Origin of the sequence: Bradyrhizobium sp. USDA 327 (genome assembly GCF_041262065.1) — a bacterium.
GTDB lineage: Bacteria > Pseudomonadota > Alphaproteobacteria > Rhizobiales > Xanthobacteraceae > Bradyrhizobium > Bradyrhizobium liaoningense.
Genome location: NZ_JBGCCW010000001.1, coordinates 5,108,439 through 5,223,443, shown reverse-complemented (window position 1 = coordinate 5,223,443; position 115,005 = coordinate 5,108,439). Strand labels below are relative to the sequence as shown.

The following is a 115,005-nucleotide window of genomic DNA, read 5'->3' as shown; positions in this document are numbered from 1 at the left end:
CCGATCGAGCTGGCGAGGCCTGCGTCCTGGTCTAGGATTGGCTCAGGATCTTCCTCGCAGCACGAAGGTGCGGCCTGTCGATCATCTGGCCATCGAGCCGCAGCGTGCCGGAATCGGGATTGCTCGCGAACGCCGCAATCACCTTTTCTGCCCATTTGCGCTCGGTGTCGGTCGGCGCGAACGCCGCGTTGACGATGTCGACGTGCTTGGGATGGATCAGCGCCTTTGCGGAGAAGCCGTCGCGCCGTGCCGCGCGCGTCTCGGCTTCGAGGCCCGCGAGATTATCGATGTCGGTGTAGACCGTGTCGATCGGCGCGACGTCGGCCGCCGCCGCGGCCATCAGGCAGAGATCGCGCGCCAGGCGATAGGGGCTGTGGAAGACGCCGCCGCTCGCTTTCTCGGTCGCGCCGAGCGAGGCGGAGAGATCCTCCGCGCCCCACATCAGGCCGGCAAGGCGAGGGGAGCAGCCCTTGTAGCTGCCGAGCCCGAAGATCGAGCCGGCGGTCTCGGTCGCGACGCAGACGATACGGGTCGTGCCGATCGCGATGCCGGCTGCCGCCTCCAAGGCTTCGAGCCAGGTCGCGACCTGCCGCACGTCGTCGCCACCTTGCGATTTCGGCAGCACGATGCCGTCCGGCCTGCCCGGCATCACCGCGGCGAGATCGGCCAGCGTCATGCCGGTGTCGAGCGCGTTGACCCGGACATAGAGCTGATGTGGCTTGCTGCGACCTTTCAGCATCGCAAGTGTCAACCCGCGCGCCTCCGCTTTCTTCTCGGTGACGACGGAATCCTCGAGATCGATGATCAGCGCGTCGGCCTTGCCTTCGCTCGCCTTCTCGAATTTGCGCGGGGAATCGCCCGGCACGAACAGCATCGAACGCATCAGACCGGCCTCTTGTGCATCATCGCCATGCGGCGGCATTTGCCGACGATCTCGTCATTCTGGTTCAAGGCATGGTGCTCGAACTCGACGATACCGGCCTTGGGCCGCGATTTGGAGTCCCGCACAGAGAGCACCTTTGTCGTGGCCCGCAACGTGTCGCCATGGAAGACCGGCTTTGGAAAGGTGACGTCGGTCATGCCGAGATTGGCGACGGTGGTCCCCAGGGTCGTATCATAGACCGTCATGCCGATCATGATGCCGAGGGTGTAAAGGCTGTTGAAAATGCGCTGGCCGAACTCGGTCTTCTCGGCGAAATGCGCGTCGATGTGGAGCGGCTGCGGGTTGAGCGTCAGCAGGCTGAACATGGTGTTGTCCATCTCCGTGACGGTCCGGGTCAGCGGATGCCTGAACTCCTGGCCGACGGAAAAGTCCTCGAAATAAAGTCCGGCCATCGCGGTTTCCTCCCTGCGAAATTACGGCGCGCGCATACTTTCGCGCCGCATGACCCTATGCATGGTAGACACACTTCACGGATAAATTCACGTATCTGTGCGCGGATTTTCGAGCTAAAGAACGCGAGCGAAGGCACGCCCGGGCGCAGCAAGCGGCCACGGCCTTTGCGTGGGGAACGCGAAAGAAGGGAGATGGCACGGTCGCGGCTCCCAAGAAGGAGACCCAAGGACATGGATTTCGCGCTCACCGATCAGCAGGAAGCCATACGCGACGCCGTCGCCAAGATCTGCGAGGGCTTTCCCGATGCTTACTGGCTGAAGAAGGATCACGACGGCGGCTTCCCGCACGACTTCCACAAGGCACTGGCGGACGCCGGCTGGCTCGGTATCTGCGTGCCGGAAGAATATGGCGGCTCGGGGCTCGGCATCACCGAAGCCGCGGTCATGATGCGAACCATCGCGGAGTCGGGTGCCGGCATGTCCGGCGCCTCCGCGGTGCACATCAACGTGTTCGGCCTCAATCCGGTCGTCGTGTTCGGCACGGAAGAACAGCGCAGGCGCATGCTGCCGCCGATGGTCGAGGGCCGCGAGAAGGCGTGCTTTGCCGTGACCGAGCCCAACACCGGTCTCAACACCACGCAACTCAAGACCCGTGCGGTCGCCAAGAACGACCGCTACATCGTCAACGGCCAGAAGGTGTGGATCTCGACCGCGCAGGTCGCGCACAAGATCCTGCTGCTGGCGCGCACCACGCCGCTGGAAGAGGTGCGCTCGCCCACCCATGGCCTCAGCCTGTTCTATACCGATTTCGACCGCAACAGGATCAAGGTCCACGAGATCGAGAAGATGGGCCGCAAGATCGTCGATTCCAACGAGCTGTTCTTCGAGGACTTTGAAATTCCGATGGAGGATCGGATCGGCGAAGAGGGCAAGGGCTTCGAGTACATCCTCGAAGGCATGAACCCCGAGCGCATCCTGATTGCCGCGGAGGCGGTTGGCCTCGGCAAGCTCGCGCTGTCGCGCGCCACCGAATACGCCAAGACCCGCGTCGTGTTCAATCGCCCGATCGGCAAGAATCAGGGCATCCAGCATCCCCTCGCAGTGAACTGGGTCGAGCTCGAGGCCGCCTGGCTGATGGTGATGTCGGCGGCGTGGCAGTACGACAAGGGCATGCCATGCGGCGCCGCGGCCAATGCCGCGAAATATCTCGCCGGCGAAGCGGGCTTCTCGGCCTGCGAGCAGGCGGTGATGACCCATGGCGGCTTCGGCTATGCCAAGGAATTCCACGTCGAGCGCTACTTGCGCGAAGTGCTGATCCCGCGCATCGCGCCGGTCAGCCCGCAGCTCGCGCTCAGCTTCATCGCGGAAAAGGTGCTGGGGCTCGCGAAGTCGTACTGAGCGACTCTTCGGGCGGAAACCAGAGAGGCGGCCTATTCGGCAGCGATCCGCTCCATCGCCATGGCACGGAGCCTGGCGCGCTGGATCTTGACGCCGTTGGCGCTGTCGGTGACGGGGAAAGCGTCGACGACATAGATCCGTGCCGGCACCTTGTAGCCGGCAAGCCGCTCGCGCAGGCGTGCCGCGAGCGCATCCTGCTGCGGCGGCTCCCCCGCCGGGATCACGAAGGCGACGCAGCGCGCCTGGCCCTTCAGATCGACAGCAACCACCTGCGCGTCGGCCACGCCGGTGCACGATTTGAGCTCGTCCTCGATCTCGCCCGGCGAGACCAGGAAGCCGCCGAGCCGCATCGCATCTCCGGCGCGCGTCTCGTAGACGAAGGAGCCATCGCCGCGCAGCCGGCCGATGTCGCCGGTGCGGAAGAACCCGTCGGCGGTGATCGCATCGCGCGTCGCCTCGGGATTGTTGAAGTAGCCGAGGAAGCGTGATGGTGCGCTGATCTCGATCTCCCCGGAGACGCCCTTGCCCGCAAGCTCGCCGGTCTCGAGGTCGCGGATGCGGACTTTCGCATGGGGCGACATCGGCCAGCCGCCGCCCTCGATGCGGTCGGCGAAGGCATCGTCGGGGCGAGCGATCGAAAACAGCGCCTGCACCTCGCTCGAGCCGTAGAGGCCATAGAGTGGCATGCCGCGCGCTTCAGCCTCTGCGGCCAACTCACGCCAGCCGGGCTGAAACGCGGCGAAGCCGCAGACCTCGAGATTTGGAAATGGGCGTGGCGCATCGGTGAGGGCGAGGATGCGGCGGAACATCTCGTCCGAGCCGAAGGAGTGCGTGATCCCGTGCTCGCCAAGGATCTTCAGGGCCGGCGCGGCCTCGAAGGCGTCGAGTACATGGATGGTGGCGCCGGCTGCGATGAAACCGAGCAGGCTCGTCATGCCGAAGGTGCCGCAGAACGGCAGCATGGCCAGCAGCGAATGACGCTGGCAATCGAGACGGAGCGCGTGGGCAACGGAGGCGGCGTGCGTCGCCAGCGTTCGCTGCGAATGTGCGACGAGCTTCGGCCCCTTGGTCGTGCCTGATGTCGTGTAGAGCAGTACCGGCAGGTCGACGTCGCCTTGAGCAGGCGGAGCCAGCGGATAGGGCCGGTCGAAGGCATCGAACCGCACGCAGGGCCAGTGTGCCGGGATCGCATCCGCGCCGACCACGGCAAGCTTTTGCAGCGCGGGCACCTCGGCCTTGGCGATATCGGCGAGGATGGCGGCAAAGTCGATCGCGCGGAAAGCGGCCTCGACCACCATCAGCCTGGCAGCGGACACCTTGAGCAGGTGCGCGACTTCCGCGCTGCGGTAGCGCGTGTTGACGGCGGCGACGACCGCGCCGAGCCGTGCCGCAGCGAACAGCAGTGCCAGCCATTCGATCCGGTTGACCAGCCAGACCGCGACGACGTCGCCCTTGCCGATGCCTTGGGCCGCAAGCCAGGCGGCGGTCTGCTCGACCTTCGTCGAGAATTCCGCGCGAGAGAAGGGTGTGCCGTCGAATACCAGGGCGGGATCGGCGGCCTCGGTCCGGATCAGCGATTGCAGCGAAAAATCGTTGGCGCTCATGGCAATCGGAGTAACCCGATCGCGCCAAGCTGTCTACTTGGTGCCGAACATCCGGTCGCCGGCATCGCCCAGGCCCGGCACGATGTAGCCGTGGTCGTTGAGCCGCTCGTCGATTGCGGCGGTCCAGATCGGCACGTCGCCATGCTCGCTCTGAAACTGGGCGATGCCCTCGGGCGCGGCCAGAAGACAGACGAAACGGATGTCGCGGGCGCCACGCGCCTTGAGCAGCGAGGCGCCGGCGCAGGCCGAGTTGCCGGTCGCCAGCATCGGGTCCATCAGGATCACGGTGCGGTCGGACAGGTCCTGCGGCGCCTTGAAGTAATATTCCACGGCCTGCAATGTCTCGGGGTCGCGGTAGAGTCCGATATGGGCGATGCGCGCCGAAGGCATCAAGGCGAGCATGCCGTCGAGGAAGCCGACGCCGGCACGCAGGATCGGCGCCAGCGTGAGCTTCTTGCCGGCGATCTTCGGCGCCCGCATCGGCGCGATCGGCGTCTCGATATCGACCAGCTCCAGCGGCAGGTCGCGCGTCACCTCGTAGCAGAGCAGCATCCCGATCTCGTTCAGGATCTCGCGAAAGCTCTTGGTCGAGCGGTCCTTCTCCCGCATCAGGGAGAGCTTGTGCTGGACCAGGGGGTGGACGACGACGTTGACGTTGCTGGTGCTCATGAAACCGATCTACACGCTTCCGTGAAACTGCGCCAGATCGGGTCGGCCCTTTCCGTGGGAGACGCGGCCTAACCGGGCATCGCGACGGCGCTGCGGGCGCGGTTGCTCGCCTCGTAGGCAGCCATGGTCAGCTCGCGGTCGATCGCCATGCGCATGGCGTCCATGGCCGGCTGGCGCAGGCGCCTCTTGGCGGTTGCATGCGACGGCTTGTGGATGGCGCGCAAGCCAGCGATGATCTTATCGAGCGTGGTGTCGACCATCTCCGGCGCGACCACGCGATCGAGAAGGCCAGCGGTCAACGCCTCCTCCGGCTCGTACATCTCGCCCAGCGTGGCGGTCCGGCTGAGCCAGGCCGGATGCAGGCGGCTGCGCGCGAGCTCGATGGCAAAGCTGGGTGGCGCGATGCCGATCGCGACCTCGTTCAGCCCCATGCGGTGCGGTCCGCGGGCGCCGAGCCTGACGTCGCAGGCGAGCAGCAGGAACGTCCCCATCGGGTAAGCATGGCCCTCCATCACGCCGATGGTCGGGTGCGGAAAGGACATCAGCCGCAGCGCAAGCTCCGCGCCGGCCCGGACCATCTCGAGGCTCCTGGCAGCATCGCCCGAGGCGAACACTTTCAGGTCGAAGCCTGCGGAAAAGACGCCCGGCCGCGCCGAGCGCAGCACCACGATCTCCGCTTCCGTTTCGGCACGGTCGAAGGCGGCTGCGATCTCGCCCAGCATCGCGGCCGACATCGCATTGACCTTGCCGTCGTCGAGCCCGATCCGCGCCACGCCGTCTCTGAGTTCGTAGGTCACTCCCTTGGGCATCTGCCTCTCCCTGTCATGGTCAAGTCTTGACTGTCGGAGGCTGATGTAGACCAATCAATATAATTCTTGACCGAAGGAGAGTACGATGCCGGCCGTGCCAAAGCACCGTCAGCCCATCATCAATGCCGCGGTGACCCTGTTCCGCCGGCAGGGATTTGCCCGCACCGGCCTCAACGACATCGTCGACGTCAGCGGCGCGCCGAAGGGCTCGCTCTACCATTACTTTCCGGACGGAAAATCCTCGATCGCGGTGGCAGCGGTGGAGGAGGCGGGCCGCCGCGTCGCAGCGACGGTCGCCAAGCTCGCGGCGGAGTGCGGCTCGACCGGCGAGCTCCTGCGCGCGCACGCAAGGCTGCTGGCAGGCTGGATGCAGGGCTCCGGCTTCCGCAACGGCTGCCCGATCACGACCGTCCTGCTCGAGCTTGCGCCGCGCGAACGGGCCGTGTCGGAGGCCGGTCGCAAGGCCTATGCGGCGCGTCTATCGATCCTGCGTGACAAGCTGGTCGCCGACGGCTTCGCCAGGCCGCGGGCGGAGGCGCTGGCCGTGCTCTGCACGTCGGCGCTGCAGGGCGCATTGATCCAGGCCCGCGTCGAGCGTAGCCGCCGGCCGATCGAGGTCACCGCGGGGGAGCTGGCACGGCTGATCGAAGCGGAGCGGATGAGCTAGACTCCAAGCCCGCGCGCCACCAGTGTGATCACGAGCGTCAGGATGCCGCCCCAGACCAGGCTCAGCGTCATCGTCAGAATGGTCACGCTGACTGCCTGCTCCAGAGTTTCCCTGAAGGGCTTTGGGTTGTTGTTTAAGCATGATCTTTTCGGAAAACCGCTGCGCACTTTTCCGGATCATGCTTTAGCCGTCCGAGGTCGGGTTCGTAGTGGCGCGCATGCCGAGCAGCAACGCGCCCATCAATGCGACCAGGATGACGATCTTGAGCTCGACCATGTCGTTACCTCGCAAGGCGCGCCAGGCGCCGCTTCACCCCGCTCAACCATCGCGCCGCCAGAGCGCCCAGCGGATTGCCATGGTTCGCGACGTCGAGCTCGAAGGTCTCGGCAGGAAACACCAGCGCTCATCGTGCCGGCGCGCTCTGCCGGTTGGCGAAATCGATCGCGGAACTCCTGAACAGGAAGAGGCCGCCGACGCGCCCCCTGGCCTCGCGGGCCACCCAGAGCCCGGCACGGTTTCGTCCGATGAAAAAAGCGGGAATGGCGGCACTGACGACATCAGGGTCGAGTGGCTTCAGGGCCGTCGTCGCGCCGATTTCAGGCGTCGTCGTTCGCGACTCCGGCAGGCGGTGCACGGCTTGAAGGGCGATCGCGGCCATGGCGGCCTCCTCACACATCTGCAAGGTCATGACGTCTGCCGCACCGGTCAGGCGGGGAGATGCCAGACATGGATTGCGGTTCTCAGCGCGATCAGCGCGGTGAGCACGCTGCCCATCGAGAGCAGGCCGAGCGCCTGGAGCGCGATACGCTCGAGCCGGGCCTTGCGCGCTTCGGAGATGCGCGCCGTGCGTTTGGCCCCGAAGGGCCGGTCGAAACCATGTGTCAGGATCGACATCGTGGAAGTCCTTGTCCTTGGCGCAGCGAGACGGCCGCTCCAATCTGCTGCTTATGATGTCCATCGTTGCGTAGGATTGCGAGATGAGCGCCGGCGCATCCGCATAGGAATGTCATAAAGATGCCGATCCTCGCGCCGGCAGCCCTCTGAAGAGATCGGGGTTCCGCTTCGGTCGGGGGACCTGAGACGGCGCGGGATCCGAATGCGTGATCCCGACCGCCGCGGCAAAGGCGAGGCGCAGCCGCGGCTCCTCGATCTGCTTGCAGAACCGGTCCAGGATGTCCGCCGCGTTCTGTGGCTGCCCGCTGATCGCCGCGTAGAGCTGGGAACTGGTTCGCCGGAAGAAGTGGAACGTCTCGTCGGCGGTGCGCCGTCCCCCGAGGCGATCGAGCTCCGCCGCGAGTGCTGCAACGTTGAGCCTGTCGGCTTCATCCCGCGTCACGGCAAAGCGCAGCAGCGCCAGCTTCCAGGCGTGGAGCAGCCTGTCAGATCCATCGAGCGGGTTGAGCATGCAATTCCGGACGGGCTCGGCGCGTCAGGCTCCGACGCTGTCGATCAATTCTTCGTCGGTGATCGCAGCGAATGCGCGCACAACGCCTCTCTGCGCGGCTGCGTCCAGCGGCACGATCGGAAGCCTGGTCGCGGCGGACATCAAGCCAAGGATGTTGAGACCGTATTTGAGCGCGGCCGGACTTTCCCTGGACAGGCAGGCGATGAGCGGGATCAGGCGCTTGTGCAGATAACGCGCGGATTGCAGCCGGCCCTGCCTGACATGTGAGAAGATCGTGCGGCAGAGATCCGGCGCGATGTTGGCGACTTCCGAGATCGCGCCGTCGCCGCCGTCCGCGATGAAGCCGAATGCGGTGGTGTCGTCGCCGGAGAGAAAACGAAAACTTGCCGGCAAGTTGCGGGACAGCCGCATCGGACGGGTGATGTCACCGCTCCCATCGCGCAGCCCGACGAACTGGCGGGACTCGACCAGACGCAGAAGCGTCTCGTCGGCGAGCGGGCGCAGCGTGCGGGAGGGATTGTCGTGCAGGATCACGGGCAGTCCGATCGCGCCGGCGACGGCGCGGAAATGCGCGAGCATGCCTTCCTGCATCGGCTTGTTGTAGGCGGGCACGACCGACATGACGGCATCGGCGCCGGCCGCCTCCGCGCGCCGCGCAAGCTCGATGGCGTGGCTGGTTGCGTTGGATACCGCGCCTGCGATGATCCGCACGCGGCCGCGAGCGACGTCGACCGCGGTGCGAATGACGAGCTCCTGCTCGGCCGGCGAGAGCGTCGGCGCTTCCCCGGCCGTCTCGCAGACCACGATGGCGGGAACGCCGGCCGCGACCTGTCGCTCGCACAGTGCGGCGAATGCCTTGAGATCGATCGCATCTGCCGCGTCGAACGGGGTCGGCAGGTCAGGAATGAATCCGGTGAACCAGGCGGCGGGAGGGATGAGCATTGGTTTTCCCCTGTTGGCGCTGGCTCAGGCGGCGCGCTGCGCGACGGTGGCGTTGGGGCGCCTGCCCATGTCGAGCTCGATCTCGCGCGGCAGCTCGACGATGGTTTCGGGATGCTGTCCGTTCTCGAACAGCGCATATTTGATCGCCTGGGCGCGGCTGACGAACAGGCCGCCATAGAGGCCGTTCTGCTCTTGAGCGACCCATTGTCCCCGGCGATTGCGGCCGATGAAGACGATGGTCGAGGGCGAGCTGCACGAGGGAGGTTCGACGAGTTTCACGGGTTTGATCCTTCTGAACGACGCCGGACTCGGACGAGGTCCTCGCCGGCGTGCTCAATATCCTCAGTCGCGAATATGATTTCGAGGGCGGGTGAGCCGCGATTTCATAGGAAGATCATAAAGCCGGAACTGTGCCATTCAGGCCGGATCAATGACGACGTGGACCAGCGCGAACAGCGCGCCGAACGCGACAGCTTCGTCCCAATGATTGAGCGCAGCCCCGAACAGCGGCTCCCGCCTGACGAGGCTGGCGAGTGCGCACAGGACGATCGACACCCAGAGCAGGACGGCGAGGCTCCGGCCGAAGCCGACGCTGCCGAATGCGGCAAAGCCCATGAGCAGCACGAGGCGGACGGCGAAACGCACGATCACGCGCGACGGGCTCAGCATGCGCGGCATGTCCGGAGCTTGCGGCATGGCGTCGATCCGTCGGGCGAGTCTAGCCGAAATTGTCGCAGACCACCGGCTCGCAGAGCGGATCCGGCACAGGACGGACGGCAGGACGAACGGAAGGAACGCTCGGCCGCGATACATCCGCCGCCAGCGCCCGCACCTCGAGGAACGCCGACAGCAGGGCGAGCGCGAGGTCGGCATGGCGCGCCTCGACCGCGGCATCCAGCCAGTCCGGCAGCTCGCGCTCGCGCGAGAGCGCGCAATGCCACTCGCCCTCGTCATAGGCGATGCGGCGGACCTGCCACATCGGCAGCTCCAGCTCCATCAGCAGCAGAGCCGCGTCGGCCCATGCCTCGGCGTCGATCAGGCGCGTGAGGCGTGCGGTGCGTTCGCTTTGCTCGAGGGACGGAAAGCGCCGGCAGGCATGCTCGATGATGTCGAGCATCAACGGCCGTGTCATCACCTGCGCATAGCGCAAGCGGTCGCCGAGTGATGGCGGATCGTAGCGTCGGAGAGCAGCGGTCATGTCAGGCCTCCTGGAGTTGGCGTCGGTCAGTCGGCCGGCTTCTCCAAGATGGGCCGGAGCGCATTTGAAAACGAGATAGGGATCGGGCGAGAGATATAGGGATCTCATAAGTACATGGAGTATTCCGTCCAGGCGCCGGATCTTCGACTGTCATCTGCGCGGAAGGTGGCGGCTTATAGAAGCAGGGCTTTTTGAAAAGACCTTGACCACGGCTTGCTGTAACCACGATTGCGAGAGCGATGGTGGGCCGCGCCGCTGCGGTGCCGGCCCGGAACGACCGCCTGGAAAGCATTGCCGGCGTCACGTCGCCGCCGGTCATGGCGTGCCGGCCTTTATGAGATTCCTATAACGTCGCCATAGGCCCCATCTCGAAAACCTATGTGCGCGGTGGCATGTCAGCGCGGTGAAGTTCCCGGCCGCGCTGCGTTCGATCGCGGCAAGCGGCCCGCCGGAATCCAGAGACGGGCCATGCCGGAAACGTCTCAACCGAGGAGTATCGTCATGATGGACCTTCTGATGCTGGCGCTGGCCTTCGGCTTCTTCGCGCTCGCGATCGGTTACACCTACGCCTGCGAACGGCTGTGACGGAGCGGACCATGATCTTCGACTATACGCTCGCCGGCGCCGTCTCGTTCGGCCTCCTGATCTATCTCACCTACGCACTGCTGCGGCCCGAACGGTTCTGACGCCGTGCTGCTGCTCGTCGAATTGCTGCTGGCCGACGCTGCGCTCGTCGCGGGCCTGCTTGCGCTGCTCCTGCCGCTATTGCGCCGGACCCGAAGCCTGAAGGGTTGATGTCATGACTGTCATCGGTTGGTTCCAGATCATTCTTTATTGTGCGATCGTCGTCGCGCTGACCAAGCCGCTCGGCTGGTACATGACGCGCGTGTTCAACGGCGAGCGCACGTTCCTGTCGCCCGTCCTGCGCCCGATCGAGGCCGGCATCTATTGGATTTCCGGTGTCGACGAGAGGCGGGAGCAGCACTGGATGACCTACACGGTCGCCATGCTGTTGTTTCATGTCGGCGGCTTCCTCATCATCTACGGCCTGATGCGGCTCCAGGCCATGCTGCCCTTCAATCCGGCTGGGCAGTCCGCGGTCGCCGAAGATCTGTCGTTCAACACCGCGATTTCCTTCATCACCAACACCAACTGGCAGAACTACGGCGGCGAGAGCACGCTGTCCTATCTGACCCAGATGGTCGGCCTCACGCACCAGAATTTCCTGTCGGCGGCGACCGGCATCGTGCTCGCGGTCGCGCTGATCCGCGGCTTTGCCCGCGCCTCGGTTCGCACCGTCGGCAATTTCTGGGTCGATGTGACCCGCTGCACGCTCTATGTCCTGCTGCCGATCTGCATCGTCTACACGCTGTTCCTGGTCTGGCAGGGCATGCCGCAGACGCTCGGGGCCTATGTCGAGGCGACCACGCTCGAAGGCGCCAAGCAGACCATCGCGGTCGGCCCGGTCGCCTCGCAGGTCGCGATCAAGATGCTCGGCACTAATGGCGGCGGCTTCTTCAACGCCAATGCGTCGCACCCCTTCGAGAACCCGACTGCGCTGTCGAACTTCGTGCAGATGCTGTCGATCTTCGTGCTTGGCGCGGCGCTGACCAACGTGTTCGGCCGCATGGTCGGCAACCAGCGCCAGGGCTGGGCGATCCTCGCCGTGATGGGCGTGCTGTTCGTTGCCGGCGTTGGCGTCTGCTATTGGGCGGAAGCCAACGGCACCTCGACCATGCATGCGCTGGGCCTGACCGGCGGCAACATGGAAGGCAAGGAGGTCCGCTTCGGCATCGTCGCGTCCTCGCTGTTCGCCGTGATCACCACGGCCGCCTCCTGCGGTGCCGTCAACGCCATGCACGACAGCTTCACGGCGCTCGGCGGCATGATCCCGCTGATCAACATGCAGCTCGGTGAGATCATCGTCGGCGGCGTCGGTGCCGGCATGTACGGCATGCTGCTGTTCGTCATCCTCGCGATCTTCGTCGCGGGCCTGATGGTCGGCCGCACGCCGGAATATGTCGGCAAGAAGATCGAGGCGCGCGAGGTCAAGATGGCGATGCTCGCCATTCTCGTCCTGCCGCTGATGATTCTCGGCTGGACCGCCGTCGGCGTGGTCTATCCGGCGGCGGTCGCCTCCATGGCGAATGCCGGACCGCACGGCTTCACCGAAGTGCTGTACGCCTTCACCTCGGGGACGGGTAACAACGGCTCGGCCTTCGCGGGCCTCACCGGCAACACCTTCTTCTACAATCTCACGCTCGCCAGCGCGATGTTCGTCGGCCGCTTCTTCATGATCGTGCCGGCGATGGCGATCGCGGGATCGCTCGCGGCGAAGAAATCGATCCCGCCGTCGATGGGCACGTTCCCGACCACCGGAGGCCTGTTCGTCGGTCTCGTCGTCGGCGTCATCCTGATCATGGGCGGCCTGACCTTCTTCCCGGCGCTCGCGCTCGGCCCCATCGTCGAGCACCTCGCGATGAACGCCGGCAACCTGTTCTGATCCAGCTCTTTCGGAGTGACCTCCATGGAACCCGTCCATAAACCCAACAAGCGCATGCCGGTGTCGGCGATGCTGGATCCCAGGATCGTGATGCCGGCGATCGGCGCGGCTTTCGCCAAGCTCGATCCACGCGCCATGATCAAGAACCCGGTCATGTTCGTGGTCGAGATCGTTGCCGCGCTCACCACCGTGATCTTCCTGCGCGATCTCCTGACCGGCGGGGAAAATCTCGGATTCACCTTCCAGATCATCCTCTGGCTGTGGTTCACCGTGCTGTTCGCCAACCTTGCCGAAGCAGTGGCCGAGGGCCGGGGCAAGGCGCAGGCCGAGACGCTGCGCAAGACCCGCACCGAGAGCCAGGCCAAGCTCCTGAGCGGCGCGAGCCGCGATTACAAGCTCGTGCCCGGCACGAGCCTGAAGGTCGGCGATCTCGTGCTGGTCGAGGCGGGCGACACGATCCCCTCGGACGGTGAGGTGATCGAGGGCGTCGCCTCCGTCAACGAAGCCGCCATCACTGGCGAGTCGGCGCCCGTGATCCGCGAATCCGGCGGCGACCGTTCGGCGGTGACCGGCGGCACGCAGGTTCTGTCGGACTGGATCCGCGTCCGCATCACGGCAGCCCAGGGTTCGACCTTCATCGACCGCATGATCAAGCTGGTCGAGGGCGCGGAGCGGCAGAAGACGCCGAACGAGATCGCGCTCAACATTCTGCTCGCCGGCCTCACCATCATCTTCGTGTTCGCCACCGTGACGATCCCGAGCTACGCGGCCTATGCCGGCGGCTCGATCTCGGTGATCGTGCTGGTCGCGCTGTTCGTGACGCTGATCCCAACCACCATCGGCGCGCTGCTGTCGGCGATCGGCATCGCCGGCATGGACCGGCTGGTCCGCTTCAACGTGCTGGCGATGTCTGGCCGCGCGGTCGAGGCGGCCGGCGACGTCGACACGCTGTTGCTCGACAAGACCGGCACCATCACCCTCGGGAACCGGCAGGCGACCGCGTTCCGTCCCGTGCGCGGCGTGACCGAGCAGGAGTTGGCCGACGCCGCCCAGCTCGCCTCGCTGGCGGACGAGACGCCGGAAGGTCGCTCCATCGTCGTGCTGGCGAAGGAGAAGTACGGCATCCGCGGCCGCGACATGGCGGAGTTGGGGGCCACCTTCATCCCGTTCACGGCGCAGACCCGCATGAGCGGCGTCGATGCCGGCGGCTCGTCGGTGCGCAAGGGTGCGGTCGATGCCATGCTGAACTATGTCGGCGGCGGCGCTCCGACCGCGGTCGCTTCCGGCAACACGGCGCGGGCGATGCAGTCCGCCGCGCTTTCCGAGCTCGGCCGCGAGATCCAGGCCATTGCCGATGACGTGTCGAAGTCCGGCGGCACGCCGCTGGCTGTCGCCAAGGATGGCAAGCTGCTCGGGATCGTCCAGCTCAAGGACATCGTCAAGGGCGGCATTCGCGAGCGCTTCGCGGAGCTGCGTCGCATGGGCATCCGCACCATCATGATCACCGGCGACAATCCGATGACGGCTGCCGCCATCGCGGCCGAGGCCGGCGTCGACGACTTCCTGGCGCAGGCAACTCCCGAGGACAAGCTCAAGCTGATCCGCGACGAGCAGGCCAAGGGCAAGCTGGTCGCCATGTGCGGCGACGGCACCAACGACGCGCCGGCGCTCGCCCAGGCCGACGTCGGTGTCGCCATGAACACCGGCACCCAGGCCGCCCGCGAGGCCGGCAACATGGTCGACCTCGACTCGAACCCGACCAAGCTCATTGAGGTGGTCGAGATCGGCAAGCAGCTCTTGATGACGCGCGGCGCGCTGACGACGTTCTCGATCGCCAACGACGTGGCCAAGTACTTTGCGATCATCCCGGCGATGTTCCTGGCGTTCTACCCCCAGCTCAACGTGCTCAACGTCATGAACCTGTCGAGCCCGCAGAGCGCCATCCTGTCGGCGATCATCTTCAACGCGTTGATCATCATTGCGCTGATCCCGCTCGCGCTGAAGGGCGTCGCCTATCGCGCGGTCGGTGCCGGTGCGTTGCTCCGGCGTAACCTGCTGATCTATGGCCTGGGCGGAATCGTCATCCCCTTCATCGGAATCAAGGCGATCGACCTCCTGGTGACTGCCTTGCATCTGGCCTGACATGTCATCGCGAGCGACGAGGCGATTCTGCCAGACCCTCATCCTGAGGAACGCGGAACGCGCGTGTCGAAGGATGAAGGCCCGGCTGGTGGCCTCGCCCTTCGAGACGCGCAGGCGCGGCTCCTCAGGGTGAGGTCCGGCTTCCCAGCTCGGAGTGACAGAACAATTGGAGACTCAACATGCTCAGAGAAATCCGCCCCGCGATCGTCCTCTTGCTCGCGCTCACCGCCATCACCGGCCTCGCCTATCCGCTCGCGATGACCGCCATTGCCGGCACGTTGTTTCCCGTGCAGGCGCAGGGCAGCCTCATCGAGAAGGACGGCAAGGTGATCGGCTCCGCCCTGATCGGGCAGGAGTTCAAGGACGACAAGTACTTCCATGGCCGTCCCTCGGCGACGCTTGCGCCGGACCCCAATGATTCGGCCAAGACGGTGTCGGCCCCCTACAACGCCGCCAATTCGGGCGGCTCCAACCTCGGCCCGACCAGCAAGGCGCTGGCCGACCGGCTCAAGGAAGATGTGGACAAGCTCAGGAGCGAGAATCCGAACGCGGCCGTGCCGGTCGACCTGGTGACGACCTCGGCCAGCGGCCTCGATCCGAACATCTCGCCGGAAGCGGCGCAATTCCAGGTGCCGCGCGTGGCAAAGGCGCGGAATCTGCCTGAGGATCAGCTCAAGCAGCTCGTGACCGCCAACACCGAAGGCCGTCTGCTCGGCCTGCTCGGCGAACCCAGGGTTAACGTTCTGGCGCTGAATCTTGCGCTCGATCGCATGGCCGCGAAGTAGCAGTCTAGGCTCGCAGCGCGCAGATGATTATATTGGCGAGATGGTCCGAGAGCGCCGCGATCCCGAACAACGTCCCTCTCCCGAAGCGCTGCTGGAAGCCGCGCGCCGGGAGGAGAGTGCGAGCGGCAAGCTGAAGATCTTCGTCGGCGCCGCTCCCGGCGTCGGCAAGACCTACGAGATGCTGCAAAGCGCCCATGCCAAGCGCAAGGCCGGCATCGATGTCGTGGTCGGGTTCGTCGAAACCCATGGCCGCGCCGAGACCGAGGCGCTGGTACGCGGCCTCGAAGTGGTCCCGCGCAAGAGGCTGGAGTACCGCGGCCAGATTGTCGAGGAGATGGATCTCGATGCGGTGATCGCGCGGCGGCCGCAGATTGCTTTGGTCGATGAGCTCGCCCACACCAACGCGCCCCTTTGCCGCCATCCCAAGCGCTATCTCGACGTCGAGGAGCTGCTCTCCCACGGCATCGACGTCTACACCGCCGTCAACATCCAGCACATCGAGAGCCTCAACGACGTCGTTGCCCAGATCACCCATGTCAGGGTCCGCGAGACCGTGCCGGATTCGGTATTCGACCGCGCCGATGCGATCGAGCTGATCGACCTGACGCCAGACGATCTGATCCAGCGGCTGAAGGAGGGCAAGGTCTATGTGCCCAAGCAGGCCGAGCGGGCACTGGAGCATTATTTCTCGCCGGGCAACCTCACCGCGCTCCGTGAGCTCGCACTGCGGCGCACCGCCGAGCGGGTCGACGAGCAGCTCCTCAACCACATGCAGGCGAATGCGATTCCCGGGCCCTGGGCCGCGGGTGAGCGCATCCTGGTCTGCATCGGCGAGGATGCACGCGCCGCCGGCCTCGTGCGCTACACCAAGCGGCTGGCCGACCGGCTGCATGCGCCGTTCACCGCGATCTCGATCGAGACGCGGCGATCCCTGCAATTGTCCGACGAGGAGCGCGATCGGCTGGCCGACACGTTGCGGCTGGCGGAAGCTCTCGGCGGCGAAGCGCTGACCATTCCCGCCGTCGGCCGCCGTATCGCCGATGACGTCGTCAATTTCGCGCAAGGCAACAACGTCACCCAGATCGTGATCGGCAAGTCGACGCGCTCGCGCTGGTTCGAGATGACGCGCGGCTCCGTCGTGCACGACCTGGTGCGCCGCGCCGGCAACATCACGGTCCACGTCATCGCCGGTGACGAAATGCCCGGCGAGGCCGCGCCCAAGACCGCGGTGCAGACCGCCGCGCGGTCGGAGCCGTTCAATCCGCTGCCCTATCTGAAGGCGCTCGGGATCGTGCTGATCGGCCTCGGCGCCGCGGAGCTGATCCAGCCCCGTTTCGGCATCGAGAACGTCGACCTCGTGCTGCTGACGGCGGTGGTCGCGGTTGCCGTGCGCTATGGCCTATGGCCATCGCTGCTGGCGACCGTCGCGGCTTCCCTGTGCTATAATTTTTTCTTCCTGCCGCCACTCTACACCTTCACGATCACCGACCCGACCAATGTCGCCGCCTTCTTGCTGTTCCTGGTGGTCGCGATGATCGTCTCGAATGTCGCGGCGCGCGTGCGCATCCAGGCCGACACCGCTATCGGCCGGATCAGGATGACCGAGCAGCTCCATGCCTTCAGCCGCAAGCTCGCCGGCACCGCTACGCTCGACGACGTGCTGTGGGCGACCGCCTACCAGATCGCGTTGATGCTGAAGGTGCGCGTGGTGCTGCTGCTGCCGGACGAGGGCCTGCTCACGGTGAAGTCCGGCTATCCGCCCGAAGATGAGCTCGATCAGGCCGACCTCGCTGCGGCCAACTGGGCCTGGAGCAACGACCGCCCCGCCGGCCGCGGCTCGGACACGTTGCCGGGCGCCAAGCGGCTGTTCTTGCCGATGCGCACCGGGCGCGGCCCGATCGGCGTCATCGGCATCGACAACGACCGCACCGGCCCGCTGCTGACGCCGGACCAGCGCCGGCTGCTCGATGCGCTGGTCGACCAGGGCGCGCTCGCGATCGAGCGCGTGCTGCTGGTCGAGGACATGGACCGCGTCAAGCGCACGGTCGAATCCGAACGGCTGCGCTCGGCGCTGTTGACCTCGATCTCGCATGATCTGAAGACGCCGCTCGCCTCCGTGTTGGGAGCGGCCTCAACCATGCGCGATCTCGCCGGCGCCCTCTCCGACACCGAGAAGCGCGACCTGCTCGCCACAGTGATTGACGAATCCGAGCGGCTCAACCGCTTCATTGCCAATCTGCTCGACATGACCAAGCTCGAATCCGGCGCTATCGTGCCCAACACGGCGCTGCACGATCTCGGCGAAATCGTGGGCAGCGCGCTGCGGCGCGCCAGCAAGATCCTCAACCGACACAAGGTCGAGCTGGTGCTGGCCGCCGATCTGCCGATGCTCCAGCTCGATGCCGTGCTGTTCGAGCAGGTGGTGTTCAATCTGCTCGACAATGCCGCAAAATACTCGCCACCCGAGACCACGATCTCGATTCGCGGCCGGCGCGAGAGCGGTCATGTCGTGATCGAGATCGCTGACGAGGGGGCCGGCATTCCGCCTGACGAGCTAGAGAGCGTGTTCGACAAGTTCTATCGCGCGCAGAAGGGCGATCACGTCCGTCCCGGCACCGGGCTCGGGCTCGCCATCTCCCGCGGCTTCGTCGAGGCGATGCGCGGTACGATCTCCGCTGCCAATCGCAGCGAGCGGAGTGGCGCGGTCCTCACCATTCGCCTGCCCGTTCCGGCAGAGAGCCACGCATTGGATACCGCCGCATGAGCGCTGCTCCGATCAAGGTCCTGGTCATCGACGACGAGCCGCCGATCCGCAAATTGCTGCGGATGGGGCTGACGACGCAAGGCTATGAGATCCTGGAGGCGTCGAACGGCAAGACCGCGCTGGAGAAGCTTGACGAAGGGCCGGCGCTGGTCATCCTCGATCTCGGCCTGCCCGACGTTCAGGGGCATGAGCTGCTCCGCATCATGCGCGCCCGCAACGAAGGCGTGCCGATCGTGGTGCTGTCGAGCCGCGGCGACGAAGCCGGCAAGGTGCAGGCGCTCGATCTCGGCGCCGACGACTATCTGACCAAGCCGTTCGGCATGGAGGAGCTTTTGGCGCGCCTGCGCGCCGCGCTGCGCCACCAGCTTCAGGTCAAGGGCGAGCGCCCTGTGTTCCGCACCGGCGATCTCTCCGTCGATCTGGTCCGCCGCATCGTCAAGGTCGGCGAGCGCGAAGTGAAGCTCTCGCCGAAGGAGTATGACCTGTTGCGCGTGCTGGTGCAGCATGCCGGCAAGGTGCTCACCCACCGCTTCCTGCTGAGGGAGCTCTGGGACGAGCTGACGGATGCGCAATATCTGCGCGTCTATATCCGGCAGCTCCGGCAGAAGATCGAAGCAGATCCGGAACGGCCGCAATATGTGCTGACGGAAACGGGGATCGGGTACCGGCTGAAGGCGGGGGATTAGAGCATGATCCGGAAAAGTGCGCAGCGGTTTTCCGGAAAGATCATGCTTGAACAACAACCTAAAGCGCGATGACGATTCATCCTAATCGCATCGCGCTTTAGCACCGTCAAGCGAGCCGTCATGGCCGGGCTTGTCCCGGCCATCCACGTGCATCAGCGCATGGGATAGACGTAGATGCCCGGGTCAAGCCCGGGCCTGACGACGGAGGTTGAGCCGCGAGCTCACGTCGAGCCGGATTAGCCCGCCTTCCGGTGCCTCGCCGTCGACCGGGGGGTCTTCTTAGCGGCGCGATGCCGTCCGGTCGCCCGCCGCGCATGCGACTTCGTCGCCGTCTTCTTGCCGCGTCCCTTCAGGCTCTGCTTCAGCGCGTCCATCAGGCTGACGACATTGCTCGGTCGCTCCTCGGGCTCGGGCAGCTCGATCTTCTTGCCGCTGGCCTTGCGCTTCACCAGCGCCTTCAGCGCGTCCTCGTACTCGTCCTTGAATTTGCTGGGGTCGAAATGCGCCGCCTTGGTGCGCAGGATATGGCCGGCGAGCTCGACCATGTCCTTGGTGATCTTCGGGCTCTTGATGTCGTCGAAGAACTGGTCCTCCTCGCGCAGCTCGTATGGGAAACGCAGCGTGGTGCCGAGCAGGCCCTTGCCGAGCGGCTCGATCGCCATCACATGCTCGCGGTTGGTCAGCACGATCTTGGCGAGCGCGACGCGTTCCTCGTCCTTCATGGCGTCGCGGATCACGGCGAAGGCGTCGACCGCGGCCTTGCCGTCGGGTGCGATGTAGTAGGGATGGTTGAGATAGCGCTGGTCGATCTCATCGCGCGGCACGAAGCTCTCGATGTCGATGGTGTGATTGCTCTCGATCTGGACCGCTTCGAGCTCCTCCGGCTCGATCTCGACATATTTGCCCTTGCGCAGCTCGTAGCCGCGGCCCTTCTGGTCGCTCTCGACGACGTCACCGGTCTCGGAATCGATCATCTGCTGCTTGAGCCGGTTTCCGGTCTCGCGGTTGATCAGGTGAAACCGCGTCTTTTCGGCCGCCGTGGTCGCCGGATAAAGCACGACCGGGCAACTGACCAGCGACAGCTTCAACGTTCCCTTCCAATAGGCGCGCGGGGCCATTCCATTCTCCAGGGTTTTCAAGGCGTTTTGGAACCCCAACCGTCCCATGGGGTTTTGGTTCCGGGCGGGACTTTCGCCGTGATAGGCTTGGACGCCGAAAGAGAAGCGGGACCGATCGTGCTGCAAAAACTCTCCACTTACCGACAGAAGCGGGATTTCGAAAAGACGCCCGAGCCATCGGGCAAGAGCGCAGTGGCGCCGTCGAGGCAGCGGCGCTTCGTCATCCAGAAGCACGATGCCAGCCGCCTGCACTACGATCTCAGACTCGAATTCGACGGCGTGTTCAAGTCCTGGGCGGTGACGAAAGGACCCTCGCTCGATCCGCACGACAAGCGGCTGGCAGTCGAGGTGGAAGACCATCCGCTCGACTATGGCGATTTCGAAGGCACGATTCCGGAAGGGCAATATGGCGGCGGCACGGTGATGCTGTGGGACCGCGGCACGTGGGAATCGGACGATCCGGAAGCGGGCTTCAAGAAGGGCGATCTGAAGTTCACCCTGCACGGCGAGAAGCTGCATGGAAGCTGGGTCCTGGTGCGCATGCGCAACGACCGCACCGGCGGCAAGCGCACCAACTGGCTCCTGATCAAGCATCGTGACGAATATGTCCGCGAAGGCGCGGACAACGACGTTCTCGACCAGGACAAGTCCGTCGCCTCCGGCCGCGCGATGGATCAGATCGCCGAAGGCAAGGGCCGCGCGCCAAAGCCGTTCATGCTGGCCAAGGGTTCCAGGGGCAAGGCCGATGCAGTCTGGCAATCCAACCGTGCCGAGGAGACGAAAGGGCGCACGGTCAAGCCGGCGCCGCGCACGGTGCTGAAGGGCGGCAGAGCGGCGAAGAAGAGCGCCACGACCGCGACGAGCGCCGGGAAGGTCGCGGAGATGCCGGATTTCGTCGCGCCGCAGCTCTGTACGCTGGTGGAGCGGCCGCCGGCCGACCAGGGCTGGTGCCACGAGATCAAGTTCGACGGCTACCGGGTGCAGCTCCGGGTCGAGGATGGCGAGGCGACCCTGAAGACGCGCAAGGGTCTCGACTGGACCGGCAAGTTCGCCTCCATTGCCAAGGAAGCGGTTGCGCTGCCCGACGCGATGATCGACGGCGAGATCGTCGCGCTCGACCATAACGGCGCGCCGAACTTCTCCTCGCTGCAAGCTGCGTTGTCCGACGGCAAGACCGACGAGCTGATCTTCTTTGCCTTCGACCTGCTCTTCGCCGAGGGCGAGGACTACCGCCGCCTGCCGCTCGGCGAACGCAAGGCGCAGCTCAAGAAACTGCTGGAATCGCGCAAGCGGAAATCGAGCCAGCTCCGCTATGTCGAGCATTTCGAGAGCGGCGGCGATGCCGTGCTGCAATCGGCCTGCAAGCTCGAGCTCGAGGGCGTCGTCTCGAAGAAGCTGAACGCGCCCTATCGGTCCGGCCGCACCGAGAGCTGGGTCAAGTCGAAATGTCGCGCCGGCCACGAGGTGGTGATCGGCGGTTACAAGACCACCAACGGCAAGTTCCGCTCGCTGATGGCGGGCGTGCAGCGCGGCGATCATCTCGCCTTTGTCGGCATGGTCGGCACCGGCTTCGGCGCGGACAAGGTGAAGCGCATCATGCCTGCGCTGAAAGCCATGGCGGCCAAGGACAGCCCCTTCGGCGGCAAGAATGCGCCGAAGAAGACCCGCGACGTGCACTGGCTGAAGCCGGAGCTGGTCGCCGAAATCGAGTTCGCCGGCTTCACCGCCGACGGCAACATTCGCCAGGCGGCGTTCAAGGGACTGCGGCAGGACAAGCCTGCCGAGGAGGTCGAGGCGGAGACGCCCGTCGACACCGAGCTCGCCGAGCCCTCCGCCAGGAAGGCGGTGCGCACGAAGGCGGGCCGGCAGTCGAAGCAGACCGCTCAAAATGCCGAGGTCATGGGCGTAATCATCTCCAAGCCGGACAAGGAGCTCTGGCCCGACGATGGCGATGGCGGCGTCGTCACAAAGCTGGACCTTGCCCGCTATCTCGAGGCCGTCGGCGAATGGATGATCGTGCACCTCAAGGGCCGGCCGTGTTCGCTGATCCGCGCGCCGGATGGCATCAAGGGCGAATGCTTCTTCCAGCGCCATGCGATGCAGGGGACCTCGAACCTTCTGGAGCTCGCAAGGGTCTCCGGCGACCGCAAGCCCTACCTTCAGATCGATCGGATCGAGGGGCTCGCCGCCGTGGCGCAGATCGGCGGCGTCGAGCTGCATCCCTGGAATTGCGCGCCTTATGCCTATGACACGCCGGGCCGGCTGGTGTTCGATCTCGATCCCGCGCCCGACGTCGACTTCGCCGACGTCGTCGAGGCGGCCAAGGAGATGCGGCAGCGCCTTTCCGACATCGGCATGGACAGCTTCTGCAAGACCACGGGCGGCAAGGGCCTGCACGTCGTGGTGCCGCTGCTTCACGGCGCGCGCGACAAGGTGAGCTGGAAGGAGGCCAAGGCCTTCGCACAAGGCGTCTGTCAGTGGATGGCCGACGACGATCCCGAACGCTATCTGCTCAACATGTCGAAGAAGCTGCGCAAGGGAAAGATCTTCCTGGATTATCTGCGCAACGACCGCATGTCGACTGCGGTGGCCCCCTTGTCGCCGCGGGCGCGGGCGGGAGCGACCGTCTCGATGCCGGTCACCTGGGCGCAAGTGAAGAGCGATCTCGACCCGAAGCGCTACACGCTACGCATCGTGCCGGGCCTGCTGGCGCGATCGAAAGCATGGGAGGGCTATGACGATGCCGCGGCGTCGATCAAGGCGGCGATGAAGAAGCTGGCGGCGAAGGTGAAGTAGGTTTGTCGCTGTTGCGGCGAAGGCCGGTCTCGTAGGGTGGGCAAAGCGAAGCGTGCCCACGTCTTTCCCTGTCGTGGCGAGGAAGGTGGGCATGGCGCGTTGCGCCTTTGCCCACCCTGCGCGATCCACGTTTTGTTAGATCCGTCCCATCAGCAGCAGGATCAGCAGGATGATGATGACGAGCCCGAGGCCGCCGCCGCCATAATAGCCGGTGCCGTAGAACGGCCCGCCGCCGATGCCGCTGAAGCCGCCAAGCAGGGCGATGATCAGAATGATCAGAATGATCGTGCCGATTGACATACGAGTCTCCTCCAGCCCTTTGTCGAAAGGGTCGTTTGCACCTGTCCCGTCGTGCGGGGGCAACTTGCCGCAGGTTGTAAAGTTCCCGCATTGAAACAAGGCCGACGGTCCAACTTGCATGGAACCTTTGCAGGTGCAGCAGGGATGACTATGTGGCAAGAGCCACCACCGGACAGGAACCATGTCAGCACCGCTTGTCGTTTCCATCCCACACCGCCTCGGGCGCGAGGAGGCGGTGCGCCGGCTCAAGACGGGGCTTGGCCGCGCCGCGGCCAGCATTCCGGTGATGCAGGTCGAGGAGGAACGCTGGAGCGGCGACAGCATGAATTTCCGCATCCGCGCGCTCGGGCAGATCGCGACCGGTCAGGTCGACGTCGCCGACGACCATGTGAAGGTCGAGGTGGTGTTGCCCTGGCTGTTGCAGCGCTTTGCCGAGATGGCGCAGGCGACGATCAGGAAGCGCGGGCAGTTGCTGCTGACCAAGGACGAGGGAAAGTAACTTCAGGCGCGCACGCGCCGCCGCGAGGGCCTGATGGCGCTTGCGGCTCGGGCCTCGATGAGCGAGGCGGGACAATCGCGGAACGCCTGCGCGAGCGGCAAGTCGTTACCGGCAAGGCCGGGCACGGTGTAGCCCGTGATGTCGATAGTCGCGTCCAGGCTCTCCGGCGCGGGCCATTCCCGGCCGCCTTGCGTGAACGGCGCGAAATGACGCCCCACCACGACGATCACGGTCGCGCGGCCATGACGGCGCGCGAAGGCGATCACGTGGTCGGCATGTGCGCCGCGCACCTCGAGCGGCTGATAGTCACCCTGGGCGAATACGTCGGCGAGTCCATTGCGCAGCTTGAGGAGATGCCGCGTCCAGGCCAGCTTGAGCCGGCCGTCCGGCCAGGACTTGATCAGGCTGCTCCAGTCCGGAGCTTCCAAAGAGCTCAGCGCCGCGTGGCGTGCGGCAAAGTCCACCGGGCGGCGGTTGTCGGGATCGACCAGCGACAGGTCCCAGAACTCGGTGCCTTGATAGAAGTCCGGCACGCCCGGCAGAGTCGCCTTGAGCGTGAGCTGGCTCAGCGAATTCAACGTGCCGAGCAGTGCGACGCGGCGAGCCAGCGTTTGCAATGCCTCCAGGAATTCTGCGGACCGGGCGGGATCGAGGATCTTCTCGACGAAGTCCCGTATGCCGTCCTCATAGGTTTCATGCGGGTTGAGCCAGCTCGTCTCCTCCTTGCCCTCGCGCGCGGCCTTGAGGGCATAGGCCCGGATACGCCCGACGAAAGCGGCATCGGCCGGCTCCTCGAGCGGCCAGGCGCCGAGCAAGGTCTGGTAGAGCATGTATTCGAACGTCGCCGACGGCGCGCGGAAACTGCCCTGGTGTGCGAGATGCGGCGCGTTCAACACTTTCCAGCGTGCCACCGCGCTGGTCCATTCGCCGGGAATCTCGCTGAGCGCGGCGATGCGCGTGCGGGCATCCTCACCGCGCTTGGTGTCGTGGGTGGCGGTCGCGGTCATGCCTTGCGGCCATTCCCTGGCGCGGGCCTGCATGACCTGGTGGAAGGCGGGAATGGTAAGGCCGGTGCTCGCGGGATCGCCGCCGACCTCGTTCAGCGCAAGCAGCCGGTGGAATTGATAGAACGCGGTGTCCTCCAGCGACTTCGCCATCATCGGCCCGGTGAATTGCTGCACCTTCAGCGCGAAGCGGCGCACACGCGGGGCGCCGTGCGGGGGACGGCCGGGCTTGAGCAGGTCCATGGTGAGGGCATCGCGCAGGAAGTCGAAAATGCCTTCGTCGGCGGCAAACCACTCCGCGCGGGCGCGCTCGATGGTGTCCTCGATCAGCTTGCGGTCCGGTGCCGTCGGGCTGCTGTGCGTCAGGTAGGTGCGATAGACCGGGAAATGCAGCACATAGAGCTCGAGCGCCTGTCGCAGGCTGTCGGCCGAGAAGTCTCGTGTCGAGTAATGTCCGTTGGCGATGCGCGCGAGCAGACGCGACAGCACGGTGAATTCGCTGGCGAGCAACGTCTCCAGAACCCGCCGCTTGGCGTCCTTGACGTAAGGCGCAAGCCGCGGCGGCCGGTTGCTGATCTGCCGCCAGGTCTCGTCCAGCGCTTCGAGGCCCTTGGGATCGACCAGCACATGGGTGATGACGTTCATCCATTCATAGCCCGTGGTGCCCTGGACGCCGGCGAACTTCGGCAGGCGCTCGTGCTCGCACAGAATCTTTTCGATCACGGTATAGAACGGCTTTGTATTGCCCTGGGCATCGCGCACCAGCCGGCGCAATCGCTGGCAATATTGTGCGGGGTCACGCAGGCCGTCGATGTGATCGAGCCGGATTCCCTGCAATTTGCCGTCGGCGATGAGCTGCTTCACCAGCCGGTGCGTGGCGGCAAATGTGCTCGCGTCCTCGACGCGCAGTCCGGCGAGCCCGTTGACGTCGAAGAAACGGCGATAGTTGATGTCGCTGGAGGCAAGCCGCCAGTGCCCGAGCTTGTAGTGCTGGCGCTCCAGGAGATGATGCAGCGTCAGCGTCTGCGCCGGGCGGTCCTTGCCGGCGCGATAGGCGGCAAGGCCGCGACCGATGATGTCGGTGGCGCCCGCGATCTCCTTGAGCTCGGTCTTGAAGCCGGGAGCTTCCTTTCGATTGGGACGGCGCAGCCCGGTGTAGCGGGTCGCGAGTGACAGCAGGCCCTTGCCGGGCTCCGTTTCCGCCGCGTCCGCCTCCTTGACGATCACGCGCAGAATTTCGCCATAGCGCTCCGGTGCGATCGGCAGGCGATGCTCGAAATACCAGGCCGAAAGGCTTCCCTCATCGGGATCGTAGCGCAGCTCGATATCGCCGCGCTCCAGCGCCTCGCCGTAGGACGAGCCGAGGATCGGCAGCAGCACGCCGCCGCGGGCGCGGAAGGCCAGTTGATCCCAGTCGATGTCGAAGGAGGCGGCGTGCGGCGAGGCCTGGCCCCATTCCAGCACGTCGAGCCACCAGGGGTTGTCGGCGAAATGCACGCCGACATGGTTGGGTACGAAATCGATGATGAGCCCGACATCGTGCGCCTCGAGCGCCTCGTTCAGTCGTGCGAAGCCGGCCTCGCCGCCGAGCTCGGGATTGAACTGGCTGTGATCGACGGTGTCGTAGCCGTGGGTCGATCCCTTGCGGGCCTTCATCACCGGCGAAGCGTAGAGATGCGTGATCCCCAGCGCTTTGAGGTAAGGCACGACCGCGGCGGCCTTGTCGAAGTCGAAATCCGCGGTGAGCTGAAGCCTGTAGGTTGCGAGCGGAATGGCAGGAGGCATGTCAACCTCCGAGACGCCAGACCACCGACCAGGGCGGGAGCCGCTCGCTGGCGCCGCCCCAGATCGGCGTGCCCGCGCTGAGGGTGGAGGTGATCTCGCAATCCGACAGATTGGCGACGAGGCGCAACGTCGTGCCGTCGCCCATCCGCCAATGCGCGGTGAGCAGGCCGTTGTCGGCCGCCTCGGCGTCGCCGAAGCTTGCGCCCCTGAGCCGGGGCACGATCTCCTTGCGACGCAGCGCGAGCAGCTCTTTCACCAGCGCAAGCCGCGCGTCCTGTTGCGGCGTGCGACCGGTCCAGTCGAGCACGGCGGATTGCAGCGTTGCCGGATCGAGCGGGTCGGGCACTTCGTCGCCGTATTTTTCGTAAGCCCAGGCATATTCCTGCTTGCGACCCTTGCGCACGGCCTCGGCGAGTCCGCCGTTGAAATCGCAGAAGAACGGGAAGGGGACTGTCGAGCCCCATTCCTCGCCCTGAAACAGCATCGGCACCATCGGCGCGAGCAGGGTGACTGCGAGGGCGGCCTCGATCTGTTCTGGCGATGCCAGGCTTTCCAGCCGTTCGCCGAGCGGACGGTTGCCGATCTGGTCGTGGTTCTGCAGGAAATTGACGAAAGTCGCCGGCGGCAGCTCTCCGCTCGGCTCACCGCGCGGCCTCTTGCCCCAGAACTCGGAGATCTCGCCCTGATAGACGAAGCCGGAGGCGAGCGCGCGCGCGAGGTCCATGCGCGGCGTCTGGTAGTCGGCGTAGTAACCAGCGAGCTCGCCGGTCAGCATCACGTGCCAGACGTGATGATAGTCGTCGTTCCACTGACCGCGATATTTGCCGTTCGGCGGCTCTTGCGCGGCGTCGAGCAGGCCGGCGCGATTGTCGCCGTTCTCCAGCACGAGATGGATGTGGCGTCCCGTGGCTTTGGCGAGCTCGCCGGCGGCAACGCTCAGGTCCTGCAGCATCGATTGCTCGCCGGGGATCGCCATGATGTGGTTGGCGGCATCCAGCCTCAGGCCGTCGAAGCGGTAGTCGCCGAGCCAGGACAGCGCGTTCTCGACGGCAAAGGCTCGCGCCTGCGGCACGCGATAGTCGATCGCACTGCCCCACGGCGTGTGCGCATCGGTGAAGAAGGTCGGCGCATAGCGGCCGAGGTAGTTTCCTTCCGGGCCGAAGTGATTGTAGACCACGTCGAGAAACACCATCAGCCCGCGCAGATGAGCCTCGTCGATCAGCGTCTTCAGGTCTTCAGGCCGGCCATAGGCGCTGTCGGGCGCATACCATAGCACGCCGTCATAGCCCCAGCCGCGGCGTCCCGCGAAATCGGCGAGCGGCATCAATTCCAGCGCAGTGATGCCCGTCGCCGTGAGATGATCGAGCTTGTCGATCATGGCGCGGTAGGTGCCCTCCGGCGTGAAGGTGCCGACATGAGTCTCGGTCAGTACCGTCTCTTCCCAGGGGCGGCCGCGCCAATCGCGCGCGCGCCATACGAAGGCGTCGTGATCGATCACCTCGCTCGGGCCAAACACGTCCTCGGGCTGGAAGGCCGAAGCAGGATCCGGCACGTCGATCTCGTCGTCGATCCTGAACTTGTAGGGACTGCCGGCCGTGAGGCCTGCAATCTCTGCGACGTACCAGCCATCCTGCCGGCGCTGCATCGCGTGCCCGCGGTGGTCGAGCAGGAGGTCGACGCGGCGCGCGGCGGGCGCCCATAGTCGGAACGACACGCCGTCCTTCGTCGGCCTCGCCCCGAAGGACGGTCTCATAGCGCCCCCGCGAAGGCGAGCACGGAACGCGGCGGCGCCTTGCTGTCGCTCCCGGGCAGGAAGTCGATCGTATTCAGCATGGCATCGGTCGTGTTCAGGATCTGCTGCCAGCTCTTGTATTCGGACATTTGCGGCAATTTGAATGCGATCTCTTCGGGAGCGGCGTTCAGTACGATAAAGATCGCAGCACCACCCGGTTCCATCGGCCCCATCACATAGGAGAGGAATCGGCCTTCCGGGAATTTCCAGTCGCTCTCCGTCATCTCGTCGCCGGCAGGGGTCAGCCACAGTGCGCCGTAGGAGATGCCGTCCTTGGGGCGGCCATCGAGCCAGCGATGGCTGCGGAGCTGCGAGAACCGGCGGCGGATGTCGGCGAGATGGGCGACGAAGTCGACCATGTCGTCGCCCTCCTTGCCGAGATTGTCCCAGCCTACCCAGCCGACTTCGTTGTCCTGGCAATAGGCGTTGTTGTTGCCGGATTGCGAGTTGCCGACCTCGTCGCCGGCGAGGATCAGCGGAACGCCCTGCGCCAGCATCAGGCAGGCCAGCACGTTCTTGCGCAGCTGCCGGCGCAGGCTGATGATGTTCGGATCGTCGGTCGGACCCTCGACACCGCAATTGTTGCTGTGATTGTCGTTGGAGCCGTCGCGATTGTCCTCGCCATTGGCCTCGTTGTGCTTCTCGTTGTAGCTGAAGAGGTCGGCGAGCGTGAAGCCGTCGTGGACGGTGATGTGGTTGATGCTGGCGCGCGGCCGCCGTCCGTCGTGGTTGAACAGGTCGGACGACGCGGTCATGCGGCTGGAAATGTCGCCGATCAGGCTGCCTTCGCCGCTCCAGTAGCGGCGCATGGCGCTGCGATAGCGGTCGTTCCATTCAGACCATTGCGAGGGGAAGGCGCCGACCTGGTAGCCGCCGAGGCCAAGGTCCCACGGCTCGGCGACGAGCTTGACGGTCGCCAGCACCGGGTCCTGCCGGACCGCTGTCAGGAACGAGCTGCCGCGATCGAAGCCGTTCGGCCCGCGTGCCAGCGTGGTGGCGAGGTCGAAGCGGAAGCCGTCGACGTGGCAGACCTCGACCCAGTAGCGCAAGGAATCCATCACCATCTGCAGCACGCGTGGATGGGTGAGGTTCACCGACGAGCCGCAGCCGGTGAAGTCGTCGTAATAGCGCGGGTTCTCGCGGTTCAGCCAATAGTAGGAGGCGTTGTCGATGCCGCGATAGCACAGCGTCGGGCCGAGATGGTTGCCTTCGGCGGTGTGGTTGTAGACGACGTCGAGCATCACCTCGATGCCGGCATCGTGCAGCCGCGCCACCGTGGTGCGGAAGGAATCGAGTGCATTGTCCTGGGCGTAGCGCGGCTCGGGCGCGAAGAAGGACAGCGTGTTGTAGCCCCAATAATTGGCGAGCTTCTTTTCCACGAGGATGCGGTCGTCGACGAAGCTGTGGATCGGCAACAGCTCGACCGCGGTGACGCCGAGCTTCTTCAGGTGCTCGATCATCGCCGGCGAGGACAGGCCGCCATAGGTGCCGCGCAGATTCGGCGGCACGTCGTCGCGCTTCTGCGTCAGGCCCTTGACGTGGGCCTCGTAGATGATGGTGTCTTCCCAGGGAATGTTGGGGCGGATCTCGCGGCGGCCCCAGTTGAAGGTCTCGTCGACCACGACGGCCTTCGGCATGCCCCGCGCATTGTCGCGCCGGTCGAAGGACAGGTCCTCGCGCGGGCTCCCGGTGCGGTAGGCAAAATGCGCATCGCTCCAGACCAGCCGCCCGGCAAGCCGCTTGGCATAGGGGTCGAGCACCAGCTTGTTGGCGTTGAAGCGGTGACCGTGCTCGGGCTCGTACGGGCCGTGCACGCGGTAGCCATAGAGCTGGCCGGGCGATACGTCGTTGAGATAGCCGTGCCAGACATCCTCGGTCCTCTCAGGCAGTTCGATGCGCTCGAGCTCGCGGCGGCCTTGTGCGTCGAACAGGCAGAGCTCGACCTTCTGCGCGTTGGCGGAGAACAGCGCGAAATTGGTGCCGCGTCCGTCCCAGCTTGCGCCGAGGCGTGCGGGCGATCCAGCAGTCAGACGCATCAGTCAGCTTTCCGGAACGAGGAAGATCGCAGCGAGCGGTGGAATGGTGAGGCGGAGCTCGCCGTCCTCGGCATGAACTTCGCCGATATTCCCGACATTGCTGCCGCCATAATGGGCGGAATCCGAGTTGAGCACTTCCTTCCATTTGCCGCCAAAGGGTACACGAACGCGATAGTTCTGGTAGACATTCGGCGAGAAGTTGACGATCACCAGGCACCGCGCGTGCTCGTCGAATCCCTTGCGCAGCCAGGCGAACACGTTGCGGTTGGCGTCATCGGTGATCAGCCATTCGAAGCCGGCCTGGTCGCAATCCATCTGGTGCAGCGCCGGCACCGCGCCATAGAGCCGGTTGAGGTCGCGGATCAGCGCCTGGACGCCGGAATGGTACTTGTATTCGAGCAGGTGCCAGTCGAGCGACTGGTCGTGATTCCATTCGCGGCTCTGCGCGATTTCCGCACCCATGAACAGCAGCTTCTTGCCGGGATGGCCGAACATGAAGCTGTAATAGGCGCGCAAATTGGCGAAGCGCTGCCACTCGTCGCCGGGCATGCGGCCGAGGATAGAGCGTTTGCCGTGCACGACCTCGTCGTGCGACAGCGGCAGGATGAAGTTTTCCGAGAAGGCGTAGTGCAGGCCGAACAGGATCTCGCCGTGATGGTGCTTGCGGTAGATCGGATCCTTGCTGATGTAGCTCAGCGTGTCGTGCATCCACCCCATGTTCCACTTGTAGCCGAAGCCGAGCCCGCCGAATTCGACCGGGCGCGAGACCTGCGGCCAGGCCGTGGACTCCTCGGCGGCCGTGGTCGCCTGCGGGAAGCGGGCGAACACTTCCGTGTTGAAGCGGCGCAGGAAGTCGATCGCCTCGATGTTCTCCCGCCCGCCATGCTGGTTCGGAATCCATGCGCCGGGCGGCCGGCTGTAGTCGAGATAGAGCATGGACGCGACCGCGTCGACGCGCAGGCCGTCGATCGCATAGCGCTCCAGCCAGAACAGCGCATTCGACACCAGGAAGTTCGTCACCTCGGTGCGGCCGTAATTGTAGATCAGCGTGCCCCAGTCGAGGTGGCGCCCCTGCAGCGGATTGGCGTGCTCGTAGAGCGAGGTGCCGTCGAAATGGCCGAGCCCGTGCGGATCGTCCGGGAAATGACCGGGCACCCAGTCGAGCAGCACGCCGATGCCTTCGCGGTGGCAGGCATCGACCAGTATCGCAAACTCGTCGGGTGTGCCGAAGCGGCTGGTCGGCGCATAGAGGCCGGTCGGCTGGTAGCCCCACGAGCCGTCGAAGGGATGCTCGCTCACGGGAAGGAATTCGAGATGGGTGAAGCCCATGTCGCGGGCGTAGGCCGGCAGCTGCTCGGCCAGCTCGCGATAGGTCAGCCATTCATTGTCGTTCTTGCGCCGCCACGAGCCGAGATGGACCTCGTAGATCGACATCGGCGCCGACAGTGAATTGATGCCGTCGGGCGCCGGCCGCGGCCGCGGCAGATGCGCTTCGTCGAACACGATGGACGCCGTCTTCGGCCGCACCTCGCTCGCGAATGCCAGCGGATCGGATTTCAGCGGAAGCAGATGACCATGCGGGCCGATGATCTCGAACTTGTAGTGATCGCCGGTCTTCGCATGCGGGATGAACAGTTCCCAATAGCCGCTGCCGCGCACCCGCATCGGATGGCGCCGACCGTCCCAGAAGTTGAAGTCGCCGACCACGGACACGCGCCGCGCATTCGGCGCCAGCACCACGAAGCCGATGCCGTCGACGCCATCGAGCTGCATCGGATGCGCGCCGAGCTTGTCGTAGATGCGCTGATGGGTGCCTTCGCCGAGCAGGTAGAGATCAAAATCGGTCAGGATCGGTGGAAAGCGGTAGGCATCCTCGAACTCGACGACGTCGTTGCCGAACTTGGCGCGGAGCTGGTAGTGCTGCGAGCCATTGGGCAGGGCGCCGATGAACAGACCGGCGTCGTGGACGCGGTCGAGCGGGGCGACCTCGCCGTGTTCGCCGACCGCCTCGACGTTGACGGCCTCGGGTAGAAACGCGCGCACCACGCTTCGACCACCCTCGGGATGCAGTCCGAGATAGTGGAAGGGATCGGAATGGCGGCCCTCGATGATCGCATAGGCCTCGGCAGACAGTTTAGGCATGGGCTTCGCTCTCGGCACTGGACAGAATGCGAAGCAGTCCGGTCAGCGGCGCATGGAGCCCCTCAGGCCGGTGGGACAGCTCGTACTCTACTTCGTTGAATGCGTGATCAAGCAGGAAGAACCTCAACAGGCCGTCCGCGGATTGCGGATTTTCCGGCCAGAGCCGCCGATCGGTCATGGTTTCGTGATAGGCGGACAAGAAGGTTGCGGTAGCGCGCTCGCGCCATTCGTCGAGCGCCGCCGTGAGCCGGCCCTGCTCGTCGGAGGCGCCCTTGAGCGCGCGATTGAGAGCCGTGTCAATCGAAACGTCAATCGAGTGGATCAGGCCCGCGACGTCGCGCGCGGCCGGCGCCTTGCGCCGCTTGTCGGCCAGCGGCACACGCGGATCACCGTCGAAGTCGATGATGAAGATATCGTCCTTCACGATCAGAGTTTGCCCCAGGCGGAAGTCGCCGTGATGACGGATGTTCAACCCGCCGATCCCGGAAGGCAATAGCGCATTCAGTCGGTCGGACAGGCTCGCACGGGCCTCCGCGAGCTGATCGATCAGCGGGCGGTCCGCCTCCCGCAGGCCGTCGCGGCTGTCGGCGAGCCGGTCCAAAACCCGTTCGGCGCGTGCTTTGAGATCGGATACCAGGCGCCTGATGTATGCGGAGCCGATCGGCTCCGGAGCGAGATCGTCCGGCTTTGCCGCGGCGAGAGCGACATGCAGCTCGCCGAGCCGCCGGCCAATCTGCGCGACGAAGTGCAGGTAAGGCGCCTGCTCCTGGGTCTCGCGGAGCTTCTCGCCCGCCGGCAACACGCGCTGCTCGTCGATATATCGATCGAGATAGCCCGTGGTCACGGTCCAGCCGTCGCCCTGGTTCTCGACATAGGCGTGCAGTACGCCGAGCGCGCTGCGCTGGTCACCCTCGACCAGCTCGACGCTGCCGAGCAGCGCCGGCGTATTGGCGAAGCGCGCGACCTCCGTGAGATAGTGGCCGATCTCGATCTCGGGGCTGATGCCGCTTTCGAGCTGGCGGTAGATCTTGGCGACGTACTGGTTGTCGACCAGCGCGGTGCTGTTCGACTGCTCGATCGCGCGGATGCGTTCGGGCTCCTTGATGGTGTAATCGGCGAAGCGGCTGGTGGGCTTGAACTCCAGCCGCAGATTGTTCTCTTCGACCACCAGATGCTGCGACAGATTGCGCAGGAACAGGCCGATGAAGATCTGGTCGGTCGCGACGTCGAGCAGCGTGCCCTCGCGCGCGCCCTGGCGCACCGCGGCCAGCGCCCTGGGGTTGAAGCGCTCGCGGTCGAAGCGCACCCATTCGATCTGTAGCGGCAGCACGTAGCGTGTGGCCGCGTCCCCTTGACTGGTCTCGAAGAACGCGATCCAGGGCCTGTTGTCGCCGATGTCGCAGAACGGCACCGCCGAGGTCAGCGCGGTCTTGATCTGCTTGGGATTGTGCTCGGGGTACCACCGCGTCCGTGACAGGAATCCCGGCAACACGTCGCGCTCGAACACGCCGCGCTCGCGGGCGAGGGAGACCCAGTTCGAATTCACCGGCACGACCAGCGTTTCGAACTCCGGCACCGCGCGCGGCGTCACCGGCTCGGACTTGTCGCGTTCCAGCAGCTGGAACCAGTAGAAGCCGTAGGGCCCGAGCGTGATCATGTAGGGCAGCTCGCCGATCGCGGGGAAGCGGGTGCGGCCGAGCATCTCCTGTGGGATGCGGTCCTTCCACGGTGACAGGTCGAGCTCGGTCGCCTGCGCGGCGCGCGAGAGATTGGCGACGCAGAGGATCACCTCGTCGCGGTATTGCCGGACATAGGCCAGCACGGCGCGGTTGGCCGGGCGGATGAAGGTCATGCTGCCGCGGCCGAAGGCGAGCGTCGACTTGCGCACGGAGATCAGCCGTTTGGTGGCGCTGAGCAGCGAGGACAGGCTGCGCGACTGCGCCTCCACGTTCACGGATTCATAACCGTAGACGGGATCCATGATCAGCGGCGCGTAGAGGCGTGCCGGGTCGCAGCGCGAGAAGCCGCCGTTGCGGTCCGGGCTCCACTGCATTGGCGTGCGCACGCCGTTGCGGTCGCCGAGATAGATGTTGTCGCCCATCCCGATCTCGTCGCCGTAATAGATGATCGGCGTGCCGGGGAACGACAGCAGCAGCGAGTTCATCAGCTCGATCTTGCGGCGGTCGTTGTCCATCAGCGGCGCAAGGCGCCGGCGGATGCCGACATTGATGCGCGCGCGCGGATCGTTGGCGTAGGTGGTCCAGAGATAATCGCGCTCGACGTCGGTGACCATCTCCAGCGTCAGCTCGTCATGGTTGCGCAGAAACAGCGCCCATTGGCAGGTCGCGGGAATATCCGGCGTCTGGCGCAGGATGTCGGTGATCGGGAAGCGGTCCTCCTGCGCGATCGCCATGTAGATGCGCGGCATCAGCGGAAAATGGTAGGCCATGTGGCATTCGTCGCCGCGGCCGAAATATTCCTGCACGTCCTCCGGCCATTGATTGGCCTCGGCCAGCAGCAGCTTGCCCTTGGAGTAGGCGTCGAGCTCCTGGCGCAGCCGCTTGATGATCGCATGCGTCTCCGGCAGGTTCTCGTTCGAGGTGCCCTCGCGCTCGCAGAGATAGGGAATGGCGTCGAGCCGGAAGCCGTCGACACCGGCGTCCAACCAGCGCTTCATGACCTGGATGATGGCGCTGACCACGCGCGGATTGTCGAAATTGAGGTCCGGCTGGTGCGAGAAGAAGCGGTGCCAGTAGAACGAGCCGGCCTCGGGATCCCAGGTCCAGTTGGACTTCTCCGTGTCGGTGAAGATGATGCGCGTGCCCTGGTATTTCTGGTCGGTGTCGCTCCAGACATACCAGTTGCGGGCGCTGGAGCCGGGATGGCTGCGGCGCGCGCGCTTGAACCATTTGTGCTGGTCCGAGGTGTGGTTGACGACGAGCTCAGTGATGACGCGCAGGCCGCGCTTCTGCGCCTCCTGGATGAAGCGCTTGAAATCCTTCATCGTCCCGAAATCGGGATTGACCGAGCCGTAATCGGCGATGTCGTAGCCGTCGTCGCGGCCGGGCGAGGGGTAGAACGGCAGCAGCCACAGCGCGGTGACGCCGAGCTCCTGGAGATAGGGCAGCTTCTCGGTCAGTCCGGCGAAGTCGCCGATGCCGTCATTGTTGCTGTCGGCGAAGGCTTTGACGTGGAGCTGGTAGATGATGGCGTCCTTGTACCAGAGCTCATCCACGATCTCGGCAGCCTCAGCCTTCTTGGTGTCGACGGAAGACAGAACATTCATGGCGTGAACCTTTACGCCAGGCAGCGGAACAGGAGCGCCGGATCGCGGTCGGGATCGATACGCAACCTGATCCCGCCCCATTCGATGCGGGACCGTTCGCCGGTGAGAAGGTCTTCGAGTTCCGTCACGTGGTGGCGCCCTCCACCGGCGTCAATGGTGACGTCGCCGAGCGGCAGCCAGCATTCGCGCACATGACGCGAGAGTGCGATGACGATGACGACGGTGTTGGCCGGATCAGCCGCCTCCTTCGCGAAGGCGATCGTCTCGCCATCCTCGATGCCGAGGAAGCGCACATTGGCCGTCTGCTGCAGCGCCGCGTTCTCGTTGCGGACGCGGTTGAGCTCGGCAATGTAGGATTTGATGTTGCCGGGCTTGTCCCAGTCGCGCTGCCTGATCTGGTACTTCTCGGAATCGAGATATTCTTCGCGGCCGGGAATAGCCTCATGCTCCAGCAGCTCGAATCCGCCGAAGATGCCGTAATTGCCCGAAAGCGTCGCGGCCAGCGCGACGCGCGACTTGAATGCCCAGGCCTCTCCGCTCTGGAGGTGGTAGGGCAACAGGTCGGGCGTGTTGACGAACATGTGCGGACGATAGAAATCGCGTTCGGGATGGCGCGTCAGCTCGCCGAGATATTGCTCCAGCTCCCACCGCGAGGTGCGCCAGGGGAAATAGGTGAAGGACTGCGCAAAGCCGAGCTTGGCGAGGCCCCTCATCAGCTTCGGCCGTGCGTAGGTCTTGGAGAACAGGATTACCTCGGGGTGACGGTGGCGGATGTCGCGGATCAGCCACTCCCAGAATGCAAGCGGCGCGGTGTCGTGATTGTCGATGGCGAAGATGGTGACGCCATGGTCGATCCAGAACAGCATGGCATCGCGAAACGCGTTCCACAGGCCGGCCCGATCCACCGAGCCGAAATCGGGGATGACGATGTCGGAATAAGGGCCGTCCGCCGTCCGGACCGAGCGGTCCGGCCGCCATTTGAACCATTCCGGATGCTGCGTCAGCCAGGGATGGTCCGGCGAGCACTGCACGGCGAAGTCGAGCGCCAGCTCGAGGCCGTATTCCAGGCAGGTCGCGACCAGTGCGCGGAAATCCTCGATCGTGCCGAGCTCGGGATGCAACGCATCGTGGCCGCCCTCGGCCGAGCCGATCGCGTAGGGCGAGCCGGGATCGCCGTCACGCGCCACCGGCGCATTGTTGCGGCCCTTGCGGCTTGTATGGCCGATCGGGTGAATCGGCGTGAAGTAGAGCACGTCAAAGCCCATGGCGGCGATGTCAGGCACGCGCGCGATGCAGTCGCGCAGCGTCCCATGCCGCCCCGGCAATGCACTCTGGCTTCGCGGCATCATCTGATACCAGGCGCCGAAGCGCGCCTTGTCGCGGTCGACCGTCAGCGGGAAGAGCTGCGAGCGCGTCAGGTCGGGCCGCTGCTGGCTCTCGGCCATGGCTTCGCCGAGCTCGGTTGCGAGCAGCGAATTGACGTCGCCGTTCCTGAGATAATCCTCGCACTGCCTGATGATGACCGCCGCTGCGTCCTGTCGCGCGCCATGCGCCTTGGTCAGGAGTCCGGCGCCCTCGATCGCATCGAGGCTGACATCGGCCCCGGTGCGCTGTTTGCGCGCGACCGCGTGAGACCAGGTGGCGAACTCGTCGGTCCAGGCTTCGATCGCGTAGACATATTGACCGGGATCAGCGGGCGTGAACGCACCGGACCAGCGGTCATTGCCGTGATGGGTCATCGGTTCGCTCCGCCATTCGCGCTCCTGCTCGCGGCGCCAGATCAGGGCGGCGGCGATCACGGCGTCGCCGCCGCGATAGATGTCTGCCCAGACCTGGACCGGTTCGCCCGCGATCCGCTTCACCGCGAAGCGGCCGCCATCGATCGAGGGATAGACGTCCTCGATCAGGAAAGCGCTGCCGGCTGCGGCACTTTCGACAGTTTGAATTGTCTTGTTCACGGTGATGCCATTGACAAGAAAGCAGGAGCCCGTTTCCCTTGCCGGGAACCTACGCTTGGTACCATTATAGAAAGCCGCTTGTGTGTCATTGGTTCCCTGGGGAACGGCAAGCGCAGTTTGCGAGTTACCCCTGACTAACCTCTTCCGCGACCTCGTTAAAATCGATGCCATTGGCCAAACAATGGCCTGCAAGCTGCGTGCCGAATGGATCTTTTAGCTCAAGCCCGGATCAAGGGCGTTCAGTCCGAATTCGTTGACGCCCTCGGCAAGCTGCGCGTCACCGCGCCCGAGGCGCTCAAATCCATCCTCGACGCCCTGCCGGAAAGGCGGGTCTACCGCTTCGTCAGCGGGCCGGTCGTGGTCCGCGCATTGGGGCATCCGCGCACGGAATTGGCGGCGATCGGTGCGCCGCCGCTGCAATGGAAAATCCACGGCAACGGCAATGTGATCGCCCAGGGCGAGACACGCGAGCCCGTGATCGCCTGGCCCGCCGGCCTGGCGCTCGGGTATCACAGATTGACACTGACCGATGCCGAAGGCGTGACGGAAGAAGTGCCGATGATCGTGGCGCCCGAGCGCGCCTTCGGCGGCGATTTCGACCGCGGCTGGCTGCTTGCCGTCCAGCTCTACAGCGTCCGTTCGGACCGCAACTGGGGCATCGGCGACTTCACCGACCTCGCAGGTCTGGTCCGGCTTGCCAAGCAGCTCGGGGCCGACGGCGTCGGGCTCAATCCGCTGCATGTCCTGTTCGACGACCACCCGGCCGATTGCAGCCCCTATTCGCCGAACAGCCGGCTTTTCCTCAATCCGCTCTATATCGACGTCGAGGCGATTCCCGAATTCTCGGCAGACCTCGTGCCCGGCGCGGCCGCGACGGCCGCCCGCCTGCGCGAAGGTGACCGCGTCCCCTATGCCGACATGGCGGCGTTGAAATGGCGGGGTCTTCGCGCCGCCTTTGACAGCTTCGTGACAAGCGCGAGCGAGGCGCGCCGCAAGGCGTTTGACGCCTTCCGTGCCGACCGCGCGCCGCTGTTGTCCCGCTTTGCCTGCTTCGAGGTGCTGCGCCATCGCTTCAACGCCCCCTGGTGGGAATGGCCGTCGGAATGGCAGCAGCCGGATGAGGCGAAATGCGCCGAGCTGCGCAAGGGTCCGGACAAGCGCGAGGTCGAGTTCGTCGAATTCGTGCAATGGACCGCCGATAGCCAGCTACACGCCGCCAAGGCGCTCGCCAGCCGGCTCGGCATGCGGGTCGGACTTTATCTCGACGTTGCCGTCGGCGTGCAGTCCAACGGCTTCGATGCCTGGAACGAGCAGACGGCGATTTCCCGCCATCTCGCCGTCGGCGCGCCGCCCGACGTGCTCAATACCATCGGCCAGGACTGGGGTCTCGCCGGCTTCAACGCCGGGGGGCTCGAGGCGCAGTCCTTCGTGCCGTTCGCGGACATGCTCGCGGCGTCGATGCGCCATGCCGGCGCCATCAGGCTCGATCACGTGCTCGGCCTGAAACGGCTTTATCTGGTGCCGCGCGGCTTCAAGCCCGACAACGGCGCCTATGTGCAGATGCCGTTCGAGGCGCTGCTGGCGGCCGTGGCGCGCGAGAGCGCGGCCCATCAATGCATCGTGATCGGCGAGGACCTCGGCACCGTGCCTGAAGGCTTTCGCGAGATGATGCAGGATTTCGGCATCTGGTCCTATCTCGTCATGATGTTCGAGCGCGACGATGCCGGCCATTTCCGCAATGTCGACCACTACAGGCCCAATGCGCTGGTCACGCTGAACACGCATGACCTGTCGACCTATGCCGGCTGGCGCTCCTTCAGCGACCTGAAGATGAAGCGCTCGCTCGGGCTCGATCCCGGCGAGAACGACCAGGCGCGCTGGGATGCGCTCGGCAGGCTCGACGAGATCCTGCGCCAGAACGGCATTCGAGCGAACGACCTCTACTCGGTGCTCGCCTTCCTGTCGCGCACGCCGTCCCGGCTGCTCGCGGTGTCGATGGAAGATCTGCTGGGCGTGATCGACCAGCCCAACATTCCCGGCACGATCGACGAGCACCCGAACTGGCGCCAGCGCCTTCCTGTTGCGCTCGACAAGATCGCGTCCAGGATCGATCTCGCGGCTTTGAAGGCCGCGACGCGGGAACGTTCATTGCCCGGCGGGAGTTGAACGGCCGGGGTTTCCCAGGGTTGCACGACATTGTCTCAGAGGATCGAGGACTATGCGCTGATCGGCGATTGCGAGACCGCGGCGCTGGTCGGACGCAACGGCTCGATCGACTGGCTGTGCTGGCCCGCCTTCGATTCCGACGCCTGCTTTGCCGCCATCCTCGGCACGCACAAGAACGGACGCTGGCTGATCGCGCCGAGCGAGACCGCGCCCCGCATCTCGCGGCGCTATCTCGGCAATACCCTCATTCTCGAAACGCGTTTTGAGACGAAGAGCGGCACCGTCGCGCTGATCGACTTCATGCCGCCGCGCGGCAAGGCGTCGGACATCGTGCGGCTGGTCCGCGGCGTCAGCGGCACCGTGAAAATGCGGATGGAGCTCGTCATCCGCTTCGGCTTCGGCGTGGACATTCCCTGGGTGCGACGGATCGACCATTCCTTGATGGCCATCGCCGGCCAGGACATGACGGTGTTGCGCACGCCGGTCGAGACCCGCGGCGAGGACCTGACCACCGTCTCCGACTTCGAGGTGAAGGAAGGCGAGACCGTGCCTTTCGTGCTGACCTACGGCCCCTCGCATCTTGAGCCGCCCGCGTCGATCGATCCGGAGGTCGCTCTCCAGGAGACCGAGAAATTCTGGCAGGACTGGTGCGGCCGTTGCACCCGTGACGGCGACTATCAGGAGCTCGTCTTGCGCTCGCTGATCACGCTCAAGGCGCTGACCTTCGCGCCGACCGGCGGCATCGTCGCGGCACCCACCACCTCCTTGCCGGAAAAGCTCGGAGGCAGCAGGAACTGGGATTACCGCTTCTGCTGGCTGCGCGACGCCACCTTCACGCTGCTGGCACTGATGAACTCGGGCTACACCGAGGAAGCCTTGGCCTGGCACAATTGGCTGCTGCGCGCGGCCGCCGGTTCGCCGGCGAACATGCAGATCATGTACGGCATCTGGGGCCAGCGGCGGCTCCTGGAATGGGAGGCGGGCTGGCTCGGCGGCTACGAGCGCGCCCAGCCCGTGCGCGTCGGCAACGCCGCGCATGCGCAGCTTCAGCTCGACGTCTACGGTGAGTTGATCGACGCCTTTCACCAGTCGCGGATGGCCAGGCTCCAGCTCGACGACGAGACCTGGGCGTTGGAATGCGCCGTGCTCAATCATCTGGCCGAGGTCTGGGACAGGCCCGACCACGGCATCTGGGAGCGGCGCGGACAGCCCAAACACTACGTCTTCTCCAAGGTGATGACCTGGGTCGCCTTCGACCGCGGCATCAAGAGCGCCGAGATATTCGGCTTCAAGGCGCCGCTCCTGCACTGGCGCACCTTGCGCGATGCGATTCATCGCGACGTCTGCAACAGGGGCTTCGACGCGGAGGAAAACGCCTTCGTCGAATCCTACGGCTCGAAACTGCTCGATGCCAGCGTGCTGCTGCTGCCGGCCGTCGGCTTCCTGCCGGCCTCGGATCCGCGCATCCGCGGCACCATTGCTTCTGTCGAGAAATGCCTGATGCGCGACGGCTTCGTGCTGCGGCACGATCCGCGCGAGCTGCCGGCGCACCAGCCGCCGCTCGAAGGCGCGTTCCTGGCCTGCAGCCTGTGGCTCGCCGATGCCTACGTGCTGTCAGGCGATCTCGACAAGGCGCAAGTCTTGTTCGATCGCGTGGTGGGCATCGCGAACGACGTCGGGCTACTGGCGGAGGAATACGATTCCGTGGCGCGGCGCCAGACCGGAAACTTTCCGCAGGCACTGACCCACATCGCCCTGATCAACACCGCGCATAACCTCTCGGCGGCGAGACAGGAGAGCGAGAAGCCGGCGGTGCAACGGTCGAAGTAAGCTAGCGCTCCGAGGGAGGTGCGCTCCCTCTCCCGCCTGCAAGAGGGAGAGGTTGAACGAGCGTGCCGCAGGCTCAACCCACCCCATTCCACTTCAGGATCATCTCCATCGCCTCCGCAAAACCGTCCTGCTCGTTGCTCGCGGTGACGTGGGTGGCCTGGTCCTTGACGTTGTCGGCGGCGTTGCCCATGGCGATCGAGACGCCGCTGACGCGGAACATCGCAAGGTCGTTCTGCATGTCGCCGATGGTGGCGACCGCGGCGGTCGCGATGCCCAAGCGCCTTGCCATGGCCTCGACGAAGGTGCCCTTGTCGAATCCGGGCGGGGTGATGTCGAGATAGTAGGTCTGCGAGCGCACCGCGGTGGCTTCGCTGCCGAGCGCCTCCTGCATCGCCTTCTCGCAAGCCGCGAGGCCCGCGGCATCGGCACTGGCGCCGACGATCTTGCAGGCGCTCGAAAGGTAGGGGGAGAAATCGGACACGATGGTGGGGTCGGCGCGGATCGTGTGCTGCTCGTGGGCGACGTAGCTGCCGCTGGGATTGTCGATCAGCCATTTGTCGGTGGTGAAGAGCCAGATGTCGGCGCCGAATTCGCGGAGGATCTGCAAGGATCGCTCGGCTGCGCTTGCGGGAATCAGGTGCTGCTCGACCGGCCTCATCTCGGGATCGACGATCGAGGAGCCGTTGAACGGGCCGACCGGCAGCCACAGCGCCAGCGGCTCGATCAGGAAGCGCATGCCGATCGCGGGGCGGCTGGAGGTGATGGTGAAGCCGATGCCGGCCTGGTGCAGCCGCTGCACCGCGCCTCTCGCGCGTTCGGTCAGCGTCTTGTCCTTGGTCAGCAGCGTGCCGTCGACGTCGGAGACCACGAGTGAGATTTGCGTCATGGCAGGACCTTGGGTATCGCGCCGCCCAGCTTCAATTGCCGCACTACGCCGTCCACGATCGCTTCGACGGATTCGTCGATCGAGACGGTGATGACGTGCTCGCTCGCCTCCGGCGGTTCCAGCGTGTTGAATTGGCTCGCCAGCAGCTCGGGCGGCATGAAGTGCCCCTTGCGGTGCGCCAGCCGCTCGGCGATCAGCTCCTTCGTGCCCTTCAGGAAGACGAAGCGCACGTCGTCGCGACCGCGCAGCAGCACGTCGCGATAGGTATGTTTCAGCGCCGAGCAGGCGATGATGACGTGCTCGCCGCGTCCGCACACGAGCGCGATCTCGTCGGCGATGGCATTGAGCCAGGGCCAGCGGTCTTCGTCGGTGAGCGGATGGCCGGCCCGCATCTTCTCGACATTGCTGGCAGGATGGAAGCTGTCGCCGTCCTCGAAACGCCAGCCGAGCCGCTCGCCGAGCGCCTTCGCAACCGTGCTCTTGCCCGAACCCGACACGCCCATCACGATCAATGCACAAGGTGCTTCAGCGCCCGCCACGAATGTCCTCCGGAAGCGCGGCCTGGTCGACCAGCCAGACGGTCTCGCCATTCGAGCGCGCGCGCAAGGCCGGCAGGTTCTCGCCGTTGAGGAGGCGCGTCAAGATCGGTTGCTTGTCGTGCCCGGCAATCTCGAACAGCATCTCGCGGCAGGAGGCCAGAACGGGCAGGGTAAGCGAGACCCGCGGCACGAAGGGCGCGACATTGGCTTTGGCGACGCCGATGACCCAGCGCCGGGTCTCTTCGATCTCGGGATAACCGGGAAATAGCGAGGCGGTGTGGCCGTCCGGCCCGGCGCCCATCAGGACGAGATCGAACAGCGGGCGCTCCGGATCGAGCTGGTCCGCGCCAAAGAAGGCCTGGAGCTCGCGTGCGTAGGCGTCAGCGCTGGCGTCGGGATTCTCTGCCGTGGTCGGGATCGGGTGGATATGGCCGGCGGGCGCATTGCGATCGAGAAAGATCGCGCGTGCGACGGCCATGTTGTTGAGAGGATCGCTCTCGGGCACGAAGCGCTCGTCGCCGACGAACCAGTGCACGCGGTCCCATGGAATCCTGCCGCGCCAGGCTTCGCTGCCGAGCAAATGGTAGAGCTTCTTCGGGCTGGAGCCGCCGGTGAGGCAGATCGCGATCCGTCCGGGATTGGCCGCGAGCCGCGCCATCACCCGTTCGGCCGCGGCGCGGGCAAGTGCTTCGGCATCAGCTTCGACGATCAGCTTCGGCTGGTCGGCCGCCGCCATCACGAGTACTTCCGCCAGCTTCGCCCGTCGCGCCGGAGCAGCTCATCGGCGCAGGCGGGGCCGTCGCTGCCGGCTTCATAGGTTTCGATGCCGTTGGTGCCGGCGCTTGTCCAGGCGTCCAGGAACGGCTGAACCGCCTGCCAGCCGGCCTCGACGCCGTCGGCGCGCTGGAACAGGATATTGTCGCCGATCATGCAGTCGTAGATCAGCGTCTCGTAGCCGGTCGAGGGATCGGCGCGGAAATAGTCGCCGTAGCGGAATTTCATCTCGACGCCGTCGATGGTGACGCTCGGTCCGGGGATCTTGGCGTTGAACTGAAGCTCGATGGTCTCCGTGGGCGCGATGCCGATGGTGAGGAAGTTCTGCGACAGGCGGTCGACCGCCGTGCCTGAGAACATCGACAGCGGTGCCTGCTTGAACTTGATCGCGACTTCCGTGCGCTTGTGCGCCAGCGCCTTGCCGGTGCGCAGATAGAACGGCACGCCGGCCCAGCGCCAATTGTCGATCATCAGCTTCAGCGCGACATAGGTCTCGGTGGTGCTGCCGGGCTTGACGTCCGCGGTCTTGCGGTAGTCCGGAATCTCCTCGTCGCCAATGCGGCCTGCGAGATACTGCGCGCGTACCGAGCTCCTCAGCGCCTCCTCCCGGCTGGGCCGTTGGATCGCGGTGAGCACCTCGGCCTTCTCGGAGCGGACCGAATGGGCATCGAAGCGCGTCGGTGGCTCCATCGCGACGAGGGACATCAGCTGGAACAGATGGTTCGGCACCATGTCGCGCAGTGCACCGGTGGCATCATAGAAGCCGCCGCGATGGCCGACGCCGAGCTTCTCCTCCACGGTGATCTGGATGTGGTCGATGTGGTTGCGATTCCAGATCGGCTCGAACATGCCGTTGGCGAAGCGCAGCACCAGGATGTTCTGCACCGTCTCCTTGCCGAGATAGTGATCGATCCGGTAGATCTGGTGCTCCTCCATGATCTTCAGGAGCTCGGCATTGAGCGCGCGGGCCGAGGCGAGATCGGTGCCGAACGGCTTCTCGATCACCAGCCGCCGCCAGGCGCCGTTCTCCTTCATCAATCCGGTGCGGCCGAGCTCCCGAGCGGTCGGCGCGAATGCGGCCGGCGGGGTCGCGAGGTAGAACAGGCGGTTGCCGCCGGTGCCTTGCGAGCATTCCAGCGAATCCAGGTGCTCGCGCAAGCGGTCGAACGACGGTGGCTCCTTCGGGTCGGCCTCGACGAAGGTGACGCATTGCAGCAGCTGCCTGGCGATGTCCTCGTCGACAGGCCGGGTCGCAAATTCGCGCAGGCCCTTCATCAGGCCGTCGCGCAGCTCGTCATCCGACTGGCTCTTGCGGGCGACGCCGACGACGCAGAATTTTTCCGGCAACAGATTCTCGGCCGCCAGATTGTACAGCGATGGCATCACCAGCCGATGGGTCAGGTCGCCGGTCACGCCAAAGATGACGAAGGCGCAATTTTCCGGCTTGCGCTTTGGCTGCGGGTCTTTTGTCACGAATTGTCGGCCTTCGCTTGTTACGTCTTTCTTGATCCTATTTGGGCTTCGCCGCGCCCGGCTGCTTCGGCTCCCTGTGGCCGCCGAACCCCGCACGCATCGCGGAGAGAATTTTTTCGGCGAAGGTGTGTTCCTTGCGGGAACGGAAACGTGTGTAGAGCGCCGCGGTCAAAACTTCGGCCGGCACCGCCTCATCGATCGCGGCATTCACGGTCCAGCGACCCTCGCCGGAATCCTCGACGAAGCCGGAATATTCCGACAGCTGCGGGCTGTCGGCGAGTGCCGTCGAGGTGAGGTCGAGCAGCCAGGACGGAATCACGCTGCCGCGCCGCCACACTTCGGCGATGTCGGCGAGATCGAAATCGTAGCGGTGATCTGCCGGCAACGCCTCGATATTGGCATTCTTGAGAATGTCGAAACCTTCGGCATAGGCCTGCATCAGGCCGTATTCGATGCCGTTGTGGATCATCTTGACGAAGTGGCCGGCGCCGACCGGGCCGGCATGGATGTAGCCTTGCTCGATGCGGGGATCGCGGTCCTCGCGTCCTTCCGTGCGCGGAATGTCGCCGGCGCCGGGCGCGAGCGCGGCGAAGATCGGATCGAGCCGGTCGACCACCTGTTTCTCGCCGCCGATCATCATGCAATAACCGCGGTCGAGGCCCCAGACGCCGCCGGAGGTGCCGACGTCGACATAGTGGATGCCGCGCTCCTTCAATGCCTTGCCGCGGCGGACGTCGTCCTGCCAGAAGGTGTTGCCGCCGTCGATGATGACATCGCCCGCCTGCATCACGCCCGCGATCGTGTCGATCGTCGTCTCGGTGATGTGTCCGGCAGGCAGCATCACCCAGGCCGTGCGCGGCCGCTCGAGTTTCGAGACGAACTCTTCCAGAGTCGCCGAACCTGTCGCACCGTCGGCGGCAAGGCCGGCGACGGCCTTGGCGTCCTTGTCGTAGACCACGGTCGAATGTCCCTGGCGCATCAGGCGGCGAACGATGTTGCCGCCCATCCGGCCGAGGCCGATCATGCCGAGTTGCATGTGAGAGGTTCCCTTAGTTCAGCGCGTCGTTGAGCGCCGCATTGAGCGCCGCGAGGCCTTTTTTGACTCCGCCCTTCAGGTGCACCCGCAGCGCCCGCCGGCCGCGCTCGGTGAGCACGTCGAAATCGCCGCGTGCCTGCGCCGCCTTGATGACACCAAAGCTGGCCTTCTGCCCCGGCACCGGCAGATCCTTGGCATCGTCCGCCGTGATCTGGAGGAACACGCCGCTGTCGGGGCCACCCTTGTAGGCCTGCCCGGTGGAGTGGAGGAAGCGCGGTCCGAACTCGGCGCAGGTCGCGACGTGCCGCTTCTCGCGCACTTCGAGCCGCATGGCCTGGAGCGCGTCGATCGTCGCCTTGTCGCGCGCGATGTAGCCGAGCAGGGCGACATAGTCGCCGTGGTTCGAGCGCGAGAGATGCGCCTTCAGCCAGGAGGTGAGATCGCCGTTGGCGCCGGCGGCGCGCAGCGCCGTGGCGTTGGCCTCGTCGGTGTAGAGGTCAGCCTCGTCCGTGCTGACCACCGGCTGCTCTTCCGGCAACGCCCCGCTCTTCTCGAACGCGGCGGTGAGCTCGCGGGTCTTGATCTTGGCCGCTTCCACGTCCGGCTGGTCGAACGGGTTGATGCCGAGGATCGCGCCTGCAACCGCCGTCGCCATCTCGAAGCGGAAGAACTCCTGGCCGAGATGCTCGATCGACTTCATGACGATGCGCACCACGGGATGACCGGCCGCTTCGATCGCGGCGAGCTTGGAGTCATGGGCGGCGTCCGCTTCGCCGTCGACACGGATGTCGATGAAGAACCGGTCGTTGCCATAGACGCTGGGATCGCCGAGCGGCTCACCCTCGATCGGGATCAGGCCCTTGCCCTCCTTGCCGGTGGACTCCGCGATGAGCTGCTCGGCCCAGGCGCCGAAATCGGCGATCTTCTTCGACGCCAGGATCGTCACCTTGTCGCGGCCCTCGAGGCCTGCGAGGCCCATGGCGAGGCCAAGCTGCACGCCCGGGTTCTCGGCTGGCGGCACGTCCGGCCCGCAGGAGCGGGCCATCGCAAGCGCATGCTTGATGAAGGTCTTGACGTCGACGCCCGCGGTCGCCGCCGGCACGAGGCCGAAGGGCGATAGCACCGAATAGCGGCCGCCGATCGAGGGCTCGCCATGGAAGATGCGCGCATAGTTCAGCTTCTTCGCCGCCTTCTCCAGCGACGAGCCGGGATCGGTCACCGCGATGAAGCGATGGCCGGTCTTCACCTTCGGCCCGACGGCCTTGGCAACGCGCTCATGGAAATAGTCCTTCATGGCGTTCGGCTCGGTGGTGCCGCCGGACTTGCTGGAGACGATGAACACGGTGTTGGCGATGTCGATCCTCGCCTCCATCGCCCGCACCTGCGCCGGATCGGTGGAATCCAGCACATGCAGCTTCGGGAAGCCGGGCTTCTTGCCAAAGGTCTCGGCCAGCACCTCGGGCCCCAGGCTCGATCCGCCCATGCCGAGCACGACGGCATCGGAGAATTTCTGACCCTTCACGCGGCCCGCATAGTCCTCGTAATCGGCGATGTCGGCCTTGGCCGCGCTGTCGAGCCAGCCCAGCCATTTGTCCTCGTCCGCACCGGTCCAGACCGACTTGTCACGCTGCCACAGCCTGCGGATCTTAGCCGAGGCGCGCCAGGCCTCGGTGCTCTTAGCCACGGCCTTGCCGAGACCGTCGCCGAGCGAGAGAAGCTGGCGATCGAGGGCGGGCCCGAGCACGACCGCGCGCTTGTGCGCGACGGCGCCGTAGAGCTTGTCGGCGGCATCCGCGAACAGCTTGACGCCGTCCTTGACCAGCTCCTCGGTGATCGCCTCGAGCGAGATGCCGGAGCGCTCCAGTTCCTCCAGCACGCGCCTTGCGTCCTCGATATTTTCTTCCAGGCTGTCACGCGGCTTGCCATGGTCGCGGAACGCATCCAGCGTCGCCGGCGGCACGGTGTTGATGGTGTTGGGACCGATCAGCTCCTCGACATAGAGGACGTCGCTGTAGTCCTTGTTCTTGGTCCCGGTGGAGGCCCACAGCATGCGCTGCGGCTTGGCGCCCTTGGCGGCGAGCTTCTCCCAGCGGGGACCCGAGAACAGGCGCTTGTAGTCCTGATAGGCGAGCTTGGCATTGGCGATCGCGACCTTGCCCTTGAGCGCGGTGAGCCGTTCCTTCTCGGACGGATCGTTGGCGCGCGCGATCTTCTCGTCGAGCTGCTTGTCGACCACCGAGTCGATGCGGCTGACGAAGAAGCTTGCCACGCTCGCGACATGCGAGGGGTCACCGCCGCCTGCGACGTATTTTTCGAGGCCGGCGATGTAGGCTTCGGCCACCTCGAGGTACACCGCCTTGGAGAACAGCAGCGTGATGTTGATGCTAATGCCTTCGCCGATCAGCTGCTCGATCGCCGGCAGGCCCTCCGGCGTTGCCGGCACCTTCACCATCAGGTTCTTGCGACCAACGTCCTTCCAGAGCCGCCGCGCCTCGGCGACCGTGCCGGCGGTGTCCATCGCGAGATAGGGCGAGACCTCCAGGCTGACATAGCCGTCGCCGCCCTTGAGGCGGTCATAGACCGGACGGAGCACATCGGCGGCGTTCTGGATGTCCTCGACCGCGACGGCCTCGAACAGGTCGGCCACGGTGCGGTCGCCGCGCTTCAGCGCCTTGCCGATCGGTGCATCGTATTCGTCGGAGCTGCCGATCGCCTTCTCGAAGATCGACGGATTGGAGGTGACGCCCTTGACGCCGTCGGTGTCGATCAGCCGCTTCAGGTCGCCCTTGGCGATGAAGCCACGGGCCAGGAAGTCCAGCCAGACCGCTTGTCCGTGCTTTTCCAGTTCTTTGACGGGATTCATGATGCTTATTTTCTCCAAGCCTGCGGACGAGGGGTTTCCGCGCCGGTCCTGACGCGCTATCCTCTAGCTTACATGCTCCCGGGAGGGAACCAATCAAGGGTATGTGCGTCATACCCTCCGGTGTAACTCCGTCGCGATCATGGCGATCCAGGCGGGTGGTCGTGATGTTATGTGGCCGCGAAGGGCCATGCTGGAAATACGTGTTCGCCCGTCATGAAGACTTGGCGCTGGCCGTTGCCAACACAGCCAGCGATCGGTTCCGTCTGCGGTCAGCGTCGACGGATGGTGTGATCACCAAGTCAGTCGATGCGCGACGCGGCTGCTGGTCGCGGCGGGCTTTGCCATGATCTTGCTCAGTGCAAGCCTTGATCTTGCTCCCTGCCATCGACTGGTGGGACGATCTCGGCGACGACGAGACGGCGATGGCTATGTCGGCATCGCGCCGACATTTCGGTTGAAGAATGCCGCAGCCGCAGGATCGTGCCGACGCCGGCGTTGCGGCGGCAGCTGTACGCCATCCGCGCTTTGGCCGGTTGCGCGCAGGAGGATCGCATCGTCATCCGGTCGGAGGGCCGTCATCCGGCCGGAGGCTTGGCGACCGATTTTGATACACCGCTGCGCGCTTGCCGCGACTGTCACGCTGCCAGCAGCCCGCGCACTGCATTGCAGCAGGAAGATGAACGCGGTCCCCCAAGGCTTCGCCGTACAAGTGTCATAAGATCGCCGCGCCCGGATCGCTATGCTGCATTGCCGGATGGGCGCATCCCCGGGAATGCCCGGATGTTGCGACCAAGTGACATTTTCTGGAAATGAGCCAATATAGACAAAGATTCGCACAAATTACGGGCATGTGCCTGTTCGTAACTCATAGAGTGCCTACGTTGTGCGTTGCGTCGAGTTGGCACCCGGGTGTCCAATGATCGTCATGTGCTCACGCTGATTCGAAACGGCCTGAGGAACGGTCCGGTAACTGCTTTCGTTTCAGCTTGTAGCGGAACTCACGCCGGAGAGGGATCATGTACAACGATTCTTTATTCAACGCTTTCGCTCGGTCGTTCGAGGCGAGAAGCCAGCACGACATGTCGATGGCGGAATATCTGGAATCGTGTCGAAGCGATCCCATGAAATACGCGAACGCGGCCGAACGACTGCTAGCGGCGATCGGTGAGCCCCAGACGATTGACACGGCCAAGGACCCACGCCTTGGCCGTATTTTTTTGAACCGCACGATCCGCACCTATCCAGCCTTCGCCGGCTTCTACGGCATGGAGGAAACGATCGAGCGCATCGTCGGTTTCTTCCGGCATGCGGCGCAGGGACTGGAGGAGCGCAAGCAGATCCTTTATCTGCTCGGCCCGGTCGGTGGCGGCAAGTCCTCGCTCGCCGAGCGGCTGAAGTCGCTGATGGAAGTGCATCCGATCTACGTGCTCAAGGCCGGCGACGAACTCTCGCCCGTGTTCGAAAGTCCGCTCAGCCTGTTCGATCCCGATCAGCTCGGCCCGATGCTGGAAGAGAAGTACGGCATTCCGCGCCGTCGTCTCACCGGCCTGATGAGCCCGTGGTGCTACAAGCGGCTCGAGGCCTTCGGCGGCGACATTTCCCAGTTCCGGGTCGCAAAAATCCAGCCGTCGCGGCTGCGCCAGATCGCGATCGCCAAGACCGAGCCCGGTGACGAGAACAACCAGGACATCTCCTCGCTGGTCGGCAAGGTCGACATCCGCAAGCTCGAGACCTACGCCCAGAACGATCCCGACGCCTACAGCTATTCCGGCGGCCTCAACCGCGCCAACCAGGGCGTGCTCGAGTTCGTCGAGATGTTCAAGGCGCCGATCAAGATGCTGCACCCGCTGCTGACCGCAACGCAGGAAGGCAACTACATCGGCACCGAGAACATCGGCGCGATCCCGTACACGGGCGTGATCCTCGCGCACTCCAACGAAGCGGAGTGGGCGAGCTTCAAGGCCAACAAGAACAACGAAGCCTTCATCGACCGCATCTGCGTGATCAAGGTGCCCTACTGCCTCAGGGTCACCGAGGAGCAGAAGATCTACGAAAAGCTGATCCAGGGCTCCGAGCTCGCGGCGGCTCCTTGTGCGCCTTCGACGCTGGAGACGCTGGCGCGGTTCTCGGTGATGTCGCGCTTGCGCAAGCACGAGAATTCCACCCTGTTCGCCAAGATGCGGGTCTACGACGGCGAGAGCCTGAAGGAATCCGACCCGAAGGCGCGCAGCGTCCAGGAATATCGCGACGCCGCCGGCGTCGACGAGGGCATGGACGGCGTCTCGACCCGCTTCGCCTTCAAGATTCTGGCTGCGACCTTCAACCACGATCCGCAGGAGGTCGCCGCCGACGCCGTGCATCTGATGTACGCGCTGGAGCAGGCGATCCGCCGCGAGCAGCTGCCGGAGGAGACCGAGAAGCGCTATCTGGAATTCATCAAGGCGGAGCTGGCGCCGCGCTATGCCGAGTTCATCGGTAACGAGATCCAGAAGGCCTATCTCGAATCCTACTCGGATTACGGCCAGAACCTGTTCGATCGCTACGTCGACTATGCCGACGCCTGGATCGAGGACCAGGACTTCAAGGATCCCGACACCGGCCAGCTGCTCGATCGCGAGCTTTTGAACCAGGAGCTGACGAAAATCGAGAAGCCGGCGGGGATCGCCAACCCCAAGGACTTCCGCAACGAGGTCGTCAAATTCTCGTTACGGTCGCGGGCCCAGAACGGCGGCAAGAATCCGACCTGGACCTCCTACGAGAAGATTCGCGATGTGATCGAAAAGCGGATATTCTCCCAGGTCGAGGACCTGCTTCCGGTCATCTCCTTCGGGTCGAAGAAGGACGGCGAGACGGAGAAGAAGCACGGCGAGTTCGTGGCACGCATGGTGGAGCGCGGCTACACCGAGCGTCAGGTTCGCCGGCTCGTCGAATGGTACATGCGCGTGAAGCAGGCCGGTTGAGGCGCCTGGGAGGCGAATGGAAAAGTGCCCATCCACATTATTGACAGGCGCCTGAATCCAGGCGGCAAGAGTCTTGAGAACCGTCAGCGGTTCTTGCGTCGGGCCAAGTCCCTGGTGCAGGGCGCCGTCAAGAAGACCTCGCAGGAACGCGACATCAAGGACGTCCTGGAGGGTGGTGAGGTCACGATTCCGCTCGACGGCATGCACGAGCCGCGCTTCCGCCGTGAAGGCGGAACGCGGGACATGGTCTTGCCCGGCAACAAGAAGTTCGTCGAGGGCGACTATCTGCAACGCTCCGGCCAGGGCAGCGCCAAGGACTCCGGTCCCGGCGAAGGCGACAGCGAGGACGCCTTCCGCTTCGTGCTCAGCCGGGACGAGTTCGTCGATCTCTTCCTCGACGACCTCGAGCTTCCGGATCTGGCCAAGCGCAAGATCGCGCAGACCGAGAGCGAGGGCATCCAGCGCGCCGGCTACACCATGTCGGGCTCGCCCGCCAACATCTCGGTGAGCCGGACGGTGAAGCTCGCGCTTGCGCGCCGCATCGCGCTCAAGCGTCCCCGCAAGGACGAGATCGAGGAGCTGGAAGCCGCGGTCGAAGCATGCACGGACGAGGACGAGCGCGCGGAGCTGGTCGCTCAGCTGGAAAGGCTGAAGGCGAAGTCCAAGCGCATTCCCTTCATCGATCCGCTCGACATCCGCTACCGGCGCTTCGAGACGGTGCCGAAGCCCGTCGCGCAGGCCGTGATGTTCTGCCTGATGGACGTCTCCGGCTCGATGTCGGAGCACATGAAGGATCTGGCAAAGCGCTTCTACATGCTGCTCTACGTGTTCCTGAAGCGCCGCTACAAGCATGTCGAGATCGTCTTCATCCGCCACACCGACCGCGCCGAGGAGGTGGACGAGCAGACCTTCTTCTACGGCCCGGCCTCGGGCGGCACGCTGGTCTCCAGCGCGCTCCAGGCGATGCATGAGATCGTGCGCGAGCGCTTCAACCCGTCGGACTGGAACATCTACGCCGCGCAAGCCTCCGACGGCGACAATTCCTATTCGGACGGCGAGCTCACGGGGCTCCTGCTGACCGAGAAGATCCTGCCGGTCTGCCAGTTCTTTGCCTATCTCGAGGTCGGGGAAGCAGGCGGCAGCGCCTTCGATCTCTCCGACTCCTCGCTTTGGACCCTCTACGAGCGCCTGCGCAACAACGGCGCACCGCTCTCGATGCGCAAGGTCTCGGAGCGCAGCGAGATCTTTCCGGTGTTCCACGACTTGTTCCAGCGCCGCGAAACTGCCCAGGAGAAGACCGCTCCATGACGGAACGATTGTTCGAAGGCGCCGATTGGGATTTCCACACCTTGCAGCGCATCACCGATGCCTGCGAGGAGGTGGCGTTGAAGGATCTCGGGCTCGACGTCTATCCGAACCAGATCGAGGTCATCACGGCCGAGCAGATGCTGGACGCCTATTCCTCGGTCGGCATGCCCTTGTTCTACAAGCACTGGTCGTTCGGCAAGCACTTTGCTTTCCATGAGGCGTCCTATCGCAAGGGCCTGATGGGGCTCGCCTATGAGATCGTGATCAATTCCTCGCCCTGCATCTCCTATCTGATGGAGGAGAACACGGCGACGATGCAGACGCTGGTGATCGCGCACGCGGCCTTCGGCCACAACCATTTCTTCAAGAACAATTATCTGTTCAAGCAGTGGACCGATGCCGACGGCATCCTGGATTATCTCGACTTCGCCAAGAACTACGTCATGCAGTGCGAGGACCGCTACGGCCGCATCGAGGTCGAGCGCACGCTCGATGCCGCGCATGCGCTGATGTCGCACGGCATCGACCGCTATCCCGGCAAGAAGAAGCTCGATCTGCGCGCCGAGGAGAAGCGGGCAGGGCGCCGCCGCCAGCACGAGGAGGAGGTCTTCAACGATCTCTGGCGCACGGTGCCCAAGGGCGTCGCCAAGAGCCGGTCCACGCTCAGCATCGAGCGCCGCCGCAAGCTGCTCGGCCTGCCGCAGGAGAACCTGCTCTATTTCCTGGAGAAGAGCGCGCCGCGGCTGGCGCCCTGGCAGCGCGAGCTCCTGCGCATCGTCCGCCACATCGCGCAGTATTTCTATCCGCAGAGCCAGACCAAGGTGATGAACGAGGGGACGGCGACCTACGTCCACTATCGCATCATGACCCAGCTGCATCAGCAGGGGCGCATCAGCGACGGCAACTTCCTCGAATTCCTGGGATCGCACACCAACGTGGTGTTCCAGCCCGAATTCGACGACCCGCGCTTCTCGGGTTTCAACCCCTACGCGCTCGGCTTCGCCGTGATGCAGGACATCGAGCGCATCGTCACCAGGCCGGAGGACGAGGACCGCGAATGGTTCCCCGACATCGCCGGCAAGAACGACGTCATGGGCGTGCTGCGCGACGTCTGGGCCAATTACCGCGACGAGAGCTTCATCGGCCAGTTCCTGAGTCCCAAGTTGATGCGGCACTTCCGCATGTTCCATCTGCACGACGATCCCGAGGAGCGCGCCGGCATCCGCGTCGATGCCATCCATGACGAGCGCGGTTTCCGCCGCGTCCGCCGCGAGCTGGCGCGGCAGCACGATGTCGGCTATATCGACGCCAACATCGAGGTGGTCGACGTCGATCTTGCCGGCGACCGCCGGCTGATCCTGCATCACCACGTCATCAAGGGCTCGCAGCTCAACGAGACCGATGCCAAGCGCGTGCTCCAGCACCTCGCCGATCTCTGGACCTACGACGTCGCGCTGATCGAGGTCGATGCCAACGACAAGGTCCTGCGCGAATATGTCGTGAGCCCGCGCCCGATCCCGGCCGCGGTGGCGTAAGGCCACGGCTTGCTTGGGACTCAGCTAGTGCTCCGATGAAGGTGCGCTCCCTCCCCCGCTTGCGGGCAGGGCTATCGCATGTGCACATTTTGCAGAGGTCGTCATGCCCGGGCTTGTCCCGGGCATCCACGTTCTTGTGCTGCGTGGAAACGCGTGGATGGCCGGGACAAGCCCGGCCATGACGCTGTAGAAACAGTCGGTGCCCCACAACTCACACCTCACATGCGATAGCCCTGCGCTTGCGGGGGAGGGCTGGGGAGAGGGTGTCTCCGCGGTGGGAGTCCCCCAGAGGAGAGAACCCTCACCCGGCGCACGGGACGATGCTGCGCATCGCCCGGGCACGCCGACCTCTCCCGCAAGCGAGAGAGGTGGAGCCTGCGGGGCGGCTCAAGAGATTAGGTGGACCCATCGCGCCCAAAGCATGATCCGGAAAAGTGCGCAGCGGGTTTTCCGAAAAGATCATGCTTGAACGACAACCTAAAGCGCGATGACGATTCATCCTAATCGCATCGCGCTTTAGGCCGAGCGCTTGGCCGTCTTCTTCTTGGACGTATTCAGCTTCACCGCGGCGCGGATCAGCGCCTTCAACGCCTTCTCGTTGATGGTCTCGCCTTCGCGAATATCGATCGCGCGGCGCACATTTCCGTCGAGGCTGGAGTTGAACAGGCCTGACGGATCCTCCAGCGCCGCGCCCTTGGCAAAGGTCAGCTTCACCACTTCCTTGTAGGTTTCGCCGGTGCAGATGATGCCGTCGTGCTCCCACACGGGAACGCCGCGCCATTTCCACTCTTCGACCACATCAGGGTCGGCCTCCCTGATCAGGCCGCGGATGCGCCCCAGCATCTCGCCGCGCCAGTCGCCGAGCTCCTTGATCCGGCCGTCGATCATCTTGGAAGGCGGAGCCGCATTCGCGTCCTTCGCGCCAATCTTCTTCGTCGTCTTCATCATCCCGCCTCGCTCACGCGGTGCCGCGGCGGACATAGGGCAGCGCGAACAGATACAGCCCGGTCGCAAGCAGCGGGATGAGCGGCACGAGCGCGAGGAAGCCGATCCACACGGCCTGGACCTGCATGATCATCGCCACGATGTTGGCGATGACCGCGAGGGTGAAGGCCATCGACAGCCAGCGATGAATCTGCCGAATCCACATATGCGTGCTCATTGGGTCCTCCCTCGAAACTAATTGAAGCTGGCGCCGGCGGAGCTAGCCTGCCCGCGCCAGCACGTCGTCCAGCCTGGCCAGAAACTGCTTCCAGCCGGCATGCGCGCCGCCGAAAGCCTGCTTCTGCGTCGGGCTGAAGCCCGCCTGCTCGACGCGCAAATGCGTGCCGGCGTTCGTCGGCGTCAGCGTGAAGGTCACAACGCTCTTGAGGTCGAACGCGGCGTCCTCATGCGAGAAATTCCAGGTGTAGGCGAGCATCTTCTGCGGGTCGATGGTGAGCACCTCGCAATCCAGCACGCCGCCCCATTCGCCGCGCAGGTTGAAGCGATGACCGACGGTCGGCTTGAAGTCGTTCTTCATCAGCCATTCCTCGATCAGATGCGGCTGCGTCAGCGCGCGCCAGATCCGTTCAGCCGGATAGGCAAACTCGCGCTCGATGACGACTGAACGCTTTTCGGTCGCGGTTTCGGTCATTGGTCCATCCTCTTCAGGAGATCGTCGAGCGCGTCGAGCCGGTTCTGCCAGAAGCCGGCCATCTGGCCGGTCCAGTCGATCAGCGGATTGAGCGCGCCGGGCCGCGCGCTGTAATGGGTCTGGCGTCCCTCGTGGCGGTCGCGCACCAGGCCAGCCTGCTTCAAGGCGCCGAGATGTTTCGACACGGCCGGCTGGGACACGCCGGATCGCGCCGTCAGTGCCCCGACGGTCTGCTCGCCCTCGCGGCACAGCCGCTCGAAGATCGCCCGCCGGGTCGGATCGGCGAGCGTCCTGAACAGGAGGTCGTGGGTGGCGGACATGCGGGATCCATAACCGGGAAGTTATAGATTAATTCATAACTGTGGAGTTATGGGTAAGTCAAGTGAGATTGGCCGCGCTGGTAGCTTTGAAGCGAAAGGCATCCGCGCGGGCTCCTCTTACCTCTCCCGCTTGCGGGAGAGGTCGGCGCGCCCGGGCGATGCGCAGCATCGTCCCGTGCGCCGGGTGAGGGCTCTTTCCTCTCGGGGATTGTCCCATCGCCGAGACACCCTCTCCCCAACCCTCCCCCGCAGGCGGGGGAGGGAGCGCACCTCTCTCGTGGCAAGTGCAGTGCCTTACGGCCGCAAATACAGATACCCCTGCGACTGCAGCTCTGCGAGGCGGACCACGCCGCCGTTCTCCGCGCTGACGAAGCCAGGCAGCAGCTCCTTCAGCGTCACGTTCTGCGCCTTCATGGTGTTGCCGCAGGCGGCGAGCTCGACGCCGTCCTTGGAGAACGCGCCGACGCGTTTGCTGACATCGGGATTGGCCTGCGCCGAGTGAAACGCTTTCAGCGCCGGCCCGTGGATCACCAGCGCGAGGGTCACGTGCTCGGGACCACCGACGCCATCGATGTGGTTCTGGATGTTGCCGAGCACGAAATTGACCTTCTCGGCATCGTTGAGATGATAGACGACCTTCAGCTTGTTGCCCGTGCCGGCTTCCGTCGCAGCTTTCGCGCTGGAGGCGCCCAGCGCCGCGCCCAGGGCCGAGACGGCGCTCCACAAGATGTTCCGTCGGTTCATGGCGATCTCCTTCGGCTGGACTGAGCTCGCGCGACAGATATCACTTGTGCCGCAATGCGGCGAGTTCCTTGCGGTCAGTCACGAGCGAGGTGCATTCGCTGTTGTCGGTGCGGTCGAGACGGAAGATCTTGTCGTCGGCGCCGGCGACCAGCGATTGCTCGGCGTCGTCGTCCGGCTTGTTGTTCTGCCAGACCCTGATCCGCTCGAGGCGGATGATGGCGGACTTGTTGTCCTTGGACAGCGCCACTTCGATCCCGCCGCCTTCGCAGTCCACGCCGCAGCCCAGGCGGACCTCGTCTCCCTGGCTGAGAAGCACCGCGTGGCTGCCACACGAGCCGCTGGAGTCGAAATCGCCGGAGCGATGGCGATAGCGAAAGCCCAGGCGGAAGGAATTGTGCAGCTGCTTGTCCTCCTTGTCGATTTCCGCCGAGATCAGCAGCTTCATGGAAGCCACCTTCTGCTTGGGATGCCGGGCCAGATGCTCGGCATCGTAACGACGCACGAAGCAGGCATAGGACTTGGTGCCGGGCATCTCCGCATAGAGCCGCGCATTGAAGGCGTCGGCTTCGGCCTTTGTGGTCTCCCGGACGTTGTCGGCCTCATCCGCGTGGGCGACGCCGGTCAGGGCAGCGAAAGCCAGGGCAGCAACGAGGGAGAGCTTCATGACGGCCTCGGGCGGGTGACGACTTTACCGCAGCACAACAGAACTGCTGTCCGTTAGACGCCCGGCAGATGCACTGCGTTCAACGTTCGCACGTCGCGCGTGTGAGCAGCGTGCAGGGGGCACGGGCCAGTAGCCCTTCGTCGGGGCCTTAGTCATTGCTGCGATCAAGAAGGTTCAACGGATGTAGCGCCCTGGTTCTTTGGAACCCGACGCCGGCGATCGCTGGGACATTGTCTCGGTTCGTCAATGTGATAGCCTTCACAGACGGCTGCCTTTGGCCGTCGTAAGCTGGGACTGCCTCGCAAGTTTCTGGAGTCCCCCCGCATGGGCGAAATTCGCAACTTCAGATCCGGAAATCAGGATGAGCCGCCGCCACACAGCGGAGTGCCTCGTCGACTCGCCGCGATCATCGTCGGTGACATCGCCTCCTACAGTCGGTTGATGCAGGCCGACGAGGAAGGCACGCATGTTCGCGTCAAGCGGATCGAGCGAGACCTCATCCAGCCCAGCATCATCGAGCACCATGGAAGCCTGGTGAAGACGACCGGCGACGGCTTCATCGCCATCTTCGACAGTCCCGTGGAGGCCGTTCGATGCAGCATCGTCATCCAGCAGAATCTCATCGGCCGCAACGCCTCGCTTCCCAAGCATTCCCGGCTCGAATATCGGATCGGCGTCAATCTCGGCGATGTCATCGTGGAGCCGGACGACATCTATGGTGACGGTGTCAACATCGCCACGCGCATCGAGGGCATCGCGGAGCCGGGGCAGGTCTACATCTCCGGCGCGATCTATGAACAGATCAAGCACAAGGTCGTGTGCGGCTATGAGTCGCTCGGAGACCGCAAGGTCAAGAACATCACCGATCCCGTGCGCGTCTATCGCGTGCTGCCGGATGCAGATGCCGTTGGCAAGACAAGAAGCCGGCGCGAGAACACGCTGATCTTTCTCCTTGGCATCACGCTGCTCGTCATTGCCGCCGGCGCACTCTGGTATTTGCTGGCACAGCCTCAGGGCAAGGTGGGCGAGCAGGTCGCAACGCCCGCCGCTTCTCCGGCGCCATCCCCGGTCCCGCAAGCTCCGCCGCGCGAAGCGGCGACGCAGGCGCCGCAACCATCTCCCTCCTTGGCTTCGGCGCCTTCATCGCCCGCACCGGCGCCGAGCGCGTCCGCGACGCCGCTACGCGAGCCCGAAATGATCGCCATTCGCGGCGGCAGTTTCGCGATGGGAAGCAATGATGATCCGACCGAGCGTCCCGTCCACCAGGTCACGGTCAAGCCGTTCTCGATCGGAAAATATCCGGTGACCGTGCGGGAGTGGAACGAATGCGCGGCTGCGGGCGCGTGTGGTTTCACCGCGACCGGCAAGGACGATGCGCCGGTCAGCAACGTGAGCTGGACTGACGCGCAGCAATATGCCGCCTTTCTGTCGCAGGCGACGAAGAAGCAGTATCGGCTCCCAAGCGAGGCCGAATGGGAATACGCGGCCCGCGGCGGAACGCAGACCAAGTATTGGTGGGGCGACAAGCTCCAGCCGGGCATGGCCGGATGCAAGGACTGCGGCGACCTCGCCGCCGAGCAGCCGGCGAAGGTCGGCAGCTTCAAGCCCAATCCATTCGGACTCCACGACATGGGCGGCGGCATCGATCAGTGGGTCGAGGACTGCTGGCACAAGAACTATCAGGGTGCGCCGGTCGACGGTTCGGCATGGACGAGCGGCGACTGCTCATCGCACGTCCTGCGCTCGGGCTCCTGGAAGAACGATTCGAGATACGTGCGGCCGTCCAATCGCGATGGCTACGATACCAATGTCCGTTATCCCACGCATGGATTCCGGATCGCGCTCAGTCCCTGACGCATGATCCGGAAAGGCGTGCAGCGGTTTTCCGAAAGGATCATGCTCAAACAATAACCCAAACCACGATGACGATTCTTCCTGATCGCATCGCGCTTTTCGAGCTGGAGTAGGTTTGATGAAGATCATTTGCTGCGCCGCGCTGGCGGCGGCGCTCGCATTGTTGCCGGGCGCGGCCTACTCTCAGGGCAAGACCGCTCCCAAAGACGCAAAGCTCTATTTCATCACCCCGCAGGACGGGCAGAAGATCCGTGGTGGGTTCTGGGTCCGGTTCGGCCTGCGCAACATGGGCGTGACGCATGCCGGCGATGACTACCAGAACGCCGGTCATCATCATCTGCTGGTCGACGTCAAGGATCCCATCGATCCCAAGGAGCCGATCCCGCAGGACAAGTCCCACCTGCATTTCGGAGCAGGGCAGACCGAGACTTTTCTCGAGCTTCCGCCCGGCACGCACACGCTGCAGCTGGTGCTCGGCGATGCGAAGCACTATCCGTTCGAACCGCCCGTCGTGTCCGACAAGATCACCGTGCGAGTCAGGCAGCCCGGTCCGGTCCGGCGCCGATGATCACCGCAGGCTGGCGTTGAACTTGTCCAGCGCCGCCGAGCCCGGGCACAGCGTGTCCGCCTCCAGGCTGTTGAGCGGCGTCTCGACCGTGTTGAGATGCTCGTGCAGGTCTTCGGCGTCGGGATCGACATAGAGTAGGCCGGTGACGATCTGGCCCTTGGCGGCGTGCTTCTGCAGGAAGGTCATCGCCCCCAGACGGTCGTGTGGATCGTAGTCGGCATCGATCTTGCGCAGCGCAATCTTGCTGCCGTCGTGCTGCTCGACCACCTGCACCGTGCCCGGCGCGTAATCGACGGCGATCGGATCGCGGCCGACCAGCACGTCGAGCCGGTTCACCGCGTCGTTGTGCTCGCGGACATAATCGAAACTCTTGGTCGAGCCGGCGTGATTGTTGAAGGCGATGCAGGGGCTGATGACGTCGATGAAGGACGCGCCCTTGTGGCGGATCGCGGCCGCGATCAGCGGCACCAGCTGGGTCTTGTCGCCGGAGAACGAGCGCGCGACGAAGGTGGCGCCGAGTTGCAGGGCGATCGCGACGAGGTCGATCGCATTGTCGGTGTTGATCACACCCTTCTTGCTCTTCGAGCCGCGGTCGGCGGTCGCCGAGAACTGGCCCTTGGTCAGGCCGTATACGCCGTTGTTCTCGACAATATAGGTCATGTTGACGCCGCGTCGGATCGAATGCGCGAACTGGCCGAAGCCGATCGAGGCGGAATCGCCGTCGCCGGAGACGCCGAGATAGATCAGGTCGCGGTTGGCGAGGTTGGCGCCGGTCAGCACGCTGGGCATGCGGCCGTGCACGGAATTGAAGCCGTGCGAATTTCCGAGGAAATAGTCCGGCGTCTTCGACGAGCAGCCGATGCCGGAGATCTTTGCCACCCGGTGCGGCTCGATCGAGAGCTCGTAGCAGGCCTCGATGATCGAGGCCGTGATCGAATCGTGGCCGCAGCCGGCGCACAGCGTCGAGATCTTGCCCTCGTAGTCGCGATGCGTGTAGCCGAGCTCGTTCTTCTTCAGCCCGGGGTGATGGAATTTCGGCTTGGCAATGTAGGTCATGCGAGCACCTGAAGCTTCCGCGGCGTCATGGCCGGGCTTGTCCCGGCCATCCACGTCTTGGCCAGGAAGAAGAAACGCGTGGATGCCCGGGCATAGGCGAGCGGAAGCGACGCCGTCCTTCGGACGGCTTTGCCCAGGCATGACGACGGAGAGAGTGACGCGCAAATCATGATACTGCCTTGCGGAGCGGGGTCACCTTGAGGTGATCCTGGTGGTCGCCAATGGCTTTTGCGATGAAGCGGGCGGTGATCGGCGTGCCGTCGTAATGCACGATCGGCACGAGCCGCACCGGATCGATGCCGTTCTCGTTGACGATCAGCTGGCGGAGCTGGCTGTCGCGGTTCTGCTCGACCACGTAGACGAAGTCGTGCTCGGCGAGGAAGCTCGCGACGCTCGAATGGAACGGGAAGGCGCGGATGCGCAGGCGGTCGAGCTGATGCCCGCGCGCCTCGAGCAACCCGATCGCCTCGTCCATCGCCGGCGAAGTCGAGCCGAAATAGATCACGCCATATTTGGTCGGACGTTCCGCATTGGCCTGCAGGGGCCGCGGCACCAGGTCCTGCGCGGTCTCGAACTTGCGCACAAGGCGCTGCATGTTGTCGGCGTAGACCGTGCCTTCCTCGGAGTAACGCGCATAGCGATCACGCGAGGTGCCGCGGGTGAAGTAGGAGCCCTTGGTCGGATGGGTGCCGGGATAGGTGCGGTAGGGAATGCCGTCGCCGTCGACGTCGAGATAGCGGCCGAAGTCGCGGCCCTCCTCCAGCATCTGTGCGGTCATGATCTTGCCGCGGTCGTATTGCCGGGCGTCGTCCCACTTCAGCGGACGGCAGAGCCGGTGGTTCATGCCGATGTCGAGATCGAGCATCAGGAAGATCGTGGTCTGGAGCCGTTCGGCGAGGTCGAACGCCGCTGCCGCGAACTCGAACGCCTCGGCGGGATCCTCCGGGAACAGCAGCACATGCTTGGTGTCGCCATGCGAGGCATAGGCGCAGGCGATGATGTCGCATTGCTGGGTGCGGGTCGGCATGCCCGTGGAGGGGCCGGCACGCTGGATGTTCATGATCACGGCCGGGATCTCGGCGAAATATGACAGGCCGATGAATTCCGTCATGAGCGAGATGCCGGGGCCCGAGGTCGCGGTGAAGGCGCGGGCGCCGTTCCAGGACGCGCCGATGACGATGCCGATCGAGGCCAGCTCGTCCTCGCCCTGCACGATCGCGTACTTCGCCTTGCCCGTCTCCGGGTCGTGCCGGTACTTCTTGCAGTGGGCGGTGAAAGCCTCCGCCACCGACGAGGACGGCGTGATCGGGTACCAGGCGCACACCGTGGCGCCGCCATAGACCGCGCCGAGCGCGGCGGCGCTGTTGCCTTCGATGAAGATGCGGTCGCCGACCTTGTCGGACTTCTTCACCCTGAGCCCGATCGGGCATTTCAGGTTCTGCAGCGCCCAGTCGCGGCCGAGATGCAGCGCATGGACGTTGGAGGAGAGCAGCTTCTCCTTGCCCTTGTACTGCTCGCCGATCAGCTGCTCGATCAGCTTCGGGTCCATGTCGAGCAGCGCACTGAGGCTGCCCAGATAGATGATGTTCTTGAACAGCTGGCGCTGGCGCGGATCGGTGTAGGTCGAATTGGTGATTGCGGTGAGCGGCACGCCGATCACGGTGATGTCGTCGCGGAATTTGGTCGACGGCATCGGCTTGGTGGAATCGTAGAACAGATAGCCGCCGGGCTCGATGCCGGCGACGTCCTTGTCCCAGGTCTGCGGGTTCATCGCCACCATCATGTCGACGCCGCCGCGGGCGCCGAGATGGCCGGCTTCCGTCACCCGCACCTCGTACCAGGTCGGCAGGCCCTGGATGTTGGAGGGGAAGATGTTGCGCGGGGACACCGGAACGCCGTGGCGCAGGATGGCCCGCGCGAACATCTCGTTGGCGCTGGCCGAGCCCGAGCCGTTGACGTTGGCGAAGCGGACGACGAAGTCGTTTACGCTGCTGATCGGCTTTTTGTCGGACATGTCGAACCTGCGTAGGTCATCTCGATGAAATATTTCTGCATGTCCCAGGCGCCGGTGGGACAGCGCTCGGCGCACAGCCCGCAATGCAGGCAGACGTCCTCGTCCTTGACCATCACCCGCCCGGTCTTGAGGTCGCCGGAGACGTAGAGATCCTGGTCCGGATGCAGTGAAGGCGCCTTCAGGCGCTGGCGCAGGTCGCTTTCCTCGCCGTTATCAGTGAAGGTGATGCAATCCATCGGGCAGATGTCGACGCAGGCATCGCACTCGATGCAGAGCGAGGTCGAGAACACCGTCTGCACGTCGCAGTTCAGGCAGCGGTGCGCCTCGCCGAGCGCGAGCTTGACGTCATAGCCGAGCTCGACCTCGGCGCGGATGTCCTTGAGCGCGACCACCTTGTCGCGATGCGGCACCTTGTAGCGCTTGTCGACCGAGATGTCGTTGTCATAGCTCCATTCGTGGATGCCCATCTTCTGCGAGGAGACATGCACCTCCGGCAGCGGACGCTCGCTGATATCCTCGCCCGACAGCATCTTGTGGATCGACAGCGCGGCGTCATGGCCGTGCGCGACCGCCCAGATGATGTTCTTCGGGCCGAATGCGGCGTCGCCGCCGAAGAATACTTTCGGGTTGGTCGAAGCGAAGGTCTTGGGGTCGACCTTGGGCATGTGCCATTTGTCGAACTCGATGCCGCAATCCTGCTCGATCCAGGGGAAGGCGTTCTCCTGGCCGACCGCGACCAGCACGTCGTCGCAGGGAATGGTCTGATCGGGGTCGCCCGAAGGCACGAGGTTACGGCGGCCTTTGGCGTCATATTCGGCTTTGACGTGCTGGAAGGTGACGCCGATGAGCTTGCCGGCGACGTGCTTGAATGCCACCGGCACCATGTAGTTGAGGATCGGAATATCCTCGTGGATCGCGTCCTCCTTCTCCCACGGCGAGGCCTTCATCTCCTCGAAGCCGGAGCGCACGATCACCGTGACTTTCTCGCCGCCGAGGCGGCGCGCGGTTCGGCAGCAATCCATCGCGGTGTTGCCGCCGCCGAGCACGATCACGCGCTTGCCGATCTTGTCGACATGGCCGAACGACACGTTGGCCAGCCATTCGATGCCGATATGGATGTTGCCGGCGGCTTCCTCCCGGCCGGGAATGTCGAGCTCGCGGCCGCGCGGTGCGCCGGAGCCGACGAAGATCGCGTCGTATTTCTCCGCCAGCAGCGATTTCATGCTGTCGATGCGGTGACCGCCCTTGAAGTCGACGCCGAGACCAAGGATGTAGCCGGTCTCCTCGTCGATCACCGAATTGGGCAGGCGGAACTTCGGGATCTGCGTGCGCATCATGCCGCCGGCTTCCGGATCGGCATCGAACACGGTGCAGTGATAGCCGAGCGGCACGAGATCGCGCGCCACCGTCAGCGACGCGGGACCGCCGCCGACCAGCGCAACACGCTTGCCGTTCTTCGGCGCGGGCTGCGGCAGGCGCTGCCTGATGTCGTCCTTGAAGTCCGCGGCGACCCGCTTGAGGCGGCAGATTGCCACCGGAGTCTCCTCGACGCGTCCGCGCCGGCACGCGGGCTCGCACGGGCGGTCGCAGGTGCGTCCCAGGATGCCGGGAAACACGTTCGACTTCCAATTGATCATGTAGGCGTCGCTGTAGCGGCCTTGTGCGATCAGTCGAATGTATTCGGGAACGGGGGTGTGCGCAGGACAGGCCCATTGGCAATCGACCACCTTGTGAAAGTAGTCGGGGGCCGCGATATCGGTCGGTTTCATTCCTACCCTGTCCGCGCAGGCTCAAAGACCCCGCGGCCTTTATCTTGAGCTTGGTGGACGCTTAATGCGTCTCGATCCGGTTTCTGAATGACGTCATTGGGTTAGCTTATTAGAACCGTTCCGAAGTACAACGGCAAAGTTGCGCGATCATCGCCTTTCATGGGAGCCACGCGCGCACAGCATTAGCGCCCTCCGCGCAGCATGTGCGGTGCAATATGTTGCGTTGCGGATGACTGCCTCAGCCGTGCGCGATATCGCTCTTCGCGAGGTCCCACATCAGGCAGTAGGTGCCGACCGAGATCGGAAGCGGGAAGGGCGCCGCCGCAGGACCGGTAAAGCGCTCGGCGATGACAGCCGAGACTGCGCCGACATGTGTGCCGTCGATCAGCACGAACCAGTCGCGCGCGCCTTCGTTGCGCGCCGCCGGAATTCCCGCCGTTGCACCCGACAGTTCCGGCTCGCTCTCGAGCAAATGCATGGAGATGATGCCGTCGCGCGTCTCCGGCATCAGTCTGTCCTGCAGCGCATCACGCCAGAACACGGCATTGTCGGGCGTCGGCCGCAGCCGCACCACGCCGAGCGCAGCCCCGCGTCCGGTGCCCTTGCTGATGGTGATGCGCGCGACGACGCGGAGCATGTCCTTGAAGCGCGCCATGGTCTGCCGCGACCAGTCGGTCGGGTTCGCGAGCCGCGCCCGGTAGGCGGGGCTGTCGAGCACGTCGAGCGTCGCGGTCGAATACAGGCAGAGATATTTGGGATTGGCGGCATGCGCGACATAGCGCCGCGCTTCGAGGAACCCCTCGATCGCGACGCGCTCTTCCAGATGCTCGCGATCGTACCAGCGGTTGAAATCGGCCTCATCGGCTGCGTCGATATTCATCGACGTCAGCAGCATGCCTTTCGCGGCGAGCGGCATTTTCTTGTTATCCTGCTATGCGCGCTAGCGCGCGGCCTTCGACGCGAGGTCCGCGATCGACTTCATGACGGCATCCCTCACGCCGCCATCATAGAGCGAATGTCCGGCCTCTTCCACGACGCGAATCTCGGAACTCGGCCAAACTTTCGCGAGCGCCTGCGATGTTCCGGGAGGACATAGCAGGTCATAGCGGCCCTGCACGATGATGCCGGGAATGCCGGCGAGCCGATGCGCGTTTCGCAACAGCTGATCTTCGCTCATGAAGCTGTCGTTGACGAAGTAATGCGCCTCCATGAAAGGCGTTGCTGGCAGCGTGCGCCAGACGTTCAGCGCGGCGAGGTCCAGCCGGGTCCGTGCCGGCTTGTGCTCGGACAAGGTTCGTTCAGCGTCGTGCCAGGCTCGCACCGCGGGACCGTGCACGGCAGGATCGGCATCGAGGATACGGCGCCAATAGGCGCTCACCGGTTGCTCGCGCTCCTCGGGCGTCAGCACGCTCAGGAAATCCTCGTAGAGCGCGGGATAGAACTGCGACAGGCGCGAGGTGAAGGCCGTCTCGACCTCCGCCCGCGTGCCGAGGAAGGTTGCGCGCAGCGCAATGCCGGAGACGCGCTCCGGATGCGCCTCGGCGTAGGCCAGCGCCAGCGTCGCGCCCCAGGACCCGCCGACCATCGTCCAGCGCTCGAAGCCGAATTTCTCGCGGATCTTCTCCATGTCCGTGACCAGATGCGCCGTCGTGTTGTGCTCGCGCGATCCCTTGGGCCGGCTGCGGCCGCAGCCGCGCTGGTCGAACAATACGGCGCAGAAACGATCGGGGTCGAACAGCCGGCGATGGTCGGGCTGGCAGCCGCTGCCGGGGCCGCCATGCAGATAGACCGCAGGGATTCCGTCAGCGCGGCCGACGCTCTCGACATGGAGCTCATGGCCGTCGCCGACATCGAGCATCTCGGAGGTCAGCGGCGCAAAGGGATCGGCACGCCTGACCGAACTGGCCGCGTCGGCGTCAGGCATCATTCTCGGATTCCAGAGTGCCGCCGGCGAAATTGCGATAGAGGAAACGGTTGGTCTCGCCCTCGGCCTCGCGCTCGGCCTGCTTGAAGATGGTCTCGTGCAGCGGCGACAGCGCGCAGGCCGGATCGGTGTTGGCTGCATCGCCCGTCAGCGCGAAGGCCTGGCAGCGGCAGCCGCCGAAATCGATCTCGCGGAATTCGCAACTTTTGCACGGCTCCTTCATCCAGCCGGTGCCGCGATAGCGGTTGAAGGCCTCCGAGTTCTGCCAGATCCAGGCGATCGAATGGTTGGAGCGCACCGATTCGAAGTCGAGCCCGGTGATGCTCTCGGCAGCGTGGCAGGGCAGCACCTTGCCGGCGGGCGAGATGTTGAAGAACTGCCGGCCCCAGCCGCCCATGCATTTCTTCGGCCGCAGCGCATAATAGTCCGGCACGACGTAGTCGATCGTCAGCCGGCCCTTCAGCCGTTCGCGTGCCTCCTCGACGGTGCGGGTGCACTCGTCGAGCTGCGCCACGGTCGGCATCAGCGCGGCGCGGTTCTTCAGCGCCCAGCCGTAGTATTGCACGTTGGCGACCTCGAGCCGGTCGGCGTCGAGGTCGAGCGCCATCTGGATGATGTCAGGGAGCTGATGCAGGTTCTGCCGATGCATCACCGCGTTCACGGTGAGCGGCAGATCGAGCTCGCGCGTCCATTTCGCGACTTCGAGCTTCTTGCGATGTCCGCCTTTGTAGCCGGCGACGCGATCGGCGAGGCCTTCCTCGATGCCCTGGAAAGAGATCTGTACATGGCAGAGCCCGGCATCTGCGAGCTCGCTGAGCTTCTCGCGCGTCAGCAGCACGGCCGAGGTGATCAGATTGGTGTAGAGGCCGGCGTCGCTGGCGTGCTTCACCAGCTCGACGAGGTCCTTGCGCGCGGTCGGCTCGCCGCCGGAGAAATGCACCTGGAGCACGCCGATCTCGGCGAGCTCGCTCAGCACCTTCTTCCATTCCCCGGTGGTCAGCTCCTTGGCCGAACGGTCGAGCTCGACCGGGTTGGAGCAATAGGGGCATTGCAGCGGGCAGCGATGGGTGATCTCGAGCAGCACCGCGAGCGGGATGCCGAAGGTCTCCGCCGTCGAGCGCTGCTTCTCCAGCACCGCGAGGCTGTCGCTGGGCGGGATGGTCACGTCGCTCATGACGTCTTCTCCCTGATCTCGGTGAGAAAGCCCTTGTCGGCGAGATCCTGCAGCATGACGATGACGTCGGCCAGGATCGCCTCGCGCGGCGCGGCGTATTTCGCGACCAGCTGATCGGCGACCTCGCCGACATTGCGCTGGCCGTCGCAGAGCTGCAGGACCTCGACCGCGATCTCGTCGGGCGCCAGCACCCGTTCCGGCGCCAGGATCACCCAGACCTTTCGCGTCTCGTCATATTTCAGCTTGGCATGCCGCGGCAGCACGGGGCGGCTTGCCTCGCTGACGCTGATGTTCCGCGGCCCGGCCATTGCTCTTGTCCCTCAGCTCGCTTTGGGCACGAACGCGCCCGGCGGAATGTGGCCCTCGACATAGGCGTGCTGGAGTGCGTCCAGCTGCACCCACAGCACGTTGGTCTTGAAGATCAGCGCATTGCAGACGGAGGCGCGCTCCTCTGGAGTCCTCGCATGCGTCTTGACATAGTCGAGCGCGAAATTGGCATCGCGCGGGGCCTGAGTCAGGCGGCGCTTGAAGTAGCTCATGATGTCGGGATTGACGAAATCGTAATGCTGCAACATGCCGGCGATGCGCTCCTCATGGATGCTTGGCGCGAACAGTTCGGTGAGCGAGGAGGCGATCGCCTCCAACGGGCTCTTCTCGCGGCAGTAGTGGACATAGGCTTCCACCGCGAAGCGCGTCGCCGGCAGGATGCCTTCGGTGGATTCCACGTAGGCGGTGTCGAGCCCGAGTCCCTCGGTCAGCTTCAGCCAGCGCTCGATGCCGCCTTCGCTGCCGACATCGCCGTCGTGGTCCTCGATGCGATGGCGCCATTCCAGGCGGGTGGCGCGGTCGCGGAAGCGCGAGATCACCACCGCGTCCTTGATCGGGATCGTGCTCTGGTAATAGTAGCGGTTCAGCGCCCAGGCCTGCACCTGGCCCTTGTTCAGCTTGCCGCCATGCAGCAGCTTATGGAACGGATGCAGGCTGTGATAGCGCGTCGCCCCGATATGGCGCAGCGTCGCCTCGAGCTCATCGGCGCTGGTGAGCCTGATGTCCTTGCCGATCGAGAGCGCGGTCATTCCAGTCAGTGATGCGGCGTTCACAGCACGATCTCCGTTCCATCCGCGGGTATCTGCCAGCCCGCCTGCTCAGCGGCTTTGCGCTCGGGCGAGCCGGGCAGCAGCGCCGGATTCGAGTTATTGATATGCAGAAACAGCTTCCTGTCGATACTGAGGTCGGCCAGCCGCGCGATGGCGCCGTCGTCGCCCGACATGGCGACATGTCCCATGCTCTTGCCGGTCTTGTGGCCGAGGCCGGCCCTGATCATCTCGTCGTCGCGCCAGACCGTGCCGTCGAAGAACACCAGTGCGGCGCCGTCGATCTGGGCCTTGAGCGCGTCGGTCACCTCGGCACAGGCCGCGATGAAGTAGAAGCACTTGCCCGTCGCCTTGTCGGTGATCTCAAGGCCCAGCGTGTCGCCGTCGCCGCTCTCGCCGCCCGGATGCGCCTTGCCTTCCAGATACCAGGCCGACTTGCCCGGCACCGCGAAGGGCAGCACCTCCAGGCCTGAGCGCGCGCCATCCGGCAGGCGGGGCTCGAACGGCTCGCGGAGAGTGATCGGCTGGCGCCGCACGTTCTTCTCGTTCAGCACGTTGAAGATGCTGTTGCTCGCAAGGATCGCCAGCACCTTCTCATGCGCATAGACCGTAAAGGGCGAGCCCTCGCGCATCGACAGCAGGCCCGCCACCGCATCGACTTCGCTGTTGGTCAGGATCACACCCGCAATCGGCGAGTGACGCAGTGCGCCCGCCTTGGGGTGCAGCTGTGGCGTGGCGTTCAATTGCTGCCGCAGGTCGGGGGAGGCGTTGATCAGGAACCAGTGCTCGCCGTCGCCGCTGAAGGCGACCGAGGCTTGCGTCCTTTGAAGCTCGTGGCCGCCGCTACGGGCCGCTCGGCAGCCTTCGCAGCCGCAATTCCATTGCGGAACTCCGCCGCCGGCCCCGGCGCCCAGGACGACGACGCGCAGCATGATCCGTCTCCTGGAGGTAAGGTCGCGAGGTGGATCTCAGGCCGACACAAATCCTGTCTTCCGGAAACGTATCGTGACCGAAAGAGTTCGGGCCGAAAGATCCACCTGCGCGGAACGCAATCTCACCAACCGCTTACTTGCGGGTGGCGCTCACATACATGTTGATCTCCATGCCGCAGGGCACTTCGACGATCTTCGGGGCTTTCCAGGCCATTTCGGCTCTCCATATTCGCGAATTCGGGACGTATCCGCCCACCCGTTAGACTAATGCTGGCGGAGAACTTCGCCAGTGAAATTTTCCCGAGAAGGTCATGCTGCGCCGCGAAAAATGCTAGGGGAACTTCACTTCTGAAGCGCTGCCTTGCGTCAGACGCATTCGGTCGCGAACCCTGCCCTGATAAAGCTGTTGTGAGTGCAGTGCAGCTTTGAATCCGATACAGGCGAACCAACTGGATCTCGATATGCCCAGATACTTCTTCAACACCCGTATCGGCGACGAGCTGATCGTTGACCCCGACGGCGAGGACCTGCGCAACCCCGACCGCGCCTGGGAGGTCGCCCGCCAGATGATCCTGGAGGTGGTGAAGTCCGAGGGCGCACAGCCGGCGCTGCTCGAGGCGGTCATCGAGGTGACCGACGATGATGGGGAGATCGTGCTGGAGTTTCCCTTCACCGAGGCGCTGCTCGACATCCCCGACCAGTCCGCGACAAGGCATTAGCCGCGGGTCAGCCATGGCTGGGGGGCGGGCGGTGCTCACCTCTCCCCGCCGGGGAGAGGTCGGATTGCGAAGCAATCCGGGTGAGGGGCCGCACCAGACCGAGAGACCGCAACCCCTCACCCGGATCGCATCTTCGATGCGCTCCGACCTCTCCCTACGGGAGAGGTGAGTGACCTCCTCACCCCCGCGAAATCCGCATGGCTTTGCCGCGTTCCCGGCGCTAAAAGACGCCGATTACACGGAGCAAGCCATGCAAGATCTCTGGCGCCTGTCGGCCGCCGACCTCGCCACCCTCGTCAAATCCAGGAAGGTCTCCGCCAGGGAGGCTGCGCAGGCCGGCCTCGCGCGCCTGGATGCCGTCAATCCCCGGCTCAACGCGGTGATCGATCACCGGCCGGACGATGTTCTCAGGCAGGCCGATGCCGTCGATGCCGCCATCGCCCGGGGGGAGGACCCCGGTGTGCTCGCCGGCGTGCCCGTCACCATCAAGGCCAATGTCGACCAGGAAGGCTTTGCCACCACCAACGGCCTGAAGCTCCAGCGCGACGTCATCGCGCGCGAGGACAATCCGGTGGTCGCCAATTTCCGCAAGGCCGGCGCCGTCCTGCTCGGCCGCACCAATTGCCCGGCCTTCTCCTACCGCTGGTTCACCACCAATCTCATTCATGGCGATACCAAGAACCCCCGCGACGCCGCGCTGACGCCGGGCGGCTCCTCCGGCGGCGCCGGCTCGGCAGTCGCGGCCGGCATCGGCCACATCGCCCACGGCACCGACATCGCCGGCTCGATCCGCTATCCCGCCTATGCCTGCGGCGTGCACGGCCTGCGCCCGACGCTCGGCCGTATTCCCGCCTTCAATCCGGCGCTGCCGGAGCGCCCGATCGGGCCGCAGATCATGGCGGTGTCGGGACCGCTGGCGCGCACCGTCAACGACATCAGGATTTCGCTCGAGGCGATGTCGGCCCGCGACATTCGCGATCCCTGGTTCGTGCCGGTGCCGCTGCAAGGCCCCGCGCGGGACAAGCGCGCCGCGCTCTGCCTCAACCCGGGCGGCCTTGCCACCACGCCGGAGGTGAAGGCCGCGGTGAGCGACGCCGGCAAGCGCCTCGAACGCGCCGGCTGGACCGTCGACATCATCGAAGACACGCCGCCGATGCGCGAGGCCGTGGAGTGGCAGATCAAGCTCTGGCTCGGCGACGGCTTTGATGCGCAGCTCGAGATGGCCGAGCGCGAGGGCGATCCCGGTGCGCTGGCCTGCCTGCGCGGCAACCGCGCCAGGGTCACGCCGATGAACCAGGCGAACTACGCCAAGGCGCTGACCCGAAGAGCCACGCTGACCCGCGAATGGATGCTGTTCTTCGAGAAATATGCGGTGCTGCTGACGCCGGTCTCCGGCGAGCTGCCGTTCCCGGATCATCTCGACTGCAAGGACGACGAATCCTTCAAGCGGGTCTGGGAGGCGCAGCTGCCGCAGATCGCCATTCCCTTCATGGGATTGCCGGGCCTCGTGGTCTCCACCGGCCTCGTCGGCAAGTCGCCCGTCGGCGTGCATATCGTCTCCGGCCGCTACCGCGAAGACCTCTGTCTGCTCGCGGGCGAAGCGATCGAGGCCGGCGGCGTGCCGCCGTCGCCGATCGATCCCGTGGGCTAGCGATGACCGCCATCTACGACTTCAAGGCCAACTCGCTTGCCGGCGAGGAGGTGCCCATGAGGCGTTTCGAGGGGCAGGTGCTGCTGATCGTCAACACCGCGAGCAAATGCGGCTTCACGCCGCAATATCGCGGCCTCGAGGATCTCTACCGTGATCTCTCGCCGCGCGGCTTCTCCGTGCTCGGCTTTCCCTGCAACCAGTTCGGGGCGCAAGAGCCGGGGCGGGCGAGCGAGATCCAGGAGTTCTGCTCGACCAATTACGACGTCACCTTTCCCCTGTTCGAGAAGATCGACGTCAACGGGCCGAAGGCGCATCCTCTCTATGAGTACCTGAAACATCAGCAATCCGGCCTTCTCGGCGCCTCCATCAAATGGAATTTCACCAAATTTCTGGTGGATCGTGCCGGCAAGGTGGTCGCGCGCTACGCGCCGACCGCACGGCCCGAAGGATTGCGGCAGCAAATCGAGACCCTGTTGTGAGCGAGACAATCATGAGCGACGAATTTCCGGACCGCCTGTCGGTCGACCCGAACAGCCCCTATTACAACGCGGACATTCTGGCGCGCGACGTCGGCATTCGCTTCAAGGGCATCGAGAAGACCAATGTCGAGGAGTACTGCATCAGCGAAGGCTGGGTCCGCGTCACCGCCGGCAACGCCAAGGACCGTCACGGCAACCCGCTGACCATCAAGGTGCATGGGCCCGTGGAGCCGTATTTCAGGGACAAGAAGTGACGGCAAAGCCGTCATTCCGGGGCTCGCGAAGCGAGAATCCGGAATCTCGAGATTCTCAGGTGCGCACGAGCGCACCATAGTTCGATGCTGCGCATCGCCCCGGAATGACGACAAGAGAAAGATGAGACCCCCATGTCCGTCCGCATCGTCGACGTCCGCGAGATCACGAAACCGATCTCGTCCCCGATCCGCAACGCCTATATCGACTTCACCAGGATGACGACGAGCCTCGTCGCCGTCGTCACCGATGTCGTGCGCGACGGCAAGCGCGTCGTCGGCTACGGCTTCAACTCCAACGGCCGCTACGGGCAGGGCGGCCTGATCCGCGAGCGCTTCGCCGCGCGCATCCTCGAAGCCGATCCGAAGTCGCTGCTGGATGCGGCCGGCGACAATCTCGACCCCGACAAGGTCTGGGGCGCGATGATGACCAACGAGAAGCCGGGCGGTCATGGCGAGCGCTCGGTCGCGGTCGGCACCATCGACATGGCGGTGTGGGATGCGGTGGCGAAGATCGCCGGCAAGCCGCTGTTTCGCCTGCTCGCCGAACGTCACGGCGTGACCGCCGATCCGCGCGTGTTCGTGTATGCCGCCGGTGGCTATTACTATCCCGGCAAGGGCCTGTCGATGCTGCGCGGCGAGATGCGCGGCTATCTCGATCGCGGCTACAACGTCGTGAAGATGAAGATCGGCGGCGCTCCGATCGAGGAAGACCGTAAGCGCATCGAGGCCGTGCTGGAAGAGATCGGCAAGGACGCGCAGCTCGCCGTCGATGCCAACGGCCGCTTCGACCTGGAGACGGCGATTGCCTACGCCAAGATGCTGCGCGACTATCCGCTGTTCTGGTACGAGGAGGCCGGCGATCCCCTCGACTATGCGCTGCAGGCCGCGCTCGCCGAATTCTATCCGCGCCCGATGGCGACAGGCGAGAACCTTTTCAGCCACCAGGACGCCCGCAACCTCGTCCGCTACGGCGGCATGCGCCCCGACCGCGACTGGCTGCAATTCGACTGCGCGCTGTCCTATGGCCTGTGCGAGTACCAGCGCACGCTCGAGGTCCTGAAGACCCACGGCTGGTCACCCAGCCGCTGCATCCCGCATGGCGGTCACCAGATGTCGCTCAACATAGCCGCCGGCCTCGGTCTCGGCGGCAACGAAAGCTATCCCGACCTGTTCCAGCCCTATGGCGGCTTCCCGGACGGCGTCCGCGTCGAGAACGGCCACATCACCATGCCGGAGCTGCTAGGCATCGGCTTCGAAGGCAAGTCGGATCTCTACAAGGAGATGAAGGCGCTGGCGGAGTAGGGGCTGAGCGTACTGCGGGCACGAAGGCCGCGCCAAACCCTCCGCTGTCATGCCCCGGCTTGACCGGGGCATCCAGTACGCCGCGGCGGATGTGGGGAGAACGAGCTCTTCAACACCGGCCTCTGGAATACTGGATCGCCCGGTCAAGCCGGGCGAAGACACCGTCTCTGGCGCGTCGTCTGAGGCCCCTACGACAGCCTCATGTCCAGCAACCTTCGTCCTTCGCTCTTCAGCAGCTTCTTCACGGCGCTCGACGCGACCACCTCGCCGTCATTGGCGTAGGCCTCGTGGTTCTTCTCGATGTCGTCGAGGCGGTAGAGGTAGTTGACCATGATGCCAGCCGACTCGCGCATGCCCTTCGGCGAGAGGTCTCCGAGCCAGTTGATGCGCTCGAGTCTCGCGCCGTTGCCGAGATGGAAGCGGGCGACGGAATCGATCAGCCGGCCCTTCGGCGTGCGTGCCTTGAGGAAATAATGCGCTGCGAGCGGCTCCAGCACGCTGCGCAGCAGCGCCGCCGTCTCGGGGCTCTCGAACCATTTGGGCTCGTCGAGACGCTTCAGCACCTCGCGATCCTCGTCCGATAGCGGCAGGTCCTTGTCCTGCTTCACCCAAGCCATGAAGCCGGGCACCGGCGACAGCGTCACGAAAGTGTCGAGCTTCGGCAGCTCGCGGCGCAACTCTTCCACCACCTGCTTGATCAGGAAGCTGCCGAAGGAGATGCCGCCAAGGCCGCGCTGGGTATTGGAGATCGAATAGAACACGGCGGTGCGCGCGCGCTCGATCGGCAGATGCTGGCGGTCCACCGCAAGCAAGGGCGCGATCGCGCCCGGCATCGTCTCGGTCAGCGCCACCTCGACGAAGATCAGGGGCTCGTCGACCATCGCAGGATGGAAGAACGCGTAGCAGCGGCGGTCGACCGGATCGATGCGGCGGCGCAGATCGTCCCAGTCGCTGATCTCATGCACGGCTTCGTAACGGATGATCTTTTCGAGGATGTTGGCCGGGGTCGACCAGTCGATCCTGCGCAGCACGAGAAACCCCCTGTTGAACCACGAAGAGAGAAGGTGCGAGACGTCGCGGTCGAGCGCGGCGAGATCTGTGTGCCCGTTCATCATGCCGAGCAGGTCGGCGCGCATGTTGACGAGATCGCCGGTGCCGCCCGGCGCGCGGTTGAGGCGGCGGATCAGCTCCTGCCGCCGCGGCTCGGAGGCGAAGTGCAGCGAGCTCGCGTCCTCGTCGCTGGGCTTGGCGCGCCATTTCTCGATCGCCTTGGACAGGCGCTCCCGATCGGGGCCGAAATCGCGCACCAGTCCCTCGAAGAAGGCGCGGCGTCCTGCCGCATCCAACTCCCGGTAGATGTCGAGCACCTCACGCGCAATCGCGGTGCCGGAGGCTTCGCCCCGGCCCGACAGCAACGCATCGCAAAGCTCGATCAGCCCATCGGCGTCCCGCCTGGTTTCGGCGGAGTCCCCGCGGCGAAGCAGCGTGCGGCCGCGCTCGGAGATGGTGGCGAGCAGGTCGGAGAAGAAGGCATTGGCCATCTGGGCTTTTCGATTCCGGGTTTGTGCGTTGCGGAAGTTTACACAAGATTTGGGCTGAAGCCGATCACAATCAAGCAGGGGATTTTGGCAACTTTAGCTGGGCCATGCGTTTCGCGGATGCTGTCATGCCCCGCGAAGGCGGTGCACGCTGGGCGTCCAAGCCTCCACGTCGTCATGGCCGGCTTGTCCCGGCCATCCACGCCTTGCCACGCAGCACAAAGAACGTGGATGCCCGGGACGAGCCCGGGCATGACGGCCCCTCCGTTCATTGTGCTGGCGCCATCCAGAGTGTTCCTCACCCCTTCGCAAATTCCGTCGGCGTGCGCCCCGTCACCTGGCGGAACGCGGCCGAGAATGCCGGCACGCTGGCATAGCCGAGCTGGGTGGCGAGCTGCTTCACCGACACGCCCGCATCCGTGGACAGGCGCTGGATCGCGGAGGCGATTCGCGCGCGCTGGCACCAGCTCTTGAAGCTCAGTTGCGTCTCGCTCGAGAACAACCGCGACAGCGTGCGCGCCGAGGTTCCGACCTCGCGCGCGAGCGTGTCGATGTCGTGCAGGCCGGTGGGGTCGTCGAGCACGATCATGGCGGCGCGGCGGCAGCGCGGCTCGCGCGGCAGCGGCACGAAGGTGGTGGAATCCTCGGCCTGGTGCAACTCCAGCAACACCAGGCGCACCAGCAGCTCGGTCCGCTCTTCCGTATTGCGGGCGTCGAACAGTGCCAGGATCGCCTGGTTCAGCAGCGGCGATACCCGGACCACGAATTCCCTGGTCAATCCCTCATAGCGCTTTTCGCGCTTGAGCCAGGGCAGGTCGAAATACAGCGTGCGCATCTCGATGTCGGCGAGCAGGTCGATGGCATGTTGAAGCCCGGCCGGCACCCAGACCGCGCGGTCCGGCGGCACCAGCCAGCGTCCCCCCGGCGTCGTCACCTGCATCGTGCCCTTGGCCGCATAGATCAGCTGCGCCTCGCGGTGCAGGTGTGGCTCGATCCGCATGCCCCTGGGATAGTCGCGGGCGACCAGGTGGACGCCCGCGGGCGAGCGGTGATTGCTCCGGACCTCCCGCAGGATTGGCGTTTCCAAGATTGGCGTTTCCAAGACAGTCATTGGCGGCATCCCGTCATGGGCACGACATATAACTCATTTCGGAGCGGGAGAGGATTCGTATGAACAGCCCCAGCCGGGTCATTAGTTTCGTCAACGCAGGCCATTTCATCGACCACTATTCGATGCTGATCTTCGCCGCCGCCGTCATCATCATGGGGCCGGCGCTCGGCATGGCCTATTCGGAACTCTTGCCTTACGCGACGCCGGGCTTCGTCGCCTTCGGCGCGGGCTCGCTGCTGACCGGCTGGCTCGGGGACCGCTGGAGCCGCCGCCATATGATGCTGATCTTCTTCGTCGGCATCGGCGCCTCCATGATCGCAGTCGGCTTCGTGCAGACCCCGATGCAGCTCGGCGCGGCGCTGCTCGCGATCGGCATCTTCGCCTCGATCTATCACCCCGTCGGCACGGCGATGATCGTATCTTATGCCGAGAAGCTCGGCCGCGAGATGGGGCTGAACGGCGTCTGGGGCAATCTCGGCGTCGCCTCCTCGGCACTGGTCACCGGCGTGATCGGCCAATATCTCGGCTGGCGCTTCGCCTTCATCGTTCCCGGTATCGTCACGATCCTGATCGGCCTCGCGTTTGCAAGGACGGTCGTGCACGAGGACCGCAAGGGCTCGAAGCAGGCGGCGGCGCAGGCCCGCGTCGCCAGGCAGGACATGTGGCGCGTGATCCTGGCCCTGCTGATCGTGGTGATCGCGATCTCTACGACATTCAACGCGGTCACAGTGGCGCTGCCAAAACTGTTTGCGGAGCGGCTTGCGGACCTGACGAAGAGCCCGGCGCTGCTCGGCCTGATCGCTGCCTGCGTCTACGTGTTCGGCGCGATGACGCAGTACACGATCGGCCGGCTGCTCGACCGCTACTCGCTCAAGACTGTGGCGTTGCCGCTGTCCTTCATGCTGGCTCCGTTCCTCTATCTGGCCGCGAGCCTGAGCAACCTGCCGCTGATCCTGGTCTCGATCGGCATCGTCATGGGCGCGTTCGGTCAGGTCACGGTGAACGACGCCATGGTCGGCAAGTACACCACCGAGGAGTGGCGATCGCGCGCTTACGCGGTGCGCTATTTCGTCGGCTTCACCGCGGCCGGCGCCTCCGTTGGCCTCGTCGCCTGGCTGTACGAGCAGGGCGGCTTCGTCACCATGCTGCACGCCTTCGCCGCCCTCTGCCTGCTCGCGATCGCCGCCGCGCTGATCCTGCCGCGCGAGATCAGGACGCCGCAAACGGTGTGAGGGGGCACTGCTCTCGTGTCCCGGACGCAGATCCGGGACCCAGAGGCCGCGAATTTCTCGTGTCGCATGGGCCCCGGCTCTGCAGCGCACCGCCGAAGTGGCGCTGCGCTGCGTCCGGGGCACGAGCGTGGCGTAGGGCCGGGACTCTCTCCACTCGTCATTTGCGAGGAGCGTGGCGATGAAGGTGCCGCGGAGGGGCTCTGGCTTGCTTCGCTGCACTCGCAGCAATGACGGCGAACGTCGCCACGTCACGCATGCCACCCATGATGCCATTCTGCCAGTGTTTTGCCCGACGTCGCAAGTCACTTCGGCAAGGCCGAAATGTTCGCGAGGTTTTTCAACCCCATCCCTACTGTGCATGGGGTTGTTCTCGCACTTTTCGTTTTTGACGCCGGCGCGCGCGGCGGAACCGGCGCCGCCTTTCACGGGTTCTGTCCCTGTGGCGCCCCGGCACCGGGGCAGATGAAGGGGGAAAGACACCTGCATGCCATGGCGCCTGCTCCGACCGGTCGTCCTCGTTCCCGCGGCGCTTGTCCTCACCACCCTTGCGGCCAGTGCCGAAGCCGGCAAATCGGCCGGTCCGTCAGAATTCCTCCTGATCGTTCAGATCGTGCTGCTGATCGCGGTCGGCCGCGGGCTCGGCGAGGTCATGCAGCGGATCGGCCAACCCTCGGTGATCGGCGAACTGCTCGCCGGCATCATCCTGGGGCCGTCGCTGTTCGGCTGGATCTGGCCCGAGGCGCAGCACGCGATCTTCCCGAACGCGCCCGAGCAGAAGGCGATGATCGACGGCATCGCGCAAGTGGGCATCCTGCTGCTGCTATTGCTCACCGGCATGGAGACCGACCTCAAGCTGGTACGGAAGGTCGGCAGGGCCGCGATCGCGATCTCGATTGCTGGCATCGTCGTGCCCTTCGCCTGCGGCTTTGCCCTGGGTGAATTCCTGCCGGACGCGCTGCTGCCCAATCCGCAGGAGCGCCTCGTGGCCTCGCTGTTCATGGGCACGGCGCTGTCGATCTCCTCGGTGAAGATCGTCGCCGTGGTGGTGCGCGAGATGAACTTCATGCGCCGCAACGTCGGGCAGATCATCGTCGCGACCGCCGTCATCGACGACACCATCGGCTGGATCATCATCGCCGTCATCTTCAGCCTGGCCTCGCACGGCACGCTCGATATCGCCTCGGTGGCGAAGGCCGTGCTGGGAACGCTCGCCTTCCTCGCCGTCAGCTTCACCATCGGGCGCCGCCTTGTGTTTCAGCTGATCCGCTGGGCCAACGACACGCTTGTCAGCGCGGCTGCCGTCATCACCGTGATCCTGCTGTTGATGAGCGTCATGGCACTGATCACGCATCTGATCGGCGTCCACACCGTGCTCGGCGCCTTCGTCGCCGGCATCCTGGTCGGCGAGTCCCCGATCCTGACGCGGCAGATCGACGAGCGCCTGCGCGGACTGATCTCGAGCTTCTTCATGCCGGTGTTCTTCGGCCTCGCCGGCCTCAGCGCCGATCTTTCGGTGTTGCGCGATCCCAACCTCCTGATGCTCACCGGCCTGCTGGTGGTGATCGCCAGCGTCGGCAAGTTCGGCGGCGCCTTTGTCGGCGGCACCGCGGGCGGCCTGAGCTATCGGGAGTCGTTGGCGCTCGCGAGCGGGATGAACGCGCGCGGGTCGACCGAGGTCATCATCGCCACCATCGGCCTCTCCATCGGCGTGCTCAGCCAGAACCTGTTCACGATGATCGTGACCATGGCGATCGTGACCACGATGGCGATGCCGCCGATGCTGCGCGCCGCGCTGGCCAGGCTGCCGATGAACAGGGAGGAGAAGGAGCGGCTGGAGCGGGAAGAATTCGAGAAGCGCGGCTTTGTCGCCAATCTCGAGCGCCCCTTGCTGGCGGTGGACGAAAGCGTCAACGCCAGCTTCGCCGCCCACATCGCGGGTCTGATCGCCGGCATGCGCGGCCTGCCGATCACCGTGCTGCATATCGGCCCGCGCGCCAAGGAACGGGAGAAGGGACGCGGCGAGGAGGAAAGCCACGAAGCCGTGGTGAAGAAGGCCGCCGGGACGGTGTCCGTCAACGGTGACGGAGACGTCGGCAAGGTCGATGTCGTCACCCGTGCGAGGCAGGCGGAGCTCGGCGCGACCATCGCCGACGAAGCGCGCAAGGGCTTCGATCTTCTGGTCGTCGGTATCGACAGGGTGACCGCGACCAAGGACCGCTTCGACCGGAGGATCGACGACATCGCCGCGGCGTTCGAAGGACCGCTCGCGATCGTCGCGGCCAAGGGCAAGCACCTGAAGCAGCCGATGCCCGACGCGCTCAACATCCTCGTTCCCGTTTCAGGCAGCGGCGTCTCCAAACGCGGGGCCGAGGTGGCGGTGGCGCTGACGCAGGCCGGATCGGGCTCGCTCCGGGTGATCTACGTGGCGACGACGCGGGACAAGGGTGCGCAGCGCGGGGCCTCCCGCGGACTGAACCAGGAGACGGGCATCCTCAAGGACACCAGCGACCTCGCCGCCCGCTACGACGTCGACATCACCACCACGCTGCGGGTGAACCGGGCGCCGGAGGCGGCGATCCTCCGCGAGATCGACACCACCGACCTCGATCTCGTCGTCATGGGCGTCGACCGCATCCAGGCCGATCACCTCTCCTTCGGCGGCGTCGCAGACGCCGTGCTCAGGCAGTCGAAAGTGTCGGTGCTCCTGGTGTCGAGCGGCGAGGCGCGGCAGACGCCGGTGGAGAAGGCTTAGGTGTTCTCCCTCTCCCGCTTGCGGGAGAGGGCTGGGGAGAGGGCTGTCTCCGCGTCGGGACATTCCCCAAGGGGACAGAGCCCTCACCCGGCGCTAAGCGCCGACCCCTCCCGCAAGCGGGCGAGGTTACACCGAACGCGCCGCGCCGCTGTTCGGTCGAACGGACTTTAGGATTTCACCTCCGCTATCGGCTGTGCCTTCGGCGCCTTCTTCGACGCCCGCCAGTTCTCGAAGCGCTGCACCACCACGAAGAAGGCCGGCACGAACAGCACCGCGAGGCAGGTCGAGGCCAGCATCCCCGAGAACACGGTGATGCCGATCGACTTGCGCGCGCTGGCGCCGGCGCCGGTGGCGAGCACCAGCGGGACGACGCCGAGGATGAAGGCGAACGACGTCATCAGGATCGGGCGGAAGCGGGCGCGCGCGGCCTCGATGGCGGACTCGATGATCGGCTTGCCGTCGCGGCCGTGCAGCTCGAGCCCGACCTCGACGATCAGGATGGCGTTCTTGGCCGAGAGTGCGATCAGCAGGATGAGGCCGATCTGGCAATAGAGGTTGTTGTCGATCTTGAGCGCGGAGAGGACCAGCATCGGCCCGAGCAGTGACAGCGGCACCGCGAGGATCACCGAGATCGGCGCGTACCAGCTCTCGTACTGGCCGGCGAGCACGAGATAGACCAGCAGCATGGCGAGGCCGAACACCCAGTAGATCTGGTTCGAGACCGCCTTCTCCTGATACGACATCGCGGTCCATTCAAAGCCGGTGCCCGGCGGCAGCGTCTTGTCGGCGATCTCCTCCATCAGCTTCAGCGACTGGCCCGAGGAGTAGCCCTGCGCCGGCAGGCCGATCACCGTCGCAGACGGATAGAGGTTGTAGAGGCTGATCAGCGACGGGCCGGTGGCCGGCGTGATCTTGGCGACGGTGCCGATCGGGATCATGTCGCCGTTGGAGTTGCGCACCTGCATGTTGGCAATGTCGCGCTCGGTGACGCGGAATGCCGAATCGGCCTGGGTGTAGACCTGGAACACGCGGCCGAACTTGTTGAACTGGTTGACGTAGGACGAGCCGAGATAGGTCGACAGTGCCGAGAACACTTGATCGGTGGTGACGTGCAGCGTCTGGGTCTTGACGCGGTCGATCTCGACGTTGAATTGCGGCACCGAGGAGCGGAATGAGGACTGCACGCGCTGCAGCGCGCTCTGGCTCTGGGCGTTGGAGACCACCGCCGCGGTGATCGCCTGCAGCTTGGCGAAATCGCTGTTGCCGTCGCGCAGCTCGACCTGCATCGAGAAGCCGGCGGCGTTGCCGATGCCCTGGATCGGGGGCGGCGGCAGCACGATGGTGCGCGCCTCCATGATGGTCGCGAGCTTGTCGTTGAGTCCAAAGACCAGCGAACGCAGATCCTCGCCGGGTCCTTTGCGCGCGTCCCAGTCCTTCAGGATGATGTAGGCGACGCCGGCATTGGCGAGGCTGGCGCTGTTGTCGAGCGCGGAGATGCCGGCGATGGTGATGACCTGCTGGACTCCAGGGGTGTCCTTGATCAGCCCGCTTGCCCTGTCGAGCACGGCTTGCGTCCGCTCCAGCGCCGCGCCGTCGGGCAATTGCACCGCTGCGATCAGATAGCCCTGATCCTCGATCGGCAGGAAGCCGGTCGGCACCCGCGACAGGCCGTAGCCGCTGGCTCCGATCACCAAGAGCGCGAACGCGACCGAGATGGTGGCATGTCTCACGAGGAACGTGATCAGCCTTGTATAGCCGCGCTCGACGCGGTCATAGACCGCGTTGAAGCCGCGATAGAAGAAATTGCGCTGCTCCGGCGGCACTGTCGGCCGCAGCCAAAGCGCGCATTGCGTCGGCTTCAGGGTCGCCGCGTTGATGGCGGACAACAGCGCGGTCGCGGCGATCACCAGCGCGAATTGCGAATAGATGCGCCCGGTGAGTCCTGCGAGGAACGAGGCCGGCAGGAACACCGAGATCAGCACCAGGGTGATGCCGACGATCGGTGCGAACAGCTGGTCCATCGCCTTGATCGCGGCATCGTGGCCGTTCATGCCCTGCTCGATGTTGTGGGCCGCGCCCTCGACCACGACAATGGCGTCGTCGACCACGATGCCGATCGCGAGCACGATCGCGAACAGCGTCGACATGTTGATGGTGAAACCGAGCGCCGCCATCGCGGCGAAGGCGCCGATGATGGTGACGGGCACGGTCGTTGCCGGCACCAGCATCGCGCGCCAATCCTGCAGGAACACCAGGATCACGACCAGCACCAGCAGGCCGGCCTCGATCAGCGTCATGTAGACCTCGTGCACCGAGGCCTCGACGAATTTGGTGGTGTCGAACGGCGTGTCGTACTTGATGCCCTCAGGGAATTGCCTGGCGAGCTCGGCCATCTTCTTCTCGACGGCCTGTTCGACCTGGAGCGCATTGGCGCCGGGCGACTGGAACACGCCGATGCCGACGGCCGGCTGATTGTTGAGCGAGAAGATCTGGCTGTAAGTCTGCGCGCCCAGCTCGACCCAACCGACGTCGCGCACGCGGGTGACGTCGCCGCTGCTGCCCGACTTGACGATGATGTTCTCGAACTGGCTGGTGTCCTCGAGCCGTCCGTTGACGTTGAGCGTGTACTGGAACGCCTGGCCCGGCGGCGTCGGCGGCGCGCCGACCTGGCCGGCCGAGACCTGCTGGCTCTGCTGCTGGATCGCCTGGATGACGTCCTGCGGCACCAGGCTCCTAGCCTGCAGCTTGTTCGGATCGAGCCAGACCCGCATCGAATACTGGCCGGCGCCGAACACGGTGACGTTGCCGACGCCGGGCAGGCGCGAGAGCTCGTCGCGGATGTTGATGGTGGCGTAATTGCTCAAAAAGAGGCTGTCGTACCGCGCATCCGGCGAGGTCAGCGTCACGAACAGGAGGATCGAGGTCGATCGCTTCTGCACCGTGACGCCCTGATTCTGCACCGCCTGCGGCAATTGCGACAATGCGCTGGAGACGCGGTTCTGCACCAGCACCTGCGCGAAGTTGAGGTCGGTGCCGATCTTGAAGGTCACGGTCAGCGTGTAGGTGCCGTCCGCGCCGCTGTAGGACTGCATGTAGAGCATGTCCTCGACGCCGTTGACCTGCTGCTCGATCGGCAAGGCAACGGTGTCGATCACGGTCTTGGCGCTGGCGCCGGGATAGCGCGTGGTGACCTGCACCGTCGGCGGCACCACGTCGGGGTATTGCGCGATGGCGAGGTTGAACAGCGCGACGCCGCCGATCAGGATCATCAGAAGTGCGATGACGTTGGAGAGGACCGGCCGCTCGATGAAGAATTTCGAGATCATGGCTGGCAGCCCCTCACTTGGCCGAGGCCTGAGACTGGTCGATCTTGGTCGCTTGCGGATCGATCTTCTGGCCCGGGATGACGCGCAAGAGCCCCGCGGTCACGACGCGGTCCTCCGGCTTCAGGCCGCTTTCGATGACGCGCAACCCGTTGTCGACGGGGCCGATCTGCACCCTGCGCTGCTCGACGACGTTGTCGCCGTTCACCACCAGCAGATAGCGGCCGCCCTGGTCGCTGCCGAGTGCGGTATCGGGGACGAGCAGGGCGTTCTTCTCCTGGTCGAAGGGCACGCGGACCCGCGCGAAGTAGCCGGGCAGCAGCACCCGCTTGTCATTGGGAATGAGACCGCGCACCGCCAGCGTGCCGGTCGATTGGTTGAGAGTCGGCGCAACGTAGTCGAGATGGCCCGCATGGGGATAGCCGGTCTCGGTCTGGAGTCCGATCTGGATCGGTAATTGCTTGAGGTCGGCCGGCGTCAGTCCGCGGCGCGCCGCTTCGGCGCGGATGCGCAGCACGTCCTGCTCGTTGACGGTGAAGTTCACGAAGATCGGGTCCATCGCGACGATGGTCGCGAGCTGAGTCGGCGAGGAGACGCCGACGAGCTCGCCGATGGAGACCATGTGGGCGCTGACGACGCCGTCGAACGGCGCGGTGACCTTGGTGTAGCCGTAGTTGACTTCGGCGAGCCTGGTGTTGGCCTGGGCTTGCTGGAGGTTGGCTTGCGCGTTGTCGCGGTTGGCAGTCGAGGTGTCGAGCGTCGCCTGCGAGACCGCCTGGCGCTGCACCAGCTCGGCCTGCCGCTTGTAGTCGGCCTCCGCCTGCCGGAGCGAGGCCTGCGCGCCGGCCTCGGCCGCCTGCGCCTGCTCGAGCTTGAGCTTGTAGGTCTCCGGCTCGATCGTGAACAGCTGGGTGCCCTGCTTGACGAAGGCGCCGTCCTGATAGTCGATCGTTTGCAGAAAGCCCTGCACGCGCGCGACCAGATCGACGCTCTTGATCGGAGCGGTGTTGCCGGTGGCCTCGATGTAGCGCGTCACCGGACGCTGCACCGGCGTCGCGACGTCCACCTTGGGCGGCGGCGGCGCCACGAACGTGTTCCTGTCCTCGCACCCGGCGAGCACGGCCACCGATGCCGCGATGGCCAGTCCCCGCCCGATAGGTCGCCACACTCCATTGCGCCGTGCGGGAGATGCGGGATTCGCTGAGGTCATTCGATGGTCCCCGATGAGTGTCTGTCGGTGTGGCAGGCTAGCAACAAATGACTGGCCGTGGAACACCATAGCCATGGCAGTCACCGGCCTTGCAGTGCAAGGAGCGGTGTGGCCTTTGACAGATTTGCCGTGACAAACCGCTTCGCACCGAGTCCACGATCGACCACAATTGTATCAAAGGCGGCGCGACCTAGACCAACGGCACGCGCTGCGCAAGGCCTACGACAACAGTGGCCCGAAGGGCTCACCGATCGGGACGGAATGGTCCATCGGCGCGATGGGGCTAGATGCGGGGCGCAGCCGCCCCTTGCGCATGCCAGGCTGCAAGCACGTCCCGCTCTTCATCGGCGGTAAGCCCGATGACCGGGCCGTTGCTGGCGTTGAGCCAACGAAGCGTGTCGTGTGCGGTGACCGCGACCGGTCGCGAGATCAGTCCGGCCGCACGCGCCGGCGAGGTGTCGCGTGTCAGGAATCCGGCGAAGTCGGGCAGGGGCAGCCACATCGGCAATGACCGCGGACCTGCCCAGCGCCGCACGTCATGCGCTTCCAGAAAGGCGCGATCGACCCAAGTGAAGGTGCAGGACGGGTTCAGCGCCGACGCGCACTCGGCCAGGAATTCGCCTCGCGTGCGAACTGGCCCAATCCCGTCATAAGTTCCGGTGAGGCGAATCTCTGCCGCATGCACGATCCATTGCGCAAGGTCGCGCACGTCGATGAACTGGACGGCATCCTCCGGCGATCCCGGCGCCAGCACCTCGCCGCCGCGCGCCAGCCGCGCCGGCCAGTAGGCGAACCGCCCGGTCGGGTCTTCTGGCCCGGCGATGAGGCCGGCCCGGCAGATGAAGGAGTCGTTGCCGACCGCTTGTTCGCAGGCGACCTTGGCGGCGCCGTAGATCGCGTCGGTGCTCTGCTCGATCTCCGCTGAACTGGGCTCGCGCATTGGCGCGGTGTCGGCGCGTTGCCCCGGAATGCGGTTGTCCGCATACACACTGATCGTCGACACGAAGGTCCAATGCACGCCCGGCCGCTTCAGCGCGGCGACCGCGTTGCGGACCTGGCCGGGATGACGCGAGACATCGACCACGGCGTCAAATGTCTTGCCCGCGAGCGGCGCAAGACCGTCGGCGAGGTCGCGGTCGATCCGTACGAAGCGCGCGCCCGCGGCAATCGGCCCCGCAAGGCCGCGGGCAGCGCAGGTCACGTCATGGCCGGTCGCGCAAGCATGGCTTGCGATCGCGCGCCCGAGAAACTGGCTGCCGCCGAGGATGAGTACGCGCATGAAACGGTCCGTGTCTCCGATGAGATCGTGAGACTACAACGTCCGGTAGCGGTTGCAACCGATCCATCAGCGCGGCCTGATCTCCGCGTATTTCGCCATCGCTTTCTCGAACTTCCGGTTGAACAGCCACATGGCAGCGAGGATTTCGCGGTAGCTCGCCGAGCTGCGCGCCCGGTCGGCCTGTCCGAAAGCAAAGATGCTGTTGTTGCGCAGGTGCTTCATGATCGTGGGGCTGGAGACCCCATAGTTCAGGAGATCGCCCGATTTGAGCGCGGACCGTGTCGGGGTCGGCACGATCTGGATCAGCTCGAACAGCTTCATCTGGTCGATCGGGTCAGGCAGCGTCTTCACGATTCCAGGGATCTCACGGAACAGATCGGCGTGCGCGTTCATCAGGCCGTCGCGCACGTTGGTCCAGTGGTTGAAGCGGTGATCAGTGCCGCGGGCCCGCGCCTCTTCCTTGTCGTCGCGCGCACTCAGCGCCGGATCGATCGCTGCGATCTCGCTCTTGATGGCTTCCCATTTTCTCCGGCCGTTGCGGTCTTCGGAGGGGCCGGTCTGGAAGCTGCCCATATAGGTGTTCGAGCGCGCGTTGCGGACGTTCTGCTTGCCATTGGTTTCCGCAAAGAACAGCCCGAGGCTGATGCGGCCCGCAGTCTCGGCATGTTCAGGCGCAAGCCCCTTGGCGCGCGCAATCGCAACGGCGAGATCGACCACGTCCTTGAACGGCGTTGGCGAGTTCTGCGCGCTGGCAGGCGGCGCCTCCATGATGTCGAACAGCCTTCCGTATTCGTCGACCAGCGGCTCGATGTCGGCATCGAAATAGGCCGGCGGAATCTCGAACTTGTTGGGCCGGCCGATCCGCGACGGCATGGCGTCGGTGAGGTCCTTGTAAGTACTGATCACTGCGACGCGCGCGAGGTAGAGCGCCTGGCCCGGCAGGTTCGGCAGCGCCTCCTTCGCTTCGATCTGGCGCCGCCGCTCGGCGAGGATGGATTTGAAATCGCCGAGCGCGCGATCATAGTCGGCAAGCGCCTCGGATTGCCTTGGCGTTGGCGCGCTTTGTCCCATGGCAGGCGCCGCGAGAAGCAGGGCAAGCACTGCGAGACAGGCGGCGGCGTGACGTCTTGGTTCCATCGCGGGGCTCCCGGGCCGGTCGATTCGGCAGCGGAAATCGTAGGCAATGCGGGCTGGCCTGGCGAGCCGCGAGTTCGGGTCGGCGGCAACTTGCCAGCCGTCATGCCGTCACCGGGTACTCCGGCGCGGAAGCCAGGAATTTGGCGTAGTCATCAGCATCCGGAGGCAGGAAGCGGCCTGCGAGCCCGCCGCGCTTCTGGTTCTTCGCGCCGATGTCGGCCATCAGCTCGTCGAAATGGCGGTAGTGATAGGGCGCCACGCACAGGCCGCCATAGACGCCCGCGGCCGGGCGCTCGACGCGCTTGAAGCGCAGCATCATCTCGATGTTGTCGCGCATCGCTTGCGCCGTCGGTTGGTTGGCGAGCTGGCCGTCGGCATAGCGCACCAACCAGTTGGCGGCGAGGTCGGCGCAGAGCACGGTGCAGAACGACGAGTTGAAGCCGACGAAGCCGAGCTCCGGCAGATCTGGATTGGTGATCAGGCGGTAGAGCCGGTACTGTCCGTCGGCATCGACCAGCTTCTGCCTGTAAGCTTCGGGAAGGAACGGCACGCCGAGCTTGTAGCCGATCGCGAGCACTGCGACGTCGGCACCGACGCGCTCGCCGCCGCTCATCACGATGCTGTCGCCTTCATAATGGTCGAACGTGCCGAACACCGCCTTGATGCGGCCGTCCGCGACCATGGGATAGAAGCCCGGCGTTGCGATCGGCACCGAGCAGTTGACGCCGTCCTCGATCCGGTCCTTCGGCACCATCTTGCATTGCTTGAGCTTGAGCTGCGCTTTCAACAGGCTCTCCAGCCCACGCCAGTTCGCCCAGACCAGTGGCGCGGCGAGGCGGTGCGCGAGCCGCGCCATCGGGCCGATGCCCCAGCCCGGAAACATCTCCTCCTGCGCGCGGATGTAGAGGATACGCTTGAAGTTCACGAGGCCGCCGATGAAATAGGGAATGCGCCAGACCGGCTCGCGCATCACGATCGTGACCTCGCGCGCGCCCGATTTCACCGCGTTCACGGCGATGTCGGTCGCCGACTTCGAGCCGCCGAGCACGACGACGCGGCGTCCTTTCGCCAGCGTCTGATCGCCGTATTTCGACGAATGCAGGATCTGGCCGCCCTGTGCCAGGAATGCGTCCTCGCCGGGACAATGCAGCTCACGTGGCTCGTTGAACTGTCCGGTGCAGACCGCGACGAAATCGAAAGTCTCGCTCGTGCTCGTGCCGTCCTTGTCCTTCAGGGTAAGCGCCCAGCCCGGCTTGCCGTCGGCGCGGCGCGCCATGCCGGTGATCTCCGTGTTCAGGCGCAGCATGCGGTCGAGGCCAAAACTCTTGGCGTAGTCGGCGAGGTAGGCATGGACCTGCGGTCCGGTCGGCCATTCCGGATAGGCGTCCGGCATGGCCCGATCGGTGTAGCGGTAGAGCTCCTTCGGGCTCTGCGTCTGCACGTCTGGATAGGAGCGCGCCAGCTCCCAGACGCCGCCGAGATCGGCGCTGCGCTCGACGATGGCGACGCGGTGGCCGCGGGTGGAGAACGCTTTTGCTGCGGCAAGTCCGGAGACACCGGCGCCGATCACGCAGACATGCTTGGGGCTGACCATGGGATGGCTCGCAATCAGTGTGTTTCGCGCAAGCGGCCACGTTCGGCCGCAGGGCGCGGCCGGCCGAGCTGCAAGCAGATGAAGGTGGACGAGGAGGCGATCGGCCTAGTCGTTGGCTTCGGGCGGCAGGAAGTCGACCTCGTGCAGCGCCGAAATGCGGACGACTTCGGCAGGGTCGGTCAGATTGTGGAGCTGTTCGAACAGCGCCTCCAGCTTCTGCATCGGGGAGACCCAGAACAGCGCGCGGCACGGCTTGTCGGACTTGTTGAAATAGCCGTGCGGGATGCCGCGCGGCATGCGGACGAGGTCGCCGGCATGGGCCTTGACCCATTGACCGTCCAGCTTGAGGTCGAGCGTGCCTTCCTGGACCAGGATGAACTCGTCCTGGGTCGGATGGATGTGCACCGGCACGAACTGGCCGGGATCGCTGTTGGTCTCGAAAGCGAAGGTGGAGTCTGTGACGGCCTTGGGGAAATAGACTTGGCCCAGGATGTTCCAGCTCTTGCCGCCATAGCCCGTGCCGTTTGCAGTAATGCCCTTTTCGAGTGCAGTCATGCTCACCTCCTCATGGATACCGGCGGGGACGGAGCTTCGACCAGCCAGGGGCCGTCTGTCTATCCGCTAAACGAATCCGGATCCTGCTGTTGCCATGCAGCACGGCGATTTCACCGACGTGGCCCTTTTCGCGTCCGAGGAACTATTATAGGCTTAAAACAATTCCGTGACGCGAAGCGTGGTCGATGATGTCCGCAGCCGTGCTGGAAACGAACGCAAGAGCGCCCGCAGCCGAGCGGCTTGCGGCCTTCGCCCGCGTCACTACGGATGATGTCGACGAAGCGGCCGAGCAGATCGGGCGTATCTTTTGTCCGCACGATCTCAAGCCGGCGCAGGCGCGGGCGGACGGCTTCTCCGCCCGGCACAATTGCGCGGCGTTCGACGGCTTCTCCATCAACTACGTGGCCTATGGCGGATCGGTCGGCATCGATCCCGGGTGCCTCGAGCGCTTCTTCCTGGTGCAGGTCCCGCTTGCGGGCAGCGCCCACATTCGTGCCGGCGTCAGCGAGCTCGACGTCGCGCCGGCCCGGACGGCGTCGCTGCTGTCGCCGACGATCCCGACCCGGATGATCTGGGCCGACTGCGCGCAAGCGATCCTGCTGCTCGACCGCCGCCTGGTCGAGCAGCGCGCTGCAGCGCTGTCGGGCAGGGCGGCCGGGGTGGTCGAGTTCGCCCCCGCGATCGACCTGGACGCGCCGTCCGGGCGGGCCTTGCAGACCAGCCTCGCCGGGCTGATGACGCTTGCCGAGCGTCTCGGGCCATTGGGAAGGCTTTCGCCGGCGGCGATGGCCGATTGGCGCGAGCTGCTGCTCGATCATCTCCTCAACGGGCAGCGGCATGGCCTGTCGGATGCGATCAGGACGTTCTCAGGGCAGGCCGAGCGCCTGCCGCGTGCGCTCCGCGCCGCGCGCGACCATCTGGCGGACAATGCCGGCGAGCCGCTCGATCTCGCGCAACTCGCCTGCGTGTCCGGCATCGGCATCCGCGCGCTCCAGCTCGGCTTCCGCCGTCACTTCGGCGTGTCCATCTCGCAGATGCTGCTCGACATGCGGCTCGCTGGCCTCCATGCCCGCCTCGCCCAAGCGTCCGCCGGTGTCTCCATCACCGACCTCGCCTTCGATCTCGGCTTCACCCATCTCGGCCGCATGGCCGGCGCCTACCGCGAAAAATTCGGCGAGACGCCGTCGGCAACGCTGCGGCGAAGAATGAGCTGAACGATCGGCTAGACCTGTTCTTGCGACTGCGTCCCACGGTCTTCGCGCAGCGTCGTCACCCAGATCGCGCGCGCCACCTGCTGGGTCGGGTTGTCGAACATGTGCGGCACGATGCTCGGAAAACGAAAGCTGTCGCCGGCTTCCAGCAGGTGGGCCTGGTTGTCGAGCCACAGCCGCAGGCTGCCCGAGAGGATGTAGCCCGCCTTCTCGCCGGTGTGCTGCAGGAAGTCCGTGCCGGAGGAGGCGCCGGGGTTGAGCGTGAGCTCGTAGAGCTCGAGCTGGCCTTTGCCTTCCGGGGTCAACGCTTCCTTGACGACACCGCTGGCAGTGAGCCGCAGCAGCCGCCGGTTGGTCTTGCGCACGATGTAGCGCGGCACGTCGGCGGGATCGCTGCTCTCGAAGAAATAGGAGATGGGAACGTCGAGCGCGATGCTGAGCAGGCGTAGCGTGCGGATCGACGGCATGGCCCGCGCGCGTTCGAGCTGGCTGATCATGCCGGTGGACAGGCCGGTCTTGGTGGCGACGTCCTGGATCGAGAGGCCGGCGCGCTGCCGCAGCAGCCGCACGGTTTCACCCAGACGCTGGTCGACAGCGTCATCGGGCTCGGCCGTCGCGAGATCCTTGGGGCCGTTCGTGCCGCCGCGACCGTCCATGTCGCTCTCCCATGCATCATCTTGAGCCCGCGACGGTATCGGTCGGAGCTTTAGTCGGAGTGAAAAGATTGCGCATACTAGCAATCCGATTGACAGTTGTATTTAGTCGTGATGAAATTTTGGCACAATAATTTAGAAGCACTAAAGCCCACTCCTGTCCCTTTTGCCGGGGTCTCGGGGGCGCGGGAGACGGTGCCGCGTGCGACAACGGAGAGTGGTCATGGCAGGCGACACCGGCAAGCTCGGCGTTGGGGTACTGCATCTCGGCATTCCGAATCGCCGTCAATTCTTCCAGCTCGGCGCGGGGGCCGCGGCGGGATGGACGCTTTCAGGCAGCGCCTTCGCGCAGACCGAACGACCCACCAATCCGCCGGACAAGCCGCGCGGCCAGGTGATCGCGGCGCTGTCGCAGGAGCCGACCGTCTTTCATCGTTGATGCCGGGCATCGAGGTCGACCAGGGCGTCTGGTGGCAGGTGTTCTCGCTGCTCTGGTTCATCGATCCCGCCGGCAATTTCGTTCCCGACCTCGCTCGCGAAGTCCCGACCATCGAGAATGGCGGCCTGTCGGCCGACGGCCTGACCTGGAAGATCAAGCTGCGCAACGACGTGAAATGGCATGACGGCACGCCGTTCACGGCCGAGGACGTGAAATTCTCGCTCGAGCTGATCAACGATCCCAATTTCCGCGCGCGCAGCCGCGTCGGCCACAGCCTTGTGAAGGACATCAAGGTCGTCGCGCCCGACGAGATCCATTGGCGCATGGAAGCGCCCTATTCGCCCTACATGTCGATCCTGGGATCGCTGACCTTCATCGTGCCGAAGCACGTCCTGGAGAAGGTGTCCGATCCGAACGCCTCGCCGTTCCACAACGCGCCCGTCGGCACCGGGCCGTTCCGCTGGGGCGAGCGCGTGCCCGGCGACCACATATTGCTCAATGCCCACACCGGCTATCACGGCAAGGGACCTTACGTCGAACGCGTGGTCTTCAAGTACATTCCCGACCTCACCGTGCTCTACACCCAGTTCCGCACCGGCCAGGTCGACTACACCGGCCTGCAAGGCATCTTGCCGAACTTCGTGCAGGAGGCGAAGACGCTGAAGGGCCGCAAGGTCTTCGTCTCCTCGACCTCCTCGGTGGAGCATATCGCGCCCAATCTGGAGTTCGGTCCCTTTGCCGACCGCGCCGTGCGCGAGGCGCTCTACCTCGCCATCAACAAGCAGGCGATCATCGATGCGCTTTATTACGGCCTGCCGACACAGACCGAGAGCTTCGTGCCGCAGCAGGCCTGGTCGTTTCAGCAGGGCCTGCCGCAGCACAAATACGATCCCGCCAAGGCCAATGCGCTGCTCGATGCCGCAGGATGGGTGCGCGGCGCCAGTGGCGTGCGCGAGAAGGGCGGCGTCAAGCTCGAATTCACGAATTCGACGACGTCGGGCAATGCGGTGCGCGAGCAGACCCAGCAGCTGCTGATCCAGGACTGGCGTGCGATCGGGGCTGCGATGCGCGTCAACAACATGCCGGCGGCCGTGATCTGGGGCGACTTCTGGCAGCAGTCGAAGTTCAATTCGGTGCTGGTCTCCGTCAACTTCATGCTGGGCAGCGACCCCGACGTGACGCCGCGCTTCGGCTCCGGCGCCATTCCCGCCAAGGGCGGCCGCGGCTACAACACCTATCAGTACAAGAACCCGGAGGCCGATCGCCTGCTCGCCGACGGCGCCAGGCAGTTCGATCTCGCCCAGCGCAAGACGACCTATGGCGAGCTGCAAAAGCTGATCCGCAACGATCTAGCCATCCTGCCGCTGTTCCAGGGCTTCATCGCCGAAGGCGTGAAGGAAGGGCTGCAAGGTTTCCGTCCCAACATCAATACCTCGATCAACTGCTGGAACATCCGCGAATGGTACTGGGCTTGATGTCTCAGGCCCGCTGGATCGCCTGAGATGGCCCGTTACGTCGTCAACCGCCTGGCGCAGGCGATCATGCTGCTGGTGATCGTCTCGGCGATCGGCTTTGCCATCCTGCATCTGGCGCCCGGCGGTCCGCTGTCGCAGTTCGCCGTCTCCGGACAGATGACGCAGGAGGATCTCGACCGCGTCACCAGGCAGCTCGGGCTCGATCGCCCGTTGCCGATCCAATATCTCGACTGGTTCGGCCGCATGGTACGGGGCGACTGGGGGCGCTCCTATCGCGACGGCGAGGCGGTGCTGTCGGTGATCTCCTCGCATCTCGGCGCCACGCTGGAGCTGATGGCGACGGCGACCATCATCGCGGTGCTGCTCGGCTGCTGGATCGGTATCCTCGGTGCGCTGCGGCGCTATTCGCTGTTCGACACGCTGGCCACCGTCGGCGCCATGGTCGCGCTGTCGATCCCGACCTTCTGGTTCGGCCTCGTCACCATCTACGTCTTCTCGGTGAAGCTCGGCTGGCTGCCGGCCGGCAACAGGCAGACCATCGGCGACGGTTCCTTCCTCGACCTGCTGCATCATCTGATCGCGCCGGCAATGGCTCTGGCGCTGGTCGAAACCGCGATGTGGGGCCGCTTCATGCGCTCCTCCATGCTCGAGGTCATCAACCAGGACTACATCCGCACGGCGCGCGCCAAGGGCATGCCGGAATGGCGCATTCTCACGGTGCACGCGCTTCGCAACGCGCTGTTGCCGATGATCACGGTGGCTGGCCTGCAGTTTCCGACGCTGCTCGGCGGAGCGCTGGTCGCCGAGACCGTGTTCACCTGGCCCGGTATGGGCCGGCTGTTCCTCGATTCCATCGGCTATCGCGACTATCCCGTGGTGATGGGCATCCTGATGTTCTCGGCGACGATGGTGCTGATCGGCTCCCTGCTCGCCGACATCCTCTATGCCGTCGTCGATCCGCGCATCCGGGTGGGCTAGCGATGACGGCTGCGACCATCTCCACCGTTCAGCTCGCGCCCGGCCAGGCCGCGTGGCGTCGTTTTCGGCGCCACCGTCTCGCGCTCGCGGGCGCGGTGATCATCCTCGTTCTCGTCCTCGGTTCGGCGCTCGGCCCTTATCTGCTGCCGTTCGACGACACCTATATCGACATCATGAAGCGGTTCGCGCCGCCGCTGTCGGGCGCGCATATCCTCGGCACCGACGAGCTCGGTCGCGACGTGCTGGCGCGGCTGATGATGGGCGGTCGCGTCTCGCTGTCGATCGGCATCGTCGCGATGGTGATCGCGATGGCGGTCGGAATCGCCGTCGGCGCCTTCGCCGGCTTCTATGGCGGCGTGGTCGGTGCGGTCCTGATGCGGCTTGTCGATGCCGTGCTGTGCTTTCCGACGATCTTCCTCCTGCTGGCGCTGGCCGCGCTCACTGAGCCCGGCCTGGTCACCACCACCGTGCTAATCGCGGCGACGGCCTGGATGGCCGTCGCCCGCGTCGTCGAGGCCCAGGTGCGGTCGCTGCGGGAACGTGAGTTTGCGGTCGCCGCGCTTGCCTTCGGCTCGTCGAACCTGCGGATCATGTTCCGCGAGCTCGTGCCCAATGCGATCGCGCCTATCGTGGTGGCGGCGACGCTGAACGTGGCGAAAGCGATCCTGCTCGAATCCTATGTCAGCTATCTCGGCTACGGCATCCAGCCGCCGGCGGCGAGCTGGGGCAACATGCTCAACAACGCGCAGATCTATCTCACCAGCGCGCCGTGGCTTGCGATCGCGCCGGGCCTCGCCATCACGCTGGCTGTCACCAGCTTCAACTTCCTCGGCGACGGCCTGCGCGATGCGCTCGACCCGCGAATGAACATCCCATGACGAGCCAGGTCTCGTTCGAACTGAAGTCCAGGAGTGTCCCATGTCCCCGCCGCTCAACCGTATCAACAGCGATGAACGCCTGCCGGCGCAGGTGGACGTCGTCGTCATCGGCGGCGGCGTCATCGGCGTCTCCTCGGCCTATCATCTGGCGAAGAAGGGCCTCTCCGTCGCCCTGGTCGAGAAGGGCCATGTCGGCGGCGAGCAGTCGAGCCGCAATTGGGGCTGGTGCCGCCAGCAGGGTCGCGCCCGCGAGGAGATTCCGCTCGCGCGCGAGGCGCTGCGGCTGTGGGAAGACATGCAGAACGACGCCGGCGTCGATGCCGGCTTCCGCCGCACTGGCGTCTTGTTCCTGACCAAGAACAAGGACGAGCTTGCGAGCTGGGAGCGCTGGGCGGCGGTCGCACGCGAGATGCAGGTGCACTCAACCGTGCTGACGCCGGCCGAGGTCGCCGAGCGCATGCCCGGCAATACCGACACATGGGTCGGCGGCCTGCACACGCCGAGCGATGGCCGCGCGGAGCCGTCGATGGCGGTGCCGGCACTTGCGACCGCGGCACGCAAGCACGGCGTCACCATCCACCAGGGCTGCGCCGCGCGCGGGCTGGAGACGCAAGGGGGGCGCGTCAGCGCCGTCGTCACCGAGAAGGGCACGATCCGCACGCAGGCCGTGCTGCTGTCGGGCGGCGCATGGTCGTCACTGTTCTGCCGCCGCCATGGCATCGAGCTTCCGATCGGCCTCGTCAACGCCACCGCGTGCCGGACCACGCCGGGACCGGAGATCACGTCAGGCGCGCTCGGCACCGATTTCTACTGCATCCGTCGCCGCCTCGACGGCGGCTTCACGCTGGCGCTGCGCAACCGCGGCACGGTCGAGCTGTCGCCGGACCTGTTGCGTTACGCCTGGACCTTCTGGCCGACCTATTTGCATCGTCGCGAGGGATTGAAGATGTCGTTCGGCAAGTCGTTTTTCGACCAGCTCATGCGCGGCACGAATTGGAGCTTCGACAAGCCGTCGCCGTTCGAGGCCGAGCGCGTGCGCGATCCCGCACCCGACATGTCGCTGGTCAATTCGGCGCTGGCTGCGCTGATCAAGTCGAATCCGGAATTGAAGGACATCGAGATCGCGGAAGCCTGGGGTGGCACGATCGACTGCACGCCGGATACGATCCCCGTGATCTCGGCGGTCGATGCGCTGCCGGGCTTCTTCCTCGCCACCGGCTTCTCAGGCCACGGTTTCGGCATCGGCCCCGCGGCCGGCAAGCTCGCCGCCGACATCGTGACCGGCGCGACGCCGCTGGTCGATCCCGCCGCCTACAGCCACAAGCGCATGATCGACGGCCGGCGGCTCGCGCCGGTCAGCCCGTTCTGAGGGCGGCATGACGGTTCTCTACAAGGCCAACATGGTTCGCGGTGCCGAGTGGGCGCGCCTCTTCGCGGAGCGCGCGCCCGACGTGCCGTTCCGGCTCTGGCCCGACATCGGCAATCCTGCCGATGTCCGCCATCTGGTGGCGTGGGTGCCGCCGGATGAGATCGCGACGACCTTTCCCAACCTCGAACTGGTCTTCTCGGTCGGAGCGGGCGTCGATCAGTTCGATACCACGAAAGTTCCGGCGCATATTCCGTTGGTCCGCATGTTGGAGCCCGGCATCGCCGAGACCATGGTCGAATACGTCAGCATGGCGGTGCTCGCGCTGCATCGCGATCTCCTGGATTTCATCAATCAGCAGAAGCAGCAGGTCTGGCGCGAGATCCGCATCACGCCGGCGAAGCGGCGGCGTGTCGGTGTGATGGGGCTCGGCCAACTCGGCCAGGCCGTGCTCGAGCGGCTGAAGGCGTTCAGCTTTCCGCTATCAGGGTGGAATCGTTCGCCGCGCGAGATCGAAGGCGTCACCTGTTATGCGGGCGCAGAAGCGCTGCCCGAATTCCTTGCGCAGGCCGACATTCTCATCTGCCTATTGCCTCTCACCGACGAGACGCGCGGCATCCTGAACGCAGACTTGTTCGCGCGCTTGCCGCGCGGGGCGGGGCTCGTCAATGTCGGCCGCGGTCCGCATCTCATTGAGGCTGATTTCCTCGCGGCGCTCGACAGCGGCGCGTTGTCCGGCGCGGTGCTCGACGTCACCGATCCCGAGCCGCTTCCGCCAAGCCATCCGTTCTGGAGCCACCCGCGCATCCTGCTGACGCCGCACAATGCCAGCATGACGACGCCCGACACCGCCGTCGATTTCGTACTCGACGTCATCGCCCGTCACCGCCGCGGCGAGGAGCTGCCGGGGCTGGTTGACCGCACGCGTGGATATTGAGGCGCGATGACGATGGGAACGTTGGTGCAGCTACGGGCGCAGTTTACCTCTCCCGCTTGCGGGAGAGGTCGGCGCGCAGCGCCGGGAGAGGGCTCTCTCCTCTTGGGGGTTCTCGCTTGCGGCGACACCCTCTCCCCAACCCTCCCCCGCAAGCGGGGGAGGGGGCGCACCTTCTCCCCGGCAGGTGGCGGGGGCCTCGCATGAGCATCGTGGCAAACATGTCGAACCAAGCCTCCGCCAACGCACAGTCTCCCGTGCTCTCGGTCTCCGGCCTCACCACCTCCTTCATGCTCGAGCGGCAATGGATACCCGTCGTCCGCAACATCTCGTTCGATATCGCGCCGCGCGAGACCGTGGCGATCGTCGGAGAGTCCGGCTCGGGCAAGAGCGTCACCGCGCTCTCGATCATGCGGCTGATTCCCCAGGAGATCGGTCGCGTCGAGGGCCGCGTCATGTTGGCTGGCCGAGATCTGCTCGCGCTGCCCGAGGCGGGCATGACCAGCATTCGCGGCAATGACGTCGCCATGATCTTCCAGGAGCCGATGACGAGCCTCAATCCGGTGCTCACCATCGGCTTCCAGATCGCGGAGGCGCTGATCCAGCATCGCGGCCTGTCGCGCGCCGCCGCCGAGGCGGAAACCATCCGCCTGCTCGATCGCGTCCGCATCCCCGCGGCGAAATCCCGCTTCCACGAGCATCCGCATCGCTTCTCCGGCGGCATGCGCCAGCGCGTGATGATCGCGATGGCGCTGGCCTGCAGGCCAAGGCTATTGATCGCGGACGAGCCGACCACCGCGCTCGACGTCACCATCCAGGCCCAGATCCTCGAGTTGTTGAAGGAGCTGCAGCAGGAGGAGGGGATGTCGATCCTCTTCATCACCCACGACATGGGTGTCGTCGCCGAGATCGCTGATCGGACCGTGGTGATGTATGGCGGGCAGGCGGTGGAGATCGACGCGACCCCGCGCATCTTCGCCGCACCCTCGCATCCCTACACAAGCGCGCTGCTGGCGGCCGTGCCACGTCTCGGCTCGATGGACGGACGGACGCGGCCGATGCGGTTTCCGATCGTCGACAAGGTGACGGGGACTTCGGACGAGCCGGTGGAGACGCCCGACACCGTTTCGACGGCCGAGCGGCCGTTGCTGGAAGTCTCGGGCCTCACCACGCGTTTCCCCATCCGCTCCGGATTGTTCGGCAAGGTCTCGGGTCGCGTCCACGCGGTCGAGGACGTCTCTTTCACCTTGCGCGCCGGCGAGACGCTGGCGCTGGTCGGCGAATCCGGCTGCGGCAAGTCGACCACGGGCCGCTCGATCCTGAGGCTGCTCGAGCCGGACAGCGGGACGGTCCTGGTCGACGGCGAGAACGTGCTGGCCATGAACGGCCGAGCTCTACGCGATTTTCGCAAGCGGATGCAGATCGTGTTTCAGGACCCGTTCGCGAGCCTCAATCCGCGCATGTCGGTGGGAACGGCGATCGCGGCTCCGCTGCTCGCCAACGGCCTTGCCACGGCTGCGCAGGCCCGCGACAAGGTCGCCGACCTGCTCGTGCGCGTCGGCCTGACCGCCGACATGGCGGCGCGCTTCCCGCATGAGTTCTCCGGCGGCCAGCGGCAGCGCATCTGCATCGCGCGTGCGCTCGCGCTCGGGCCGAAGCTGATCGTCGCGGACGAAGCCGTCTCCGCGCTCGACGTCTCGGTCAAGGCCCAGGTCGTCAATCTGATGCTCGATCTTCAGGCCAGCATGGGCCTCGCCTATCTCTTCATCTCCCACGACATCGCGGTGGTCGAGCGCATGAGCCACCGCGTCGCGGTGATGTATCTCGGCGAGATCGTCGAGATCGGCCCGCGCGCCTCGGTGTTCGGCGATCCGCAGCATCCTTATACGAAGAAGCTGATGGCAGCCGTGCCGGTGCCCGATCCGTCGCGTCGCGGAGTCCGGCGTGAGGCCTCGAACGACGAGATCAGAAGCCCGGTGCGCGCGCCGGATTATCAGCCTCCGCTGCGGCAGTATCGCGAAGTGTCGCCGGGCCACGTCGTCCAGGTGTGGGGTGAGGAATGGTCGGCCTGACTGCGTGCTTCACGCGTCCTCCGGAAATCGTGACCGGATGGAGCGACAGGAAACAGCGGTATGTGAACCGCTTCATACTCCATCACTCTCTTTCTGAACTACCACTCCCGCAAGAAATTGCCGCACCCGGACCTAATTGACGAACGCGGGTGAGATGCAATGCCTGCGCAGCCGCGTGCTCGCAGCTTTGGATTGGCTCCTCGTCTTGCTCACGAGCAAGCCAGCCCCATCACTCAGCACACATTTTTCAGAAGTTGGAATCGAGGACATCGAGAAACGCGTCCAGGCAGCTTCTATTTGGGGTCAGCCAGTAGGCTGCCAATTACTCAGAAGGAGCCCCCCAATGAAGACTAGCAGCGCAATTTCCAACGCATTCTCTCTCAAAAGGCACGTCGGCAGTTTTCGGATCGCCCGTTCCAGTCTGATCAAGTCGGCCCATATCCTTGAAAGGATTGGGCTGGCGGCCGTTGGGGCCTCTTGCGGCCTCTATGTCGGTGCAACCCTGTTGCGTGAGAAAGGCGGACTGTTTGAAAGCGGCTGGATTGTGCTCCTGACAATGCTCTATGGAGCTATTAGTTGTTATGTCGGAATTGATTTGTCTGGCAATGTCGCACGGAAGCCGACATCGAGCATCTCGGAAGAATGGACCGGCTCCGAGTCGGCCGAGATCATGAGTGCGGCCGGAACGTTCGGCGCGGCCATTGCCGCAACTCTGTCGGTCAGCATCCTTGTCCTTGATCAGAATCTGCCTAACGGCCTGATAGGCTTTGTCGCCGGCTGTTGGGTGGTTGGTTCTTCGCTTCAGGTTGCGGCGGGCACGATGGCTCGCAGCCACGAAGCGTCCACGAACGAGCAATGAAGGAAGTGCGCTCGCGGAAAAACGTCCGCTTGGCATCGTATGTGAGCGAGGGCCGCAGTGTCGGTTCGGCTTCTGGTCTGGAGGGAGTCGTGACGACTCATCGCAACCTCTGCCGTCCAACGCTGCGTGCCAGCGATGTTTGGTAGCGCAGCCGTTCGCTTCGAGCAGTGTCCCGGCCGAAACCTTATCGGTATCTTGTAACCTAAATTTTCGCAGAGCAAACAAGGCGTGCCATCATAGTGGCGTTGGGATATTGTCCCCGCGCGGTCGTGGTCCAAGATTCTGCTAACTGCCAGCCAAAACATCGGTGGTGCCATGCAGATCGCGGAGTGGCTCGAGAAGCTGGGGCTTGGGCAATACGTGGAGCGTTTTGTCCAAAATGGTATCGACGTGGGCGTCCTCCCCGAACTGATGGACGAGGACTTTGACAAGCTCGGAGTCCTCCTCGGTCATCGCCGCAAAATGCTGCGTGCCATTGCCGACCTCGATCCAGCCGCGTTGATCGCGTCGCCGGCTCCTCCTCATGACGCCGAGCGGCGCCACCTCACCGTTATGTTTTGCGATCTGGTCGGCTCGACTGCGCTCTCGGCGCGTCTCGATCCCGAGGACATGTGGGAAGTGATCCGGGCCTATCGCGCCGCATGCGCGCACGTCATTGCCGCTTATGACGGCAGGATAGCCAGGTTCGTCGGTGACGGGATACTCGTCTATTTCGGATATCCGCGCGCCCACGAAGATGATGCGGAACGCGCAGTGCGGGCGGGCCTCGACATTATCTCCGCGATTCGCCAGCTCAAGACGGGCGCCGGCGAACGGGTTGAGCTGCGGATCGCAATTGCGACCGGGCTTGTGGTGGTTGGCGATCTCATCAGCGGTGATGCGTCGGAGGAGCACGCAACCGTCGGCGATACGCCAAACCTCGCTGCTCGGCTCCAAAGCCTGGCTGAACCGGGGGTGGTCGTCGTTGCGTCGTCGACGCGCCGGCTGCTTGGGGATCTCTTCACCTTTCGCAATCTCGGCCGCCGCGAAGTCAGGGGAATAGGCGAACCCATCGCGGTGTGGGCGGTGGAAGGAGCGACCGCATCCGAGAGCCGCTTCGAGGCGGTCCGGGCCGCGCACTCGATCGGCTTTGTCGGCCGCAAGGACGAGATCGAATTCATTCTCGCGCGCCAGCGTGAGGCATGGCAGGGCCAGGGCCAGATCGTATTGATTTCCGGCGAAGCGGGCATCGGCAAGTCGCGCATTGTCGCAACGCTGTCCGAAAGCCCTTCGTTGGGGACACACCGTCGGGTGCGATATCAGTGTTCGCCTTACCACACCAACAGTGCGCTTCATCCCTTTGTCGCGCAGCTCGAGCGCGCCGCCGGAATCCGCTCGCACGACACGCCAGAACAAAAGCTCGGTAAGCTCGAGGCAATGCTGGCGCTTGGAACCCAGCAGGTCGCCCGGGCAACACCGCTCATTGCGGCGCTGCTTTCGATTCCAACCGGCGACCATTGCCCGCCCTTTGGCTTGAGCGCGGCGCAGCAGCGGCGACAGACATTTGCCGCCCTGCTCGATCAGCTCGAGGGGTTGGCGCGAGATCAGCCTCTGCTGATCATCTGCGAGGATTTGCATTGGGCCGATGCCACGACACTTGAACTGTTCGATCTCGCGGTCGATCGGATCAGGGCACTGCCGATACTCGTGCTCATGACATCCCGGCCGGAGTTCGAGCCTTCCTGGTCGGGCCTTGCTAACGTCGGTCTATTGCGGCTCGACCGGCTCGATCGGCAGGACACGCGCGCGCTGGTCGAACAGGTGGTTGTCGGTCGCCAGCTGCCACGCGAGATGATGAAGCAGATCATCGATAAGACGGATGGCGTCCCGCTATTCGTCGAGGAGTTGACCAAGATGGTGCTGGAGTCCGGCCTGCTCGTCGAGGATGCCGGGCGCTATCGCCTGAATAGTCCGCTTCCGCCGCTTGCTATTCCCGCCACGCTGCAAGACTCGCTGATGGCGCGGCTCGACCGGCTCGCTCCAGTCAAGGAGGTGGCGCAGATCGGCGCCGCCATCGGCCGCGACTTCTCATACGCGCTGCTGAAATACGTGGCGGGACGCGATGATCTGACGCTGAGCAATGCGCTGGGACAGCTCGAAGAGGCCGAACTGCTGCTTCGCCGCGGGGCGCCGCCCGAAGCTAACTATAGTTTCAAGCACGCCCTTGTTCAGGAAGCGGCCTACGAGAGCCTGCTCAAGAGCAAACGGCAGCTGCTTCACACGCGAATTGGCGATGTCCTGCGCGAGAAGTTTCCAGTCGTCGCCGAGACCGAGCCGGAGGTTCTCGCCCACCACTTCACTGAAGCGGGGCTGAACGAGGTCGCGCTCGAATGGTGGCGCAAGGCGGGCCAGCAGGCGCTGAAGCGCTCTGCCTATTCCGAGGCGATCGCGCATCTCGGCAAGGCCGTTGCGACCGCCGATCAGTTGCCTGACGAGCCCCGCCGGATGATGAGCAGGCTGCATCTTCAAATCGCATATGGCCGTGCCTTGCGGGGCAGCCTCGGCCACAGCGCTCCCGAAACGGTCGCGGCATGGACGCGTGCGCGCCAGTTCGCAGCGGGCATCGATGATCCCGTTGAACTTGCGCCGGTGCATTCGGGGCTCTTCAATGCCTGCCTGACCCACGGCGAACTCGCTCCGATGCGTGAGCTGGCGGATGCCATCAGGAGCGCCGCTGACCGACGACCGGACTCGCCGGTTGCCGCCGTCGTCGCCCGTTGGACGGGCGGCGTCACCTGCTGGTTCGAGGGCGATTACTTGAATGCGAGAACGCATCTCGAGCAGGCGCTGGCGATCTATGGTGCCGAACCGGATCCCGCGACCTTCAGGGCTTCTGCGCTGGATCTGCCGTTCGTGATCATGAGATTTCTTGCGCTGGTGCTCTGGCCGCTCGGTAGCATCGCTCGTGCGCGCAAGCTCGCCGCGGAAGCGGTGGGTGCTCCGGGAGAAAAGCGGGCGCTGTCCCAGGCCAATGCGCTGGTTCATCGCGCTGTGTTCGACGGGGTATGCGGCGGCATGTTGCAGCAAACAGAGACGATCCTGGCGCTCGGTCTCGCGCGCGACCACACGATGCCGCTGTACGTGGCCGCGGGCACCTACCTGAACGGCCTCGCCAAGTGGCGTGCCGGCGACCGAATGGCCGGACTGGCGGACATGCGTCACGGCTGGACCTTCCTGCACGAGAACGATTGCTACCTCTGCGAACCGTTCTGGGGGATGCATGTTGTCCTGGCGAATGCAGAGGTAGGCGAAGTCGAGACCGGGCTGGAAATCCTGGACGAATTGATCGCCGGGACGGGACAATCCGGCCAGCATTGGCTTGATGCCGAGCTGCATCGTGTCCGCGGTAAACTTTTGTCGCGCCATGACCCTTCGGACGAATCCAGTTCCGAAGACGCCCTCAAGCGAGCGCTGGACATCGCGCGACGCCAGCAGGCCAGGACTTTCGAGCTACGCAGCGCCCTTGAACTTGCACGCCTGTACAAGACAAATGGCCGAGCGGGTGCGATATCCGAAGTGCTCGCTCCCGTACTCGCTGAATTCGAGGCGGAACGAAATCTTCCGGAATTCGTGGAAGCGAAAGAGCTGCTCAAGCAAGAGCATGAGGCACGTGCCGTTGCCCCTGGCCGACAGTCGTTTGGGCAGAGATGACGGTCACGAATTGACGTGCACGAAATCGCGCAGCAGCGGGTAGATCTCGTTGTTCCAGCGCTTGCCGGAGAACACGCCGTAATGGCCGACGCCGGCCTGCATGTGGTGGACGCGCCGATAGGCGCGCACGCCGGTGCATAGGTCCTGGGCGGCGAGGGTCTGGCCGATCGAACAGATGTCGTCCTTCTCGCCCTCGACCGTCATCAGGCCCATGCGGCTGACGGCCTTGGTGTTCACCGGGCGGCCGCGATGCATCAGCTTGCCCTGCGGCAGGAGGTGCTCCTGGAACACGTCGCGCACCGTCTCGATGTAGAACTCAGCCGGCAGGTCCATCACCGCGAAATATTCGTCGTAGAACGTCTTGATGGTCGCGGCCTTGTCCTTCTCGCCCTTGGCGATGTGGTTGGCGAGGTCGAGATGCTGCTTGATGTGACGCTCGAGATTCATCGAGACGAAGGCCGTGAGCTGCACGAAGCCCGGATAGACCTTGCGCAAGGCGCCGCGGCATTGCACCGGCACGTAGTTGATCAGGTTCTGCTCGAACCAATCGATCGGCTTGCTCTTGGCGAACTCGTTGACCCTGGTCGGCTGGATGCGTGTGTCGATCGGCCCCGCCATCAGCGTCAGCGTCGCCGGGCGTGACGGATGGTTGCCCTCGCACATCACGGCGGCGGCCGCGAGCGCCGAGACCGACGGCTGGCAGATCGCCACCATGTGCGGGCGCGGGCCGAGCTGGCCCAGGAAGTCGATGAGATGATCGGTGTAGTCGTCGAGCCCGAACCGGCCTTCGCTGCGCGGGATGTCGCGCGGATTGTGCCAGTCGGTGATGTAGACGTCGTGGTCCTGCAGCAGCGTCTTCACGGTGCCGCGCAAGAGCGTCGCGAAATGGCCGGACATCGGCGCCACCAGCAGCATGCGCGGCTGCTCCGCCACGCCATGCTTCTTGAAGTGCAGCAGCGAGCCGAACGGCGTCGCGTACGCGATCTCCTCGGTGACGGCGATCTCGCGGTTGCCCACCATGACGCTGTCGATGCCGTAGGCCGGCCGGTCATAGGTGAGGGTGGAGCGCGAGATCAGCTCCAGCGCGGCCGACAGCCGGCCGACGACCTGGTCCGACATGCCCTGCGGCACCAGGTTGAGGAATTTGAGCGCCGACGAAGCCCCCGCGCGCCATGGCGCCGTCAGGTCCATGTGATTTTGAAAGGCCTGATAAAACATCGACATCATGCTGAAACGCCCATCCCGTCCCGTGCTGCTATGCAATAAGGACGCCAGACGGCGGTCGCACCGTCGCAGAATTGGCACGTCGCTTGCTGTTCAGACCCATGGAAAGTTCAGGCCACGGGCACGTCCGGGCTGATGTCGGGACCAGGGAAGGGCCATATGGCGAAGGCGACACTGACCATCAGCAGCAAGAACTACTCGTCCTGGTCGCTGCGTGGCTGGCTGCTGACGAAATTCTCCGGGCTCGATTTCGAGGAGATCGTCACCGCGCCGGACGATCCGTCGGCACGCGCCGAGATTTTGCTGCTGTCGTCCTCGATCCTGGTGCCGTGCCTGCGGCACGAGGGCGCCGTGGTCTGGGATACGCTGGCGATCGCCGAATATCTCGCCGAGCTGATGCCGAACGCAGGCCTGTTGCCGGCCGACCGCATCCAGCGCGCCCATTGCCGCTCGATCTCAGGCGAAATCCATTCCGGCTTCACCACGCTGCGCGCCTCGCTGCCGGTCAACCTGAAGGGACACTTTCCCGGCTTCAAGATCTGGTCGCGGGCGCAGGCCGACATCGACCGCGTCTCGTTCATCTGGCGCGACTGCCTGGAGAAATCGGGCGGCCCCTTCCTGTTCGGCGCGCAGCGCACCATGGCGGATGCGATGTACGCCCCGGTGGTGACGCGCTTTGTGACCTATGACGTCAAGCTCGAGCCGCGCCTGAAGGCCTATGCCGATACCATCATGGCCATGCCGGAGATGCAGGAATGGATCGCGGCGGCGCGGGAGGAGCCTGCCGAGATCGAGGAGCTCGAGGTCGAATATTAGGCAGGTGTTGCGCCGCCCTGCCTGTTTCGGGGGCGGAGCCCCTCTCGCGGCAGCTTCACAGCGATGCCTTTGCCGCGATTAACCTTTGGCGTCGGAGACAGGCCGGGCCCATCCCGCATGCTGCGCAGATATTGTGCGCGCCCGCACAGCCGCATCGACATCTAGCCGTGAACAGCTGCGTACACGGCCTTTCGGCTGATTCGGACGTGATTCGTTCGGGCCGCGTTCCGAAGGTTAAAGCGGAGCGCGGCGCCGTCGCATTTTGAAACAGAAACCGCTCTCAGGCGGCCCCGCGCTGCTTCACGCGTGGCAGGCGCCAGCCGATGACAGTTGCTTCGACCGCGATGCCAGCCTCGTGGTTCTGCCAGCGTCCCTCGACGTAGCGGCAGGCGAACGGCAGTTGATATGTTCCGCTGTGATCTTCGCAGAGCACTTCGAGTGGCAGGCCCGGCGGTGGTTCTCCGGCTCCGTCGAACTCCGCCAAACGTCTGTCGCGCGTTGCCATTCCAAAAATCTCCCCTAAACAAAGCCGCGGAAAGAGCGCCCACTTCTTCCGCGTGCGGATCATCGTTCCCCATCCCAGGGAACTGACGCAAGCTCAACGCGAGAATGCGGTACGAGTGTGGTAGCGTCACGCTGCGGCGCGCAAACAGCGCACATTGCCGTGATCGATTGGACGAGGAACCTGCATGCTGCTTCGAAACGCCGGCATTTGTTTCGCGATGTTGCTGCTCGCAGCGCTGGCGCCTCTGGCGGTGCACGCGCAGGACGTGCCCGGGATCGAGATCTGCACCGTCGAGAAGACCATGGAGCGGCGCACCAGCTGTCTGCAGAGCAATGTCGATTTCCTGCAGAAGACGATCACCAAGCTCGCCCTCGATCACCAGCAGAAGCTGGATGCCGCCAATCGCCAGATCGACGCGTTGAAGGCGAGCCTCGCCGGCTTGCAGAAGACGCTCGGCGAGGTTCAGGCCGCGCAGGCGAAGACCGCCGAGGATATGAAGAAGAAGCAGGACGCGCCGCCGCCCAAGGACGCCGCGAAATAAGCGCGCCGTTCACGCGACGCGATAGCGCTCCATCACGGCACGGTCGGGCTCGTAGCCGAGCCCGGGGCCTGTCGGCACCGCGACATGGCCGGCGGCATCGACATCGGCGCGTCCGCCCCAGAGACAGGCCTCGCGCTTGAGATAGAACATCTCGACCAGCCCATCGTCGCGCGTCGCGAGCAGATGCAGCGTCGCCAGCAGGCCGGGGCCGAAGTAAGGGGAGTGCGGGACGATCTTGACGCCGAGCCGATCGGCCAGCGTCGCGACCTTCAGGAATTCCGTGATGCCTCCGACCTTGATGACCGAGGGCTGGGTGTGGCTGACCGCGCCCGCCTCGATCATCTGGCGGAATTGATATTCGGTGCAGGCATTCTCGCCGGCGGCGATGTCGAGCCCGCCCTTGCTGCGGACGTCGGCAAGCGTGGCGAAGTCTTCCGGCGGCCAGACCGGCTCCTCCAGAAACATCGGCTGCGCCTCCCGGCATGTTTTCGCAAACGCGATCGCCTGCTCGCCCGTCAGGGGACAGTTCATGTCGACCATCAGCGGAATGGCTGGCCCGATCGCCTCGCGCGCGGCGAACACTGCCGGCGCCGTGGTCTCGTGCAGCTTGATCGCGCCATAGCCGAGCGCGAGCGCCTTCCTGCATTCGGCGGCGATGTTGTCGGGCGAGCCGATCCGCAAGAGGCTCGCGTAAGCCGGAATGGCCGTGCGCCTGATCTCGCCCAGCAGGCGATGCACCGGCACGCCTTTGACCTTCGCAGCCAGGTCCCACAATGCGATATCCAGTCCGGAGATCGCGAACATGGTGATGCCGTAGCGGCCGAACAGATGCAGATTGCGCTGGATCTGTTCCATCACCGCGGGAATGCCGGCAGCATCGGGCACCTTCAGCCCGCGGGCCTGCGGCGCGATCATCTCCTCGACGGCGCTGCGTGTGGTGCGGGGGCAGACATAGGCGAAGGCATCGCCCCAGCCGGTCAGCCCGGAATCGGTCGTGACCTCGACGAGGACCATGTCGAGCGCGGAAATCGCGGAAGCACCCTGGCGGAAGCTTGCGACACCGGCGTCATAGGGGATGCGGATATGGTGCGCCCGCACATCGGTGATTTCCATGACCCGGTTCCTCTTTCTCGTGAGCGGTTTCAACGAGTGTAGCCACGAACAGCAGGGCGTTGCCAGTGACGATTGCCGGGCTATCCTCATGCGAAGGACAGCAATGCCGATCAAGCAGAGCGCTGCTGAGCGGCGCATCATCGCTGCGCTTCGAACGAGGGCCTGAACCGCCATGAATCCAGCCCAGCGCGCGCTCTGGTATATCGAGAGCCATCTGGCCGAGCCGATGACGCTCGACGAGATCGCGGCGATCTCCGGCGTGTCGCGGTTCCACATCGTGCGTGCGTTTGCCGCGGCCACCGGTCTGCCGGTGATGCGTTACGTGCGCGCGCGCCGGCTGACGGAGGCGGCGCGTAGTCTTGCAAAGGGCGCACCCGACATCCTGTCACTGGCGCTGGAGGCGGACTACGGCTCGCACGAAGCCTTCACCCGCGCGTTCCGCGACCATTTCGGCACCACGCCCGAAGCGGTGAGGGCGGCAACGTGCGTGAGCCAACTCAAGCTTCAGGAGCCGATCCTCATGAATTCCACCATGCTCGACCATCTTGCCCCACCGCGCTTCGAGACGGCAAAGGCCTTCCTCGTCGCCGGCCCCGCCGAGCGCATCTCCTGCGACAACGGCGCCATGATCCCCGGTCTTTGGCAACGCTTCCATCAGGAAATCGCCGACGTCCCCGCGCGGGTCGGCCAAGGAAAAAATCAAGTCGCCTACGGCGTCTGCTGCAACGGCGATGACGCCGGCAATTTCGACTACATCGCGGGGGTCGAAGTCGCCGATTTCTCCGACCTGCCGCGCCGCTTCGGCCGCATCCGCATTCCCGAGCAGCGCTATGCCGTGTTCACGCATACCGAGCACGTCGCTTCGATCCGGCGCACCGTGAACACGATCTGGAATCAGTGGCTGCCGGCATCCGGCCTCAGAGCCGCGGACGCGCCGAACTTCGAGCGCTACGACGAGACGTTCGATCCTGCAACCGGCAATGGCGGTTTCGAGATCTGGCTGCCGGTGAGGGAATAGCATGATCCGGACCCGAAGGGCCGCGTTGGCGCAAAGTGTGCAGTCGGTTTCCGAAAGGATCATGCGCAAGCGATGACGCAAGGCGCGATGACCCTCATCGTGCTTTGCAGCGCAACGCTGGCATACCGTCCCGCTTGCTTGGCAAGCCTTGGCGACTTTGTCATAACCGCAGGCAAATCTTGCCTGCGGAGCCCGTGCCGGACATCCCGTGCAAGCCATAACAAGCAGCCGGGAGGATCCCAATGTCGAATGCCACGGCCAACATCCGCGTTCTCGCCACCGATCTCGAATTTCCCGAAGGGCCGGTCGTGATGCCCGACGGCTCGGTGGTGCTGGTGGAGATCCGCGGCCAGCGTCTGACGCGCGTCTATCCCGACGGACGCAAGGAGATCGTCGCCAGGATTCCGGGCGGTCCGAACGGCGCAGCGCTCGGCCCCGACGGCAAGATGTACATCTGCAACAATGGCGGCTTCTCCTGGATCCCGACCCGCAACATGATCATGCCGGGACCGCAGCCCGACGATTATCTCGGCGGCTCGATCCAGCGCGTCGATCTGCAATCCGGCAAGGTCGAGACCGTCGTGAGCAAATGCGGCGCGCACGATCTGCGCGGGCCGAACGACCTCGTCTTCGACAGGCAGGGCGGCCTCTGGTTCTCCGATCTCGGCAAGCGCCGCGCGCGCGAGATGGACGTCGGCGGCATGTATTACCTCAAGCCCGGCATGAGCGAGATCGTGGAGGTCGTGCACGGGATCCTGCCGGCCAACGGCATCGGGCTGTCGCCGGACGAGAACACCGTCTACATCGCGGAGACGCCGACGGGGCGGCTCTGGGCCTATGAGCTCTCCGCGCCAGGCACGCTCAAGCCGCGCGACGTGATCTATCGCGGCGAGCGGGGAAAACCGATCTGCGGCCTCGGTGGCTACCAGATGTTCGATTCGCTCGCGGTGGAGGCGAGCGGCAATGTCTGCGTCGCCACCCTCGTCTCCGGCTGCATCTCGGTGATCGCGCCCGACGGGACCCTGGTCGAGCAGGTGCCGACCGGCGACCGCGTCACCACCAACATCGCCTTCGGCGGCCCCGAGCTGAAGACCGCCTACATCACCCTGTCCGGCAAGGGCGAACTGATCGCCATGGACTGGCCGCGCGGCGGATTGCCGTTGAATTTCTTGAACAAGTGAGCCAAGCCGTCATTGCGAGGAGCGAAGCGACGAAGCAATCCAGACTGCCTTCGCGGTAAGACTCGGGATTGCTTCGCTTCGCTCGCAATGACGAAGGAGAGACTTTCAATGCCCTGGCCTGACCCCATCACCCTGCGCGGACAGCACGCCCGTCTGGAGCCTCTGTCGCATCAGCATCGCGAGGGGCTGGTCGAGGCCGTCAGGGATGGCGAACTATTCAAGCTCTGGTACACTGCAGTCCCGACGCCTGAGGGCATGGCGAAGGAGATCGACCGCCGCCTGGGGCTCCAGTCCGCGGGCTCGATGCTGCCGTTCACCGTGTTCGATGCCGCCGGCAGGATCGTCGGCATGACCACCTACATGAACATCGATGCGGCGAACCGCCGCGTCGAGATCGGCTCGACCTGGTACGCCAAGGGCGCGCAGCGCGGCCCGCTCAACACGCAGTGCAAGCTTCTGCTGCTGCGCCATGCCTTCGAGCCCCTGAACTGCATCGCGGTCGAGTTCCGCACCCATTTCTTCAACCACCAGAGCCGGCGCGCCATCGAGCGCCTGGGCGCCAAGCAGGACGGCATCCTGCGCAGCCACCAGATCGCGCCGAACGGCACGCTGCGCGACACCGTGGTCTACAGCATCACCGCCGCCGAATGGCCGACGGTGCAGGCGCATCTGGAATTTCAACTCAACGACAAGCCGCGCTAGGGGCGGTCGAGGCACCATGGACAGATTTGATTATGTGATCGTCGGCGCGGGCTCCGCCGGTTGCGTGCTCGCCAGCCGGCTGAGCGAAGATCCCAACACCAGCGTCTGCGTGCTCGAGGCGGGCCCGAGGGATTGGCACCCCTACATCCATTTGCCGGCGGGCTTCATCAAGACCTTCCACATGAAGAGCATCAACTGGGCCTATCAGCAGGAGCCGGGGCCCTGGACCAGCGGGCGCAGCATCTACGCGCCGCGCGGCAAGACGCTCGGCGGCTCGTCCTCCATCAACGGCCACATCTACAATCGCGGCCAGCGCATGGATTTCGACACCTGGGCGCAGATGGGCAATCGCGGCTGGGGCTATGCCGACGTGCTGCCGTACTTCCGGCGGCTGGAGAAGCGGGTCGGTGAGGGCGAGGCGCTCTATCGCGGCCGGGAGGGCAGCCTCACGGTCACGACGATGGACTGGCGCGACCCGCTCTGCGAGGCCTTCATGGAGGGCGCGGTCTCGCTCGGCATTCCCCGCAACCCCGATTATAACGGCAAGACGCAGGAAGGCGTCTCCTACTGTCAGCGCACCATCAACAACGGCCTGCGCGTTTCGGCCGCGACCGCGTTCCTCAAGCCGGCGATGAAGCGGCCCAACGTGCATGTGCATACGCACGCGCATGCGACCGAGATCATCTTCGAAGGCAAGCGCGCCGTCGGCGTGCGCTACATGAAGGGCGGCCGCGGCGGTCATCCTGTCGAGGTGCGCGCCAACAAGGAGGTGATCCTCTCCGGCGGCAGCTATAATTCGCCACAGCTCTTGCAGCTCTCGGGCATCGGCGCGCCGGATCTGTTGCAGCAGCACGGCATCGCGGTGCGTCACGCGCTGCCGGTCGGCGAGGGCCTGCAGGACCACTACGCCCCGCGCACCGTGGCGCGGGTGAAGGACATCAAGACCATCAACGAGCTCCGCCGCGGCCTCTCGCTCTGGATCGAGGCGCTGAAATGGGCGACGGCGCGCCGCGGCCTGCTGTCGCTGTCACCGACCATGGTCTATTGCTTCTGGCATTCCGGCGAGAGCGCGGACAGCTCCGATCTCCAGCTCACCTTCACGCCGGCGAGCTACAAGGAAGGCGTGCAGGGCCAGCTCGAGGACGAGCCTGGCATGACGGTGGCCTCCTGGCAGCAGCGTCCCGAGAGCCGCGGCTATGTCCGCATCCGCTCCTCTGATCCGTTCGCGCCGCCGATCATCCAGACCAACTATCTCGACGCCGAGCTCGACCGCCGCGTCGTCGTCGGCGGCATGAAGCTCGCGCGCCGTCTGCTGAAGAGCGCACCGCTGTCGCCCTATTACGCCTACGAGGATTTCCCCGGCCCGAACGTCAACACCGATGACGAATTCCTGCACGCCGCCACCGAGCGCGGCACCACCACCTTCCACCCCGGCTGCACCTGCCGCATGGGCCCGGCGGACTCGACCTGGGCCGTCGTCGACGACCAGCTCCGCGTCCACGGCCTCGAAGGCCTCCGCGTCATCGACGCCTCGGTCATGCCGCGCATGATCTCGGCGAATTTGAATGCATCAACGATGATGATCGCCGACCGCGCCTCGGACCTGATCCGCGGCAAGGTGCCGATGGAAGCCGCGCGCATTCCGGACGCCGCGGTGGCGTGAAGCTGCGCGTCGTGAGCTCCATTGATGCTAGCCAACTGGTGGTCTCATATTTTGTAGCTACAGGATGTTGACGTTGGACTAAATCGTAGCTACATTATGTCGGATGAAAATTGTCTGGGATGAACCGAAGCGGCTCGCCAATCTCGACAAGCACGGGCTGGACTTCGCCGATCTCGACGAGTCATTCTTCGACAACGCGCTGGTTGTCCCCTCGCACAAGAGCAAACGCTGGGTCGCGATCGGCGTGAACATTCGCGGCGTCATCGTTGTCGTGTTCGCCCGGCTGGGGCGAGAGGGTGTCAGCATCATCAGCATGCGGCCCGCGAGTCGTAGCGAAAGGAAACTCTATGCCGAGCGCTAGGAAGAAATCTGGCTATACCAAGAGAGATCTGCTTGCGGTCAGCGACAATCCTGAACTGACAAAGGCGGATTTCGCCAAGGCCCGGCCGTTCTCTGAAGTCTTTCCCGATCTCAGCGCATCCATCCGGAAAGGGCGCGGTCCGAACAAGGCGCCGACGAAGAAGCTCGTCTCGTTGCGCCTAAGCCCGGAGGTTGTCGAGCATTTCAAGTCGACCGGGCCGGGCTGGCAATCGCGGATCGATGAGACCTTGCGCAAGGCGGTCAAGCGCAAGGCCTCGTGACGGCCAATCTGGGCGACGCGGGCTGTTCGGGGCTTGAGGCGCCGAACGACCGGTCATTCTTGTCCCGTCGGGCAAAACACCCCGCACCTCGTCAACCCCTCTCCGCAAAAATATTCCATTTTACCGAAATTCGGAATTACGGCGTAGATCGAAACAGCCCGGCCCGAG

The 115,005-nt window shown here is 65.0% G+C and carries 93 protein-coding genes and 2 pseudogenes; 41 read left to right on the top strand and 54 right to left on the bottom strand.

Going from position 1 to position 115,005, the window contains the following annotated elements; all coding sequences use genetic code 11:
- Positions 1-31: 31 nt before the first annotated feature.
- On the bottom strand, positions 32-883 hold the full coding sequence (locus ABIA42_RS24550; protein WP_370120299.1) for a CoA ester lyase: 852 nt from the start codon (positions 881-883) through the stop codon (positions 32-34).
- Positions 883-1,338 (bottom strand): annotated as a pseudogene (locus ABIA42_RS24545) (MaoC family dehydratase); the annotation flags it as partial. The pseudogene ABIA42_RS24545 and the gene ABIA42_RS24550, both read right to left, overlap by 1 nt.
- A 228-nt stretch (positions 1,339-1,566) precedes the next feature.
- Between ABIA42_RS24545 and ABIA42_RS24540 the strand changes: the two are divergent.
- Positions 1,567-2,733, top strand: coding sequence for an acyl-CoA dehydrogenase family protein (locus ABIA42_RS24540; protein WP_061877093.1), 1,167 nt, complete (start codon positions 1,567-1,569; stop codon positions 2,731-2,733).
- 32 nt (positions 2,734-2,765) lie between these two features.
- Here the strand turns inward: ABIA42_RS24540 and ABIA42_RS24535 are convergent, their stop codons facing one another.
- From ABIA42_RS24535 to ABIA42_RS24525, 3 genes are all read right to left on the bottom strand, one after another.
- A complete protein-coding gene (locus ABIA42_RS24535) occupies positions 2,766-4,337 on the bottom strand; it encodes an AMP-binding protein (RefSeq protein WP_370120303.1) in 1,572 nt (523 codons plus the stop codon).
- 33 nt (positions 4,338-4,370) lie between these two features.
- Positions 4,371-5,006, bottom strand: a complete 636-nt coding sequence (gene upp / locus ABIA42_RS24530) for a uracil phosphoribosyltransferase (protein ID WP_370120306.1) — start codon at positions 5,004-5,006, stop codon at positions 4,371-4,373.
- A gap of 68 nt (positions 5,007-5,074) precedes the next feature.
- Entirely contained in the window at positions 5,075-5,815 is a 741-nt protein-coding gene (locus tag ABIA42_RS24525; RefSeq protein ID WP_370120309.1) for a crotonase/enoyl-CoA hydratase family protein, read from the bottom strand.
- 85 nt (positions 5,816-5,900) lie between these two features.
- Here ABIA42_RS24525 and ABIA42_RS24520 point away from each other — a divergent pair, with 85 nt between their 5' ends.
- On the top strand, positions 5,901-6,482 hold the full coding sequence (locus tag ABIA42_RS24520) for a TetR/AcrR family transcriptional regulator (RefSeq protein ID WP_319327975.1): 582 nt from the start codon (positions 5,901-5,903) through the stop codon (positions 6,480-6,482).
- Between the two features lie 403 nt (positions 6,483-6,885).
- Here the strand turns inward: ABIA42_RS24520 and ABIA42_RS24515 are convergent, their stop codons facing one another.
- From ABIA42_RS24515 to ABIA42_RS24485, 7 genes are all read right to left on the bottom strand, one after another.
- Complete coding sequence (locus tag ABIA42_RS24515; protein WP_271531039.1) at positions 6,886-7,140, bottom strand: hypothetical protein; 255 nt, start codon at positions 7,138-7,140, stop codon at positions 6,886-6,888.
- Positions 7,141-7,187: 47 nt separating this feature from the next.
- Positions 7,188-7,376, bottom strand: coding sequence for a hypothetical protein (locus ABIA42_RS24510; RefSeq protein WP_370120316.1), 189 nt, complete (start codon positions 7,374-7,376; stop codon positions 7,188-7,190).
- Positions 7,377-7,488: 112 nt separating this feature from the next.
- Positions 7,489-7,887, bottom strand: coding sequence for a hypothetical protein (locus ABIA42_RS24505; protein ID WP_370120319.1), 399 nt, complete (start codon positions 7,885-7,887; stop codon positions 7,489-7,491).
- A gap of 24 nt (positions 7,888-7,911) precedes the next feature.
- On the bottom strand, positions 7,912-8,829 hold the full coding sequence (gene dapA, locus ABIA42_RS24500) for a 4-hydroxy-tetrahydrodipicolinate synthase (RefSeq protein ID WP_370120322.1): 918 nt from the start codon (positions 8,827-8,829) through the stop codon (positions 7,912-7,914).
- A gap of 24 nt (positions 8,830-8,853) precedes the next feature.
- Positions 8,854-9,108 carry a hypothetical protein gene (locus ABIA42_RS24495; RefSeq protein WP_271531036.1) on the bottom strand — a complete coding sequence of 85 codons (255 nt, stop codon included), beginning with the start codon at positions 9,106-9,108 and terminating at the stop codon, positions 8,854-8,856.
- Positions 9,109-9,246: 138 nt separating this feature from the next.
- On the bottom strand, positions 9,247-9,525 hold the full coding sequence (locus ABIA42_RS24490; RefSeq protein WP_271531035.1) for a hypothetical protein: 279 nt from the start codon (positions 9,523-9,525) through the stop codon (positions 9,247-9,249).
- 22 nt (positions 9,526-9,547) lie between these two features.
- Positions 9,548-10,027, bottom strand: a complete 480-nt coding sequence (locus ABIA42_RS24485) for a hypothetical protein (protein ID WP_370120326.1) — start codon at positions 10,025-10,027, stop codon at positions 9,548-9,550.
- 596 nt (positions 10,028-10,623) lie between these two features.
- Here ABIA42_RS24485 and ABIA42_RS24480 point away from each other — a divergent pair.
- The 6 genes from ABIA42_RS24480 to ABIA42_RS24455 all read left to right on the top strand — a co-directional run bounded on the left by ABIA42_RS24480 (position 10,624) and on the right by ABIA42_RS24455 (position 18,907).
- Positions 10,624-10,713 carry a K(+)-transporting ATPase subunit F gene (locus tag ABIA42_RS24480; protein ID WP_035677463.1) on the top strand — a complete coding sequence of 30 codons (90 nt, stop codon included), beginning with the start codon at positions 10,624-10,626 and terminating at the stop codon, positions 10,711-10,713.
- 113 nt (positions 10,714-10,826) lie between these two features.
- Positions 10,827-12,530, top strand: a complete 1,704-nt coding sequence (gene kdpA / locus ABIA42_RS24475) for a potassium-transporting ATPase subunit KdpA (RefSeq protein WP_271531033.1) — start codon at positions 10,827-10,829, stop codon at positions 12,528-12,530.
- Positions 12,531-12,554: 24 nt separating this feature from the next.
- A complete protein-coding gene (gene kdpB / locus ABIA42_RS24470; RefSeq protein WP_370120331.1) occupies positions 12,555-14,672 on the top strand; it encodes a potassium-transporting ATPase subunit KdpB in 2,118 nt (705 codons plus the stop codon).
- Positions 14,673-14,851: 179 nt separating this feature from the next.
- Positions 14,852-15,457 (top strand): K(+)-transporting ATPase subunit C, encoded by a 606-nt coding sequence (locus tag ABIA42_RS24465; protein WP_271531031.1) that lies wholly within the window; start codon positions 14,852-14,854, stop codon positions 15,455-15,457.
- A 40-nt stretch (positions 15,458-15,497) separates the two neighbouring features.
- Positions 15,498-18,221, top strand: a complete 2,724-nt coding sequence (locus ABIA42_RS24460; protein WP_370120335.1) for a DUF4118 domain-containing protein — start codon at positions 15,498-15,500, stop codon at positions 18,219-18,221.
- Positions 18,218-18,907: a response regulator transcription factor gene (locus tag ABIA42_RS24455; RefSeq protein WP_370120338.1), complete on the top strand. Its 690-nt coding sequence runs from the start codon at positions 18,218-18,220 to the stop codon at positions 18,905-18,907. Before ABIA42_RS24460 ends, ABIA42_RS24455 begins: the two co-directional genes overlap by 4 nt.
- A 236-nt stretch (positions 18,908-19,143) precedes the next feature.
- Here ABIA42_RS24455 and ABIA42_RS24450 read toward each other — a convergent pair whose 3' ends face one another.
- The gene (locus ABIA42_RS24450) at positions 19,144-20,025 is read right to left on the bottom strand and encodes a Ku protein (RefSeq protein ID WP_370120341.1); all 882 of its coding nucleotides are present in this window, start codon (positions 20,023-20,025) and stop codon (positions 19,144-19,146) included.
- 117 nt (positions 20,026-20,142) lie between these two features.
- On the opposite strand from ABIA42_RS24450, the gene ligD reads away from it, so the two are divergent.
- Positions 20,143-22,821, top strand: a complete 2,679-nt coding sequence (gene ligD, locus ABIA42_RS24445) for a DNA ligase D (protein WP_370123944.1) — start codon at positions 20,143-20,145, stop codon at positions 22,819-22,821.
- Between the two features lie 135 nt (positions 22,822-22,956).
- On the opposite strand, the gene ABIA42_RS24440 is transcribed toward ligD, so the two are convergent.
- A complete protein-coding gene (locus tag ABIA42_RS24440) occupies positions 22,957-23,121 on the bottom strand; it encodes a DUF3309 family protein (RefSeq protein WP_074117325.1) in 165 nt (54 codons plus the stop codon).
- Between the two features lie 181 nt (positions 23,122-23,302).
- Between ABIA42_RS24440 and ABIA42_RS24435 the strand changes: the two genes are divergently transcribed.
- Positions 23,303-23,620 carry a polyhydroxyalkanoic acid system family protein gene (locus tag ABIA42_RS24435; protein WP_271531027.1) on the top strand — a complete coding sequence of 106 codons (318 nt, stop codon included), beginning with the start codon at positions 23,303-23,305 and terminating at the stop codon, positions 23,618-23,620.
- A gap of 2 nt (positions 23,621-23,622) precedes the next feature.
- Here the strand turns inward: ABIA42_RS24435 and treY are convergent, their stop codons facing one another.
- The 6 genes from treY to ABIA42_RS24405 are packed head-to-tail and all read right to left on the bottom strand — an operon-like array spanning position 23,623 to position 37,623.
- Positions 23,623-26,409: a malto-oligosyltrehalose synthase gene (gene treY, locus ABIA42_RS24430; RefSeq protein WP_370120346.1), complete on the bottom strand. Its 2,787-nt coding sequence runs from the start codon at positions 26,407-26,409 to the stop codon at positions 23,623-23,625.
- 1 nt (position 26,410) lies between these two features.
- Positions 26,411-28,162, bottom strand: coding sequence for a malto-oligosyltrehalose trehalohydrolase (gene treZ, locus ABIA42_RS24425; protein ID WP_370120349.1), 1,752 nt, complete (start codon positions 28,160-28,162; stop codon positions 26,411-26,413).
- Positions 28,159-30,237: a glycogen debranching protein GlgX gene (gene glgX, locus ABIA42_RS24420; protein ID WP_370120352.1), complete on the bottom strand. Its 2,079-nt coding sequence runs from the start codon at positions 30,235-30,237 to the stop codon at positions 28,159-28,161. The genes treZ and glgX overlap by 4 nt, the downstream gene beginning before the upstream one ends.
- 3 nt (positions 30,238-30,240) lie before the next feature.
- Positions 30,241-32,379 (bottom strand): 1,4-alpha-glucan branching protein GlgB, encoded by a 2,139-nt coding sequence (glgB, locus tag ABIA42_RS24415; protein ID WP_370120355.1) that lies wholly within the window; start codon positions 32,377-32,379, stop codon positions 30,241-30,243.
- Complete coding sequence (gene treS, locus ABIA42_RS24410; protein WP_271531022.1) at positions 32,372-35,665, bottom strand: maltose alpha-D-glucosyltransferase; 3,294 nt, start codon at positions 35,663-35,665, stop codon at positions 32,372-32,374. Before treS ends, glgB begins: the two co-directional genes overlap by 8 nt.
- A gap of 11 nt (positions 35,666-35,676) precedes the next feature.
- A complete protein-coding gene (locus ABIA42_RS24405; protein WP_370120359.1) occupies positions 35,677-37,623 on the bottom strand; it encodes a maltotransferase domain-containing protein in 1,947 nt (648 codons plus the stop codon).
- Positions 37,624-37,827: 204 nt separating this feature from the next.
- Between ABIA42_RS24405 and malQ the strand changes: the two genes are divergently transcribed.
- Complete coding sequence (gene malQ, locus ABIA42_RS24400) at positions 37,828-39,789, top strand: 4-alpha-glucanotransferase (RefSeq protein ID WP_370120362.1); 1,962 nt, start codon at positions 37,828-37,830, stop codon at positions 39,787-39,789.
- A 30-nt stretch (positions 39,790-39,819) separates the two neighbouring features.
- On the top strand, positions 39,820-41,619 hold the full coding sequence (locus tag ABIA42_RS24395) for a glycoside hydrolase family 15 protein (protein WP_370143662.1): 1,800 nt from the start codon (positions 39,820-39,822) through the stop codon (positions 41,617-41,619).
- A 73-nt stretch (positions 41,620-41,692) separates the two neighbouring features.
- Here ABIA42_RS24395 and ABIA42_RS24390 read toward each other — a convergent pair whose 3' ends face one another.
- The 6 genes from ABIA42_RS24390 to ABIA42_RS24365 are packed head-to-tail and all read right to left on the bottom strand — an operon-like array spanning position 41,693 to position 49,190.
- Positions 41,693-42,505, bottom strand: a complete 813-nt coding sequence (locus ABIA42_RS24390) for an HAD family hydrolase (protein WP_370120365.1) — start codon at positions 42,503-42,505, stop codon at positions 41,693-41,695.
- On the bottom strand, positions 42,502-43,044 hold the full coding sequence (locus tag ABIA42_RS24385; protein ID WP_370120368.1) for a gluconokinase: 543 nt from the start codon (positions 43,042-43,044) through the stop codon (positions 42,502-42,504). The genes ABIA42_RS24390 and ABIA42_RS24385 overlap by 4 nt, the downstream gene beginning before the upstream one ends.
- Positions 43,031-43,780, bottom strand: a complete 750-nt coding sequence (gene pgl, locus ABIA42_RS24380) for a 6-phosphogluconolactonase (RefSeq protein WP_370120371.1) — start codon at positions 43,778-43,780, stop codon at positions 43,031-43,033. The genes ABIA42_RS24385 and pgl overlap by 14 nt, the downstream gene beginning before the upstream one ends.
- The gene (gene zwf, locus ABIA42_RS24375; RefSeq protein WP_370143660.1) at positions 43,780-45,291 is read right to left on the bottom strand and encodes a glucose-6-phosphate dehydrogenase; all 1,512 of its coding nucleotides are present in this window, start codon (positions 45,289-45,291) and stop codon (positions 43,780-43,782) included. Before zwf ends, pgl begins: the two co-directional genes overlap by 1 nt.
- Positions 45,292-45,328: 37 nt before the next feature.
- Entirely contained in the window at positions 45,329-46,327 is a 999-nt protein-coding gene (gnd, locus tag ABIA42_RS24370; protein ID WP_370120374.1) for a phosphogluconate dehydrogenase (NAD(+)-dependent, decarboxylating), read from the bottom strand.
- Positions 46,328-46,340: 13 nt separating this feature from the next.
- Entirely contained in the window at positions 46,341-49,190 is a 2,850-nt protein-coding gene (locus tag ABIA42_RS24365; RefSeq protein WP_370120377.1) for a bifunctional transaldolase/phosoglucose isomerase, read from the bottom strand.
- 1,016 nt (positions 49,191-50,206) lie between these two features.
- Between ABIA42_RS24365 and ABIA42_RS24360 the strand changes: the two genes are divergently transcribed.
- From ABIA42_RS24360 to ABIA42_RS24350, 3 genes are read left to right on the top strand one after another with little or no spacing between them, the layout of a single operon-like run.
- The gene (locus tag ABIA42_RS24360) at positions 50,207-52,150 is read left to right on the top strand and encodes a PrkA family serine protein kinase (RefSeq protein ID WP_271531012.1); all 1,944 of its coding nucleotides are present in this window, start codon (positions 50,207-50,209) and stop codon (positions 52,148-52,150) included.
- Positions 52,151-52,180: 30 nt separating this feature from the next.
- Positions 52,181-53,458, top strand: a complete 1,278-nt coding sequence (locus ABIA42_RS24355; RefSeq protein WP_271531179.1) for a YeaH/YhbH family protein — start codon at positions 52,181-52,183, stop codon at positions 53,456-53,458.
- On the top strand, positions 53,455-54,993 hold the full coding sequence (locus ABIA42_RS24350) for a SpoVR family protein (RefSeq protein WP_271531011.1): 1,539 nt from the start codon (positions 53,455-53,457) through the stop codon (positions 54,991-54,993). The genes ABIA42_RS24355 and ABIA42_RS24350 overlap by 4 nt, the downstream gene beginning before the upstream one ends.
- 516 nt (positions 54,994-55,509) lie before the next feature.
- Here ABIA42_RS24350 and ABIA42_RS24345 read toward each other — a convergent pair.
- The 6 genes from ABIA42_RS24345 to ABIA42_RS24320 form a co-directional block, all read right to left on the bottom strand.
- Complete coding sequence (locus ABIA42_RS24345) at positions 55,510-55,941, bottom strand: DUF1801 domain-containing protein (RefSeq protein WP_370120382.1); 432 nt, start codon at positions 55,939-55,941, stop codon at positions 55,510-55,512.
- A 10-nt stretch (positions 55,942-55,951) separates the two neighbouring features.
- Positions 55,952-56,155 (bottom strand): hypothetical protein, encoded by a 204-nt coding sequence (locus ABIA42_RS24340; protein ID WP_271531009.1) that lies wholly within the window; start codon positions 56,153-56,155, stop codon positions 55,952-55,954.
- Between the two features lie 42 nt (positions 56,156-56,197).
- Positions 56,198-56,629 (bottom strand): SRPBCC domain-containing protein, encoded by a 432-nt coding sequence (locus ABIA42_RS24335; protein ID WP_370120386.1) that lies wholly within the window; start codon positions 56,627-56,629, stop codon positions 56,198-56,200.
- Positions 56,626-56,949, bottom strand: a complete 324-nt coding sequence (locus ABIA42_RS24330) for a helix-turn-helix transcriptional regulator (protein ID WP_028177515.1) — start codon at positions 56,947-56,949, stop codon at positions 56,626-56,628. The genes ABIA42_RS24335 and ABIA42_RS24330 overlap by 4 nt, the downstream gene beginning before the upstream one ends.
- A gap of 294 nt (positions 56,950-57,243) precedes the next feature.
- Positions 57,244-57,693 (bottom strand): DsrE family protein, encoded by a 450-nt coding sequence (locus tag ABIA42_RS24325; protein ID WP_370120390.1) that lies wholly within the window; start codon positions 57,691-57,693, stop codon positions 57,244-57,246.
- A 40-nt stretch (positions 57,694-57,733) separates the two neighbouring features.
- Entirely contained in the window at positions 57,734-58,357 is a 624-nt protein-coding gene (locus ABIA42_RS24320; protein ID WP_370120393.1) for a hypothetical protein, read from the bottom strand.
- A 324-nt stretch (positions 58,358-58,681) separates the two neighbouring features.
- Here ABIA42_RS24320 and ABIA42_RS24315 point away from each other — a divergent pair, with 324 nt between their 5' ends.
- Together ABIA42_RS24315 and ABIA42_RS24310 are read left to right on the top strand one after the other, a co-directional pair.
- Positions 58,682-60,211 (top strand): SUMF1/EgtB/PvdO family nonheme iron enzyme, encoded by a 1,530-nt coding sequence (locus ABIA42_RS24315; RefSeq protein ID WP_370120395.1) that lies wholly within the window; start codon positions 58,682-58,684, stop codon positions 60,209-60,211.
- Positions 60,212-60,329: 118 nt separating this feature from the next.
- Entirely contained in the window at positions 60,330-60,779 is a 450-nt protein-coding gene (locus ABIA42_RS24310) for a DUF4399 domain-containing protein (RefSeq protein ID WP_271531004.1), read from the top strand.
- Here ABIA42_RS24310 and ABIA42_RS24305 read toward each other — a convergent pair whose 3' ends face one another.
- From ABIA42_RS24305 to pqqA, 10 genes are all read right to left on the bottom strand, one after another.
- The gene (locus ABIA42_RS24305) at positions 60,780-61,835 is read right to left on the bottom strand and encodes a 2-oxoacid:ferredoxin oxidoreductase subunit beta (RefSeq protein WP_271531003.1); all 1,056 of its coding nucleotides are present in this window, start codon (positions 61,833-61,835) and stop codon (positions 60,780-60,782) included. It abuts the gene before it with no gap.
- A gap of 166 nt (positions 61,836-62,001) precedes the next feature.
- Positions 62,002-63,849 carry a 2-oxoacid:acceptor oxidoreductase subunit alpha gene (locus ABIA42_RS24300; RefSeq protein ID WP_028177521.1) on the bottom strand — a complete coding sequence of 616 codons (1,848 nt, stop codon included), beginning with the start codon at positions 63,847-63,849 and terminating at the stop codon, positions 62,002-62,004.
- On the bottom strand, positions 63,819-65,618 hold the full coding sequence (locus ABIA42_RS24295; protein ID WP_370120400.1) for an FAD-dependent oxidoreductase: 1,800 nt from the start codon (positions 65,616-65,618) through the stop codon (positions 63,819-63,821). The genes ABIA42_RS24300 and ABIA42_RS24295 overlap by 31 nt, the downstream gene beginning before the upstream one ends.
- Before the next feature lie 238 nt (positions 65,619-65,856).
- Entirely contained in the window at positions 65,857-66,534 is a 678-nt protein-coding gene (locus tag ABIA42_RS24290; RefSeq protein WP_370120403.1) for a hypothetical protein, read from the bottom strand.
- 24 nt (positions 66,535-66,558) lie between these two features.
- Entirely contained in the window at positions 66,559-67,545 is a 987-nt protein-coding gene (gene pip, locus ABIA42_RS24285; protein ID WP_370120406.1) for a prolyl aminopeptidase, read from the bottom strand.
- Positions 67,535-68,716 carry a pyrroloquinoline quinone biosynthesis protein PqqE gene (gene pqqE / locus ABIA42_RS24280; RefSeq protein WP_370120409.1) on the bottom strand — a complete coding sequence of 394 codons (1,182 nt, stop codon included), beginning with the start codon at positions 68,714-68,716 and terminating at the stop codon, positions 67,535-67,537. The genes pip and pqqE overlap by 11 nt, the downstream gene beginning before the upstream one ends.
- The gene (gene pqqD, locus ABIA42_RS24275; RefSeq protein WP_370120412.1) at positions 68,713-69,024 is read right to left on the bottom strand and encodes a pyrroloquinoline quinone biosynthesis peptide chaperone PqqD; all 312 of its coding nucleotides are present in this window, start codon (positions 69,022-69,024) and stop codon (positions 68,713-68,715) included. Before pqqD ends, pqqE begins: the two co-directional genes overlap by 4 nt.
- A 12-nt stretch (positions 69,025-69,036) precedes the next feature.
- Complete coding sequence (pqqC, locus tag ABIA42_RS24270; RefSeq protein ID WP_370123948.1) at positions 69,037-69,792, bottom strand: pyrroloquinoline-quinone synthase PqqC; 756 nt, start codon at positions 69,790-69,792, stop codon at positions 69,037-69,039.
- A 20-nt stretch (positions 69,793-69,812) separates the two neighbouring features.
- Positions 69,813-70,742 (bottom strand): pyrroloquinoline quinone biosynthesis protein PqqB, encoded by a 930-nt coding sequence (gene pqqB, locus ABIA42_RS24265; RefSeq protein WP_370120415.1) that lies wholly within the window; start codon positions 70,740-70,742, stop codon positions 69,813-69,815.
- 133 nt (positions 70,743-70,875) lie between these two features.
- A complete protein-coding gene (gene pqqA / locus ABIA42_RS24260; RefSeq protein WP_007595659.1) occupies positions 70,876-70,956 on the bottom strand; it encodes a pyrroloquinoline quinone precursor peptide PqqA in 81 nt (26 codons plus the stop codon).
- A 247-nt stretch (positions 70,957-71,203) separates the two neighbouring features.
- On the opposite strand from pqqA, the gene ABIA42_RS24255 reads away from it, so the two are divergent.
- The 5 genes from ABIA42_RS24255 to tarD all read left to right on the top strand — a co-directional run bounded on the left by ABIA42_RS24255 (position 71,204) and on the right by tarD (position 75,147).
- A complete protein-coding gene (locus ABIA42_RS24255) occupies positions 71,204-71,461 on the top strand; it encodes a hypothetical protein (RefSeq protein ID WP_028177529.1) in 258 nt (85 codons plus the stop codon).
- Between the two features lie 250 nt (positions 71,462-71,711).
- Entirely contained in the window at positions 71,712-73,112 is a 1,401-nt protein-coding gene (locus ABIA42_RS24250) for an amidase family protein (protein WP_370120419.1), read from the top strand.
- Between the two features lie 2 nt (positions 73,113-73,114).
- Positions 73,115-73,591, top strand: coding sequence for a glutathione peroxidase (locus tag ABIA42_RS24245; RefSeq protein WP_370120422.1), 477 nt, complete (start codon positions 73,115-73,117; stop codon positions 73,589-73,591).
- 11 nt (positions 73,592-73,602) lie between these two features.
- Positions 73,603-73,845 carry a DUF3297 family protein gene (locus ABIA42_RS24240; protein ID WP_029674077.1) on the top strand — a complete coding sequence of 81 codons (243 nt, stop codon included), beginning with the start codon at positions 73,603-73,605 and terminating at the stop codon, positions 73,843-73,845.
- A gap of 132 nt (positions 73,846-73,977) precedes the next feature.
- Entirely contained in the window at positions 73,978-75,147 is a 1,170-nt protein-coding gene (tarD, locus tag ABIA42_RS24235) for a D(-)-tartrate dehydratase (RefSeq protein ID WP_370120426.1), read from the top strand.
- Positions 75,148-75,335: 188 nt separating this feature from the next.
- Here the strand turns inward: tarD and ABIA42_RS24230 are convergent, their stop codons facing one another.
- Complete coding sequence (locus tag ABIA42_RS24230) at positions 75,336-76,688, bottom strand: malonyl-CoA decarboxylase (RefSeq protein WP_370120429.1); 1,353 nt, start codon at positions 76,686-76,688, stop codon at positions 75,336-75,338.
- Positions 76,689-76,983: 295 nt separating this feature from the next.
- Complete coding sequence (locus tag ABIA42_RS24225) at positions 76,984-77,805, bottom strand: helix-turn-helix transcriptional regulator (RefSeq protein WP_271530992.1); 822 nt, start codon at positions 77,803-77,805, stop codon at positions 76,984-76,986.
- A 50-nt stretch (positions 77,806-77,855) separates the two neighbouring features.
- Between ABIA42_RS24225 and ABIA42_RS24220 the strand changes: the two genes are divergently transcribed.
- A complete protein-coding gene (locus ABIA42_RS24220) occupies positions 77,856-79,028 on the top strand; it encodes an MFS transporter (RefSeq protein WP_370120433.1) in 1,173 nt (390 codons plus the stop codon).
- Positions 79,029-79,512: 484 nt separating this feature from the next.
- Positions 79,513-81,780 carry a cation:proton antiporter gene (locus ABIA42_RS24215; RefSeq protein WP_271530990.1) on the top strand — a complete coding sequence of 756 codons (2,268 nt, stop codon included), beginning with the start codon at positions 79,513-79,515 and terminating at the stop codon, positions 81,778-81,780.
- Between the two features lie 167 nt (positions 81,781-81,947).
- Here ABIA42_RS24215 and ABIA42_RS24210 read toward each other — a convergent pair whose 3' ends face one another.
- The 6 genes from ABIA42_RS24210 to ABIA42_RS24185 all read right to left on the bottom strand — a co-directional run bounded on the left by ABIA42_RS24210 (position 81,948) and on the right by ABIA42_RS24185 (position 90,878).
- Positions 81,948-85,106 carry an efflux RND transporter permease subunit gene (locus tag ABIA42_RS24210; RefSeq protein ID WP_370120437.1) on the bottom strand — a complete coding sequence of 1,053 codons (3,159 nt, stop codon included), beginning with the start codon at positions 85,104-85,106 and terminating at the stop codon, positions 81,948-81,950.
- 13 nt (positions 85,107-85,119) lie between these two features.
- The gene (locus ABIA42_RS24205) at positions 85,120-86,313 is read right to left on the bottom strand and encodes an efflux RND transporter periplasmic adaptor subunit (protein WP_370120440.1); all 1,194 of its coding nucleotides are present in this window, start codon (positions 86,311-86,313) and stop codon (positions 85,120-85,122) included.
- Positions 86,314-86,596: 283 nt separating this feature from the next.
- A complete protein-coding gene (locus ABIA42_RS24200; protein WP_370120443.1) occupies positions 86,597-87,592 on the bottom strand; it encodes an NAD-dependent epimerase/dehydratase family protein in 996 nt (331 codons plus the stop codon).
- A 66-nt stretch (positions 87,593-87,658) separates the two neighbouring features.
- The gene (locus ABIA42_RS24195) at positions 87,659-88,729 is read right to left on the bottom strand and encodes a hypothetical protein (RefSeq protein ID WP_370120446.1); all 1,071 of its coding nucleotides are present in this window, start codon (positions 88,727-88,729) and stop codon (positions 87,659-87,661) included.
- 100 nt (positions 88,730-88,829) lie between these two features.
- Positions 88,830-90,323 carry a flavin-containing monooxygenase gene (locus tag ABIA42_RS24190; RefSeq protein WP_370120448.1) on the bottom strand — a complete coding sequence of 498 codons (1,494 nt, stop codon included), beginning with the start codon at positions 90,321-90,323 and terminating at the stop codon, positions 88,830-88,832.
- A 105-nt stretch (positions 90,324-90,428) separates the two neighbouring features.
- A complete protein-coding gene (locus ABIA42_RS24185) occupies positions 90,429-90,878 on the bottom strand; it encodes a cupin domain-containing protein (protein ID WP_061027189.1) in 450 nt (149 codons plus the stop codon).
- 188 nt (positions 90,879-91,066) lie between these two features.
- Here ABIA42_RS24185 and ABIA42_RS24180 point away from each other — a divergent pair, with 188 nt between their 5' ends.
- Complete coding sequence (locus tag ABIA42_RS24180) at positions 91,067-92,092, top strand: AraC family transcriptional regulator (RefSeq protein WP_370123951.1); 1,026 nt, start codon at positions 91,067-91,069, stop codon at positions 92,090-92,092.
- Positions 92,093-92,100: 8 nt separating this feature from the next.
- Here the strand turns inward: ABIA42_RS24180 and ABIA42_RS24175 are convergent, their stop codons facing one another.
- Positions 92,101-92,745 carry a cupin domain-containing protein gene (locus tag ABIA42_RS24175; protein ID WP_271530984.1) on the bottom strand — a complete coding sequence of 215 codons (645 nt, stop codon included), beginning with the start codon at positions 92,743-92,745 and terminating at the stop codon, positions 92,101-92,103.
- A 220-nt stretch (positions 92,746-92,965) separates the two neighbouring features.
- Here ABIA42_RS24175 and ABIA42_RS24170 point away from each other — a divergent pair.
- The 8 genes and pseudogenes from ABIA42_RS24170 to ABIA42_RS24135 all read left to right on the top strand — a co-directional run bounded on the left by ABIA42_RS24170 (position 92,966) and on the right by ABIA42_RS24135 (position 105,433).
- Positions 92,966-94,656: pseudogene (locus ABIA42_RS24170) on the top strand (peptide ABC transporter substrate-binding protein).
- Between the two features lie 27 nt (positions 94,657-94,683).
- A complete protein-coding gene (locus tag ABIA42_RS24165; protein WP_370120452.1) occupies positions 94,684-95,634 on the top strand; it encodes an ABC transporter permease in 951 nt (316 codons plus the stop codon).
- Between the two features lie 2 nt (positions 95,635-95,636).
- Complete coding sequence (locus ABIA42_RS24160; protein WP_035672065.1) at positions 95,637-96,512, top strand: ABC transporter permease; 876 nt, start codon at positions 95,637-95,639, stop codon at positions 96,510-96,512.
- 40 nt (positions 96,513-96,552) lie between these two features.
- Positions 96,553-97,881, top strand: coding sequence for an NAD(P)/FAD-dependent oxidoreductase (locus ABIA42_RS24155; protein WP_370120455.1), 1,329 nt, complete (start codon positions 96,553-96,555; stop codon positions 97,879-97,881).
- Between the two features lie 7 nt (positions 97,882-97,888).
- Entirely contained in the window at positions 97,889-98,815 is a 927-nt protein-coding gene (locus ABIA42_RS24150; protein WP_370120458.1) for a 2-hydroxyacid dehydrogenase, read from the top strand.
- A gap of 200 nt (positions 98,816-99,015) precedes the next feature.
- Positions 99,016-100,884 (top strand): ABC transporter ATP-binding protein, encoded by a 1,869-nt coding sequence (locus ABIA42_RS24145; RefSeq protein ID WP_271530979.1) that lies wholly within the window; start codon positions 99,016-99,018, stop codon positions 100,882-100,884.
- A gap of 343 nt (positions 100,885-101,227) precedes the next feature.
- Complete coding sequence (locus ABIA42_RS24140) at positions 101,228-101,743, top strand: hypothetical protein (protein ID WP_271530978.1); 516 nt, start codon at positions 101,228-101,230, stop codon at positions 101,741-101,743.
- Positions 101,744-102,058: 315 nt separating this feature from the next.
- Positions 102,059-105,433, top strand: coding sequence for an adenylate/guanylate cyclase domain-containing protein (locus ABIA42_RS24135; RefSeq protein ID WP_370120463.1), 3,375 nt, complete (start codon positions 102,059-102,061; stop codon positions 105,431-105,433).
- A 3-nt stretch (positions 105,434-105,436) separates the two neighbouring features.
- On the opposite strand, the gene ABIA42_RS24130 is transcribed toward ABIA42_RS24135, so the two are convergent.
- Positions 105,437-106,660, bottom strand: coding sequence for a polyhydroxyalkanoate depolymerase (locus tag ABIA42_RS24130; RefSeq protein ID WP_271530976.1), 1,224 nt, complete (start codon positions 106,658-106,660; stop codon positions 105,437-105,439).
- A gap of 156 nt (positions 106,661-106,816) precedes the next feature.
- Between ABIA42_RS24130 and ABIA42_RS24125 the strand changes: the two genes are divergently transcribed.
- Positions 106,817-107,473 carry a glutathione S-transferase family protein gene (locus ABIA42_RS24125; RefSeq protein ID WP_370120466.1) on the top strand — a complete coding sequence of 219 codons (657 nt, stop codon included), beginning with the start codon at positions 106,817-106,819 and terminating at the stop codon, positions 107,471-107,473.
- A 280-nt stretch (positions 107,474-107,753) separates the two neighbouring features.
- On the opposite strand, the gene ABIA42_RS24120 is transcribed toward ABIA42_RS24125, so the two are convergent.
- Positions 107,754-107,978, bottom strand: a complete 225-nt coding sequence (locus tag ABIA42_RS24120) for a hypothetical protein (protein ID WP_024339451.1) — start codon at positions 107,976-107,978, stop codon at positions 107,754-107,756.
- 184 nt (positions 107,979-108,162) lie between these two features.
- Between ABIA42_RS24120 and ABIA42_RS24115 the strand changes: the two genes are divergently transcribed.
- Entirely contained in the window at positions 108,163-108,519 is a 357-nt protein-coding gene (locus ABIA42_RS24115) for a hypothetical protein (RefSeq protein ID WP_370120469.1), read from the top strand.
- 9 nt (positions 108,520-108,528) lie between these two features.
- On the opposite strand, the gene ABIA42_RS24110 is transcribed toward ABIA42_RS24115, so the two are convergent.
- Entirely contained in the window at positions 108,529-109,632 is a 1,104-nt protein-coding gene (locus tag ABIA42_RS24110) for a mandelate racemase/muconate lactonizing enzyme family protein (RefSeq protein ID WP_370120472.1), read from the bottom strand.
- Between the two features lie 172 nt (positions 109,633-109,804).
- On the opposite strand from ABIA42_RS24110, the gene ABIA42_RS24105 reads away from it, so the two are divergent.
- The 6 genes from ABIA42_RS24105 to ABIA42_RS24080 all read left to right on the top strand — a co-directional run bounded on the left by ABIA42_RS24105 (position 109,805) and on the right by ABIA42_RS24080 (position 114,837).
- A complete protein-coding gene (locus tag ABIA42_RS24105; protein ID WP_370120475.1) occupies positions 109,805-110,650 on the top strand; it encodes a GyrI-like domain-containing protein in 846 nt (281 codons plus the stop codon).
- A 242-nt stretch (positions 110,651-110,892) separates the two neighbouring features.
- Positions 110,893-111,831: an SMP-30/gluconolactonase/LRE family protein gene (locus ABIA42_RS24100; RefSeq protein WP_370120478.1), complete on the top strand. Its 939-nt coding sequence runs from the start codon at positions 110,893-110,895 to the stop codon at positions 111,829-111,831.
- Positions 111,832-111,939: 108 nt separating this feature from the next.
- Positions 111,940-112,533, top strand: coding sequence for a GNAT family N-acetyltransferase (locus tag ABIA42_RS24095; protein ID WP_370120481.1), 594 nt, complete (start codon positions 111,940-111,942; stop codon positions 112,531-112,533).
- 16 nt (positions 112,534-112,549) lie between these two features.
- Complete coding sequence (locus tag ABIA42_RS24090) at positions 112,550-114,196, top strand: GMC family oxidoreductase (RefSeq protein WP_370120484.1); 1,647 nt, start codon at positions 112,550-112,552, stop codon at positions 114,194-114,196.
- 103 nt (positions 114,197-114,299) lie between these two features.
- Entirely contained in the window at positions 114,300-114,557 is a 258-nt protein-coding gene (locus tag ABIA42_RS24085) for a BrnT family toxin (RefSeq protein ID WP_271530968.1), read from the top strand.
- The gene (locus tag ABIA42_RS24080) at positions 114,544-114,837 is read left to right on the top strand and encodes a BrnA antitoxin family protein (RefSeq protein WP_271530967.1); all 294 of its coding nucleotides are present in this window, start codon (positions 114,544-114,546) and stop codon (positions 114,835-114,837) included. The genes ABIA42_RS24085 and ABIA42_RS24080 overlap by 14 nt, the downstream gene beginning before the upstream one ends.
- Positions 114,838-115,005 lie beyond the last annotated feature (168 nt).

What these genes read in the sequence shown, in the direction of transcription:
- ABIA42_RS24335 (WP_370120386.1), bottom strand. Translation starts at nt 56,629, where the DNA reads ATGACCGAAACCGCGACCGAAAAGCGTTCAGTCGTCATCGAGCGCGAG.
- ABIA42_RS24200 (WP_370120443.1), bottom strand. Translation starts at nt 87,592, where the DNA reads ATGCGCGTACTCATCCTCGGCGGCAGCCAGTTTCTCGGGCGCGCGATC.
- ABIA42_RS24085 (WP_271530968.1), top strand. Translation starts at nt 114,300, where the DNA reads ATGAAAATTGTCTGGGATGAACCGAAGCGGCTCGCCAATCTCGACAAG.
- pqqE (WP_370120409.1), bottom strand. Translation starts at nt 68,716, where the DNA reads ATGAGCGACGTGACCATCCCGCCCAGCGACAGCCTCGCGGTGCTGGAG.
- ABIA42_RS24175 (WP_271530984.1), bottom strand. Translation starts at nt 92,745, where the DNA reads ATGGACGGTCGCGGCGGCACGAACGGCCCCAAGGATCTCGCGACGGCC.
- treS (WP_271531022.1), bottom strand. Translation starts at nt 35,665, where the DNA reads ATGAATGTTCTGTCTTCCGTCGACACCAAGAAGGCTGAGGCTGCCGAG.
- ABIA42_RS24150 (WP_370120458.1), top strand. Translation starts at nt 97,889, where the DNA reads ATGACGGTTCTCTACAAGGCCAACATGGTTCGCGGTGCCGAGTGGGCG.
- ABIA42_RS24250 (WP_370120419.1), top strand. Translation starts at nt 71,712, where the DNA reads ATGCAAGATCTCTGGCGCCTGTCGGCCGCCGACCTCGCCACCCTCGTC.
- ABIA42_RS24505 (WP_370120319.1), bottom strand. Translation starts at nt 7,887, where the DNA reads ATGCTCAACCCGCTCGATGGATCTGACAGGCTGCTCCACGCCTGGAAG.
- pgl (WP_370120371.1), bottom strand. Translation starts at nt 43,780, where the DNA reads ATGGCGGCGGCCGACCAGCCGAAGCTGATCGTCGAAGCTGATGCCGAA.
- ABIA42_RS24220 (WP_370120433.1), top strand. Translation starts at nt 77,856, where the DNA reads ATGAACAGCCCCAGCCGGGTCATTAGTTTCGTCAACGCAGGCCATTTC.
- ABIA42_RS24155 (WP_370120455.1), top strand. Translation starts at nt 96,553, where the DNA reads ATGTCCCCGCCGCTCAACCGTATCAACAGCGATGAACGCCTGCCGGCG.
- ABIA42_RS24340 (WP_271531009.1), bottom strand. Translation starts at nt 56,155, where the DNA reads ATGAGCACGCATATGTGGATTCGGCAGATTCATCGCTGGCTGTCGATG.
- ABIA42_RS24360 (WP_271531012.1), top strand. Translation starts at nt 50,207, where the DNA reads ATGTACAACGATTCTTTATTCAACGCTTTCGCTCGGTCGTTCGAGGCG.
- tarD (WP_370120426.1), top strand. Translation starts at nt 73,978, where the DNA reads ATGTCCGTCCGCATCGTCGACGTCCGCGAGATCACGAAACCGATCTCG.
- pqqA (WP_007595659.1), bottom strand. Translation starts at nt 70,956, where the DNA reads ATGGCCTGGAAAGCCCCGAAGATCGTCGAAGTGCCCTGCGGCATGGAG.
- ABIA42_RS24535 (WP_370120303.1), bottom strand. Translation starts at nt 4,337, where the DNA reads ATGAGCGCCAACGATTTTTCGCTGCAATCGCTGATCCGGACCGAGGCC.
- ABIA42_RS24245 (WP_370120422.1), top strand. Translation starts at nt 73,115, where the DNA reads ATGACCGCCATCTACGACTTCAAGGCCAACTCGCTTGCCGGCGAGGAG.
- ABIA42_RS24120 (WP_024339451.1), bottom strand. Translation starts at nt 107,978, where the DNA reads ATGGCAACGCGCGACAGACGTTTGGCGGAGTTCGACGGAGCCGGAGAA.
- ABIA42_RS24510 (WP_370120316.1), bottom strand. Translation starts at nt 7,376, where the DNA reads ATGTCGATCCTGACACATGGTTTCGACCGGCCCTTCGGGGCCAAACGC.
- ABIA42_RS24130 (WP_271530976.1), bottom strand. Translation starts at nt 106,660, where the DNA reads ATGATGTCGATGTTTTATCAGGCCTTTCAAAATCACATGGACCTGACG.
- gnd (WP_370120374.1), bottom strand. Translation starts at nt 46,327, where the DNA reads ATGCAACTCGGCATGATCGGCCTCGGCCGGATGGGCGGCAACATCGTT.
- ABIA42_RS24215 (WP_271530990.1), top strand. Translation starts at nt 79,513, where the DNA reads ATGCCATGGCGCCTGCTCCGACCGGTCGTCCTCGTTCCCGCGGCGCTT.
- ABIA42_RS24350 (WP_271531011.1), top strand. Translation starts at nt 53,455, where the DNA reads ATGACGGAACGATTGTTCGAAGGCGCCGATTGGGATTTCCACACCTTG.
- ABIA42_RS24105 (WP_370120475.1), top strand. Translation starts at nt 109,805, where the DNA reads ATGAATCCAGCCCAGCGCGCGCTCTGGTATATCGAGAGCCATCTGGCC.
- ABIA42_RS24520 (WP_319327975.1), top strand. Translation starts at nt 5,901, where the DNA reads ATGCCGGCCGTGCCAAAGCACCGTCAGCCCATCATCAATGCCGCGGTG.
- ABIA42_RS24365 (WP_370120377.1), bottom strand. Translation starts at nt 49,190, where the DNA reads ATGAATCCCGTCAAAGAACTGGAAAAGCACGGACAAGCGGTCTGGCTG.
- ABIA42_RS24550 (WP_370120299.1), bottom strand. Translation starts at nt 883, where the DNA reads ATGCGTTCGATGCTGTTCGTGCCGGGCGATTCCCCGCGCAAATTCGAG.
- pqqB (WP_370120415.1), bottom strand. Translation starts at nt 70,742, where the DNA reads ATGCTGCGCGTCGTCGTCCTGGGCGCCGGGGCCGGCGGCGGAGTTCCG.
- ABIA42_RS24540 (WP_061877093.1), top strand. Translation starts at nt 1,567, where the DNA reads ATGGATTTCGCGCTCACCGATCAGCAGGAAGCCATACGCGACGCCGTC.
- ABIA42_RS24490 (WP_271531035.1), bottom strand. Translation starts at nt 9,525, where the DNA reads ATGCCGCAAGCTCCGGACATGCCGCGCATGCTGAGCCCGTCGCGCGTG.
- ABIA42_RS24205 (WP_370120440.1), bottom strand. Translation starts at nt 86,313, where the DNA reads ATGACCTCAGCGAATCCCGCATCTCCCGCACGGCGCAATGGAGTGTGG.
- ABIA42_RS24095 (WP_370120481.1), top strand. Translation starts at nt 111,940, where the DNA reads ATGCCCTGGCCTGACCCCATCACCCTGCGCGGACAGCACGCCCGTCTG.
- ABIA42_RS24240 (WP_029674077.1), top strand. Translation starts at nt 73,603, where the DNA reads ATGAGCGACGAATTTCCGGACCGCCTGTCGGTCGACCCGAACAGCCCC.
- glgB (WP_370120355.1), bottom strand. Translation starts at nt 32,379, where the DNA reads ATGCCTAAACTGTCTGCCGAGGCCTATGCGATCATCGAGGGCCGCCAT.
- ABIA42_RS24300 (WP_028177521.1), bottom strand. Translation starts at nt 63,849, where the DNA reads ATGTCCGACAAAAAGCCGATCAGCAGCGTAAACGACTTCGTCGTCCGC.
- kdpB (WP_370120331.1), top strand. Translation starts at nt 12,555, where the DNA reads ATGGAACCCGTCCATAAACCCAACAAGCGCATGCCGGTGTCGGCGATG.
- ABIA42_RS24310 (WP_271531004.1), top strand. Translation starts at nt 60,330, where the DNA reads ATGAAGATCATTTGCTGCGCCGCGCTGGCGGCGGCGCTCGCATTGTTG.
- ABIA42_RS24255 (WP_028177529.1), top strand. Translation starts at nt 71,204, where the DNA reads ATGCCCAGATACTTCTTCAACACCCGTATCGGCGACGAGCTGATCGTT.
- malQ (WP_370120362.1), top strand. Translation starts at nt 37,828, where the DNA reads ATGGATCTTTTAGCTCAAGCCCGGATCAAGGGCGTTCAGTCCGAATTC.
- ABIA42_RS24125 (WP_370120466.1), top strand. Translation starts at nt 106,817, where the DNA reads ATGGCGAAGGCGACACTGACCATCAGCAGCAAGAACTACTCGTCCTGG.
- upp (WP_370120306.1), bottom strand. Translation starts at nt 5,006, where the DNA reads ATGAGCACCAGCAACGTCAACGTCGTCGTCCACCCCCTGGTCCAGCAC.
- ABIA42_RS24195 (WP_370120446.1), bottom strand. Translation starts at nt 88,729, where the DNA reads ATGGAACCAAGACGTCACGCCGCCGCCTGTCTCGCAGTGCTTGCCCTG.
- pqqD (WP_370120412.1), bottom strand. Translation starts at nt 69,024, where the DNA reads ATGGCCGGGCCGCGGAACATCAGCGTCAGCGAGGCAAGCCGCCCCGTG.
- ABIA42_RS24185 (WP_061027189.1), bottom strand. Translation starts at nt 90,878, where the DNA reads ATGACTGCACTCGAAAAGGGCATTACTGCAAACGGCACGGGCTATGGC.
- ABIA42_RS24450 (WP_370120341.1), bottom strand. Translation starts at nt 20,025, where the DNA reads ATGGCCCCGCGCGCCTATTGGAAGGGAACGTTGAAGCTGTCGCTGGTC.
- ABIA42_RS24435 (WP_271531027.1), top strand. Translation starts at nt 23,303, where the DNA reads ATGTCAGCACCGCTTGTCGTTTCCATCCCACACCGCCTCGGGCGCGAG.
- ABIA42_RS24290 (WP_370120403.1), bottom strand. Translation starts at nt 66,534, where the DNA reads ATGCCGCTCGCCGCGAAAGGCATGCTGCTGACGTCGATGAATATCGAC.
- ABIA42_RS24135 (WP_370120463.1), top strand. Translation starts at nt 102,059, where the DNA reads ATGCAGATCGCGGAGTGGCTCGAGAAGCTGGGGCTTGGGCAATACGTG.
- dapA (WP_370120322.1), bottom strand. Translation starts at nt 8,829, where the DNA reads ATGCTCATCCCTCCCGCCGCCTGGTTCACCGGATTCATTCCTGACCTG.
- ABIA42_RS24480 (WP_035677463.1), top strand. Translation starts at nt 10,624, where the DNA reads ATGATCTTCGACTATACGCTCGCCGGCGCCGTCTCGTTCGGCCTCCTG.
- ABIA42_RS24465 (WP_271531031.1), top strand. Translation starts at nt 14,852, where the DNA reads ATGCTCAGAGAAATCCGCCCCGCGATCGTCCTCTTGCTCGCGCTCACC.
- ABIA42_RS24305 (WP_271531003.1), bottom strand. Translation starts at nt 61,835, where the DNA reads ATGACCTACATTGCCAAGCCGAAATTCCATCACCCCGGGCTGAAGAAG.
- treY (WP_370120346.1), bottom strand. Translation starts at nt 26,409, where the DNA reads ATGCCTCCTGCCATTCCGCTCGCAACCTACAGGCTTCAGCTCACCGCG.
- ABIA42_RS24140 (WP_271530978.1), top strand. Translation starts at nt 101,228, where the DNA reads ATGAAGACTAGCAGCGCAATTTCCAACGCATTCTCTCTCAAAAGGCAC.
- ABIA42_RS24295 (WP_370120400.1), bottom strand. Translation starts at nt 65,618, where the DNA reads ATGAAACCGACCGATATCGCGGCCCCCGACTACTTTCACAAGGTGGTC.
- ABIA42_RS24485 (WP_370120326.1), bottom strand. Translation starts at nt 10,027, where the DNA reads ATGACCGCTGCTCTCCGACGCTACGATCCGCCATCACTCGGCGACCGC.
- ABIA42_RS24460 (WP_370120335.1), top strand. Translation starts at nt 15,498, where the DNA reads ATGGTCCGAGAGCGCCGCGATCCCGAACAACGTCCCTCTCCCGAAGCG.
- pqqC (WP_370123948.1), bottom strand. Translation starts at nt 69,792, where the DNA reads ATGACCGCGCTCTCGATCGGCAAGGACATCAGGCTCACCAGCGCCGAT.
- pip (WP_370120406.1), bottom strand. Translation starts at nt 67,545, where the DNA reads ATGATGCCTGACGCCGACGCGGCCAGTTCGGTCAGGCGTGCCGATCCC.
- ABIA42_RS24515 (WP_271531039.1), bottom strand. Translation starts at nt 7,140, where the DNA reads ATGGCCGCGATCGCCCTTCAAGCCGTGCACCGCCTGCCGGAGTCGCGA.
- treZ (WP_370120349.1), bottom strand. Translation starts at nt 28,162, where the DNA reads ATGAGACCGTCCTTCGGGGCGAGGCCGACGAAGGACGGCGTGTCGTTC.
- ABIA42_RS24190 (WP_370120448.1), bottom strand. Translation starts at nt 90,323, where the DNA reads ATGGTCAGCCCCAAGCATGTCTGCGTGATCGGCGCCGGTGTCTCCGGA.
- ABIA42_RS24145 (WP_271530979.1), top strand. Translation starts at nt 99,016, where the DNA reads ATGAGCATCGTGGCAAACATGTCGAACCAAGCCTCCGCCAACGCACAG.
- ABIA42_RS24320 (WP_370120393.1), bottom strand. Translation starts at nt 58,357, where the DNA reads ATGAAGCTCTCCCTCGTTGCTGCCCTGGCTTTCGCTGCCCTGACCGGC.
- ABIA42_RS24100 (WP_370120478.1), top strand. Translation starts at nt 110,893, where the DNA reads ATGTCGAATGCCACGGCCAACATCCGCGTTCTCGCCACCGATCTCGAA.
- ABIA42_RS24115 (WP_370120469.1), top strand. Translation starts at nt 108,163, where the DNA reads ATGCTGCTTCGAAACGCCGGCATTTGTTTCGCGATGTTGCTGCTCGCA.
- ABIA42_RS24455 (WP_370120338.1), top strand. Translation starts at nt 18,218, where the DNA reads ATGAGCGCTGCTCCGATCAAGGTCCTGGTCATCGACGACGAGCCGCCG.
- ABIA42_RS24090 (WP_370120484.1), top strand. Translation starts at nt 112,550, where the DNA reads ATGGACAGATTTGATTATGTGATCGTCGGCGCGGGCTCCGCCGGTTGC.
- ABIA42_RS24440 (WP_074117325.1), bottom strand. Translation starts at nt 23,121, where the DNA reads ATGTCAATCGGCACGATCATTCTGATCATTCTGATCATCGCCCTGCTT.
- ABIA42_RS24325 (WP_370120390.1), bottom strand. Translation starts at nt 57,693, where the DNA reads ATGAACCGACGGAACATCTTGTGGAGCGCCGTCTCGGCCCTGGGCGCG.
- glgX (WP_370120352.1), bottom strand. Translation starts at nt 30,237, where the DNA reads ATGCGTCTGACTGCTGGATCGCCCGCACGCCTCGGCGCAAGCTGGGAC.
- ABIA42_RS24390 (WP_370120365.1), bottom strand. Translation starts at nt 42,505, where the DNA reads ATGACGCAAATCTCACTCGTGGTCTCCGACGTCGACGGCACGCTGCTG.
- ABIA42_RS24080 (WP_271530967.1), top strand. Translation starts at nt 114,544, where the DNA reads ATGCCGAGCGCTAGGAAGAAATCTGGCTATACCAAGAGAGATCTGCTT.
- kdpA (WP_271531033.1), top strand. Translation starts at nt 10,827, where the DNA reads ATGACTGTCATCGGTTGGTTCCAGATCATTCTTTATTGTGCGATCGTC.
- ABIA42_RS24180 (WP_370123951.1), top strand. Translation starts at nt 91,067, where the DNA reads ATGTCCGCAGCCGTGCTGGAAACGAACGCAAGAGCGCCCGCAGCCGAG.
- ABIA42_RS24345 (WP_370120382.1), bottom strand. Translation starts at nt 55,941, where the DNA reads ATGATGAAGACGACGAAGAAGATTGGCGCGAAGGACGCGAATGCGGCT.
- ABIA42_RS24525 (WP_370120309.1), bottom strand. Translation starts at nt 5,815, where the DNA reads ATGCCCAAGGGAGTGACCTACGAACTCAGAGACGGCGTGGCGCGGATC.
- ABIA42_RS24210 (WP_370120437.1), bottom strand. Translation starts at nt 85,106, where the DNA reads ATGATCTCGAAATTCTTCATCGAGCGGCCGGTCCTCTCCAACGTCATC.
- ABIA42_RS24165 (WP_370120452.1), top strand. Translation starts at nt 94,684, where the DNA reads ATGGCCCGTTACGTCGTCAACCGCCTGGCGCAGGCGATCATGCTGCTG.
- ABIA42_RS24110 (WP_370120472.1), bottom strand. Translation starts at nt 109,632, where the DNA reads ATGGAAATCACCGATGTGCGGGCGCACCATATCCGCATCCCCTATGAC.
- ABIA42_RS24160 (WP_035672065.1), top strand. Translation starts at nt 95,637, where the DNA reads ATGACGGCTGCGACCATCTCCACCGTTCAGCTCGCGCCCGGCCAGGCC.
- ABIA42_RS24230 (WP_370120429.1), bottom strand. Translation starts at nt 76,688, where the DNA reads ATGGCCAATGCCTTCTTCTCCGACCTGCTCGCCACCATCTCCGAGCGC.
- ABIA42_RS24315 (WP_370120395.1), top strand. Translation starts at nt 58,682, where the DNA reads ATGGGCGAAATTCGCAACTTCAGATCCGGAAATCAGGATGAGCCGCCG.
- ABIA42_RS24225 (WP_271530992.1), bottom strand. Translation starts at nt 77,805, where the DNA reads ATGCCGCCAATGACTGTCTTGGAAACGCCAATCTTGGAAACGCCAATC.
- ABIA42_RS24330 (WP_028177515.1), bottom strand. Translation starts at nt 56,949, where the DNA reads ATGTCCGCCACCCACGACCTCCTGTTCAGGACGCTCGCCGATCCGACC.